102 protein-coding genes and 1 pseudogene (2 of these 103 only partly in view) are annotated in these 112297 nt (G+C 71.8%); 46 read left to right on the top strand and 57 right to left on the bottom strand.

Going from position 1 to position 112297, the window contains the following annotated elements; all coding sequences use genetic code 11:
- A protein-coding gene (locus ACFZA0_RS26370; RefSeq protein ID WP_391021348.1) for a porin PorA family protein crosses the window boundary here: on the bottom strand, positions 1-422 show its start. It extends 619 nt beyond the left edge of the window; only the first 422 of its 1041 coding nucleotides appear in the window; it begins with the start codon at positions 420-422; its stop codon lies beyond the left edge, outside the window.
- 293 nt (positions 423-715) lie between these two features.
- Here ACFZA0_RS26370 and ACFZA0_RS26365 point away from each other — a divergent pair, with 293 nt between their 5' ends.
- Positions 716-1876 (top strand): TetR family transcriptional regulator, encoded by a 1161-nt coding sequence (locus tag ACFZA0_RS26365; RefSeq protein WP_391021346.1) that lies wholly within the window; start codon positions 716-718, stop codon positions 1874-1876.
- A 149-nt stretch (positions 1877-2025) separates the two neighbouring features.
- Here the strand turns inward: ACFZA0_RS26365 and ACFZA0_RS26360 are convergent, their stop codons facing one another.
- Entirely contained in the window at positions 2026-3234 is a 1209-nt protein-coding gene (locus tag ACFZA0_RS26360; RefSeq protein ID WP_391021344.1) for an oxygenase MpaB family protein, read from the bottom strand.
- Between the two features lie 307 nt (positions 3235-3541).
- On the opposite strand from ACFZA0_RS26360, the gene ACFZA0_RS26355 reads away from it, so the two are divergent.
- From ACFZA0_RS26355 to ACFZA0_RS26345, 3 genes are all read left to right on the top strand, one after another.
- Entirely contained in the window at positions 3542-4495 is a 954-nt protein-coding gene (locus tag ACFZA0_RS26355) for an oxygenase MpaB family protein (protein ID WP_391021342.1), read from the top strand.
- Positions 4495-6003, top strand: coding sequence for an aldehyde dehydrogenase family protein (locus ACFZA0_RS26350; RefSeq protein WP_391021341.1), 1509 nt, complete (start codon positions 4495-4497; stop codon positions 6001-6003). Before ACFZA0_RS26355 ends, ACFZA0_RS26350 begins: the two co-directional genes overlap by 1 nt.
- 130 nt (positions 6004-6133) lie before the next feature.
- Positions 6134-7264, top strand: coding sequence for an acyl-CoA dehydrogenase family protein (locus ACFZA0_RS26345; RefSeq protein ID WP_391021339.1), 1131 nt, complete (start codon positions 6134-6136; stop codon positions 7262-7264).
- Positions 7265-7357: 93 nt separating this feature from the next.
- Here the strand turns inward: ACFZA0_RS26345 and ACFZA0_RS26340 are convergent, their stop codons facing one another.
- The 6 genes from ACFZA0_RS26340 to ACFZA0_RS26315 all read right to left on the bottom strand — a co-directional run bounded on the left by ACFZA0_RS26340 (position 7358) and on the right by ACFZA0_RS26315 (position 16251).
- Positions 7358-9214: an AMP-binding protein gene (locus tag ACFZA0_RS26340; protein ID WP_391021337.1), complete on the bottom strand. Its 1857-nt coding sequence runs from the start codon at positions 9212-9214 to the stop codon at positions 7358-7360.
- A gap of 68 nt (positions 9215-9282) precedes the next feature.
- Positions 9283-11466, bottom strand: coding sequence for a 3-hydroxyacyl-CoA dehydrogenase NAD-binding domain-containing protein (locus ACFZA0_RS26335; protein WP_391021335.1), 2184 nt, complete (start codon positions 11464-11466; stop codon positions 9283-9285).
- Positions 11467-11558: 92 nt separating this feature from the next.
- Positions 11559-12773, bottom strand: a complete 1215-nt coding sequence (locus ACFZA0_RS26330) for an acetyl-CoA C-acetyltransferase (protein WP_391021333.1) — start codon at positions 12771-12773, stop codon at positions 11559-11561.
- Between the two features lie 57 nt (positions 12774-12830).
- Positions 12831-13973, bottom strand: a complete 1143-nt coding sequence (locus ACFZA0_RS26325; RefSeq protein ID WP_391021331.1) for an acyl-CoA dehydrogenase family protein — start codon at positions 13971-13973, stop codon at positions 12831-12833.
- Entirely contained in the window at positions 13970-14995 is a 1026-nt protein-coding gene (locus tag ACFZA0_RS26320; RefSeq protein ID WP_391021329.1) for an LLM class F420-dependent oxidoreductase, read from the bottom strand. The genes ACFZA0_RS26325 and ACFZA0_RS26320 overlap by 4 nt, the downstream gene beginning before the upstream one ends.
- On the bottom strand, positions 14995-16251 hold the full coding sequence (locus tag ACFZA0_RS26315; protein WP_391021328.1) for a CoA transferase: 1257 nt from the start codon (positions 16249-16251) through the stop codon (positions 14995-14997). The genes ACFZA0_RS26320 and ACFZA0_RS26315 overlap by 1 nt, the downstream gene beginning before the upstream one ends.
- A gap of 212 nt (positions 16252-16463) precedes the next feature.
- Here ACFZA0_RS26315 and ACFZA0_RS26310 point away from each other — a divergent pair, with 212 nt between their 5' ends.
- Together ACFZA0_RS26310 and ACFZA0_RS26305 are read left to right on the top strand one after the other, a co-directional pair.
- Positions 16464-17102, top strand: coding sequence for a TetR family transcriptional regulator (locus ACFZA0_RS26310; protein WP_391021326.1), 639 nt, complete (start codon positions 16464-16466; stop codon positions 17100-17102).
- A 290-nt stretch (positions 17103-17392) separates the two neighbouring features.
- Positions 17393-17755 (top strand): antibiotic biosynthesis monooxygenase, encoded by a 363-nt coding sequence (locus ACFZA0_RS26305; RefSeq protein WP_391021324.1) that lies wholly within the window; start codon positions 17393-17395, stop codon positions 17753-17755.
- Between the two features lie 36 nt (positions 17756-17791).
- Here the strand turns inward: ACFZA0_RS26305 and ACFZA0_RS26300 are convergent, their stop codons facing one another.
- The 5 genes from ACFZA0_RS26300 to ACFZA0_RS26280 all read right to left on the bottom strand — a co-directional run bounded on the left by ACFZA0_RS26300 (position 17792) and on the right by ACFZA0_RS26280 (position 23338).
- A complete protein-coding gene (locus ACFZA0_RS26300) occupies positions 17792-18028 on the bottom strand; it encodes a hypothetical protein (protein ID WP_391021322.1) in 237 nt (78 codons plus the stop codon).
- Positions 18029-18415: 387 nt separating this feature from the next.
- Complete coding sequence (locus ACFZA0_RS26295; protein WP_391021388.1) at positions 18416-19786, bottom strand: M20/M25/M40 family metallo-hydrolase; 1371 nt, start codon at positions 19784-19786, stop codon at positions 18416-18418.
- Between the two features lie 84 nt (positions 19787-19870).
- On the bottom strand, positions 19871-20308 hold the full coding sequence (locus ACFZA0_RS26290) for a hypothetical protein (RefSeq protein ID WP_391021320.1): 438 nt from the start codon (positions 20306-20308) through the stop codon (positions 19871-19873).
- The gene (locus ACFZA0_RS26285; protein ID WP_391021318.1) at positions 20305-21801 is read right to left on the bottom strand and encodes an amino acid permease; all 1497 of its coding nucleotides are present in this window, start codon (positions 21799-21801) and stop codon (positions 20305-20307) included. The genes ACFZA0_RS26290 and ACFZA0_RS26285 overlap by 4 nt, the downstream gene beginning before the upstream one ends.
- A gap of 235 nt (positions 21802-22036) precedes the next feature.
- Entirely contained in the window at positions 22037-23338 is a 1302-nt protein-coding gene (locus ACFZA0_RS26280; protein ID WP_391021316.1) for a threonine/serine exporter family protein, read from the bottom strand.
- A 218-nt stretch (positions 23339-23556) separates the two neighbouring features.
- On the opposite strand from ACFZA0_RS26280, the gene ACFZA0_RS26275 reads away from it, so the two are divergent.
- Positions 23557-24450 (top strand): GNAT family N-acetyltransferase, encoded by an 894-nt coding sequence (locus ACFZA0_RS26275; protein WP_391021386.1) that lies wholly within the window; start codon positions 23557-23559, stop codon positions 24448-24450.
- A gap of 296 nt (positions 24451-24746) precedes the next feature.
- On the opposite strand, the gene ACFZA0_RS26270 is transcribed toward ACFZA0_RS26275, so the two are convergent.
- Entirely contained in the window at positions 24747-25691 is a 945-nt protein-coding gene (locus ACFZA0_RS26270; RefSeq protein WP_391021314.1) for an alpha/beta fold hydrolase, read from the bottom strand.
- Between the two features lie 173 nt (positions 25692-25864).
- Between ACFZA0_RS26270 and ACFZA0_RS26265 the strand changes: the two genes are divergently transcribed.
- Positions 25865-26455, top strand: coding sequence for a TetR family transcriptional regulator (locus ACFZA0_RS26265; protein ID WP_391021312.1), 591 nt, complete (start codon positions 25865-25867; stop codon positions 26453-26455).
- A 229-nt stretch (positions 26456-26684) separates the two neighbouring features.
- Entirely contained in the window at positions 26685-28841 is a 2157-nt protein-coding gene (locus ACFZA0_RS26260; protein ID WP_391021310.1) for a SpoIIE family protein phosphatase, read from the top strand.
- Between the two features lie 166 nt (positions 28842-29007).
- Here ACFZA0_RS26260 and ACFZA0_RS26255 read toward each other — a convergent pair whose 3' ends face one another.
- Positions 29008-31413, bottom strand: a complete 2406-nt coding sequence (locus ACFZA0_RS26255) for an FtsX-like permease family protein (protein WP_391021308.1) — start codon at positions 31411-31413, stop codon at positions 29008-29010.
- Entirely contained in the window at positions 31410-32102 is a 693-nt protein-coding gene (locus tag ACFZA0_RS26250; RefSeq protein ID WP_391021306.1) for an ATP-binding cassette domain-containing protein, read from the bottom strand. The genes ACFZA0_RS26255 and ACFZA0_RS26250 overlap by 4 nt, the downstream gene beginning before the upstream one ends.
- A gap of 455 nt (positions 32103-32557) precedes the next feature.
- On the opposite strand from ACFZA0_RS26250, the gene ACFZA0_RS26245 reads away from it, so the two are divergent.
- Both ACFZA0_RS26245 and ACFZA0_RS26240 read left to right on the top strand, forming a co-directional pair.
- On the top strand, positions 32558-33862 hold the full coding sequence (locus ACFZA0_RS26245) for a histidine kinase (RefSeq protein WP_391021384.1): 1305 nt from the start codon (positions 32558-32560) through the stop codon (positions 33860-33862).
- Positions 33859-34560 carry a response regulator gene (locus ACFZA0_RS26240; protein WP_391021304.1) on the top strand — a complete coding sequence of 234 codons (702 nt, stop codon included), beginning with the start codon at positions 33859-33861 and terminating at the stop codon, positions 34558-34560. Before ACFZA0_RS26245 ends, ACFZA0_RS26240 begins: the two co-directional genes overlap by 4 nt.
- 88 nt (positions 34561-34648) lie before the next feature.
- Here ACFZA0_RS26240 and ACFZA0_RS26235 read toward each other — a convergent pair whose 3' ends face one another.
- Positions 34649-34987: an NIPSNAP family protein gene (locus ACFZA0_RS26235; RefSeq protein WP_391021302.1), complete on the bottom strand. Its 339-nt coding sequence runs from the start codon at positions 34985-34987 to the stop codon at positions 34649-34651.
- Between the two features lie 243 nt (positions 34988-35230).
- On the opposite strand from ACFZA0_RS26235, the gene ACFZA0_RS26230 reads away from it, so the two are divergent.
- Positions 35231-35812: a TIGR03086 family metal-binding protein gene (locus ACFZA0_RS26230; protein ID WP_391021300.1), complete on the top strand. Its 582-nt coding sequence runs from the start codon at positions 35231-35233 to the stop codon at positions 35810-35812.
- An 82-nt stretch (positions 35813-35894) separates the two neighbouring features.
- Here ACFZA0_RS26230 and aac(6') read toward each other — a convergent pair whose 3' ends face one another.
- Complete coding sequence (gene aac(6') / locus ACFZA0_RS26225) at positions 35895-36371, bottom strand: aminoglycoside 6'-N-acetyltransferase (protein WP_391021298.1); 477 nt, start codon at positions 36369-36371, stop codon at positions 35895-35897.
- 283 nt (positions 36372-36654) lie between these two features.
- On the opposite strand from aac(6'), the gene ACFZA0_RS26220 reads away from it, so the two are divergent.
- On the top strand, positions 36655-37086 hold the full coding sequence (locus ACFZA0_RS26220; RefSeq protein ID WP_391021296.1) for an NfeD family protein: 432 nt from the start codon (positions 36655-36657) through the stop codon (positions 37084-37086).
- Between the two features lie 3 nt (positions 37087-37089).
- Entirely contained in the window at positions 37090-38133 is a 1044-nt protein-coding gene (locus tag ACFZA0_RS26215; RefSeq protein WP_391021294.1) for an SPFH domain-containing protein, read from the top strand.
- 89 nt (positions 38134-38222) lie between these two features.
- On the opposite strand, the gene ACFZA0_RS26210 is transcribed toward ACFZA0_RS26215, so the two are convergent.
- Entirely contained in the window at positions 38223-38561 is a 339-nt protein-coding gene (locus ACFZA0_RS26210; protein ID WP_391021292.1) for a YciI family protein, read from the bottom strand.
- Positions 38562-38732: 171 nt separating this feature from the next.
- Complete coding sequence (locus tag ACFZA0_RS26205) at positions 38733-39950, bottom strand: helix-turn-helix domain-containing protein (protein ID WP_391021290.1); 1218 nt, start codon at positions 39948-39950, stop codon at positions 38733-38735.
- A gap of 158 nt (positions 39951-40108) precedes the next feature.
- On the opposite strand from ACFZA0_RS26205, the gene ACFZA0_RS26200 reads away from it, so the two are divergent.
- Genes ACFZA0_RS26200 through ACFZA0_RS26190 form a run of 3 tightly spaced genes read left to right on the top strand, consistent with a single transcriptional unit; the run spans position 40109 to position 43586 of the window.
- Positions 40109-41632 (top strand): FAD-dependent oxidoreductase, encoded by a 1524-nt coding sequence (locus ACFZA0_RS26200; protein ID WP_391021288.1) that lies wholly within the window; start codon positions 40109-40111, stop codon positions 41630-41632.
- 5 nt (positions 41633-41637) lie between these two features.
- Positions 41638-42561: an SDR family NAD(P)-dependent oxidoreductase gene (locus tag ACFZA0_RS26195; protein ID WP_391021286.1), complete on the top strand. Its 924-nt coding sequence runs from the start codon at positions 41638-41640 to the stop codon at positions 42559-42561.
- Between the two features lie 29 nt (positions 42562-42590).
- Positions 42591-43586 carry an alpha/beta fold hydrolase gene (locus ACFZA0_RS26190; RefSeq protein WP_391021284.1) on the top strand — a complete coding sequence of 332 codons (996 nt, stop codon included), beginning with the start codon at positions 42591-42593 and terminating at the stop codon, positions 43584-43586.
- Positions 43587-43680: 94 nt separating this feature from the next.
- Here ACFZA0_RS26190 and ACFZA0_RS26185 read toward each other — a convergent pair whose 3' ends face one another.
- Positions 43681-44652: a WGR domain-containing protein gene (locus ACFZA0_RS26185; protein ID WP_391021282.1), complete on the bottom strand. Its 972-nt coding sequence runs from the start codon at positions 44650-44652 to the stop codon at positions 43681-43683.
- 145 nt (positions 44653-44797) lie between these two features.
- Here ACFZA0_RS26185 and ACFZA0_RS26180 point away from each other — a divergent pair, with 145 nt between their 5' ends.
- Complete coding sequence (locus ACFZA0_RS26180; protein ID WP_391021280.1) at positions 44798-46690, top strand: hypothetical protein; 1893 nt, start codon at positions 44798-44800, stop codon at positions 46688-46690.
- Between the two features lie 61 nt (positions 46691-46751).
- Here ACFZA0_RS26180 and ACFZA0_RS26175 read toward each other — a convergent pair whose 3' ends face one another.
- Entirely contained in the window at positions 46752-47354 is a 603-nt protein-coding gene (locus tag ACFZA0_RS26175) for a TetR family transcriptional regulator (protein WP_391021278.1), read from the bottom strand.
- A gap of 109 nt (positions 47355-47463) precedes the next feature.
- Here ACFZA0_RS26175 and ACFZA0_RS26170 point away from each other — a divergent pair, with 109 nt between their 5' ends.
- Positions 47464-48483, top strand: a complete 1020-nt coding sequence (locus tag ACFZA0_RS26170; protein ID WP_391021276.1) for an aldo/keto reductase — start codon at positions 47464-47466, stop codon at positions 48481-48483.
- A 53-nt stretch (positions 48484-48536) separates the two neighbouring features.
- Here the strand turns inward: ACFZA0_RS26170 and ACFZA0_RS26165 are convergent, their stop codons facing one another.
- Entirely contained in the window at positions 48537-48671 is a 135-nt protein-coding gene (locus ACFZA0_RS26165; RefSeq protein WP_391021274.1) for a hypothetical protein, read from the bottom strand.
- A 179-nt stretch (positions 48672-48850) separates the two neighbouring features.
- Positions 48851-49489, bottom strand: a complete 639-nt coding sequence (locus ACFZA0_RS26160) for a hypothetical protein (RefSeq protein WP_391021272.1) — start codon at positions 49487-49489, stop codon at positions 48851-48853.
- Between the two features lie 698 nt (positions 49490-50187).
- On the opposite strand from ACFZA0_RS26160, the gene ACFZA0_RS26155 reads away from it, so the two are divergent.
- On the top strand, positions 50188-50595 hold the full coding sequence (locus ACFZA0_RS26155; protein WP_391021270.1) for a GNAT family N-acetyltransferase: 408 nt from the start codon (positions 50188-50190) through the stop codon (positions 50593-50595).
- A 95-nt stretch (positions 50596-50690) separates the two neighbouring features.
- Here ACFZA0_RS26155 and ACFZA0_RS26150 read toward each other — a convergent pair whose 3' ends face one another.
- A complete protein-coding gene (locus tag ACFZA0_RS26150) occupies positions 50691-51173 on the bottom strand; it encodes a hypothetical protein (RefSeq protein ID WP_391021269.1) in 483 nt (160 codons plus the stop codon).
- A 118-nt stretch (positions 51174-51291) separates the two neighbouring features.
- Positions 51292-52155, bottom strand: a complete 864-nt coding sequence (locus ACFZA0_RS26145) for an SDR family NAD(P)-dependent oxidoreductase (RefSeq protein ID WP_391021267.1) — start codon at positions 52153-52155, stop codon at positions 51292-51294.
- 375 nt (positions 52156-52530) lie between these two features.
- On the opposite strand from ACFZA0_RS26145, the gene ACFZA0_RS26140 reads away from it, so the two are divergent.
- Complete coding sequence (locus ACFZA0_RS26140) at positions 52531-53133, top strand: DJ-1/PfpI family protein (protein ID WP_391021265.1); 603 nt, start codon at positions 52531-52533, stop codon at positions 53131-53133.
- Between the two features lie 165 nt (positions 53134-53298).
- Here the strand turns inward: ACFZA0_RS26140 and ACFZA0_RS26135 are convergent, their stop codons facing one another.
- Entirely contained in the window at positions 53299-54159 is an 861-nt protein-coding gene (locus ACFZA0_RS26135; protein ID WP_391021263.1) for an NAD(P)H-binding protein, read from the bottom strand.
- An 89-nt stretch (positions 54160-54248) separates the two neighbouring features.
- Here ACFZA0_RS26135 and ACFZA0_RS26130 point away from each other — a divergent pair, with 89 nt between their 5' ends.
- The 3 genes and pseudogenes from ACFZA0_RS26130 to tal form a co-directional block, all read left to right on the top strand.
- Positions 54249-54977 carry a TetR family transcriptional regulator gene (locus ACFZA0_RS26130; protein ID WP_391021261.1) on the top strand — a complete coding sequence of 243 codons (729 nt, stop codon included), beginning with the start codon at positions 54249-54251 and terminating at the stop codon, positions 54975-54977.
- 180 nt (positions 54978-55157) lie between these two features.
- The gene (locus ACFZA0_RS26125) at positions 55158-56378 is read left to right on the top strand and encodes a SpoIIE family protein phosphatase (RefSeq protein WP_391021259.1); all 1221 of its coding nucleotides are present in this window, start codon (positions 55158-55160) and stop codon (positions 56376-56378) included.
- Positions 56379-56539: 161 nt separating this feature from the next.
- Positions 56540-57667: pseudogene (gene tal / locus ACFZA0_RS26120) on the top strand (transaldolase); the annotation flags it as partial.
- 817 nt (positions 57668-58484) lie between these two features.
- On the opposite strand, the gene ACFZA0_RS26115 reads toward tal, so the two are convergent.
- From ACFZA0_RS26115 to ACFZA0_RS26100, 4 genes are read right to left on the bottom strand one after another with little or no spacing between them, the layout of a single operon-like run.
- Positions 58485-58952, bottom strand: coding sequence for a hypothetical protein (locus ACFZA0_RS26115; protein ID WP_391021257.1), 468 nt, complete (start codon positions 58950-58952; stop codon positions 58485-58487).
- Between the two features lie 17 nt (positions 58953-58969).
- Positions 58970-59158 (bottom strand): DUF3618 domain-containing protein, encoded by a 189-nt coding sequence (locus ACFZA0_RS26110; RefSeq protein ID WP_391021256.1) that lies wholly within the window; start codon positions 59156-59158, stop codon positions 58970-58972.
- On the bottom strand, positions 59134-59583 hold the full coding sequence (locus tag ACFZA0_RS26105; RefSeq protein ID WP_391021255.1) for a phage holin family protein: 450 nt from the start codon (positions 59581-59583) through the stop codon (positions 59134-59136). The genes ACFZA0_RS26110 and ACFZA0_RS26105 overlap by 25 nt, the downstream gene beginning before the upstream one ends.
- A 3-nt stretch (positions 59584-59586) precedes the next feature.
- On the bottom strand, positions 59587-60294 hold the full coding sequence (locus ACFZA0_RS26100) for a hypothetical protein (protein ID WP_391021253.1): 708 nt from the start codon (positions 60292-60294) through the stop codon (positions 59587-59589).
- A gap of 607 nt (positions 60295-60901) precedes the next feature.
- Between ACFZA0_RS26100 and ACFZA0_RS26095 the strand changes: the two genes are divergently transcribed.
- Entirely contained in the window at positions 60902-61261 is a 360-nt protein-coding gene (locus tag ACFZA0_RS26095; RefSeq protein ID WP_391021251.1) for a hypothetical protein, read from the top strand.
- 102 nt (positions 61262-61363) lie between these two features.
- Here ACFZA0_RS26095 and ACFZA0_RS26090 read toward each other — a convergent pair whose 3' ends face one another.
- The 4 genes from ACFZA0_RS26090 to ACFZA0_RS26075 form a co-directional block, all read right to left on the bottom strand.
- The gene (locus ACFZA0_RS26090; protein WP_391021249.1) at positions 61364-61672 is read right to left on the bottom strand and encodes an SCO5918 family protein; all 309 of its coding nucleotides are present in this window, start codon (positions 61670-61672) and stop codon (positions 61364-61366) included.
- Between the two features lie 48 nt (positions 61673-61720).
- Positions 61721-62032: a hypothetical protein gene (locus tag ACFZA0_RS26085; protein ID WP_391021247.1), complete on the bottom strand. Its 312-nt coding sequence runs from the start codon at positions 62030-62032 to the stop codon at positions 61721-61723.
- Between the two features lie 146 nt (positions 62033-62178).
- Positions 62179-63672 carry a DEAD/DEAH box helicase gene (locus tag ACFZA0_RS26080; RefSeq protein ID WP_391021245.1) on the bottom strand — a complete coding sequence of 498 codons (1494 nt, stop codon included), beginning with the start codon at positions 63670-63672 and terminating at the stop codon, positions 62179-62181.
- 337 nt (positions 63673-64009) lie between these two features.
- Positions 64010-64213, bottom strand: coding sequence for a cold-shock protein (locus tag ACFZA0_RS26075; RefSeq protein WP_023586116.1), 204 nt, complete (start codon positions 64211-64213; stop codon positions 64010-64012).
- Positions 64214-65491: 1278 nt separating this feature from the next.
- Here ACFZA0_RS26075 and ACFZA0_RS26070 point away from each other — a divergent pair.
- Complete coding sequence (locus ACFZA0_RS26070) at positions 65492-65791, top strand: hypothetical protein (protein ID WP_391021243.1); 300 nt, start codon at positions 65492-65494, stop codon at positions 65789-65791.
- Between the two features lie 464 nt (positions 65792-66255).
- Positions 66256-66606 (top strand): hypothetical protein, encoded by a 351-nt coding sequence (locus ACFZA0_RS26065; RefSeq protein ID WP_391021241.1) that lies wholly within the window; start codon positions 66256-66258, stop codon positions 66604-66606.
- 51 nt (positions 66607-66657) lie between these two features.
- On the opposite strand, the gene ACFZA0_RS26060 is transcribed toward ACFZA0_RS26065, so the two are convergent.
- Positions 66658-67437 (bottom strand): L,D-transpeptidase family protein, encoded by a 780-nt coding sequence (locus tag ACFZA0_RS26060; protein ID WP_391021382.1) that lies wholly within the window; start codon positions 67435-67437, stop codon positions 66658-66660.
- Between the two features lie 208 nt (positions 67438-67645).
- On the opposite strand from ACFZA0_RS26060, the gene ACFZA0_RS26055 reads away from it, so the two are divergent.
- From ACFZA0_RS26055 to pntB, 3 genes are read left to right on the top strand one after another with little or no spacing between them, the layout of a single operon-like run.
- Positions 67646-67942: a hypothetical protein gene (locus tag ACFZA0_RS26055; RefSeq protein ID WP_391021239.1), complete on the top strand. Its 297-nt coding sequence runs from the start codon at positions 67646-67648 to the stop codon at positions 67940-67942.
- A gap of 56 nt (positions 67943-67998) precedes the next feature.
- On the top strand, positions 67999-69606 hold the full coding sequence (locus ACFZA0_RS26050; RefSeq protein ID WP_391021237.1) for a Re/Si-specific NAD(P)(+) transhydrogenase subunit alpha: 1608 nt from the start codon (positions 67999-68001) through the stop codon (positions 69604-69606).
- Between the two features lies 1 nt (position 69607).
- The gene (pntB, locus tag ACFZA0_RS26045) at positions 69608-71044 is read left to right on the top strand and encodes a Re/Si-specific NAD(P)(+) transhydrogenase subunit beta (RefSeq protein WP_391021235.1); all 1437 of its coding nucleotides are present in this window, start codon (positions 69608-69610) and stop codon (positions 71042-71044) included.
- A 550-nt stretch (positions 71045-71594) separates the two neighbouring features.
- On the opposite strand, the gene ACFZA0_RS26040 is transcribed toward pntB, so the two are convergent.
- The 4 genes from ACFZA0_RS26040 to ACFZA0_RS26025 form a co-directional block, all read right to left on the bottom strand.
- Positions 71595-73379, bottom strand: a complete 1785-nt coding sequence (locus tag ACFZA0_RS26040; protein WP_391021233.1) for a DHA2 family efflux MFS transporter permease subunit — start codon at positions 73377-73379, stop codon at positions 71595-71597.
- On the bottom strand, positions 73376-73963 hold the full coding sequence (locus tag ACFZA0_RS26035) for a MarR family transcriptional regulator (RefSeq protein WP_391021230.1): 588 nt from the start codon (positions 73961-73963) through the stop codon (positions 73376-73378). The genes ACFZA0_RS26040 and ACFZA0_RS26035 overlap by 4 nt, the downstream gene beginning before the upstream one ends.
- A gap of 532 nt (positions 73964-74495) precedes the next feature.
- Positions 74496-75473, bottom strand: coding sequence for a clavaminate synthase Cs1 (gene cs1 / locus ACFZA0_RS26030; protein ID WP_391021228.1), 978 nt, complete (start codon positions 75471-75473; stop codon positions 74496-74498).
- A 266-nt stretch (positions 75474-75739) separates the two neighbouring features.
- The gene (locus tag ACFZA0_RS26025; protein WP_391021226.1) at positions 75740-76171 is read right to left on the bottom strand and encodes a DUF4440 domain-containing protein; all 432 of its coding nucleotides are present in this window, start codon (positions 76169-76171) and stop codon (positions 75740-75742) included.
- Positions 76172-76598: 427 nt separating this feature from the next.
- Between ACFZA0_RS26025 and ACFZA0_RS26020 the strand changes: the two genes are divergently transcribed.
- Positions 76599-77105, top strand: a complete 507-nt coding sequence (locus ACFZA0_RS26020; protein WP_391021224.1) for a GyrI-like domain-containing protein — start codon at positions 76599-76601, stop codon at positions 77103-77105.
- 174 nt (positions 77106-77279) lie between these two features.
- Positions 77280-77657 carry a nuclear transport factor 2 family protein gene (locus ACFZA0_RS26015; protein ID WP_391021222.1) on the top strand — a complete coding sequence of 126 codons (378 nt, stop codon included), beginning with the start codon at positions 77280-77282 and terminating at the stop codon, positions 77655-77657.
- 187 nt (positions 77658-77844) lie between these two features.
- On the opposite strand, the gene ACFZA0_RS26010 is transcribed toward ACFZA0_RS26015, so the two are convergent.
- Positions 77845-78186, bottom strand: a complete 342-nt coding sequence (locus ACFZA0_RS26010) for a hypothetical protein (protein WP_391021221.1) — start codon at positions 78184-78186, stop codon at positions 77845-77847.
- 622 nt (positions 78187-78808) lie between these two features.
- Here ACFZA0_RS26010 and ACFZA0_RS26005 point away from each other — a divergent pair.
- Positions 78809-79867: a hypothetical protein gene (locus ACFZA0_RS26005; RefSeq protein WP_391021219.1), complete on the top strand. Its 1059-nt coding sequence runs from the start codon at positions 78809-78811 to the stop codon at positions 79865-79867.
- 174 nt (positions 79868-80041) lie between these two features.
- Here ACFZA0_RS26005 and ACFZA0_RS26000 read toward each other — a convergent pair whose 3' ends face one another.
- The 5 genes from ACFZA0_RS26000 to ACFZA0_RS25980 form a co-directional block, all read right to left on the bottom strand.
- Positions 80042-82276, bottom strand: a complete 2235-nt coding sequence (locus ACFZA0_RS26000) for an RICIN domain-containing protein (RefSeq protein ID WP_391021217.1) — start codon at positions 82274-82276, stop codon at positions 80042-80044.
- Between the two features lie 69 nt (positions 82277-82345).
- Positions 82346-84175, bottom strand: a complete 1830-nt coding sequence (locus ACFZA0_RS25995) for a beta-galactosidase (protein ID WP_391021215.1) — start codon at positions 84173-84175, stop codon at positions 82346-82348.
- Positions 84172-85047, bottom strand: a complete 876-nt coding sequence (locus ACFZA0_RS25990; RefSeq protein WP_391021213.1) for an ABC transporter permease subunit — start codon at positions 85045-85047, stop codon at positions 84172-84174. The genes ACFZA0_RS25995 and ACFZA0_RS25990 overlap by 4 nt, the downstream gene beginning before the upstream one ends.
- Positions 85044-86015: an ABC transporter permease subunit gene (locus ACFZA0_RS25985; RefSeq protein WP_391021211.1), complete on the bottom strand. Its 972-nt coding sequence runs from the start codon at positions 86013-86015 to the stop codon at positions 85044-85046. Before ACFZA0_RS25985 ends, ACFZA0_RS25990 begins: the two co-directional genes overlap by 4 nt.
- An 86-nt stretch (positions 86016-86101) precedes the next feature.
- Positions 86102-87400 (bottom strand): extracellular solute-binding protein, encoded by a 1299-nt coding sequence (locus ACFZA0_RS25980; RefSeq protein WP_391021209.1) that lies wholly within the window; start codon positions 87398-87400, stop codon positions 86102-86104.
- A gap of 236 nt (positions 87401-87636) precedes the next feature.
- Between ACFZA0_RS25980 and ACFZA0_RS25975 the strand changes: the two genes are divergently transcribed.
- Positions 87637-88668 carry a substrate-binding domain-containing protein gene (locus tag ACFZA0_RS25975; protein WP_391021207.1) on the top strand — a complete coding sequence of 344 codons (1032 nt, stop codon included), beginning with the start codon at positions 87637-87639 and terminating at the stop codon, positions 88666-88668.
- Positions 88669-88938: 270 nt separating this feature from the next.
- Positions 88939-89625: an HAD-IA family hydrolase gene (locus ACFZA0_RS25970; protein ID WP_391021205.1), complete on the top strand. Its 687-nt coding sequence runs from the start codon at positions 88939-88941 to the stop codon at positions 89623-89625.
- Positions 89626-90176: 551 nt separating this feature from the next.
- Here the strand turns inward: ACFZA0_RS25970 and ACFZA0_RS25965 are convergent.
- On the bottom strand, positions 90177-90923 hold the full coding sequence (locus tag ACFZA0_RS25965) for an SDR family NAD(P)-dependent oxidoreductase (RefSeq protein ID WP_391021203.1): 747 nt from the start codon (positions 90921-90923) through the stop codon (positions 90177-90179).
- Positions 90924-91079: 156 nt separating this feature from the next.
- Here ACFZA0_RS25965 and ACFZA0_RS25960 point away from each other — a divergent pair, with 156 nt between their 5' ends.
- Both ACFZA0_RS25960 and ACFZA0_RS25955 read left to right on the top strand, forming a co-directional pair.
- Positions 91080-91652, top strand: coding sequence for a TetR family transcriptional regulator (locus tag ACFZA0_RS25960; protein WP_391021201.1), 573 nt, complete (start codon positions 91080-91082; stop codon positions 91650-91652).
- Between the two features lie 706 nt (positions 91653-92358).
- Positions 92359-93744 (top strand): MFS transporter, encoded by a 1386-nt coding sequence (locus ACFZA0_RS25955; protein WP_391021199.1) that lies wholly within the window; start codon positions 92359-92361, stop codon positions 93742-93744.
- Positions 93745-93858: 114 nt separating this feature from the next.
- Here the strand turns inward: ACFZA0_RS25955 and ACFZA0_RS25950 are convergent, their stop codons facing one another.
- On the bottom strand, positions 93859-94437 hold the full coding sequence (locus tag ACFZA0_RS25950; protein WP_391021197.1) for a WHG domain-containing protein: 579 nt from the start codon (positions 94435-94437) through the stop codon (positions 93859-93861).
- Between the two features lie 96 nt (positions 94438-94533).
- On the opposite strand from ACFZA0_RS25950, the gene ACFZA0_RS25945 reads away from it, so the two are divergent.
- The gene (locus tag ACFZA0_RS25945) at positions 94534-94980 is read left to right on the top strand and encodes an anthrone oxygenase family protein (protein WP_391021195.1); all 447 of its coding nucleotides are present in this window, start codon (positions 94534-94536) and stop codon (positions 94978-94980) included.
- Between the two features lie 172 nt (positions 94981-95152).
- Here ACFZA0_RS25945 and ACFZA0_RS25940 read toward each other — a convergent pair whose 3' ends face one another.
- Positions 95153-97018 carry an N-acetylmuramoyl-L-alanine amidase gene (locus ACFZA0_RS25940; RefSeq protein WP_391021380.1) on the bottom strand — a complete coding sequence of 622 codons (1866 nt, stop codon included), beginning with the start codon at positions 97016-97018 and terminating at the stop codon, positions 95153-95155.
- 301 nt (positions 97019-97319) lie between these two features.
- A complete protein-coding gene (gene bla / locus ACFZA0_RS25935) occupies positions 97320-98075 on the bottom strand; it encodes a class A beta-lactamase (protein WP_391021193.1) in 756 nt (251 codons plus the stop codon).
- 413 nt (positions 98076-98488) lie between these two features.
- Between bla and ACFZA0_RS25930 the strand changes: the two genes are divergently transcribed.
- Positions 98489-98815, top strand: coding sequence for a DUF6247 family protein (locus tag ACFZA0_RS25930; protein WP_391021191.1), 327 nt, complete (start codon positions 98489-98491; stop codon positions 98813-98815).
- Positions 98816-98868: 53 nt separating this feature from the next.
- Here ACFZA0_RS25930 and ACFZA0_RS25925 read toward each other — a convergent pair whose 3' ends face one another.
- A complete protein-coding gene (locus ACFZA0_RS25925) occupies positions 98869-100005 on the bottom strand; it encodes an MFS transporter (RefSeq protein WP_391021378.1) in 1137 nt (378 codons plus the stop codon).
- 335 nt (positions 100006-100340) lie between these two features.
- Positions 100341-100988, bottom strand: a complete 648-nt coding sequence (locus tag ACFZA0_RS25920) for a HutD family protein (protein ID WP_391021189.1) — start codon at positions 100986-100988, stop codon at positions 100341-100343.
- Positions 100989-101325: 337 nt separating this feature from the next.
- Here ACFZA0_RS25920 and ACFZA0_RS25915 point away from each other — a divergent pair, with 337 nt between their 5' ends.
- Positions 101326-102045: a (2Fe-2S)-binding protein gene (locus ACFZA0_RS25915; protein WP_391021188.1), complete on the top strand. Its 720-nt coding sequence runs from the start codon at positions 101326-101328 to the stop codon at positions 102043-102045.
- 82 nt (positions 102046-102127) lie between these two features.
- Here ACFZA0_RS25915 and ACFZA0_RS25910 read toward each other — a convergent pair whose 3' ends face one another.
- A complete protein-coding gene (locus tag ACFZA0_RS25910; RefSeq protein ID WP_391021186.1) occupies positions 102128-102730 on the bottom strand; it encodes a hypothetical protein in 603 nt (200 codons plus the stop codon).
- Positions 102731-103849: 1119 nt separating this feature from the next.
- Positions 103850-104464 carry a TetR/AcrR family transcriptional regulator C-terminal ligand-binding domain-containing protein gene (locus ACFZA0_RS25905; RefSeq protein ID WP_391021184.1) on the bottom strand — a complete coding sequence of 205 codons (615 nt, stop codon included), beginning with the start codon at positions 104462-104464 and terminating at the stop codon, positions 103850-103852.
- Positions 104465-104552: 88 nt separating this feature from the next.
- On the opposite strand from ACFZA0_RS25905, the gene ACFZA0_RS25900 reads away from it, so the two are divergent.
- Positions 104553-106136: an FAD-dependent oxidoreductase gene (locus ACFZA0_RS25900; protein WP_391021182.1), complete on the top strand. Its 1584-nt coding sequence runs from the start codon at positions 104553-104555 to the stop codon at positions 106134-106136.
- A 123-nt stretch (positions 106137-106259) separates the two neighbouring features.
- Complete coding sequence (locus ACFZA0_RS25895) at positions 106260-106535, top strand: DUF3253 domain-containing protein (RefSeq protein ID WP_391021180.1); 276 nt, start codon at positions 106260-106262, stop codon at positions 106533-106535.
- A 219-nt stretch (positions 106536-106754) separates the two neighbouring features.
- Here ACFZA0_RS25895 and ACFZA0_RS25890 read toward each other — a convergent pair whose 3' ends face one another.
- Positions 106755-107618, bottom strand: coding sequence for a hypothetical protein (locus ACFZA0_RS25890; protein ID WP_391021178.1), 864 nt, complete (start codon positions 107616-107618; stop codon positions 106755-106757).
- A 73-nt stretch (positions 107619-107691) separates the two neighbouring features.
- The gene (locus ACFZA0_RS25885) at positions 107692-108396 is read right to left on the bottom strand and encodes an FCD domain-containing protein (RefSeq protein ID WP_391021176.1); all 705 of its coding nucleotides are present in this window, start codon (positions 108394-108396) and stop codon (positions 107692-107694) included.
- A gap of 172 nt (positions 108397-108568) precedes the next feature.
- On the opposite strand from ACFZA0_RS25885, the gene ACFZA0_RS25880 reads away from it, so the two are divergent.
- The 3 genes from ACFZA0_RS25880 to ACFZA0_RS25870 all read left to right on the top strand — a co-directional run bounded on the left by ACFZA0_RS25880 (position 108569) and on the right by ACFZA0_RS25870 (position 111045).
- Positions 108569-109108, top strand: coding sequence for a YbhB/YbcL family Raf kinase inhibitor-like protein (locus tag ACFZA0_RS25880; RefSeq protein WP_391021174.1), 540 nt, complete (start codon positions 108569-108571; stop codon positions 109106-109108).
- A 418-nt stretch (positions 109109-109526) separates the two neighbouring features.
- Entirely contained in the window at positions 109527-110054 is a 528-nt protein-coding gene (locus ACFZA0_RS25875) for a peptidylprolyl isomerase (protein WP_391021172.1), read from the top strand.
- A 409-nt stretch (positions 110055-110463) separates the two neighbouring features.
- Positions 110464-111045, top strand: a complete 582-nt coding sequence (locus ACFZA0_RS25870; RefSeq protein ID WP_391021170.1) for a TIGR00730 family Rossman fold protein — start codon at positions 110464-110466, stop codon at positions 111043-111045.
- 114 nt (positions 111046-111159) lie between these two features.
- On the opposite strand, the gene ACFZA0_RS25865 is transcribed toward ACFZA0_RS25870, so the two are convergent.
- Positions 111160-111711, bottom strand: coding sequence for a TetR family transcriptional regulator (locus ACFZA0_RS25865; protein ID WP_391021168.1), 552 nt, complete (start codon positions 111709-111711; stop codon positions 111160-111162).
- 162 nt (positions 111712-111873) lie between these two features.
- Here ACFZA0_RS25865 and ACFZA0_RS25860 point away from each other — a divergent pair, with 162 nt between their 5' ends.
- A protein-coding gene (locus ACFZA0_RS25860) for an aldo/keto reductase (protein ID WP_391021166.1) crosses the window boundary here: on the top strand, positions 111874-112297 show its 5' portion. Its footprint extends 626 nt past the window's final position; 424 of the gene's 1050 nt are visible here — the first part of the coding sequence; the start codon lies at positions 111874-111876; its stop codon lies off the right edge, out of view.

Raw genomic sequence — 112297 nt, 5'->3', positions numbered from 1 at the left:
GCCGGTTCGAGGGGCCAGCCGACGGTCAGGCCCGTGTGGTTCTGGGCCTTGGAGCCGGCGGGGGCGGGGCGAGCCGTGAGGTCGCGGCGGTCGAGCGCCCAGATGTACCGGGAGACGGCGAGTTCCTTGCCGCCCGGACCGCGCAGCGCCGCGTCGTCGTGCACGACAGCGGTCCGTCCGTCGGTGTCGGTGACCGCGACGTGCCGGTTCATGGTCACCGGCACGTCGCGCAGGAACAGCTCGCCACCCCCACCGCTCAGTGCGCTCGCGTTGAGCAGGGTGGCCGTGCCGTGCAGCCGGAACGTGGTCTCGCTGCCGTCCGGTACCTGGTGCAGGGCCGGGTAGACCGTGAACCGGGTCACGGCCGACGCCGCCACCAGGACCACGGCCGTGCCGCTCAGGATCCAACTGGCTTTGCGCATGGCCTCTCCTTCCTGCGGGCGCGTGCGCGGCACGCGTTCCGCTCTTCGTCGATCGGGCCGGGTGAGCCGGGGCGAGGGCGTCGGTGTGGCTCGGACGGGTGGGGCCCAGCGAGGTCCGGAGCCGGCTGTCCGCGGTTCGGAGCCACGCGTGTCGGGTGGGGAGCGTGTGCGCAACTCCGATCGGGCGTCGGGATGTTCGCAGGACGGTGGAGGTTCGGGGTGGTCCGGAATCCTGCGGGGACGTGTGATTGACTGGCCCGTATGGCCCCGTCTCCACATTCGCCTGCTCGGTCGTGACAGCCGATCCGGGCGCGGCCACTCGGCCCCGCAATCGCAGGCAGTTGATCGTCGGGGCCGCCGGCCGGGTCTTCAGCGAACTCGGCTATCACACCGCTTCCATGGAGAAGATCGCCGCGAGCGTGGGGATCAGCGCCGCGGCCCTGTACCGGCATTTCCCCAACAAGTACGCGTTGTTCGCCGAGTGCGCCGACGTCATGGTGGACCGTCTCGTCGTCGCGCTCGACGAGGTGCCGGCCTCGGCGGGCCTCGCGGACGTGCTCGCCGCTGTCACCGGGGTCAGCGTCGCGCACCGGGCGTCGGGCGGTGTGTACCGCTGGGAGGCCCGTTACCTCAACCACGAGGACCGCCGCCGTCTCCGGTCGAAGTTCGCGCACGTCGTCGGGCGGGTCGACGCGGCCGTGCAGCACGAGCGCCTCCTCCGTGACGACAGGCTGCGGGCCGTGGCGGCTCTGGGTGTGATCGGGTCCGTCGCGATGCACCGCACCTCGATAGCTCAACGCCGGGCGGAGGAGCTGCTGTTGGCGTCCGCGCTGCGCGTGTGCGAGACCGACCCGACGGTGCGCGGAGGCGCGCCGCACGTCGAGCTGCCGGCCCTTCCGGTGCCCCGTACGCGCCGCGCCGAGATTCTCGCGGCCGCCGTCCCGTTGTTCGCGAGGGACGGGTTCGCGAGCGTCACCAACGGACAGATCGCGGAGGCGGTGGGACTGGCACCGTCCGCGCTCTACCGCCACTACCCCGGCAAGGTCGACATCCTGGCGGCGGCGTGCCTCCAGGCCGCGGGGCTGCTGGCCCAGGGCACGGACCGGAGCCTGCACGACGTGGCCGGCCCGCGCGAGGCCGTCGTCGCGCTGGCGGCAACGTACGTGGCGTACAGCTTCGAGCACACCGAGCTGAACAGTGTCGCCGAGGCCGAACTGGCCGGGCTGCCCGACGGTCTGCGCCGGCCGCTGGTCCTCGCGCAGCGTGAGCACATCGCCGTCTGGGAGCAGCAGTTGCGGCTGGTGCGGCCGGAGCTGGACCCTCGCCAGGCCCGTCTTCTGGTGCACGCGGGGTTCGGTGTTGTCGTCGAGGCCGGACGTGTCCTGCGCTGGCGGGACAGTCCGGCGCACCGTGACGCCGTGACCACTCTGGTCGTGAGCGCCCTGGGTCTGTGAGGGGCGCGGGGGACGAGCGGCGCGGGGGGAGTCCGGCAGCCGGCCGAACGGTCGGGGGCCGAAATCCGCACGTGGCGCGGGAAGTTGCCCCGGGTGCCGCCCCGCGGCCCGGTGGCCGGGGGGCGCGCAGCCGAAGCAGGGTCGGCGGTTCAAGCAGTCGCCCTGTTTCCCGTGGGAATGATGATGGGCGTCGTGGTGGTCGACGCGCCCTTGTTGAGGAACAGCATGGCCAGGGCGCGCAGGAACTGGTCGAACATGTAGAAGGCGCCGGGCAGTACGGGTGACAGGCCCTCGCGGAACAGGATGAAGGCCGGCCATCCGGTACGGACGAGGGCCGCGGCCGCGTAGTCGCGCTTCAGCCCGAGCCAGTCGCCCACCTGGTCGCTGAGGACGTAGCGCACGAACTCGTTGAGGAACCCGCGCGTGACCCCCAGGTCGATCTGGGCGGTCAGGCCGAGCAGGTCCTGGGCCAGTTCGATGCCCTCGGGGGTGGGCGTGAGGATCGGGGTGAGCACCTGGGCCGACTGCGCCTCCGCGGCCGCCCAGGTCTGCGGGATGTACTCGTCCGGTACGCCGAGGAGGTGGATGGCGACCTGCCACGAGTGCAGGAACGCGTCCTGGTCGGCCGCCGACATCGGGATGTGCCAGTCGAGCATCTTGCGGTGCACGTAGGTGCCCAGGCTGTGGAAGGTGACCAGGATGTCGGCGGCGCTGATCGGCACGGCCTCGTCGGAGACCGCCGTCCAGTGCGGCGACTGGGGCAGCAGGTGTCGCACCGCGGCGTGCACCATGCGCGTCTTGTTGGCGGTGACGACGAACTGGCCCGTCGGCTTGAAGGCGCCCAGTTGGGACAGGTCGTAGCCGAAGGTGAACGTCTTCGCCGCCCGGTCCTGCATGTTGGCGCCGCCCGCGGACCAGTAGACGCTCCGTGCCTCGCGCGGGATGACGGTGCTCATGATGCCGCTGCCGAGGCCGTACAGCATGAACAGGTAGGTGTCCTTGCGGCGGTTGAAGTCGGCGGCCAGGTCCAGCTTGGCCTGGTCGGCCCAGGAGGGCAGCTTGTTGACGGTCTGGAGGTACGCGGTGACGCTGCCCGGCAGGCCGGCGGGCAGTGCGTCGCCGTTGTTCACCCAGGAGGCCCACGCCGAATTGACCGCCGGTGCCTGGCCGTTGTCGAGCACCGAGGCCATCAGCGGGTCCGCCGCGCCGTCCCAGACGTAGGCCGGGTCCGTGCCCGCGCCGGTACCGGCCACCGAGCTCGACGCCGGCCAGGCCCATGCCTGGCCGGTGCCGGCGGCGCCCGCGAGACCGAGTGCCGCACCGAGTGTCAGCATGCGTCGTCTGCTGAGATTTTCCATTGACTTACTCGCTTCCGTGAAGGATCAGTCGGCGTGAACTGCCGTACTGGCTGGCGAGTTGCGAAATCAGCCGCGCTCCGATTCTTGTCGGAGCATGTGATTTCTCATTAACATAGCGAGCACCGCCACCCTCGGCAATGGTGGTGACGACGCTCAGTTCCCGACCGTTCCGCCCGCGCACCGTTCCGCCCCGTCTGCAGGGGAGAGGGAGGCATCGGCACCGCGGACCGCCGCCCCGGACCGGTCGCTCCGTCAGATCCCCGTCACGTCGGCATCCACCGTCCGAAGGGTCAAGGAGGCACCGTCCATGGGGCGTTACCGACGGCTCCACCAGATCGAACGTCTCGATCCCGAACGGGACCACGAGCGGATCTTCTGGCTGCTCACCCAGTACGAGTTTCCCTGGGACTACCTGCAGGGCGTGTCCGTCGCCTTCCTGCGCGACTTCGCGGTGCCCCGCGTCTCCCGACTGCTCGACCGCACCCAGGAGTTCGAGAGGGCGGGACGCAAGCGCTACGACGACACGGTGCTGATCGCATACGAAATGGTCCGGGAGGGGATGGACTCCGAGCACGGCCGGTCGGCCGTCCGCCACCTCAACCGGATCCACCACCGCTACCGCATCGCCAACGAGGACTACCTGTACGTATTGGCCACGACCGTGGTCGGCCCGAGGCGGTGGATCGCACGCTACGGCTGGCGGCCGCTGGTGCCGGCCGAGGTGGAGAGCCTGGCCCGGGTCGGCCGGCGCATGGGCGAACTGATGGGCATCGACGGCCTCCCCGCCGACTACGCGGGCTTCGAACGGCTCCATGACGACTACGAGCGGCGGATGTTCGCCTACGCCCCGGCCAACCGCCGTGTCGCGGCAGCGACGTTACGGGTCGCCGCCTCCGCGTACCCCCGTCCGCTGCGCCCGTTGGCGACCCGGCTCAGCCTGGCGGTGCTCGACGAACCACTGCTCACCGCACTGGGCCTGCCCCGCCAGCCCCGGCTGCTGCGAGCCGTCGCCCACCACGGCCTGCGGGCACGGGCCCTGTTGGTGCGCCGCATGCCGGCCCGGCCCGACCGGTGGCCGCATCGCCAGAAGCCCCGCAGCTACCCCTTCGGCTGGACCCTCGACGACCTCGGCCCGCGGTGGGCGCACGACAGGCCCCTGCGGCCCCTGCCCGACGAGGACCCGCCACCGCACGTGCGCGACGAACCCGACGACACCCCCGGCGACGCACCGGCCACCGACAACACACCTCAGGAGCAGTGATGACGCACACCCCCGCCACCTCACGGGAGGCCGGACCGGCGACCTTCTCCTCCCTCGACCCCGCCACCGGGAAGGTGCTCGCCGACCACCCCGTGCACGGGCCCGCCGACGTCGCGGACGCCGTGGGCCGGACCCGCCGCGCCGCGGAACGCTGGGCGGCGCTGCCGGCCGCGGGCAGGCGCTCCCGTCTGCTCGCCTGGAAACGGGAACTCGCCGGCCGGCTGGACTCCGTCGCTTCGACGGTGGCCGCCGAGACGGGCAAGCCCCGCACCGACGCCGAGCTCGAACTCCTGCTGACCATCGGCCACTTGGACTGGGCCGCACGCCACGCGGGACGGCTGCTGCGCCGCCGCCGGGTCGGCTCCGGCTGGCTCGCGGCCAACCAGGCCGCCACCGTGGTGCACCGACCGCTCGGGGTGATCGGCGTGATCGGGCCGTGGAACTACCCCGTGTACACGCCCATGGGATCGATCGGGTACGCCCTGGCGGCGGGCAACGGCGTGGTGTTCAAGCCGTCGGAGTACACACCCGCCACCGGAGTGGCGCTCGCCGAGGCATTCGACGCGGCCGTGCCGGAGTTCACCGGCCTGCTCACGGTGGTCACCGGAGCCGGCCCCACCGGGGAGGCACTCGCCCGCGCCGGCGTCGACAAGGTGGCGTTCACCGGGTCGCCGGGAACCGCGCGCAAGGTGATGGCGGTGTGCGCCGAGTCCCTGACCCCGATGCTCGCAGAGTGCGGCGGCAAGGACGCGGTGATCGTCACCGCCGACGCCGACCTGGACACCGCGGCGGACGCGATCGTGTGGGGCGCGATGGGCAACGCCGGCCAGACCTGCGCGGGCGTCGAACGCGTCTACGCGGTACGGGAGATCCACGACGAGTTGTGCCGCCGGGTGGTGGAGCGGGCCGGTGAACTGCGCCCGGGTACCGGGACGGACGCGTCCTACGGCCCGATGACCATGCCGTCCCAGACACAGGTGGTGGCGCGGCACGTCGCCGAGGCGGTGGCGGCGGGCGCGGTGACGGCGCTCGGCGGAGGCGACTCCGTCGCCGACCCGTTCGTGGCGCCGGTGGTGCTGACCGGCGTCCCCGAGGACTCGCCCGCGATGACCGAGGAGACCTTCGGCCCGGTGGTCGTGGTGAACGCGGTGGCGGACGCCCAGCAGGCAGTGGACCTGGCCAACGCCTCCCGCTACGCCCTCGGAGCCGCGGTCTTCTGCGGCAGCCGCCGTACCGGAGCCCGGCTTGCCGCACGGCTGCGCGCCGGCGCGGTGTCGGTCAATTCCGTACTGGGTTTCGCCGCCGTGCCGGCGCTGCCGTTCGGGGGGTCGGGCGACTCCGGCTTCGGCCGGGTGCACGGCGCGGCGGGCCTGCTCGCCTTCACCGCGCCCCAGTCGGTCACCGTGCGCAGGTTCGCGCCGCCGGTGGACCTGACGTCGTTCGCCACGCCCGCCGCCAGGAAGGCACGTGCGGCGGCCCTGGTACGGGGGCTGCACCGCCGCCGCTGAACCCACGCTCGGGCCCGCCCCGTCCGGGCGCCCGCAGCGCGGGGGCACGTGCGTGCCGCGACAACCGATGCCCAGCCAGCACCCTTTGCCACAGCGGTGGCGGGGGTCACGAAGTGCGATGGAGGTCCCCATGGGAAGCCGACTGACCGAGGCCCAGGCCGATTTCGCCGCCGCAGTCCGCGACTTCGCGAAACGCGAGTGCGCGAGCACGGATCACCCGGCCGGCGCCGGGCGCCCGCCGCACGACCCGGAGATCTACCGGCGGCTCGCCGACCTCGGCTGGCTCGGCGTCTGCCTGCCGGAGGAGTACGGAGGCGCCGGGGGCGGTCTCGGCGACGCCTGCGTCTTCCTGGAGGAGACCACCTACGGGCTCGTCCCGGCGGGCGGGTTCATCACCACCGTCATCACGGCCCGCGCCTACGAACGGTTCGGGTCCGAGGAACAGCGCCGGACGGTCCTCGAAGGCGTCGCACGCGGCACGGTGCTGGCGGTCGCCATGTCGGAACCGGCCGCGGGTTCCGACGTCGGCGCCCTGCGCACCCGCGCCGAACGGCTTCCCGGGGGCGGGTGGCTGGTCGAGGGACAGAAGACCTGGATCTCCAACGCCCATCTCGCCGAGAGCATGCTGCTGGTGGCCCGCACCGGCCCGGACAAGCACCGCGGGCTCACCATGTTCCACGTGCCCATGGACACACCGGGGGTGGAGGTCCGCGGCATCGAGACCATGGGCGGCCGAGAGGTCAACGACGTGTTCCTGACCGGGGTGAGGCTGCCCGACGACGCGGTGGTGGGGGAGGAGGGGCACGGATGGCCGCAGCTCATGGCGGGGCTGAACGACGAGCGGCTCTTCCTCGCCGCGAACATGCTGGGGCTGGCCCGCCGCGCCTTCGACGACGCCGTCTCGTTCGTCCGCGAGCGGGAGCAGTTCGGGCGCCCGATCGGGACCTTCCAGGCACTGCGGCACCGGGTCGCCGACCTGGCCACCGAGATCGAGTGCGCCCGGCTGCTGGTGCGGGAGGTCGCCGCCGACTGCGACGCCGAGCCGTCCCGGCTGTTCCCGCGGGAGGCGTCCATGGCCAAGCTCAAGGCCACGGAGACCGCCAAGCGTGTCGCCCTGGAGTGCATGCAGATGATGGGCGGCTACGGCTACGCCACCGAGTACGGCATGGAACGCCACCTGCGGTCCGCCGTCGTCTCCACCGTCTACGGCGGCACCAGCGAGATCCAGCGGGACATCATCGGCAAGAGCTACGGCCTCTGAGGCCGCCGCGGCGACACCGAGGGGCCGGTGCCCACCCGTCACGGGTGGGCACCGGCCCCTCGGTGTCCCGGCCCCCGGGACACCCGGCGCTGCTCAGTCCTCGTAGAGCGCGGCGAGTTCGGCCTCGTAGCGCTCGTGGACGACCCGCCGGCGCAGCTTGAGCGACGGGGTGAGTTCGCCCGTCGCGGGGCCCCACTCGTTTGCCAGCAGACGGTACTTCTTCACCTGCTCGGTACGGTTCAGGCGGCCGTTCGCCGTGGTGACCGCCCGCTCGATCTCCTCGCGCACCGCGGGGTGCGCGGCCAGCGAGGCGGGGTCGTGCTCGCCGGCGACGCCGTGGGCGGCGGCCCAGGCCGGGGCGGCCTCGGCGTCCAGTACGAGGAGGGCGACCACGTAGGAACGCCGGTCGCCGTGCACGAGGGCCTGCCCGATCAGCGGATGCTCCTTGAGAGTGTTCTCCACCAGGGCGGGCGAGACGTTCTTCCCCGTCGAGGTGATGATCATCTCCTTCTTGCGGTCGGTGATCCAGACGAAGCCTTCGTCGTCGATCCTGCCGATGTCCCCGGTGGCCAGCCAGCCCTCCGCGTCGAGCGGCGAGTCCACCGACCCGTCCGGCCGCAGGTAACCGGCGAAGACGGACGCGCCGCGCACCTCCAACTCCCCGTCCGCGGCGGCCCGCACCTCCACGGAGGCGACGGGCCGCCCCACCGAGCCGAGCCGGAAGCCCGCCCTGGGGCTGTTGGAGGTCGCCACCCCGGTCGTCTCGGTCAGGCCCCAGGCGTCCATCACCACGATGCCGAGGCCCGCCCAGAAGCGGACCACGTCCGGCGGCATCGGGGCGGACGCGCTGGCCGCCCAGGTCACCCGGTCCAGCCCGCCGAGCTTCAGCAGCGGCTCCAGTACCTCCCGGCGGGCCGCACGGTACGCCGACTCCACGGCGGGCGAGGGGACTTCACCCCGCTCGCGGCAGGCGACGTGCTCGCGGGCCACCTGCCCCGCCTCCTCCACGGCCCGCCGCCGCGCCTCGGGCAGCAGCGTCAGACCCGCACGGACCGACGCGGCGAGCTTCTCCCAGATCCTCGGCACACCGAAGAACTGCCGCGGCCGTATCTCGCGCACCGCGGCCGCGACGGCGGCCGGATCGGCGCACAGGTACACGTGCGAGGCGCGGTGGCAGGGCAGGTAGATCCCGAGCATGCGCTCGGCGATGTGGGCGAAGGGCAGGTAGCAGATGTGCTCCACGTGTTCCGGCAGCTCGACCACCGCGTCCAACGAGCGCGCGTTGGCCAGCACTTGGCTGTGCAGCAGGACAACGCCCTTGGGCTCGCCGGTCGTTCCGGAGGTGTAGACGACGGTGAGCGGGTCGTCCGGGCGGGCGTTGTCGAGCTCCTTGTCGAAGCCCGCCGGTGCGGGGTGGGCGAGCAGGGACGCGTAGGGCAGGTAGATCCCCTCCTGGTGGGGCTCCGCCACGATCAGGAGTTCCAGCGGGGTCTCCGGGTCGTCCAGCAGCGGGGCCCAGGACCTCACGTGGGAGGCGCCGTCGACAACGGCCAGCCGGGCACGGCAGTTGCGCGCGATGTGCCGGACCTGCGGGGGCGAGGACGTGCCGTAGACGCTGACGGGGACGGCGCCGAGACGGGTCAACGCCAGGTCGGAGAGCCAGTGTTCGGGACGGTTCGTCATCATGAGCAGGACGTGGTCGCCGCGTTGGACACCGAGTGCGGCGTATCCGGCGGCGAGACGGGTGGTGTGGTCCCTGACCTCGGACCAGGTCAGGGTGGTCCAGCCGTCGGGGCCGTCGGGGCGGTCCGTGGCGGCGGCCCGCCACGACAGGGCCGGGAGACGCGGATGGAGCCGGGCGTTGCGTTCCACGAGCAGCGGCACGGTGGTCGGCGACGGGATGTCGGCCGTGGCTGGTGGCTCCTCGACCGGTGGTGGTTCTGTTGCCATGGCGGCCTCCTGGCGGGCGGGAAGAAGGAGTGGGGCGGACGGGTGCGGCCCGGTCCGCGCGGTCGCGGTCAGCGGTCCGCGAAGACCTCACCGTGCGTGGCCTTGTGGACGAGCAGTTCGGGCGCGGCGAAGCGCTCTCCGTGGCGGTCGCGCAGCTCCCTGGAGCGGGCGAGGAAACCCGGAAGGCCGCCGGGGTAGCCGTTGACGTAGTTGAGGACGCCTCCGGTCCAGGCGGGGAAGCCGATGCCCAGCAGCGATCCGACGTTGGCGTCCGCGACCGAGACGAGGACGCCCTCCTCCAGACAGCGCACCGCGTCCAGGGCCTCGACGAAGAGCATCCGCTCCTTGAGGTCGGTCAGACCGGCACCGTTGAGCGCGGGATCGGTGAAGTGCTCGCGCAGCCCCGGCCACAGACCGTCACGGCGACCGTCGGTGTAGTCGTAGAAACCGGCGCCGCCGCTGCGGCCGGTCCGTCCGAACTCGTCGATCATGCGGTCCACGACCGCGTCCGCCGGGTGCGGGTGCCAGGTGCCGCCCGCCGTCTCGACGGCGGCACGGTTCTCCTCGCGGATCCGGCGGGGCAGGGTGAGGGTGAGCTCGTCCATCAGGGCGAGCACCCTGGCCGGATAGCCGGCCTGCGCGGCGGCCTGCTCGACGCTGGCCGGGTCGTGCCCCTCGCCGACCATGGCGACCCCTTCGTCGAGGAAGCGGCCGATGACGCGCGAGGTGAAGAAGCCCCGGCTGTCGTTGACCACGATCGGGGTCTTGCCGATCTGCCGGACCAGGTCGAAGGCACGCGCCAGGGTCTCCTCGCCGGTCCGCGGTCCCCGGACGATCTCGACCAGCCGCATCCTGTCCACCGGGGAGAAGAAGTGCAGGCCGACGAAGTCGTCCGGGCGCTGCACGGCCTCGGCGAGGGTGCCGATCGGCAGGGTCGAAGTGTTGGAGCAGAGCAGTGCGTCGGCGGTGACCCGTTTCTCGGCCTCGCGGAACACGTCCGCCTTCAGCACGGGATCCTCGTGGACCGCCTCGATGACGGCGTCACAGCCCGTCAGGTCCTCGGGGTCGGCGGTCGGCGTGATCCGGGCGAGCAGGGCGTCACGCTCGCTCTCGGTCGAACGGCCCCTGCGCACGGCGTCGTCCAGCAGACGGGCCGAGTGGTCCCTGCCGCGGGCGGCGGCCTCGGCGTTCACGTCCTTCAAGATCACCTCGATGCCCGCCCGCGCGCAAGAGTGGGCGATGCCGGCGCCCATCATGCCCGCGCCGAGGACGGCGACGCGGCGCACGCTGCGGGACGGCACCGCGCGCGGCCGTCCGGCTCCCGACTCGACGGCCCTGCGGTCGAAGAAGGTGCCCTGGATCATGTTCTTGACGGTCTGGCCGCAGAGCAGCTGGGTGAGATGGCGCGCCTCGACCACGAACGCGGTGTCGATGTCGACCTGGGCGCCCTCGACGGCGGCCGCCAGGATCGCGCGCGGAGCCGGATACGGGGCGCCGCCCAGACGCGCGCGGAGCTGCGCGGGCAACGCGGGCAGGAGCGCGGCGAGGTCCGGATCCGCGGGGGTGCCGCCGGGGATCCGGTACCCCACGGTGTCCCAGGGCTGCGCGGTCGCGGGATGCCGGTCGATGAACGCCCGCGCCCGTGCGATGAGTTGGTGCTCGTCGGCGGCGATCTCGTCCACCAGGCCGGCCGCCAGCGCCTCGGCGGGCCCGTACTGGCGCCCCTCCAGAAGGACGTCGCGCAGCGCGACGGTGACGCCGAACATCCTGACCGTGCGGGTCACCCCGCCACCCCCGGGCAGCAGGCCGAAGGTCACCTCCGGCAGACCGACCCGGGCGTCCGGCCGGTCGAGCACCACCCGGTGGTGGCAGGCCAGCGCGATCTCGTAACCGCCGCCGAGCGCCGCCCCGTTGATGGCGGCGACCACCGGCACGCCCAGCGTCTCCAGGCGGCGCAGGGCACGCTTGACGCGCATCCCGGCCTCGAAGGCCCGGTCGGCTGTGGACGGGGTGACGGCGATCAGGTCGCGCAGGTCGCCGCCGGCGAAGAAGGTCTTCTTGGCCGAGGCGACGACGACGCCGCGGAGGGTGTCCCGGCGCGCTTCGAGGTGTTCGACGGCTGCGTCCAGGGAGTCGATGAACGCGGCGTTCATGGTGTTGGCGGACTGACCGGGGTCGTCCAGGACGAGGGTGACGACGTGGTCCTCGTCGTCGTCCCAGCGGATGGTGCGGGTTTCGGCGGAGCTGTCCACGGGCTGGCTGCCTCTCTCGTCGCGCGGGCGGACGGGGGCCGTACGGCGGGGTCCGGCGCCGCAGCGCCGGAGGGGGAAGGGGCGTTCGGGGATCAGAGGCGTTCGACGACGGTGGCGATGCCCATGCCGCCGCCGACGCAGAGCGTGGCGAGTCCGTACCGCTTGCCGCGGCGTTCCAGCTCGTCCACGAGCGTGCCCAGGATCATGGCGCCGGTGGCCCCGAGCGGGTGGCCCATGGCGATGGCGCCGCCGTTGACGTTGACGAGGGACGGATCGAGGTCGAGGTCGCGTACGAAGCGCAGGACGACGGCCGCGAAGGCCTCGTTGATCTCCACCAGATCCATGTCGGAGGCGCGCAGTCCGGCCTTGTCGAGGGCCTTGCGGGAGGCCGGTGCGGGCCCGGTGAGCATGATCGTCGGGTCGGCTCCCGAGACGGCGGCGGACACGATCCGGGCCCGCGGCCGCAGCCCGTACCGTTCGCCCGCGGCCGCGGATCCGACGAGGACGAGCGCGGCTCCGTCCACGATGCCGGACGAGTTGCCCGCGTGATGCACGTGGTCGATCCGCTCGACCCAGTGGTACTTCTGCAGGGCGACGGCGTCGAAGCCGCCCCGGAGCCCCGGCCCGGCGAACGACGGCTTCAGTGCGGCCAGCGAGTCGACGGTGGTGCCGGGCCGCAGGTGTTCGTCCCGGTCCAGGACCGTCAGTCCGCTGCGGTCGAGCACGGGGACCACGGACCTGTCGAACCGCCCCTCCTTCCACGCCTCGGTGGCCCTCGCCTGCGACTGGGCGGCGTAGGCGTCCACGTCCGCGCGGCCGAACCCTTCCAGGGTGGCGATGAGGTCGGCGCCGACGCCCTGCGGGACGAAGCCGGTGTCGTAGTTGGTCGCCGGGTCCATCGACCAGGCTCCGCCGTCGCTGCCCATCGGCACCCGCGACATGGATTCCACGCCACCGGCAAGGACCAGATCCTCCCAGCCCGAACGCACCTTCGCCGCAGCCATGTTGACCGCTTCGAGGCCGGAGGCACAGAAGCGGTTCGCCTGCACGCCGGCGACCGTGTGGGGGAGACCGGCCGCCATCGCGGCGGTGCGGGCGATGTCGCTGCCCTGGTCGCCGACGGGGCTGACGACGCCGAGGACCACGTCGTCGACGCCGGCCGGGTCGAGGCCCGGCATGCGGTGCCGGACCTCGTTCAGCAGCCCGACGACGAGGTCGACGGGCTTGATGCCGTGCAGGGCGCCGTTGGCCCTGCCGCGACCGCGCGGGGTGCGGATCGCCTCGTACACGTACGCCTCGGTGCTCACGGGAACCTTCCTGTCGGCGGGTCGGGCGGTGACGGTCGAGGAGGCGGGCATCGGTGCTCAGCCCAGCAGGGAGCGGCCGATGATCTCCTTCATGATCTCGGTGGTGCCGCCGTAGATCGTCTGGACACGGCCGTCCAGGAAGGCGCGGGCCACCGGGTACTCGGTCATGTAGCCGTATCCGCCGTGGAGTTGGAGGCAGCGGTCGGCAACGCGCTTCTGGAGTTCGGTCGCCCACCACTTGGCCATCGCGGCACGGACCGGGTCGAGCCGCCCCTCGCAGTGCTCCGCGACGCAGCGGTCGACGAACTCGCGGGTCACGGCGCACTCGGTCGCCATCTCGGCCGCCTCGAACCGGACGTGCTGAAGCCGGGCGAGCGGACGTCCGAACGCCTCACGTTCCCTGACGTGCGCGAACGTCAGGTCCAGGACGTGTTCCGCGGCGGCCGCCGCGCCGACCGCGATGGCGAGGCGTTCCTGCGCGAGATGGGACATGAGGGCGGGGAAGGCACCGTTCTCCTCGCCCAGCAGGTTCTCCTTCGGCACACGGACGTCGTGGAAGAACAACTCGGCGGTGTCCTGGGCCTTCTGGCCGATCTTGTCGAGGTTGCGCCCGCGTTCGAAGCCGGGCATGCCGCGCTCCACGACCAGCAGGCTCTGTCCCGTACTGCCTCCCGCGGGAGTTGTCCGGGCGACCACGACGACCAGGTCGGCCAGGATGCCGTTGGAGATGAAGGTCTTCGAACCGTTGAGCAGGTAGTGGTCGCCCTGGTCGGTGGCCGTGGTGCGGATGCCCTGGAGGTCGGAGCCGGCGCCGGGCTCGGTCATGGCGACGGCGGTGATGATCTCGCCGGAGGTGTGGCCGGGCAGCCACCGGCGCTTCTGCTCCTCGGTGCCGAGGGAGGTGAGGTAGGGACCGACGATGTCGTTGTGGAGGCTGATCGCGAGCCCCGAGGCTCCGGCGCGGGCGAACTCCTCGATCAGGACGGCGCTGTAACGGAAGTCGCCGTCGCCTCCGCCGCCGAACTCCTCGGGCACCGCGAGACCGAGCAGCCCCTGACGCCCCGCGGCCCGCCACACGTCCCTGCTCACCACGCCGTCCTGTTCCCAGCGCGCGTGGTGCGGCAGCACCTCCTTGGCGAGGAAGGTCCGCACGGTGTCGCGGAACGCCTCGTGCTCCGGCGTGTAGTGATCCCTGCTCACAGCCACTCCTTGATCCGCGCGACGAGCCGGGCCGGATCGGGGCCGACGGGCGTGACGTTGAGCGTGGTCACGCCCGACTCCCTGAAGGCCTCGACGCGTTCGCGCACGTATCCCTCGGGCCCCGCGAGACAGGTGAGTTCGCACAGTTCGGCGGGGACGGCCGCCGCCGCCTCCCGCTTGCGTCCCGCGAGGTAGTGCTCCTGGACGGCGTGCGCCTCGGCCTCGTAGCCGTACGAGCACACCAGGTCGTGGTAGAAGTTCCGGCCGGGGGCGCCCATGCCGCCCACGTACAGCGCGATCAGGGGGCGCATCCGGTCGCGTACGGCCTCGGCACCCTCGCCGATCGCGAGCGGTCCGCCGGCGACGATCCCCAGTGGCCCGAGGGCGGGGTCGCGCAGGGCGGCTCCCTCGGCGAGCGGGGCGCCCCACACCTTGCCCGCGTGTTCCGGCACGTACAGGAACGGCAGCCATCCGTCGGCGAGTTCGGCGGTCATCCGGACGTTGGCCGGGCCGAGCGCGGCCACGTAGACGGGGATGGAGTCGCGCACCGGGCGGGTGAGGAGCTTCAGCGGTTTGCCGAGGGTGCCGCCCTTCTCCGGCGGCAGCGGCATGTCGGTGATGCCGTGGTGCTCGACGACCTCGCGCCGCCAGACCCGGCGTGCGACGGTGATCGTCTCGCGCGTGCGGCCGAGCGGTCTGTCGTAGCGGCGGCCGTGCCAGCCCTCCACGACCTGCGGCCCGGAGGCGCCGATGCCGAGGACCGCACGGCCGCCGGTGAGGGCGTCGAGACCGGCCGCCGTCTGCGCGATGAGCGCGGGGGTGCGGGAGTAGACGTTGAGCACGGCCGAACCGATCCGCATCCGCTCGGTGCGGGCGGCCAAGTAACCCATGATCGTGGGGGAGTCGAAGCCGTACGCCTCGGCCACCCACACCGCGTCGAGCCCGGCGCGCTCCAGGTCGGCGGCCCGGTCGGCGGCGGCGCGCGGGTCGGTGTCGTACTGGAGCGTGGTGGAGAGGTCCATCAGCGGTCTCCCTCCCGGGCACCGGAGCCGGGTTCGGCCGGGGCAGTCGGCTGACGCAGGGCGTCCACCTGCCAGTCGCGGGCCACCTCGGCGTTGTGCGCGCCGGGCCGCGCGGGCGGTCGGCGCAGGGCGCCGGGGGTGGCCGAGAAGCGCGGGGCCGGTGCGGGCTGCGTGATGCCGTGTGCCTCGGTGTAGGTGCCGCGGTGCGCGAGGTGCGGGTGGCGTGCGGCCTCGGACAAGGAGAGCACGGGGGCCACGCAGGCGTCGGTCCCCTCGAAGACGGCGGCCCACTCGTCGCGCCCCGCGGTCTTGAAGCGCCGCGCGAACAGGCTGCGCAGCACCGGCCAGTTGCGTTCCGCCGTGCGGTCGGGCAGCTCCGCCGGGGTGAGCCCGAGCAGCGTGACGAAGGTGTCGTAGAACTTGGGCTCCAGCGCGCCGACCGCCATCCAGCCGCCGTCCCCGGTCTCGTAGACGCCGTAGTACGGGCAGGCGCCGTCAAGGAGGTTGCTGCCCCGTCCGTCGCGCCAGGTCCCGGCCGCGAGCATGCCCCGGACCACGGAGGTCAAGTGGGCGGCGCCGTCCACGATCGCCGCGTCGACGACTTGGCCGGCGCCCGCGACCCGTGCCTTCAGCAACGCGGCGAGGACGCCGACCACGAGGTAGAGCGAGCCGCCCGCGTAGTCGCCCAGCAGGTTGGCGGGGACGACCGGGGGTCCGTCGGGGGCGCCGATCATGCCGAGGAGTCCGGCGGCGGCGATGTAGCCGATGTCGTGGCCCGCCGTGCCGGCGAGCGGCCCGTCCTGCCCCCAGCCGGTCATCCGCCCGTACACGAGCGCCGGGTTCACCGCACGGCAGTGGTCCGGCCCGACGCCCAGACGTTCGGCGACCCCGGGCCGGTACCCCTCGATCACGATGTCCGCGCGGGCGGCCAGGCCCAGGACGGCGGCCGGTCCGCCCGGCGCCTTGAGGTCGACGACCACGGACCGCTTGTTGCGGTTGGCGAGGTCGAAGCGCGGTTCGATGCTCAACTCGGGCGCGGCGGGCCGGTCGACGCGTACGACGTCGGCGCCGAGGTCGCCGAGCAGCATGGCGGCGAACGGCGCGGGACCGATCCCCGCGAGTTCCACCACCCGTGTCCCGACCAGCGGCCCGGCCTGCTGCCCGACGGCCCGGCCCGCCGGGGGCCGCTTCGTGAGGGCTGCCGGCGCGGCGGACGGTGGCGAGGAGTGGTGCGCGGGTTCATCGGTCGGGCTCATCGATCCCCTTCCCGGGACGGGGAGATTGCCGTCCGGACGACTCCGGACGGGAACCTACCTAGCGCTCGCTAAGAAGGTAGAGGCGCGCGACGAGAGGGTCAACGCCCGTGCGGACACTGGTTACTTGTGGGCGATCGGCGTCATCGGGTAATTTGCCGAGCGATCGCTAGACACCTCGACCCGGGTGCGGCGACGGACCTCAAGGAGCCCGGATGAAGACGCACAACGGCGAGGAGACCGCCGCCGGGCACTGGCGCGCGTACGAGCGACTCGAACTGGACCCGATCCTGCTCCACGCGATGGAGGCCTTCAACGAGCACGGCTACCACGGCACTTCGGTACGTGACATAGCCGGCCGGGTGGGCGTCACCGTGCCGACGCTCTACTACCACTACGCCAACAAGCAGGCGCTGCTCGCCACTTTGCTGGAGACGTCGATGAAGGACGTCCTCGACCGGTGCCGGGCGGCGGCCGAGGAGGCCGGGGACGATCCGCTGCGGCGCTTCAGCGCGATGGTCGAGTCGATCGTGCTGTACATGGCCCACCGCAAGGGGCTGGCCTTCCTGGACACGGAGATCCGCAGCCTCGAACCGGACAACCGCGCCCGCTACGTCGCACTGCGCGACTACCTGGAGCACATGCTGCTGGACACCGTCCAACGGGGCGTGGAACAGGGCGTGTTCACGACCCCGATCCCGGCGGACGCGGTACGAGCGATCCTCATCATGTGCCAGGGAGTGGCGAACTGGTACCGCGCGGACGGCCCCCTCTCCGCGGAGGAGGTGGCCCGCCGGCATGTTCTTCTCGGCCTGGGCACGGTGGGACGGACCGGCCCGTCGGCGGGGGCTTGAGGCTGCGGCCGTCGTGTCGTCGGCACCCGTTCCGGGGGCCGGCTCGGGCGGTCGGTCGGGCGGTCGTCTCATCCGCGCCGCGCCGCGCCGACCGCCGAGGCGCCTCGGCGCGGCCGGAAGTCCTTGACGGCGCGTACGGCCGGTCCGCGCGGCGGCCGGTCATGCGGGCGGCAACTTCAACAACCGCGCGGCACAGCGGTTTTGGCTCCGATCCGGGTCCGCCGGAGGTCCCGCGTCCCGTGCGCGAACGGCGCTGGATCCGGGGACGCGTCCCGGCTTACGGTGGCGCCATGAGTGATCAGCCGGAAGCACCTGGCACGCCCGTCGCTCCCGTGAAGGCCTTCGAACCCCCTTACTACGTCGCCGTGTTCACCACCGTGCGGAGCCAGGACCAGAGCGGCTACGGCGAGACCAGCGCGCGCATGGAGCAACTGGTGCGGGACGTCCCCGGGTTCCTCGGGATGGACCACGCGCAGACGCCCGGCGGCCTGGGCATCACCGTCGGATACTTCCGCGACGCGGACGCCCTCACCGAGTGGAGAACCAACGCCGAGCACCGTGCCGCACAGAGGCGCGGGCAGGCCGAGTGGTACCAGAGCTACACGCTGCACGTGGCCAGGGTGGAGCGCAGCCAGGGGTTCACGCGAACGTAGCCGACCCCCCGGCCCCTTCCCGCCGGACGCCCGGCGTCACCAGGTGCTGCCGTCGCCGCGCTCGTCCTCGGGGGTGCTCCGGATGCGCCAAACGCCGAAGCCGGCCCCGAGGGCTCCGCCCGCGACAGCCGCCACGACTCCCCACATGTCGCTGCCCGAGAGCCCCGCGACCAGGAGGGCTGCCGCCAGGGCGCCGATCATGAGGTACATGAGGATGATGAAGCCGGCGGCGAGATACCGGTTCCGCAGGGGCGACATGCCGCCGTCGCTCACCGCCCCGCTCCCGCGGCGACGTCCGCGCGGAGCGCCAGCGGGAGGCTCCGGCCGCGCGAGCCGGGGCGACTCCCCGGAACGCCCCTGTGTGTCAACTGCGCGCTGCGACAGTGCCGTTGCACGAGACCCTCGATTCGCTCGGCCGATGCGGCGATTCGTTCGCCCTCCTGCCGTGTGCCCCCGAACGGAGGGGACAGCCGGGGGCGAAGGTGCGAGCCCGGGTGACGACACCGCCACGTGCCACCGCAAGAACCCGGCCGGTGGGCGGGGCGACCCGACGGCGCCGTCGACGAGTGGTCGGCTCCCGTCACGCGGTCTCCCGACGCGTTGGGGGCGGCGTTCGTGGGCGCCGGGGACCCGCACGCGCCGGTGACGGGGCGGCGGCCGTCAGTGTCGTGCCGCTGCGGCGTAGGTCCGGAGGAACTCCGCCTCCACGTGGGCCATGTGCTGCATCTCGGTGGGGTCGACGCTCTCGTTCGGCGCGTGGATGAGGCAGCGGGGCTCCTCGACCCCCATGAGGATGATCTCCGCGTCCGGGTAGGTGTCGGCGAGGACGTTGCACAGCGGGATCGAGCCGCCCTGCCCGAGGTAGGCCAGGGGTTTGCCGTACACGTGGCGCACCGCCGTGTCGAGGGTGCGGTAGGCCGGGCCGTCGGTCGCCGCGCGGAAGGGGGCACCGCTGCTCTCCGGCTCGACGGTGAGCCGGGTACCCCAGGGGATCGCGTCGGTGAGATGACGGGTCAGGGCGTCCAGCGCGGCGTCCGGTTCCGTGCCGGGCGGGATGCGGAGGCTGACGCGGGCCCGTGCGGTGGGGGGTACGGCGGCGGCCGACCCGACGACCGGCGGGCAGTCGATGCCGAGGACGGTGACGGCTGGGCGGGCCCAGAGCCGGTCCGCGACGCTTCCGGTGCCGGTGAGGCGGACGCCGTCGAGGACGCCGGCGTCCGCGCGGAACTGCTGCTCGTCGTAGCCGACACCGTCCCAGGTGCCCTCGCAGTCCAGGCCGTTGACGCGGGTGGCGCCCGTCGCGGGGTCGCGCAGCGTGGACAGCGCCTGGATCAGTGCGGCGAGGGCGTCCGGCGCCGCGCCGCCGAACATGCCGGAGTGGATCTCCCCGTCGAGGGTGTGCGCGGTGACCACGACGTTGACCATGCCGCGCAGGGTGGTGGTGGCGGTGCCCTGCCCGACGGTCGCGTTGCCGGTGTCGCACACCAGCAGGACGTCCGCCACGAACTCCTCGGGGTGCGCGGCGACGTAGCTCTCCAGGCCGCCCGTGCCCTGCTCCTCGGAGCCCTCGGCGACGAACCGGATGCCGACCGGCAGGTCCTCGCCGAGGGCCCGCAGGGCGGTGAGGTGCATGACGATGTTGCCCTTGCAGTCGGCGGCGCCGCGCCCGTACCACCGGCCGTCGCGCTCGGTGAGGGTGAACGGCGGTGTCCGCCAGGCGTCGTCGTCCAGCGGGGGCTGAACGTCGTAGTGGCAGTAGAGCAGGACCGTGGGGGCACCGGGCGGTGGCGGCCGGTGGCCGACGACGGCGTCGCTGCCGTCCGGCGTCCGGACCAGCCGGACGTCGGAGAGGCCGGCGTCGGTGAACGCTGAGGCGACCCACAGGGCGGCCCGCCGGCAGTCCTCCGGCGGGTACTGGCGGGGATCGGCCACCGAGGGGATGGCGACGAGTTCAGCCAGGTCGGTCCGCGCGCGGGGCATCAGGGCGGCCACCCGGGCCGCGAGACCGGCGCCGGTGTCGCGGTCGTTCACGTCGTTCACGTCGTTCACGTCGTTCACGTCGTTCACGTCGTTCACGTCGTTCTCGTCGTCCACGTTGTTCTCGTCGTTCACGGTCTAGCGCCTCACCGTCGCGTCGGTCTTCAGGTCGTCGATCTTGTCCTGGACCTTGTGGAGCTTGTCCGGACAGTAGATGTCGAGGATCTTGGCCTCGGCCCGCAGCGCCCGCCCGTCGCCGATGACGGGACGCTGGCCGACGAACGCGGCTCCGTTGGAGACGTTGATCTTCCAGAGGGCGGACTTCAGCGCGCCGGCGGGGTCGTCGCAGACGATGCCCCCGTCGTTGCCCAGGGCGCGGGTGATCGTCCCGGTGTCGGGGCGCGGGTAGCCGGCGGCGACGGCCGCGTCGGCGAGCCGGTCGGCCTTCTCCGTGGCCTCGTTGCCGGTGGTGACGTTCTCGTAGCGGACGACCCCGACGACCGCCAGCGCGACCAGCAGGGCGAGCGCGCCGGCGTACAGCCACCGGTGTTCGGACGCGAAGCGGGTGGGGCTCATGCGGCACCGCCTCCCTGACCGGCCCCGGCGGGGGCGTCTGCGTTCTGGGTGCGCCAGGACGGCTTGCGCAGCTTGAGGAAGGCGTACGGGACGAGGAGGCCGAGAATGATCAGGCCGCCGGCGATGACGCCGACGTAGGCCCAGACGCTGCCGTTGCCGAACTGCGAAGGCGGCACGAACCCGATGACGAGGGCCGCCATGGACGCCAGCAGTCCGACGGTGCACAGCAGGGGGAGGGCCGGTACCCGGTAGCCGCGGGGGTGGTCCGGCTGCAGTTTCCGCAGGCGCATCGCGGCGACGAACATCAGCAGGTACACGATCAGGTACACCTGCGTGGTGATGGTGGAGAAGATCCAGTACACGTTGGACACGTTCGGGATCAGCGCGTACATCAGGGCGATGACGGTGGTGACGACGCCCTGGGTCACCAGGATGTTCTGCTGGATGCCGTTCTTGTTGAGCTTCTGCAGGTAGGGAGGCAGGTAGCCCTCGCTGCGAGAGATCTCCAGGAGGCCCTTGGAGGGGCCGGCGAGCCAGGTGAGCATTCCGCCGAGGGCCGCGGCGACCAGCATCACGGCGGCGATCGGGGTGAGCCAGCCCACGTGGAAGTGGCCGAAGAACGCGTCGAACGCCTGCATGACGCCCGCGGTGAGGCTGAGCTGGTCCGCGGGGACGACCCAGCTGATCGCGAGCGCCGGAAGGATGAAGATGAGGAGGACCAGGCCCATGGCCAGGAACATCGACTTCGGGTATTCCTTGGCCGGGTTCTTCAGCGAGGAGACGTGGACGGCGTTCATCTCCATGCCCGAGTAGGACAGGAAGTTGTTGACGATCAGCACCAGGCTCGCGAGCCCCGTCCATGCCGGCATCAGGTGACTGGCCGACATGGGAGCGGCGGAGGCGTTGCCCTGTCCGAGGAACACCATGCCCAGCACGACCAGGACCACCCCGGGTACCAGCGTGCCGATGATCAGCCCCCAGGACGACAGGCCGGCCAGGGCCTTGGTCCCGCGCGAGGAGACCCAGACGCCGGTCCAGTAGAGCACCATGATCACGATCGCGGTGTAGACGCCGTTGGAGGCCAGCGCCGGGTCGATGACGTACGAGATCGTGCTCGCGACGAAGGCCAGCAGACTCGGGTAGTAGAAGATCGTCATCGCGAACTGGCACCAGACAGCGAGGAATCCCAGCGGCTTGGACAGGCCCTCGCTCACCCAGCGGTACACGCCCCCGGGCCAGCCCGAGGCGAGTTCCGCGGACACCAGCGCGGTCGGCAGCAGGAAGACGACCGCGGGGACCAGGTAGAGGAAGACGCATGCCAGGCCGTAGACGGCCATGGTCGGTGCCGCGCGAAGGCTCGCCACCGACGACGTCGTCATCAGCGCGAGCGTGACCCAGGTGATCAGCGGAGTGGCGGGCCGGGCCTTCGCCGTCTCCCGCGCCGTACGGCTCCGCGGTCGCGGAGTGTCGGCCGGCAGGTCCATCGAACTCACAGCGCCCTCCCTCTTTTCGGGGATCGGCGCGGCCGACGACCGGCGACGCCAATCCACCGTCAGCTTCGGGCGCGGGTGGCGCGGCGGCACGCTCGCACGGCTGAACGGGTGAGAGCCTCCGTCGACCGGGGCCGGTCGTCCGCGGCAGGCGTTGGGGGAGCGGCAGGCGTCGGGGGAGCGGCAGGCGTCGGGGGACCGGCGGGATGCGCGCGGCGCCGTATCGTCCGGGAAGAGGTCATGATCGGGCGAGGTCGGCCCGGCGGGCGGTCAGGGTGGCGCCGGTCATCAGCCCCAGGGCGATGGCGGTGACGATCGTGACGAGTTTCAGCAGATCGGTGAATCCGGCGACGACGTGACCGCCCGCCAGGGTGGTCAGCCCGCGCATACCCAGCGAGCCGACGGTCAGGGTGAAGAAACCGGGCAGCAGCAGCACCAGGCGCGGCGGGCCGGCGGGGCGCCGCGCCAGCACATTGGCCACCCCCGCGAGGACCACGGCGGCGACGAACGTCCCCGCTGTCTCGCCCGCGGCCTTCGTCGCTAGGGACTGCACGCCCACGGTGAGATACACGAGCAGCAACAGCGCCGGCAGCAGCCGCGCCGGGACGGCGAAGGCAAGCACGGTCCCCACCGTGAAGACCACCCAGCCGCAGAAGAGCGCCCACCGCGGCAGGTCGGACACCGCCGCCACGTCGAACAGCCGCCGCGTCGAGGAACCCGTCACCGCCAGGCCCAGCAGGACTCCCACGTACAACTGGACCAGCAGGAACACCGCGTACACCAGACGGATCGCCCCGGTGGTCATCAGCCCGGCGCCCAGTTCGGCGGCAGCCGCGCTCAGATAGTCGCCGGGCACGAAGAAGAACAGGGCCGGCAGCATCAGCAGGACCGGCCCGCCGTGCGTGGCGTCCCGCGCGAAGACCTCCATCGTCACGACGGAGACGAGCGTGGCGGCCACCAGGGGGAGCAGTTTGGCCAGGCGCGGCAGCCGGTCCGCGGCAACGGCCAGGACGGCGGAGAGGGCGGCGAGTACGGCCGTGGAACCGATCTCGTACCACGTGGGCTGCATCAGCGGAGCGAACCCCAGGGCGAACAGAGCGATGCCGACCGTCTTCGCCCACCAGGGGTAGGGCGCGCGTCCGTGCAGGATCTGCCGCAGCCGCCGGCCGGCACGGGCAGCCGGGAGTCCGCCCGCGCACATCTCCTCGACCAACGGCTTGAGAGCCACCATCCGGTCGAGGCGGAACACCTCCGGCACCGCCCGTACGGCGACCGTCACCGTTTCCGTCACCGTCAGCGTCATCGCGCCGTCCGTACCGGCACCGGCACCGACGGCCACGACCGCCCCGTCCGGAACCAGCACGAGCGAGACCTGGTGCCCGTACGCCTCGGCAACTCTCCGCGCCCACGGCTCGATCAGGTGGGCCCCTTCGCCGGAGGAGGCAAGGAGGGTCCGCACGAGGCCGGCGACAAGGTCCACCACCTCTGCGTCCGGACCGCGTGCGTCCCCGGCCGTCGTCATCACTTCGTTCACACCCACGGTGCATCCTCGCAACGACCGCCCGGAACAGGAGTACCGCCACGCACGCCGGACGCGATCCGGCGCCGGAACACCTCCCGGCCGCCTGCGCACGAGGCCGCCGACTCGCCCGCCCGCGACCCCCGCGCCCGCGTCGTCCGTACCTGACGTGAGGAGGGCCGATGGCTGATCGGGGCGGTCGGCAGGACGGTGCCCGGGAGCGTCCGACACCATGGGGCATGCTCTCCGACGACTGGCAACTCACCGACGACGTCGACGACTTCCTCGCTCGGGCGGGGGGATTCCTGCGCTCGCGGCCCGCCTTGCACAACACGCCGTTGACCGACATCGAGGAACTGCGCACACGTGCGGCGGCCCTGAACGGCCCGGATGCCGCCGCCTTCGGTTGGCTGGAGGCGGGGGGCGAGGTGCGGGCGGCCTGCTACCGAACTCCGCGCGGCCGCTTGGGTCTTACGTATCTCGATGCCTCTCGTGCCGACTCCCTCGCCGCCCGGCTGGCCGATCTCGGCCAGACCCCCGGCCACGTCATCGCGGACCGTGACACCGCTCGTGCCTTCGCCGGGGCATGGCGGCAACGTACGGGAGCGGCGGCGGAGCGGTCCTGGTGGACACATCTCTACCGCCTCGGCACGCTCACCCCGCCGCAGCCGGCCCCGCAGGGCCGGGGCCGCGTCGCGGGGCCCGAGGACCGTGACCAAGTCGTGGGCTGGTGCCGCGAGTTCTGTGTCGAGGTCGGGGAGCAGCGGTCGCTCGACCTGATCGACGCCGGCTCCTGGGACGACTCGCGTTTCGGCGACAGGCACTTCACGTTCTGGGAGACGGCGGAGGGCGCCCCGGGGTCGATGGCCGCCAGGACGTCGGTGATCGGCGGCATGGTCCGGGTGGACCCGGTCTACACCCCCGCCCGCCTCCGCGGTCACGGCTACGCGGCCGGGGTCACGGTCGAGATCAGCAGGGCCGCGCTGAACGCCGGGGCGACGGACGTCGTCCTGTTCACGGATCCCGGCAACCCCACCAGCAACGCCCTGTACCAGCGCGTCGGTTACGTCCACGTCGCCGACTTCGAGGGGTACAGGTTCACCTACGACGCGCCGCGCGCCGAGGGGGTCTGACGCCGCGGACGGCGCCAGACTCCTTGGCGGAGAGCGACCGGCGCAGGCCGGCGTGTCGACTGGAGGGCATGGACCGTCCTTCTGCGAGGGGGGAACTGCTGCCCACCCTGTGATCCCCCGCGGGCCCGGCATCAGGGTGCGGTCCGACCGGGTGACGAGAAGCGGCGCGCGGCGATCGCCTGTGGCGGTCGGTCCTCTCGGCACGGGACCCGCGAGGGTCGACCGCGGAGTGGCGGGTGCGGGTTCCCGCATCCGCTTCCGCCCGTCCGCCTGTCCGCCTGTCCGTCCGTCCGTTCTCAGTCGTCGTCGTGCCCGGTGATGAACGCCGTCAGCGCGGCGGCGACCGCGTCGGGCTGTTCGTCGGGGATGAAGTGTCCTGCGTCCGGCACGACGGTCCCGGTGGCGTGCTCGGCCCACGGCCGCAGGGAAGCTCCCATGTCCGGCACGGAGCCGTGGCTGCTGGAGATCCCCAGGACCGGGATGTCCAGGCGCTGTTGTGCGAGCGCCTCGTGGTTCAGCCGTGCCGACTTCGCGGCGTCCCGGTAGTAGGCCAGCGATGCGCGCAGGCCCCCGGGGGCCGCGACGGACGCGGCGTACTGCTCCAGCTCGGCGTCGTCGAAGGTGCCGGGGGAGAGGGACTTGGCCTTGAGGAACCAGTCGACGTACTCGCGTTCGCGGCCGGTGAGCAGTGTCTCGGGCAGGTCGGGCACGAGGTGGAAGGCGAAGTGCCAGGTTTTCCAAGCCTGTTCGGGGTCGGTCGGAATGGCGTCGGGGAGCGTGATGCCCGGGATGCCGGCGTCGAGCAGCGCCAGGCCGTGCAGTCGGCTCGGGTACTTCAGGGCGAGGGAGAAGGCGACCCATGCGCCGATGTCGTGGGCGGCCAGCCAGTACTTCGGGACTCCCAGCGCCGTGACCGCGGCGTGGACGTGCGCGGCGGCCGTGTGCGTGTCGTAGCTGATGTCCGGGCGCGCGGAGTGGCCCTGGCCGGGCAGGTCGACCGCGATGACGTGGAACTGGTCGGCCAGGGCCGGCATCACCTTGCGCCAGGCCCACCAGGTCTGCGGGAACCCGGCGAGCAGCACGACGGCCGGGCGGTCCGGCCGGCCGCCCTCGACCGCGTGCAGCCGGACACCGTCCGCGTCGACCCAGTGGTGGGTGAACCCGGCCGGCTCCGGCGCGGGCAGCGGCAGGTCGCGGACCGGGTTGCCGGAGATGGGGGAGGGGTGTGCGGGGTCGCTCATGGTGGCCGTCCACGGGTGTGAGGTGTGGTGCCGGTGCGCCGAAGGTGCCGGGCGGACCGGTGATCGGTTTTCACCTTAACCCATCTTGAACTGAATGGTTCAAGATGGGATGCTGGTCCCACCGAGGTCTCGCCGGGGCCTCGTCGAAATGACGGACGCGAGGGAAGTGCGGCATGGCGGGCAAGAAGCGGTTCGACGTCGCCACGGCGCTCGATGCCGCGATGATCCAGTTCTGGCGGGCCGGCTACGCGGACACGTCGGTGGACGACCTCTCCCGGGCGACCGGACTCAACCGCAGCTCCATCTACTCCTCCCTCGGGGACAAGGACACGCTCTTCACGGCCTGCCTGGAGCGCTACAGCACGCGCTACGGAGCGAAGTACGACGCCGCGCTGTCCTGTGCCGCCGACCGGCCCCTGGCGGCCGTGCGGGCGTTCTTCGACGTCACCCTGGAGCGCATCGCGGATCCCGGCCTGCCCGACGGATGCCTCGTCGCCCAGACCGTCATGGCGACGCCCGTGCTGAGCGTGGGCGTGGCGGCGCGCGCCCGGGAGGCGATCGGCTTCCAGCACACCCGGCTGTGCGGCGCGTTGAAGGCCGGACGGCTGAGCGACGAGGCGGCCGCTTCCTACGCGATCCACCTCGCGGCGGTGAACCAGTCCCTCGCCGTCATGAGCAGGGCCGGAGCGGGCGCGGAGCAGTTGCGCGGCATCGTCGACGTGACCCTCGACGCCCTCGCGGGGCCCCTCGGCGCGAGGGGCTGAGACCTCCGGCGCGCTCGACCTCCCTTCTGGCCGGGGGGAACGCGCGGGCGGGACGTCCTTGGCCGGGTCTCCGCCCGGGGGTCCGGCGTCTCGCGGGGAGCCGGGGTCCTCGCTGCCGAGTACCCGCCCGCACGCGCTGCACTAGCATGGGCAAATGTCGCATTGTGCGACAAAGGACTCTCGGGATCGACTGTCGTCGGCGGTCGTCGGCGGACCGGGGAGGAGCCTTGTGAGCACCTCGCGCCCCGTCGTCGGGCTGCCGGGCGGCGACACCACGGCCCGAACCGGTGAGGACTGGCTGGACCAGCCCCTGACCGGCCTGGTCCGCCGCACCGGTGCCTCGGTCGGGATGATCTTCCTGCTGCCGCCCGGACAGCGGATGCTGCGCCTGGCCGCGGTCTCCGGTGCCTCCCCGGAGATCGCCATGCCGTGGAGCGGGATCCCGCTCGACGCCGAGCTGCCGATTCTGGACGCGATGCGGCACCGCCGGCTGTTCTGGGTGGAGAGCCAGGAGGACATGGCGCGCCGCTATCCCCGGCTGGGGCTCCTGCTGCCGTACGAGTTCATGCTGGCGGCGGCGCCGGTGGCGTCCGGTCGTGTGGTGTGGGGCGGGGTGGTGCTGCTCTTCCCGGTCTGGCACCCGTCGCGGCCGAGCCGGCGTGAACGGCGGATCCTGGCCGCCGCCTGCCGCGAGATCGCCTCCCTCGCCGACGGGGCCGTCGGTAGCGCCGCGCTGGAGTGCCGTACGCCCCGCTTCCTGCCGCCGCCCGCCCTGCGGCACGACGATCCGGAACGGGCGCTCGCCGCGCTCGCGTTCACCGAACGCCTCCCGATCGGATGCTGCGCCCTCGATCTGCACGGCCGGGTCACCTTCCTCAACGCCGCTGCCGCCCGCATGCTCGACGTCGGCGCGGCCCCCGTCGAGGGGCGGCGGCTGTGGGACGTGCTGCTCTGGTTGCACGACCAGGGGCTCCAGGCCCGGTACCAGGAGGCGGTGATCACCCGTATGCCGTCCTCCTTCACCGTCCTGCGGCCGCCGGACCTGCGCTTCGTCCTCCACCTCCACCCGGACGCCGGCGGCATCAGCATCAGGATCCGCCCCGAAGAACTGGACGCCGAGCCGCTCGCCGCGCCCGCGGCCCTGGCGGGACCCGACAACGCACCCGTCTTCAACCACGTGACCCACCTCGCCGCCGCTCTCGCGGAGGCGGCGAGCGTCGAGCAGGTGGCGGCCCTGGTCGCCGACCACATCGTCCCCAGCCTCGGACCGGAGGCCCTCGCGATGCTCACCAGCGTCGACGGACGGCTGCGCATCACCGGTCACCGGGGTTTCAGCGCCGACGCGACGGGCCTCTTCGACGCGGCCCCGCTCGACTCGTCCACGCCCGCGGCCCGTGTGCTGGAGACCGGGCGTCCCTCCTTCTACCCCACCTTCGGCGAACTGCGGCGCGAGTACCCGCACGCCCTGCCCGTGGACGGCATGGCCGCGTGGGCGTTCCTGCCCATGACGGCGTCCGGCCGCAAGGTCGGCACCCTCGTTCTCGCCTACCGCGGCGTCCACGGCTTCTCGCCCGCCGAACGCTCCCTGCTCACCGCGCTCGCCGGACTCGTCGCCCAGCCCCTGGACCGTGCCATGGCCGCCGAGACCGAGCGGGCCCTCGCGCACACCCTGCAAACCCACCTCCTTCCCCACTCGCTGCCCCGGCTGCCCGCTCTGGAGGTCGCCGCCCGCTACATGCCCGCACGCCACGGCATGGACGTCGGCGGCGACTTCTACGACCTGCTCACCCCCACGTCGACGACCGCGGTCGCGGCGATCGGCGACGTCCAGGGCCACAACACCACCGCCGCCGCGCTCATGGGCCAGGTCCGCACCGCCGTCCACGCCCACGCCACCATCGGCACCCCGCCCGGCGGCATCCTCGCCCGCACCAACCAGCTCCTCGCGGACCTCGACCCCGGGCTGTTCACCACCTGCCTGGTCACCCACCTCGACCTCGAACGTCACCAGGCCCGCTTCGCCAGCGCCGGCCACCCGCCGCCCCTGCTGCGCCACCCCGACGGCCGGACCGAAATCCTCGACGTCCCGCCGGGGGTCCCGCTCGGCATCCTGCCCGACGCCCGCTACGCCACCACGCGCATCCGCTTCCCGCCGGGGAGCATCCTCGTCCTCTACACCGACGGCCTCGTCGAGGTGCCCGGCCAGGACCTCGGAGAGAGCCTGCGCGACCTCGCCGGGCGGCTCTCCGGCGCCGATCCCTCCGACCTTTCCGTTCTCGCCGAAGCCCTCCTGCGGCACCCCGGGCCCCACAACGACGACACGGCCCTGCTCCTGATGCGGCTGCACGCGTCGGGGAACGCGGCACCGGCAGACCCGCGACCCTGACCGCACCGGCCGGGAGCGCCGGCGCGGCCACCGGTCGGCAGCCCTGCCGCGGCCGGCCGCGCGCGGTCGCGCCGACGCGGGAACGGCACCGACGGACGCGCGGCACGGCACGGCGCAGGGCACGAGGCACCGCGCCGTACCGCCGCCAGGTGTCACCGCCGGACGGTCACTCCGTGCGGAGTGCCGAGGCCGTGCGGATCCGCGCCGCCCAGCCGGCCGGGCCCAGCGCCCCGAGCGCGGCGACGAGCACACCGGCCGTGCCCAGCAGGAGCAGCTCCGGGGTGCTGTACACGTCGAGGACCGACGGGGGCAGGTGGGTGCTCGCGGCCGCCCCCATGACCGGCAGGACGTAGTCGTGCAGTGCCGACCCGGCGGGAACACCGATGAGTCCACCGACCACTCCGATACCCGCCACGGAGGCGAGCACGAGGCCGGTCGTCTGCCGCGGGGACATCCCCAGCGCCTTGCACACGCCCAGGTCGTGGACGCGTTCGCGGGTGTCCAGGACAACGGAGTTGAGGATTCCGAGAGCCGCCACACCGACGAGCATCAACGTCAGCAGCCCGGCCATCGCCTCGATGACGAGGAGCGTGCTCTCTCCCTGCTGCGCGGATTCGGCGAAGGCGTCACCACCGAGCGGCCCGATCACGTCGCTCAGCTTCTTCGCGAAGGCGGCGGGGGCGACCCCCGGCCCGACCTCGACGTGGAACACCCCCGGTGCCACCCCCGCGAAGCTGTCGAGATCGGCGTGCACGGACGTGCCGTCGTTCGACGTGTCGAACGCCTCGCCGACGATGCGCAGGCGCACGGTCTCCTTCTCGAAGGTCATCCGCACGCTGTCGCCGATCTCGGTGCCCGTCCGGTCCAGGAAGGCGGTGGGGACCACGATCTGGCCCCGGCCGGAGAGCCAGTGACCGGCGATCATCTCGTAGGCCCCGGGCCGGGAGTCACCCTGGTAGAGGGTGGCGCGGACTGTGCCGGAGAGGCCGGACACCGTCGCGTCCCCTTCCGCGGTGCCGTAGAAGGAGGCGGTACCGGGCTGGGCGGCGATCGCGGCACGTACCGCCGCCGGGTCGGCGGGCGGCCGGTCCGCACCGGGGGCGGGAGCCTGCCGGGAGCCCGACGGACCCTGCTGCGCAGCCGGAGCGGCGCCCGGTGCCGGGCCGGAACGGCCGGTGATGGCGGTGACGTCGGCGCGGTTCTCCGGATCCTGCGCGGCGGCCACCGCGTTGAGGGACTGGGTCAGCCCCACCGCGAACGTCGCGGCCACCGTCCCGAAGGTCACCGCGAGCACCATCGCGACGGCACGGACGGGATGGGCGAAGGGGCTCGCGAGACCGTACGTCAGCGGCCGGGGCAGCGGAAGGCGGCCGGCGGCGCGGTGCGCCCACCGCCCGCGCGCGGTGCGTGGCGCGCGGCCGACGGCGATCGCCTCGATGGTGTGCAGCCGCCCGGCACGCAGTGCGGGCACGAGCGCCGCGATCCCCACGACGAGCAGCGCGCACGCCGGCACCGCGACGTCCACCCACCAGGCGACCGACAGCGAGGCCGTGCCGTACACGGACTCGGTGTCGTGGAGCAGCGGCAGGGCCAGCAGGTTGCCGAGGACGACCCCGAGCACGATGCCCGCGCTCGCGGGGATCAACGCCTGGGCGACGTAGGCCCGTACGACCTCGCGCGGGGTGAACCCGATGGCCTTGAGGATGCCGATCCTGCGCAGGCTGGTGCCGACGGCACCGCTGACCACACTGCCGACGATGATCACGGACATGCTGATGCCGAGCACACCGAAGGCGAACAGGAAGGGAATCGTCACCGCCGCGCCCCGGTCGGCGCGGTGCTTGGTGTCCAGCCACGACGTGGCCCCGAGCAACGCCTTGGCGGGCAGCGCGGCGGCGATCGTCCTGCGGTCCTCCGCGACGCGGGACTTCGTCCCGGCCGAGTCGAATCGGTAGAGCATCTGGTTCGTGAGGACCGCCCCGTCGGCGGCCAGGGCCCTGACCCCACCCGGGGTCGTCCACACGTCGGCGCTGCGGCCGGCCGACGAGGCGAAGCCGACGACGGTCAGCGTGCGGGCGGTCGCCTCCTCGGAGCTCAGCATGGTCGAGCCGATCCGGATGTCGGGGCCGGAGAACGAGGTGGACAGCACGATCTCGCCCTGCCCGCGCGCCCAGCGGCCGGACTTGAGGTCCAGGCGGTCGACGGCGGATCCCCGGTCGGGGCGTCCCACCAGGGTCAGGGCGGGAAGGTGTCCGCCCCTGCCGTCGACGGGACTGATCGTCGTGGCCGGGAACGGTCCCGCGGTCGCGGTGACCCCCTTCAGGCGCCGGGTTGCGGCGAGTTGGGCCGTGCTCGCCCGGTCCGGGTCGAACGAGGCGACGAGGTGCGGGCCGTGCCCGCTTGCGAAGGCGTGGTCGAAGGGGGCGTTCGTGGCGACGAGGAGGGACCCGGCGACCACGGCCGACGCCACGGCCATCATCGTGGCCACGGCGATCACCAGCGTCTGGACCCGGCGCCTGCCGACCCCGGAGCGCACCACCCGCCCGAGGGCACCGCTGCCGAAACGGATCATCGGACGGCCTCCGCCCGGGTGTCGAGGGCGACCCGGCCGTCGACGAGGTGGATGGTGCGCTGCGCGCACGCGCGGGCCAGCTCCAGGTCGTGGGTGACCAGGACGACGGTCTGACCGCCGCGGTGCAGGTCCACGAGCAGCTCACGGACGTCCTGCCCCGACGCGGTGTCCAGCGCGCCGGTCGGTTCGTCGGCGAGCAGGAGGGCGGGACGGTTCACCAACGCCCGTGCCACCGCCACCCGTTGACGCTCGCCGCCGGAAAGCCTCCCGGGGTAGGCACGGGCGTGCTTCTGAAGGCCCAGCACGTCCATCAACTCCCCGGCGCGGGAGGCCGCGGCCCGCCGGGAGGTACCGGTCAACTGGGCGGGAAGCCGGATGTTGTCGAGGACGGTGAGATCGTCGAGCAGGTTGAAGAACTGGAAGACCATGCCCACCTGGGTGCGGCGGTACCGGGCCAGTGCGTGTTCGCTCAACCTGTCGATGCGCCGCCCGGCCACGGTCACGGTGCCGTCGGTCGGCCGGTCCAGGCCGGCCACGAGGTTGAGCAGCGTGGACTTGCCGCTGCCCGACGGGCCCGTCACCGCGACGGCCTCGCCCTCGGCCACCGTGAGGTCCACCGGGCCCAGCGCCGGGACGTCGGTGCCTCCGTACCGCTTGGCCACGCCCACGAGTTCGATCACCTGAGTCATAAGTGTTCGTCCATTCCTCGGAGTTGTCGTGCGTGTGCCGGTAAGTGGCTTGCGAAGTACGTGAATTGCGGTGCGGGCGTCGGCGAGCGAGCGGCGGCGCGCGCCGGTCGAGAGGTGTCCGTCGAGCGGTGCCGGGCCGGTGGCCGGGCGCCGTCCGGTGCGACTGCGGTGACCGTACGGGCGGGCGCGGCGCCTGCGCGTCGGCCGCGGCACCGACATGCGGCCCGCCCCGAGGAGGACCGGGTCCGGGTGTCCTCCTGGAGGCGTACGCCCGGCGGACAGCGGGCTGGTCACCCAGGGGGACGCCCGTCCGGGCAACCGGACCGCACAATGTGCGGATGCAGACGGAGGATCCGTACGCGAGGCCGCGCACGGCGGGGTCGACGGGCCGGTGGGGGGAGCGGGTCCGCGACGTCCCGCGGCCGGGCCACTGGTGGCGGAGCCTGCGTGGGGCGATGCGGCCGGAGGCGGAGGAGTGGGCGCCGCTCTCCGGGCGGGCGTCGGCTGTGGACGTGGCGCTGGCGGTCGTGCTGACCGTCATCGCGCTGATCGTCGCCGCCCGCTACCCAGGCGACGGGCCAGTACAGGTCAGCCCAACCCCCGGGGGCGCGGGCACGATTCCGTCCCCGCCGGGCCTTCCCCGCCCCGGACCCCTGTACGAGCCCGAACGTTCCGTGGCGCCCTGGATCCTGGTCGTGCTGTCCGCGCTGCCGCTCGCGGCCAGGCGCCGGTGGCCGCTGCTCGCGTTCGGCGTGGTCGCGGCCGCTTCGCTGGCCATAGGGGACCGCGTCTCCTGGATCAACGTGCTCACGTGCAGTGTCGGCGCGTACGGGGCGGTCGCCCACAGCCGTTACCGGAGGCGGGCCATGGCCGCGCTGATCGTCGCCGCCGTCCTGGCGGGAGTCGCCTTCCGCGACTCGGACCCGATACTGCCCGGCTGGTCGAGTCCCGCCGTGGTGCTCCTGGTCGTGGGGGTGCTGGCCAACCTCGTCCGGCTCGGACGGCGGCGGCTCCTCGCCAGCAGGAAGCGGTTCACGGATCTTCAGCGGGCCCAGGAGGCGGCCACGCGCCGGGCGGTGGAGGAGGAGAGGGCGCGCATCGCCGCCGAACTCCACGACGTCGTCACCCACAATGTGAGCGTGATGGTCATTCAGGCGGGTGCGGCACGCAAGGTCATGGACGCGGCCCCGGAGCGGTCCAAGGCGGCGCTCCTGGCGGTGGAGGCCGGCGGGCGCGCGGCCATGGCCGAACTCCGGCACGTGATGGGTCTGCTCGCGGGACCCGGCGCGGGGACGGGTGCGCGACCGGACACGGCCGCGGGCGGCGGCACTCCCGCCGACGGCCTCGAACCGCAGCCCGGCGTCGGACAGCTCGACGCCCTCGTCGAGCGGGTGCGCGCGGCGGGGACGCCGGTCGCCCTCACCGTGACCCTCCCGCCCCTGCCGCTGCCGCCCGGTGTGGAACTCACGGTGTACCGCGTCGTGCAGGAGGCGCTCACCAACACGATCAAGCACGCCGCGGGTGCCGCCGCGACCGTGACCCTCGGGTTCGCCGGTGCATGGCTGGAGATCGAGGTCACCGACACCGGAGCGGTCGCGGATTCCGGCGGGGGTCCGGACGCCCCGCCGGTGGACGGCAACGGCCGCGGGTTGATCGGGCTGCGCGAGCGGCTCGCGCTCTACGGCGGCGAACTCACCGCCGGTCCCGCCCCCGACGGCGGCTACCGGGTCTCGGCCCGCGTCCCGTGGGAGGCGCCGTGAGGGAGCCCGCGCCCCTGCGGGCCGTCATCGCCGACGACCAGGCGCTGGTGCGCACGGGGTTCGGGATGATCCTGGCCGCCGACGGCATCGAAGTGACGGCGGAGGCGGCGGACGGCCACGAGGCGGTCGACGCCGTCCGGCGCACCCGGCCCGACGTCGTCCTCATGGACGTCCGCATGCCGAACATGGACGGCATCGAGGCCACCCGGCGCATCCTCGCGGACGGTCCCGACGCGACCGGCGGCCGCGACGGCACCCGCGTCATCATCCTCACCACGTACGACCTCGACCACTACGTGTACGCGGCGCTCACCGTCGGGGCGAGCGGCTTCCTGCTGAAGGACGTCACTCCCGAACACCTCGTGGCCGCCGTGCGTCTCGTGCGCTCGGGCGACGCCCTGCTCGCGCCCACGATCACCCGGAGGCTGATCGAGCGCTTCGCTCGGCGCCGGGATTCCCCGCCGGCCGGTCCGCACGCCGACCTGTCCGAGCTGACCGCCCGTGAACTGGAAGTGCTGGGGCTGCTGGCGACGGGTCTGAGCAACGCTGAACTCGCCGACCGCCTCTTCCTCAGTCCGACCACCGTCAAGACGCACGTCGGCCGCATCCTGTCGAAGCTCGGCCTGAGGGACCGGGTCCAGGCCGTGGTACTCGCCTACGAGAGCGGCCTGGTCTCCCCGCGCAGCCGACCCGACTGAGAGGTCTCGCGAACGCGCCGAGGCCGCGCGGTCCCGCCCGGCGGTACGGGCGGCGATGCTCCGCGGTGCGTCCGCCGGCCGCGCCGGGCTACGGTTCCGGGTGCCGCTCCGGCTCCGCCGCCTCCGGCAGCACGGGGCGCATGAAGGTGCGTTCGTAGCGCAGTACGCAGTTGCTCTCGTCCCTGATGCGGTCCGCCTCGACGAACTCGGGGTCCTGGCCGAACCGTTCGCGGTACCGCTCGTACGCGGCGAGGCTCGGGAAGCTGAACAGCGCGAGCGCGATGTCGCTGGCGCCCTCCGCCGGGAGGAAATAGCCGTGGTGCGTGCCGCCGTGCTGGTTGACGAGCTGCATCCAGCGGCGGCCGAACCGTTCGAACTCCTCGGTCTTCGCCGGATCGATCACGTAGTTCACCACACAGGTAATCACCCGACGCATCGTAGGCACCCGGCGGCCGCCCGGCCCGGAGTTCGTCGGGAGAAGGGGGTGCCGTGCGGGGCCGGCGTGAGTGGTCCGTGCGGGGTGCGACCCCACACGTCGTCCGAAACGTTTGCGGCGAAGGACGGAGCAAGTGCGGCCCACCGTGATCGGCGACGGTCACCGGAACTCACACTTCCGGTCATCCGGGCTCCCCGGTTGTCCCTCCCCGGAGTCGCGGGGAGGATGTGCCGCATGGCTCCAGAGGTTTTCAAGTTGCTTGCCGAGGCACACGAGTACCTGCTCACCGTCGTACGGGGCGTGCCGGACGACGCCTGGGAACGGCGGACTCCGTGCACCGAGTGGACGGTGCGCCAGGTGTTCAACCACGCGCTTCTCGACCAGCAGGCGCTGGTCATGCAGATCACCGGTACACCTCCCGCCGAGGACCCCTTCGCACCCAGTGACACCGTGGCGGACGACCCGGCGGCGCAGCTGGTGCCCGTGCTGGAGGCTGCGGCACGGGCGTGGGAGTCGGGAGCGGACGCCGACACCGTGCCGACGCCGATGGGGCCGATGCCGGCCCGGTCGGGTGCCGCCGCGGCCGCCCTGGACGCGGCGCTCCACGCGTGGGACATCGCGGTGGCGACCGGGCAGGACGACCTGCCGTTGCCGGAGGACGTGGCCGAGGGACTGGAAGGCATCGCGGCGCAACTGGTCGACTTCGTCCGCGACTCCTTCGGGAAGTACGCACCCCCGGTGACCCCGCCGCCCGGCGCCGGTCACGCGGACAGGCTCCTCGCCTTCAGCGGCCGCGACCCCCGCTGGACCCCCTGACCGCCTGACCCCCTGACCCCGGCCGGGCTTCCGGAGAGCGGAAGCCCGGCGAACGGGCCGTGTCCGGTGGAGCGGGGGCGGGTCAGGTCAGGTCGGCGGCGAGCAGGTCCATGAGCAGGCCGTCCTGCCACAGGCCCGTCCTGTGGTCGAGCGCGTACTGCCGCATGATCCCCACGGGCCTGAACCCGACCTTGCGGTAACTGCGGATGGCAACGGTGTTCGCGGCGGCGGGGTCGATCACCAGGCGGTGGTGCCCGCGCTCGTGCACCAGCCATCGCGCCAGCGTGCGCACGGCATCCGTACCGAGCCCCTTGCCCTGGTACCGCGCCGACATGAACACGTCGATGCCGGCGTGGCGGAAACCCGGGTCGGACTCCTCGGCGAACTGGATCGCTCCCGCGACCCGGCCGTCGACCACCACGGCGAGCATGCGGTCGAAGTCCTCCGGGGGAGGCGCCCACCACGCGGCGACCTCCGGCTCGCGGACGATGCGCGCGAGCGTCCCGCCGTCCTCCTCGACGGTCGGGCGCAGCAGGACCCTGTCCCCTCGTAATTCCATGCCTCATTGTCCCCACGCCGACGGTGGGGCGGTCGTCGTCGCCGGATGTCGTGCCCGGGGCAGGTCCGTCGGTCCGGTGGGGGCTGCTTCCGGCGCCGTCCGCCATTGAGTGTCGAGCAGATGTTCGGTGATCTTCCCGCAGGGGCAACACGGTTATAAGCGGATGAAAGGTGAAATAACGGCGAGTGCGCGTGGGAGCGCGATGCGCGGCGCCTCGCACAGTGATCGTTCGAGGGGCCTCACCAGGAACCACCTGGGCGGACGGCCAGTAGGTGGGCGAGCAATGGATCCGTGGCTGATCTGGCTGATCGTCGCGGCGGTACTGGCCGCGGCGGAGATCCTCACGCTCACCGCCGCGCTCGGCATGCTGAGCGCGGCCGCGTTCCTCACGGCGGGAGCCGCGGCGATCGGCCTGCCCCTGCCGTTGCAGTTCGTGGTGTTCACCGTGGTCGCCGTGGTCGCCCTGCTGTTCGTGCGGCCCCTCGCGCTGCGCCAGGTGCGTCGGCCTCCGGCGCGGAGATTCGGGGTGGACGCCCTGATCGGCTCGGACGCGTTCGTCGTCTCGGAGGTGACCGGCCGGGGCGGCAGGGTCCGCATCGGCGGCGAGGAATGGACCGCGCGGGCGTACGACGAGACGCTCGTGATCGCCCCGGGCAGGACCGTCGACGTCATGGAGATCAGCGGTGCGACCGCGATCGTCTACCCCAGGGACTAGGACATGGAGACCACGGCTTTCTTGATCGCCGGCCTGATAGTCGCGCTGATCGCGGTGTTCACCGTGGTGAGGGCGGTACGCATCGTGCCGCAGGCCCGCGCTCGCAACGTCGAGAGACTCGGCCGCTACCACCGGACCCTGAATCCCGGTCTCAGCCTCGTCATTCCCTACGTCGACCGCGTCCGTCCGGTGATCGATCTGCGCGAGCAGGTGGTTTCCTTCAAACCCCAGCCGGTCATCACCGAGGACAACCTGGTCGTCGAGATCGACACGGTGCTCTACTTCCAGGTCACGGACCCCAGAGCGGCCTTCTACGAGATCGCGAGCTTCCTCCAGGCGGTCGAACAGCTCACCGTCACCACGCTCCGCAACGTCGTGGGCTCCATGGACCTGGAGAAGACACTCACCTCCCGGGACACCATCAACAGCCAGTTGCGCGGCGTACTAGACGAGGCCACCGGCAAATGGGGGCTGAGGGTCAACCGGGTGGAGATCAAGGCCATCGACCCTCCGCAGTCCATCAAGGACGCGATGCAGAAGCAGATGCGCGCCGAGCGGGACAAGAGGGCCGCCGTTCTCGGCGCGGAGGGCCAGCGCCAGTCGCAGATCCTCACCGCGGAGGGCGACAAGCAGGCCGCCGTCCTGCGCGCCGAGGGAAACCGTACCGCCGCGGTGCTGGAGGCCGAGGGCCAGTCGCGGGCCATCGACGAGGTGTTCCAGGCCGTGCACCGCAACGATCCCGACCCGAAGCTGCTGGCCTACCAGTACCTCCAGACGCTGCCCCAACTGGCCCAGGGGCAGGGGAACAACTTCTGGGTCGTGCCCAGTGAGATCACCGCCGCGCTCCAGGGCATGTCCCGCGCCTTCACGGAGGTGCTGCCCAAGTCTCCGGCCACGAAGGAGAAGCCTTCGGACGACATGGCCGCCCAGGCCGCCCACGACAAGGCGCGGGCGGAGGAGGCGGCGGCCACCGCTCTCGCCGACGCGGCCGAGGCGGAGGCGGAGGGTTCCGGCCACCGGCCATCTCCACCCCCGCCGCCGCTCTGACGGCCGGGCGCCCGCCCGACAAGCCTCCGGCGCACTCCGCGCGGGGCGCTCGTCGCCTCGGGTGCCCTCCGCCTCGGACGGCTCGGCGCTCAGCTTTCCGGGTCGTGCATGATCTCGCGTACCTCTTGGGCACACCGGCACGCCTCGGCGATCTTCGCGGCCCACAGCAGCGCGTCCTCGCGCGAGGGCACCTCGATGACCGAGAATCCGCCGACCACCGCCTTGGCCTCGGGGAACGGCCCGTCCGTGACCGTGCCGTCGGGTGCCACGATGCTTGCCCGCTGCCGTTCCAGTCCGGCGCCGAAGATCCAGACACCCGCTTCCTCGGCCTCCCGCACGACCCGGTGGGATGCCTCGCCGACCGCCGTGAGGTCCTCCCCGAGGAAGTCCATCGCGCCGTCGTCGAATGAGATCAGGTATCGCGTCATCGTGCCGCTCCGTTTCCGGCGACCGCTCCGGCCGCCTCGCCGCTGCCCATGCTGCTGCCTACGGTCGGACGGATCCTGCGCCTCCTTCTCATCGCCCGTGGAAGTGCCGGCGGCGTGGCGACGAGACCGATCAGCGGGGCGGCTCCCGGTCCGTCCCCCGGGTGGTGGCCTTCACGCGGTGCCCCGCCAGCGGAGGACCTCCAGTGCCGTGCCGATGCCCACCACGTCCTCCGAGAGCGGCCGGGGCAGCAGTTCGTCGGCCCGGGTGAGGCGGCGCAGCAGGGTGTTGCGGTGGACGTAGAGGCGGTCGGCGGCCAGCGAGGCGTTGCACTGCGCGGCGATGAAGGCCCGTACCGCCTCGCGGACGGAGGGAGCGGCGTGCGCGAGGTCGCCGAGGACGCGCTGGACGAAGCCGTCGGCCGCTTCCACGTCGGAGGTGACCAGGGCGACCAGCTCCACCTCGTCGTGGGTGGCCAGTTGCTGCGGCGAGTCGAGCCGGGACAGCATCCGCTGGACCTTGAGCGCGTCGAGGTGGCTGCGCCGGAAGCCCTCGAGGTCCGCGCCGGTGGACCCGACGGCGGCCCGGACGCTCGACTCGGCGGCCATGCCCTCGCGCACGACGGCCGGGTCGGGGCTCGCGTGCAGCCAGATCCAGCGGGTGGCGGTGCCAGCGAGGACGACCAACGGCTGCGGGTCGGCGGCACCGGTGGCGATCAGATCCGTGACCCGTCCCAGGGCGGCGGGGTCCGCGTGGGCCTCCTCGGTCCAGACGATCGCGGCCGTGTGGGGCCCCGCCAAGCGGTAGCCGAGACGTTGTTCGGCCCGCGCCCGCGGGATCGGCTCCCCGTAGAGGAGCAGGCCGACGGTCTCACGCCGCTCGGCGTGGGTTCCCCGGGCGAGCTCGTCCCGCTGCTCGGCGATGAGGTCGCTGAGCGCCGCGATGGTGTCGTCGATGAACGCGGCGATCGACCGGCTGGAGGTGTCGAGGAGTTCCCGCAGTTCGCCGACGTCGGAGGTGAGGCCGAAGCAGATCTCGGTCCACAGCCGCACGGCCACGCCCTGGCCGGCCCGGTAGGCGTCCAGGGCGCTCTCGTTGAGTCCGCGGCGCACGAGGTCGCGGGCGACGGACACGGGGACGTCGCCGATGTTCGGCGCGACGCGTTCGCCGGGGCGGTCGATGTTGGCCGCCGCCCAGACCAGCAGGTTGGAGCGGTTGGCGCGGCGGGTGGCCGCGGCGAGGACCGGGTCGTCGTTGAGCTGTGCGCGGTGCGGGCCGGAGAGCGTGGCGCTGTCGAGCTCGCGCAGCCACTCCGCGGGCGGGTCCAGTGCCCTGCGCGCACCTTCGCGCAGCAGTTCGCGCACACGAGGTGAGGGCGTTTCCCAGGACACCCCGGCAGCGTAGGCGAAGAAGGGCATGTTGCACCACGTTCGCCGGAATCCGGAGCACTTCACACCTGGGAAGGGGGCCTCGCCCGGTCGCACAATGCCAGGGACGCATCGTTGCCACCGCCTGGCATCTCCGCCCCGAAGCACGGGAGTTGTACCCCATGTCCTCCACCACCGAAGCCGCCCCGGACACGTACGACGTGCTCATCGTGGGCGCCGGGATCTCCGGGATCGGTGCCGCGTACTACCTCCGGCGCGACCACCCGCAACGCAGCTACGCGATCCTGGAGTCCCGTGAGGCATCCGGCGGCACCTGGGACCTCTTCCGCTACCCGGGCATCCGGTCGGACTCCGATCTGCACACCTTCGGCTACGAGTTCGAGCCCTGGCGGGAGCAGGACGCGATCGCCGGCGGCGACAAGATCCTCGCCTACCTGCGCCGGACGGCGGCGAAGTACGGCATCGACCGGGCCATTCGCAGCCGCACGCGGGTCGTCGGCGCGAACTGGTCGTCCGAGCAGGCCCGTTGGTCGGTCCTGGTGGAGGACACCGGTACCGGTGAACGGTCCACGCTCACGTGCTCCTGGCTGTTCTGCGCGGCCGGGTACTACCGCTACGACGAGGGATTCACCCCGGACCTCCCCGGACGTGCGCGGTTCGGTGGCCGTGTCGTCCACCCCCAGCACTGGCCCGAGGACCTGGACTGCGCCGGGAAGCGGGTGGTCGTCATCGGCAGCGGAGCCACCGCGGTCACGCTCGTTCCCGCCCTCGCCCGGACCGCCGGCCACGTCGTCATGCTTCAGCGCACCCCCACGTACATCCTGCCCGTCCCCGCCCGGGACCGGCTCGCCGAGCGGTTGAGGGCGGTCCTCGGCGACAGGCGCGGGCACGCCCTGGCCCGCCGCAAGAACATCGCCAGGCAGGCGGCGGTGTGGGGGTTCTGCCGACGCTTCCCGAAGACGGCACGCCGGATCATCCGCCGGTACAACGTCCGTATGCTGCCCGAGGGTTATCCGGTCGACGAGCACTTCAACCCGCCCTACGACCCGTGGGACCAGCGTCTTTGTGTCGTGCCGGACGGCGACCTGTTCCGGGCGATCCGAAGCGGCGCCGCGTCGGTGGTGACGGAGGCCGTCGACACGTTCACCGAGGCCGGTGTCCGGCTGGCCTCCGGCCGGGAACTGGACGCCGACGTCGTGGTCACCGCCACCGGGCTCAACGTCCAGGCCATGGGAGGCATCGCCCTGCGCGTCGACGACGTCCCGGTCGACCTCGCCGACACCGTCGCCTACAAGGGCATGATGCTCTCCGGAGTGCCCAACTTCGCCTACGCGATCGGTTACACCAACTCCTCCTGGACCCTCAAGGTCGGGCTGCTCTGCGAGCACTTCTGCCGGCTCCTCAGGCAGATGGACGAGGGCGGCCACGACACCGCGCGCCCCGAAGTCGCCGACAGCGCCATGCCGTTGCGCCCCCTGCTCGACTTCCAGGCGGGCTACGTCCGCCGGGCCGTCGACACCCTGCCCCGCCAGGGCGAACGCGCCCCCTGGCTCACCTCGTTCCAGTACACGAAGGACGTGCGCCTGCTGCGCAGGCTGCCCGTCGAAGATCCGGAGCTGCGGCTGACCAGCAGTTCCGCGCACCGGCGGCAGGCCGTCACCGCCCAGACCGAGACCGGGGCGTGAGGGGCATGGCACTGGAGCGGTTCGAGTTCGCGCCGGGTACCGCGATCGTCACCGGCGCGGCGAGCGGCATGGGTGAACAGCTCGCCTACTCCCTTGCCGACAGGGGCAGTTCACTGGCCCTGGTCGACCGTGACGCCGTACGTCTCGACAAGGTCGCCGCGACCGTGCGTGCCCGCACCACCAAGCCGGTGGCGACCTATGTGGTCGACCTCGCCGACGACGAGGCAACGCGGAACCTCGGTGGCCGGCTCGCCGCCGGGCACCCGGACACCCGTCTGCTGATCAACAACGCGGGCGTGGCGCTGGCCGGTTCCTTCGACCAGGTGAGCGCGGAGGAGTTCGACTGGCTGCTGGCGGTGAACCTGCGGGCCGTCGTCACGCTGACACGGGCGCTGCTGCCCACGCTCCGCGCGCGGCCGGGCGCCCATCTGGTCAACGTGTCCAGCGTGTTCGGCCTGATCGCCCCCGCCGGGCAGGTGGCCTACAGCACGAGCAAGTACGCGGTGCGCGGGTTCACGGAGGCCCTGCGTGCCGAGTTGTACGGTCACGTCGGTGTGACGGTGGTGCACCCCGGCGGCGTCCGGACCAGGATCGCCGAGAACGCCCGGATCAGCGCGGCGCTGACCGCACGTGCGGCGAAGGCTGACGCGGAGCCCGACGCGGGACCCGATGCGGGACCCGATGCGAAGAGCGGCACGACGCGTGACTCGGAGCGCGGCGCGAAAGGTGATTCCAGCAGTGTTGCCCACCTGCTGAACTACCCCGCCGACCGCGCCGCGGAGAGAATCCTGGACGCGGTGTCGCGTCGCAGGCCCAGGCTCCTGATCGGTTCGAGCGCACGGCTGCCCGACCTGCTCACCCGCGCCAGCCCGTCCCTGACCCCCGTCCTCCTCGACGTGTTCCGCAAGCGCACGGCCCGAGGCAACTGACTGACCCGTCCCCTTTCCTGGAGCGCCCCTTGACCGCAATCGACTGGAAGCCCGACATCGTTGAGGGCTGTCAGCAGCACACCTTCGACCTCGGAGCCGACCCCGACGGCGAAGGCACGGTGACCGCCGTTCTCGTCCGCCGCGGCACCGACGCGCAGACACCCGCTCCGGCTCCGGCCTGCGGCGCCGTTCTCTACGTCCACGGGTTCGCCGACTACTTCTTCCAGACCGCCCTGGCCGACTTCTTCGCCGCACGCGGGCTCTCCTTCTACGCCCTCGACCTGCGTAAATGCGGCCGGGCCCGCCAACCGGGACAGACCCCGCACCACATCAGCGACCTCGCCCTGTACGACCAGGAACTCGACCTGGCACTCGACGCGGTCACCCAGGAGCACCCCGGCCTGCCCGTCCACCTCGTCGCGCACTCCACGGGAGGTCTGATCCTCCCGCTCTGGTTGCACCGGCGACGGGAAGCGGGACGCACCGCTCCCGTGGCCGGTCTCGTCCTCAACAGCCCCTGGTTCGACCTCCAGGGCAGCTCCGTGCAGCGCGGTCCGGTCACCCAGCTCCTGCGCCTCCTCGCGAAGGCCACACCCCTGCGCACGGTCCCGATCCCGCCGAGCGCCGTCTACGGCGACACCTTGCACAGCAGCCGCGGCGGCGAATGGGACTTCGACCTCGACCTCAAGCCCCTGGCGGGGTTCCCCGTCACCGTCGGCTGGCTCAACGCCGTGCGGCGCGGCCACGCCCGGCTGCACCGCGGCCTCGACGTCGGAGTCCCGTCACTCGTGCTGCGCTCGGACCGTACGCATTTCTCGCGCCGCCGCACGGAGTTGAGCGACCGGGCCGACCTGATTCTGGACGTCGCGCAGATCGCGCGCTGGGCCGGCTGCCTCGGGGGCGAGACCACCGTCGTTCCCGTCACCGGCGCCCGCCACGACGTCTTCCTCTCCCTGCCGGAGGCCAGGGCACGCGCCTACGACGCGCTGGACGCCTGGCTGCGGAGGGACACCGAACGGGCATGACCGCCCGGTGCGCGCACGGCCGTCGGACGCATGCCGCCTGCCGCCGCCCGTCTGAACGGGCGGCGGCAGGCCCGCGGCCCGTCCGCTCAGTCGGTCAGTCGGTCAGAAGGGACAGCACGTCAAGGAAGGACATGGTCGTGCCGGGCTGGAGGCGTGTGGTCTCGCCCCGGAAGGACCGCACCTCCAGCCAGCTCCGCGGTGACGCCGTCGGCAGGATCTCCATGAGCTTCCGGAGGTCGGCCGTCCGCTGGGCCTTGAACTTCGGTGACGGCCGGTAGAACGACGGCTGGATGTCGAAGCGCAGGTCGACGGCGGGATACGGCGACCGGCCCCAGTCGCTGTAGGGCAGCGGGGCGCGACCGTGGATGCGGGCGTCGACCAGTACCTCCGGGTCCTCGTCCCCGATCTCGCAGTCGAACACGGGAAAGGCCGTCGCCACCCGCGCTGCAAGAGCCGGGTAGGCGGCGCAGCCCCGGCCCAGTGCCGGGGAGCAGAACAGCGCGTGGTCGAAGGGCCCCACGGGACGCGGCAGGGGCACCTTGTGGTGGGACCGCCCGTCGAAGGCGAGGTCCCGTCGGGAGCAGAGGAATTCCAGGAACTCCGCGACCACCGCGTCCTGGTGGCCGGCCGCTCGTACCGCGAAGCGGACCGCGCCGAGACCCTGCTCACGCAGCACGTAGTACTCGAAGAAGCCGTTCGGGTGATCGGGCGTTCGCGCGCACCGGAAGACCTGGTCGAACCCGTCGACCGGCAGGAACTCCGGTACGGGCGCGTAGGGGCCGACGGCCCGGGTGAGGAACTCCAGCACGGGCGTGCCGGCCTCGGCGTCCGCCGGATCGCACGGCGGTTCCACCTCGGTGTAGCCCTTGCGCAGCCGGTCGTTGATCTTTCGTGCCGCGTGGCGCCCCGCCTGTTGCTCGTCGTCGAGGATCGTCGTGCTCGCCCTGCCCGGGGTCCGGTCGGAGCCCCAGCGCAGGAAGCAGCGGATGCCCTCCTGGCGGATCTCCCAGTATCCGGGCGCGGCGTCCTGTGTCTCCTGCCGCTCGAACCGCCGCCAGCCGGTCATCCGAACCCCCTGCCTCCCGCGGCAGGCCCGCGCCGCAACTGCACGCGGTGACCCTACCGTTCGCCTGCCGGCGTGCCTTCGGTGATGTCGCTGTCGGCGGTGATCGATAAGGTCTGCGGACCTGATCAGACGAGGAGCGCGGACCATGAGATCTCCGGCCGAGCTGGACCGAGTCCAGTGGCACGCCCTGACCCACGCCTACGGCCCGGCCGAGGACGTGCCCGAGCTGATCTCAGCGCTCTACCAGGACGACGAGGAGGCGGTCGACGAGGCGATCTACGAGCTCTACGGCAACATCCACCACCAGGGCAGCGTCTATCCCGCGTCGGCGCCCGCCGTCCCCTTCCTCGCGCACGCGGTGCGCCACGCGCGGTTCAAGCGGGCGGAGTTGCTGATGCTGCTCGCCATCCTCGCCGACCACGATCCGGAGGCCGTCGACCCGCCGCACTGGCAGGACACCTCCGTCGGCGCCGTCTGCACCGCGCTCTGCCAGGAGCTGCCGGAGCTGCTGTGCTGCCTCGACGACACCGAGCGAGGGGTACGCCGAGCCGCCCTGCGGGTGGTCGCGGCCGTGGCAGAGCTGCTCCCGGAGGACCGGCGGGCCGAGGTCGTGGCCCGGCTCGACGAGATCTACGCCAACGACCCCGTTCCGGCGGTGCGGGCGGACGCGGTGGTCGTCCTGGCCCGGTTCGGACGCGGGACGGCGGCGGCCGACAGCCCGCTGCCCGAGGTCAGGCTGGCTGCGGCCCTGCTCGCCGTGGCACGGTCCGGGCCGCCGTACCCGGCCGACCTGGTGGACGTGATCGCCGAGGACGGCGCCGAACCCGACCCCGGGGACGACGAGTTCCCCTGGTCGGGCGCCACCACCCAGGAGGACCGACTGAGGCACGTGCTCACGGAGGACCCGGACGCCGGGCTCCGCGTGGCCGCCCGCTGGATCAGGCGCGGGGACATCGGCTCGCGCGGCTCCTGGCTCGCCGAGGCAATCGCCGAGAGCTGGCGCGACCGTGAACCGGCGGTGCTGGACCTGCTGTTGGAAGCGCTGCCGCACCAGACGAGCTCCCGGACCCGGGCCGCCCGCCTGCGTACCGTCGGCCACTGGATCGAGCGCCTGCCCGAACTCGGGCTCGCCCCGGGCCACGGCCTCCGCGACACACTGCACCGGTACGCGACGGATGCCGACGAGGTGACCGCCGGGCCGGCGCTCCTCGCCCTGGTGAACTCCCGTGACCCGCGCGCCCTGGAACTGGTGCTGCGCCGGCCCGGCCCCCGGCTGCTCGAAGCGGCCGCGCGGCACTGCCCGGAAGGCACCGACCGGCTGATACCCGAGATCCGCCGGGCACTGGCGGCGGGTGCTACCGGCAACGACGCCATCGCCCTCGTCCGCGCTCTCGAACCGCTCGGCGCCGGCGCCCGTGTGGCCCTGCCGGAGCTCGTCGAATGCCTCCGCACCCGCCGTGCGGCCGTGGTCGCCGCCCGGTGGCTCGGAGCGGGCGGCGTCGCGACGCAGGAGACCGTCGACCTGGTGGCCGACGCCACACGGAGCAGTGACCCGGCGCTGCGCGCGGCGGCGGCCGTGGCGCACCACCGGCTGACCGGGGACGTCGGGCTGTGCCTCCGCACGTTCGAGGAGGTGCTGTCCGGCTCGGGGCAAACACACTGGTACCTGGGCGCCTTGGAACCGCTCGGCAGCGCAGCCGCCCCGCTGCTGCCGCTCGTCGAGCCCCGGCTGGAGGCGCGGCACGAGTGGACCCGGCTGGCGGCAGCCGAGGCTCTGTACTGGATCACCCAGTCCCCGGACCGCGTCGTCCCGGTCCTCGCCGAGCTGGTCGGCCCCACGCCGGTCGGCCTCCGCGCACTCGGAGCACTCGCCGCAACCGGCCGTGTTCCGGAGGGACTTCGCCCCACTCTCCGTGCCTACGCCTTCTCCCCGCGGCGCCTGATCCACGACGGGCCGGTCTCGGGCCAGGGCCACCCGGACGACGAACTCCGCACTCTGGCACGTACGTTGCTCGGTGTGGGCGCCGGTGCCGAATAGCCGCCCTCCCCAACTGTCGCTCTCGTGCACGGAATCGGGGAACGGCACTGCCTGAACGCGGTCACCGCCCCGCGCGGGTGAGGAGTCCGTCCGTGAGGACGGTGACCATGAGCCGGGAACGGTAGGCGGGCTGTCCGTCCGGAACGGGCATGCAGAGGTTGGCGACGGCGTAGAGCACGTCGTGGGCGCTGACGTCGGAGCGGGCGACACCGGCGGCGACGGCGGACTCCAGCAGTGCGTCGAGGGCGGGTCCGACCCTGTCGAGGAAGTAGCCCGGCAGTTCGCGGTAGGCGGGGTCGCCGGAGTGCAGGGCAGGGGCGAGTCCCCGTTTGCTGCCCAGGAACGTCGCGTACTGGCGAAGCCATTCGGTCAGGGCGTCCGCGGGGTCGCGCTCGGCGGAGAGTCGCGGCCCGAGGTCGGCGATGGCGTCGATGTTGCTCTCGACGACGGCCTTGACCAGGTCCGAGCGCAGCGGGAAGTGCCGGTAGAGGGTGCCGACGCCCACGCCCGCGAGGTCCGCGATCTGTTTCGCGGGCGTGTCGACGCCCGTGGTGTCGAAGACCGACCTCGCGGCGTCGAGGAGGGCGTCGAGGTTGCGCTGCGCGTCGGCACGCCGACGGCGGCCCTCACCCTCGCGGGTCGTGGACGGATCATGCACGGTCACTCCGGTTGCGTATCCGGAAAGCTGTTCCGTATCCTGTTTCCGGAACGCTTTTCCATTTCTCTCAGTCTACGGTGCCGACCGGTCAAGGCCGCCACCCGGAGGAGCCCTCATGAGGTACCGGTCTCTCGGCCGCACGGGAATCATGGTCAGCCCGTACGCGCTCGGCACGCTGATGTACGCCACCCGCATGGGCAACGACCCCGACGAGTCGGCGCGGATCATCCACAGGGCCCTGGACGCCGGGATCAACTTCCTGGACACCGCCGACGTCTACGGCGACTCCGAGGAGGTCGTCGGCAAGGCGCTCAAGGGCCGTCGCGACAACGTCGTCCTGGCCACGAAGTTCGGCCGGCCCGTCGGGGAGGATCCCAACCAGCGCGGCACATCGCGCCGTTGGATCGTGCGGGCCGTGGAGAACTCGCTGCGTCGACTGCGGACGGACTACATCGACGTCTACCAGGTCCACCGCCTCGACCCCGCCACGGACATCGAGGAAACCCTCTCCGCGCTCACCGACCTGATCCGCAGCGGCAAGGTCCGTGCCGTCGGCTCGTCCAACACGCCCGCCTCCGAGATCGTCGAGGCGCAGTGGGTGGCGGAACGTCGCGGGCTTGAGCGCATGCACACCGAGCAGCCGCCCTACTCCCTGCTGAACCGTGGGGTGGAACGCGAGGTCCTGCCGGTCGCCCAGAGGCACGGTCTGGGAGTCATGGTCTGGGGGCCGCTCGCCCAGGGGCTGCTCACAGGCCGGGTGCGCAAGAACCAGGAGAACACCCTGACCCGCGCGGGCATGTTCACCCACCTCAGCAACGAGCACCGCATCGACGTCGTCGAGCGGCTGATCCCCCTAGCCGAGGGGGCGGGCATGCCGCTCACCCACCTCGCGATGGCGTTCACGCTGGCCCATCCCGGCGTGACCAGCGCGCTGGCCGGGGCGCGCACGATGGCGCATCTCGACGACCTGATCGCGGGCTTCGACGTCCGCCTCGACGACGACCTGCTCGACCGCATCGACGAGATCGTGCCGCCCGGCGTGGAGGTCGGCACCCTCGACCAGGAGTACCTGCCGCCCGCCATCCTCGACCCCGACCTGCGCCGCCGGCCCGCGGCCGACCGCTCCGCCGCCTGACGGGCCGCTGCGGCCGGGGCCGGGACCGAGCGGCCCCGGCCGGAGGCACCGGCTCAGCGCCTGCGCCGCCGGCTGCGGAGGCTCAGCACGAGCCGGGTGATCACCAGACCGATCACCACCACACCGACCACGATGCGTACCCACGGCGGCAGGGATCCGGAGTCGGGAAGGTAGACGGCCATCGGCATGGTCGCCAACGTACTGGCTGCCGGTACCGGCGCACCGAGGGCGCGCCAGTACGCGCCGGGCGGCGTGCGACGGGACCGTCGGGCAGTACCTGCTCGGCGCGCCGGTCCACGAGGGGAACGCCGCCGGCCCCGGGGCGCCGCGTCCGGGGTGCGGCTCGGCAACACCTCCCCGCGAGGCTTCAGTTGACGTCCCCGGCATTGGTCTCGGCCGTGGCGGACTCGCGTTCGACCGTGGTGGTGACCTGAACCAGGGACGGCCTGCGCGGGGTGGAGCCGAATCCGAACCGCACCGGTGGCTCGACGGCAGCGAGACCGCCGAGGTGCTCACCGTCCAGGGTGGCTGTGGCCGTCGTGATCGGACGAAGGTCGTGCGCGCCGTACCACTCGTGACGTCCGGGACGTGCGCTGCCGTGTGTGCGTACACCCCTCAGTAGACGGGCGGGTGGCCCGATCGCCGTGACCCAGAGCGGGTGGGCGGCCACCGGGCGGGGCACGGCCCGCAGCAGAAGCCCCAGCGCGCCGCGGCGGCCCGTGGTGAAACGCAGATGGAGAGGCCCGGCGTCGACGGTCCAGACGGTGTCGGTGACGGACACCTCGACCGGCACGACCAGGATCTCGTCGAACACGTAGGTGCCGGCGACGAACTCCGCCGCGTCGGGGGTGGGAGCGAGCAACACCCGTTGCCCGTCGGCTTGTTCGAGCATGACGTCACTGAACGTCCCGAGCGGCGACCGCAGCCAGTGCCCGAGCACGATCCGGGCTCCGGAGGAGGTCCCGATGCCGGCGATGCATCCCTCGAACCGGAGGCGTTCACGCATGAGTTGCTCCGTCTCCGGTTGCCGTGACACGAGGGGTGCGCAGGCTGGCGGTCCCTCTCCGCCGCAGGGGTAGGAGTGCTCGGCCGGGAGACGGCGGTGGGTTCATGGGGGTTCCTCCGGTGGGGCACCGGCCCGGTGGACCGGCAGGGAAACGCCGGGCGGGGGCAGGGCGCGGTGGCGACGCCCGGGCGTCGATGCCCGCAGGGTAACCGCGGCACCCGGCGGTCGTCCGGCTGCCACGGCCGCGTCGTTCCGGTTGGGCGAGGCGCCTCGGGGCGGCGACTTCGGCGTCCCGCACCTCGACCCGGTGGGCCAATCGTGCGGCTTTGCGGGGTGGCCCGCCGATTCACCTGCGCACGAGGGCCGTCGAGGTGCTCGCTGAGAGCCGGACACCGGCCGACCGCACCCTGGTCTGGGCGGTCCCCAGTGGGGGCCGCCGCTGCGAAAGAGTTCCGGTTGTGTGGCGTCGCGGGGCCGGGCGGGCGCCGAAGCCGCACGGAGCAGCATCGCCGACGGGCGCGGATGCTCGACCGCGTCGGTGCAGAGGGCCTTGGGGAGTGAACGCGAACTGGTCCTGGATGCCGGGCAGTCGACGGGAGGCCCGGTTAGCCGAGGACGGCTTCTCGGTGCTCTCCTCGCGTCGCACGCGACGCCTACTGGGTGCCCCCGCCGAACCGCCGCCGGGCAAGGAGACACGCGTGGTTGCCGTACGCACGGACGACGGCAGGTACGCCGGGAGTGTCAGCGTCCTGGCCGACACGGGGGAGATGGGCGGATGGCTCGCCTCCCCACGCCCGCGGAGTGGGCCTGGGCACGGAACTGTTCTCGGGCGGGCGGGCGCGGAGCTCGGCCACTTCCACCTGGGGCTGCCGACCGTTCGTGCGGGCTTCGAGCCGGCGAACCTCGCGTCAGCGGGAGCGTTGGCCGCCGTGGGCTTCGTCCCGGCGGACGCCCCGCCCCGGCACACCCTCGGTGACGGCCGCGAGGTCGGCGCCCGCTGGTCGCAGCACACGGCACCGTGGCGGCCGCCCTGCCGCTGCGCCGGACCGGGATCGGCGGCGTCCACCGGCGAGTCGGCGAGCAGTCCGGCCGCGGCGGGAGTGTGAGCACCGCCGACCGCCGACCGCCGACCGCCGACCGCCGACCGCTGCCCGGCAGGGCGGTAGCCGACAACGTGGTCCCACGCTCCTGGAGCGAGCGGTTACGTGGCTGATCGGCGCAGGGTTTCGTGCCACTCGGCCATAAGGTCGTGGTACTCGTCCATGGCGGGATCGCGACGTCCGCCGGGCGCGTAGGCCGGCGACCGGTCCGCGTCGAGCGGCACGTGGGCGCAGTACCAGGCCCGCTCCGCGCCCGCCTGCTCCGCGGCCGTGCCCGTCCGTAGGTAGTCGAGCAGTGAGGCCGTGACCCGGCGGCGCCCGAACGCGTAGACCGCTGGTTCGACGAACCAGCGGCAGAAGCTGGGATCCGGGTCGTGGACGGCCGCGGCCATCAGCGGAGCGAAGAACTCCTCGCTGAGAAAGGGGCGTTCGAGCAGTGGCCCGCGCACGGCGTGGGCAAGTCGCCGAGCGCGGGCGGCCTCCGGCACATCGGGAGCGTCCCCGAGACCGAGTAGCCGCGCCACTTCGGTGGCGCAGGTCAGGAACGTCCGTGGCTCTGTGCTGTCGCGATCTTCTTCGGCCATGGCGGCATTCTCGTCCAGCACGGTCGAGACCGAACGGGCGCCGGCCGACCCCAACTTGGTCTGTTCCTGCCCTGCTCGGCAACCATGCCCGTGACGGCGGGCACACCTGGGCTCGCTGTCAGGGGATGGGGGAGGGCGCGGGGATCGTGGTGGGCGAGAGCGAGGTTCGGGTGAGGGCGCGGGCCGTGGCGAGTTCGTCGCGGGATGCTTGCTCGACGAGTTCCAGGTAGCCGTACGCGTCGTCACCGACGGGGATGCGCAGGGGAGTTGGGACGTCGGCATTGACGATGTCGAGAACCCGCGCCGCGAAGTCCTCGGGACGGCCGGTCTCGGGGTTGGCGGCGAGGCCGCGGGTGCCTTCGAGCATCGGGCGGTTCGTCGCGTCGTAGGCGTCGATCCGATGGGCGGCCTCTGCCAGGGAACTGCCGTAACGCGTGGCGAACATGCCCGGTTCGAGCACGGTCACGCGGATGTTGTGCGGGGCGGCCTCCATCGCCAGGGCCTGGCTCATGCCTTCGAGGGCGTGCTTTCCGGCGGTGTAGGCGCCCAGCCCGGGGAAGGTCGTCCGGCCGACCACGGAGGAGACGTTGAGGATGTGGCCGTGCCCCTGCGCCCGCATCAACGGCAGGACGAGGCGGGTGAGTCGCCACGGTCCGACCACCAACGTCTCCAACTGGTCCCGCAGTTCGCCGTCCGAGACCTCCTCCACCGCTCCGAACAGGCCGACGCCCGCGTTGTTGACGAGCACGTCGATCCCGCCGAGGCGGTCGGTCGCTTCACGGACGGCCGCTTCGCACGAGGTGGCGTCCCGCAGTTCCAGCGGGAGGGGAGTGATGAGACCGGGCCAGGCGGTGACCAGGTCCTGGAGGTCGGCCGTCCTGCGCGCGGTCACCGCGAGCTGCGCCCCTGTCCTGGCGGCGGCGGTCGCCAGGGCGTGCCCGAGGCCGGACGAGCATCCCGTGATCAGCCAGCGTTGTCCCATTGATCCCCACGTTGTCCATGAGTTGCACCCGGCTTTCCACGTGTCCGACGCCGGGCTGCCGCGTTGCTCGCGGCGGCCGCGAGTGCCGTCCGCGTGCCCGGCTGCGACGTGTGTTCGCAGCGGTTGGACGACGGCGGCCGGTGGCGGCAGTTCATGGTCGGGTGCATTCGGTTCCCGGTCATCCCCACGTCGGGGGCGCGCGGAGGCACCGCGGAGCACGTCGTGCCCCTCTTGCGCCGGAGGCATCCCCCTCTCGTCCGCGAATGCGCCGTCCCCAGCGCCCTGGTGTTCACGCGGAGGAGCGTGGGCGCGGCGGGCGACCTCCCGGTGACAGAGCCTCGCGCTGTGCGGGAGCGAGTCTGCTTGGATCGGCGTATGAGCGATGAAGACGTGCGGCACATCGGGATCCTGCTGTTCTCCGACGTGGAGGAACTGGACGCGGTCGGCCCCTGGGAAGTCCTGTCGTACTGGACGCGGGTCTTCCCCGAGGACCGGTGGGCGGCGTTCTGCTTCTCGTCCGACGGAAACCCCGTGACCTGTGCGAAGGGGCTCACGATCGGATCGCACTTCTCGACGGCCGACATGCCCGCGCCGGACGTCCTGGTCCACCCCGGCGGTCGGGGGACCCGGCCACTGCTCACCGACGACAGGCACCTGGACTGGGTGCGGGGCATGCGCCGGTCGGTTCCGCTCATGACGAGCGTGTGCACCGGCTCGCTGGTCTTCGCCGCGGCCGGCCTCCTGGCCGGGCGCCCGGCCACCACCCACTGGGGTGCGCTGGAGCAGCTCGGGGAGCTCGACCCGACCATCGACGTGCGGCCCGACGAGCGGTTCGTCGACGACGGAGACACGATCACGTCCGCGGGCGTCTCCGCCGGCATCGACATGGCTCTCCACCTCGTCGCCCGGCTGTCGTCCCCGGAACGCGCGCGTGAGGTGCGCCGGGGCATTCAGTACGACCCGCGGCCTCCCGTGTGACCGAGGGCGTGCCGACGGCCCCGCCGCGGTCGGGGGGTGCTGCCGGTTCCGGTACGGAGCCGGGGCTCTCGTCCGGGGGCGCCGATCCGGGATCGGCGCCCCCGGACGGCTGGAGTGGCAGTCCGGCGCCGAGCCGGGGCGGGCCGAGGGCGCGCCCCTCCGCGTCTACTCGGCCCAGGCGCGCGCCAGTTGGGTGCGGAAGTCGGCGGGCTCGCGGCCGATCAGCTCGGCCAGCGTCGAGTCGACGGCGGTGAACTCGCCCTTCCGCGCCGCGGCGAAGATGCTCACCATCAGGTCGGCGATCGCGGCAGGAGCGCCGTGCTCCAGGACCTGCTCCCGGAAGACGTCGTCGGGCACGACGGTGCGGGTGACCGGGCGGCCGGTGGTCTCGGACGCGATGGCGGCGACGGCCGCGAAGTCGAGTGCCGCCGGGCCGGTGAGCGGCGGGGTGGGTCCCTCGAAGCGGGCCTCTCCGGCGAGGATCACCGCGGTCGCCTCGGCGAGGTCGTCGTGGCCGGTCCAGGTGACAGGGCCGTCGGCGGGGAGGGCGATGTCGGCGGTGTGCCGGGCGGGCTCCAGGAACTGCAGGGCGCTGGAGGCGTAGAAGCCGTTGCGCAGGGCGGTCCAGGGCGTGCCGGTGGCGCGCAGCAGGTCCTCGGTCCGGGCGTGGTCCCGGCACGCCTGGAAGCGGGAGTCGTGGGCGGCACCCATCTGGCTGGTGTAGAGAATGCGGCCCACGCCGGCCTGGACGGCGGCGTCGATGGCGGTGCGGTGGCCGCTGACGCACTCCTCGCCCGTGCGGTCGAGGGAGACGAGCAGCAGTTGCTCGGCGCCCTCGAAGGAGTGCGCGAGCGACGTGGGGTCGTCGAAGCTGCCGCGCCGGACGCGGACGCCGCGGTCGGCCAGGTCCTGGGCCTTGCGGGGGTCGCGGACGCTGATGCCGACGCGGTCGGCGGGGACACGCTCCAGGAGGCGCTCGACGGTGCGGCGGCCGAGCTTCCCGGTGGCTCCGGTAACGATGATCACTGAATGCTCCGCAGGTTGTTTCCGATGGAATCAATTCAACGGTAACACTGGAATTTCCAGTGGAATCACTTCCCCGGTATCATCGATTCATGGTTACGCGCGACTCAACCGGCGGCCCTCGGCGCCGCATCGTCGAAGCCGCCGTCGAGCTGCTGGAGAACGGCGGCCCGGACGCGGTGAGCACCCGCGCGGTCGCGGCCGCGGCCGGAATGCAACCCCCGGCGATCTACCGCCTCTTCGGCGACAAGGACGGGCTTCTCGAGGCCGTCGCCGAACACGGCTACGCGCAGTTCCTGGAGCGGAAGCGCGCGCAACTCGACCCCGACCCGCAGGACCCGGTGGAGGAGCTGCGCCGCGGCTGGGACATGGTGGTGGAGTTCGGGATCTCGCGCCCCGAACTGTTCGCGGTGATGAACCGGGCCGGTGGCCGAGGAACCGACGCGGCCCACCGCGCGGGCCTGGAGATCCTTCACGGCCGGGTGCGCCGGCTGGCGGCCGAGGGATGGCTGCGGGGCGACGAGGAGCTGGCCGCCCAGATCATCCAGGCAACCGGACAGGGCGCGGTCATCACCTGGCACTCCACCCCTGCGGACCGCCGCGATCCGGAGCTGCTGACCGTCCTGCGCGAGTCGATGATCGCGGCTGTCACCCGCGCCGAGCCGGTGGTCACGGCCTCCGAGTCCGGTCCCTCCGCGGCCGCCCGGGCGCTGCGTGCCGCCCTGCCCGACGAGGCCGGTGTCCTGAGCGACGCCGAGCAGCGACTGCTGCGTGAGTGGCTCACGCGCCTGGCGGCGGACGGCGGCGCTCCCGGCGCCTGATCACGCGTCGGCGCCCCGGACGGTGGGTTGCCGGCCGGTCCCGCACGCGGTCCCGCGCCTACCGAGGGTGTTGGTCGAGCCTGATTTCGGGTCGGTACAGCCATTCCGTGCCGATCTGCCGATGGACGTCCGTAATGTGACGCCGATACTGGAGAGAACCCGTGGACCACGGAGGCGGGCATGGCGTTCGAACGGATCGAACTGGCTGAGGTACTGGCCGCGGCGGAGGCCGTCGCGCCGGTGGATTCTCTCGACGTGGCGGGGCGCAACCTGCGCGACCGGTTCGGCGCACGGTACGTGTCGTTCCTGTTCGTCGACGTGGTGGGCCGTCGCCTGCTGCGGGTCAACGACACGGCTTCCACGGACGCGGCTTCCACGGACACGGCATCCCCGGGGCGGGAGGACCGCGCCGAGCAGGTACCCCTGGTCGGCAGCGGCGTCTACGACGAGGTCCTGCGCTCGCAGAAGCTGGTGCGTGCTCCGCACAACGGGCAGGGACAGCGGGTGCTCGCCCCGGTGACCAACCGCGGTGACACGATCGGGGTCCTGGAGCTGTACCTCTCCGAGGCCGAGGTCACGCGGGACGTTCTGGAACAGGTCGAGGAGGCCGTGCACGCGCTCGCCGACGTCATCGTCACCGACCGCCGCTTCACCGATCTCTATCACTGGGGCAACCGCACCACCGTCGTCAGTCTGGCCGCGGAGATCCAGCGGCAGCTCCTGCCTTCGGCGTCCGCCTGCGAGGCGACCGAGTTCACCCTCGCGGGCGCCCTCGTACCCGCCTCCGACATCGCCGGTGACACGTACGACTACAGCCTCGACTCCGGCGTCCTGCACGTGTCCGTCACCGACGCCATGGGCCACGACGTCGACGCGTCACTGACGGCGACCCTCGCCGTGAACGCCTCCCGCGGTGGCCGCCGTGCGGGAGCGGACCTCGGCGAGCAGGCCCGGCAGATCCACCAGGCGCTGCTCGACCACGGCCGCCGGACCTTCGCCACCGGCCAGCTCCTGCGGGTCGCCCTGGACGGGAGCGGCGCCCGTGTCGTCAACGCCGGCCACCCCCTGCCGTTGCGGCTCCGCTGCGGCGAGGTCGAGGACGTCGACCTCGCGGTGAACCTTCCGTTCGGCGTCACGGGGACGGCCCCGTACCGCGTGCAGGACGTCGACGTCCGGCCGGGGGACCGGCTGCTCTTCTTCACCGACGGCATGCAGGACCGCGACGCCGAGGTGGTCGACCTGCGGGCCCTCCTGCTCGACACGGCCGCGGAGCACCCTCGCGAGGTGGTGCGCACCATGGTCGGCGCGGTCTCGGACGCCTACGGCGGCCGTCCGCCGAGGGACGACGCCACCGTCCTGTGCCTGGACTGGCACGGACCGGGCTCCCCTGCCCACGCCTGACGCGGCGGCGCGCGCGGCGGCCGTGCCGCGAACCGTGTCTGCCGGAGGGCGACACGGGTACTCGGAGGCCTCACGGTGCGAAGAGCCGCCGTCGGTTGTCCGGCCCGCCGGGCGAGGACGTCGCCGGCCCGCGCGGCGCCGCACCTGTCTGGAGGTATTCCGTGACTGTCCCCGCCGCGCCCGCTCCCGCCGACGCCGACCCGCTCGGCACCCTGTCCGCCGCCGGAGTGTCCGTATGGCTCGACGACCTCTCCCGTGAACTCCTGGCCGGTGGGGAGCTGGAGAAGCTGATCGCGGACCGGCACGTCGTGGGGGTGACGACGAACCCGACGATCTTCGCCTCCGCGCTGTCCAAGGGCGACCGCTACGCGGAACAACTCGCCGAACTGGGCGCGGCCGGCGAGAGCGTCGACGACGCGGTCTTCGCGCTCACCACCGACGACGTCCGCGACGGATGCGACGTCCTCGCCCCGGTCTACCGGCGCACCGGCGGTGTCGACGGGCGGGTCTCCATCGAGGTGGACCCACGGCTGGCGCGGGACACCGACGCCACGATCACCCAGGCGAGCAGGCTGTGGGAGACGGTCGACCGGCCGAACGTCCTCGTCAAGATCCCGGCCACCCGCGAGGGACTGGCCGCGATCACCGCCGCCGTTGCCCGGGGAATCAGCGTCAACGTCACGCTGATCTTCTCGCTGGAGCGCTACCGCGAGGTCATGGACGCCTACCAGGACGGCCTGGAGCAGGCATCGGCCGCCGGGCTCGACCTCTCGGGCATCCACTCCGTCGCCTCCTTCTTCGTCTCCCGGGTCGACACCGAGGTGGACCGCCGCCTCGACGCCGTGGGCACCCCCCAGGCCAGGGAACTCAGGGGCAAGGCGGCCGTCGCCAACGCCCGCCTCGCGTACCGGGCGTTCGAGGAGATGACGGCCGCCCCGCGCTGGCAGGCGCTCGAAGCCGCCGGTGCGCGGGCGCAACGGCCCCTGTGGGCGTCCACCGGCGTCAAGGACCCCGCCTACCCCGACACGAAGTACGTCTCGGAACTGGTCGTCCCGGGCACCGTCAACACGATGCCCGGCGCCACACTTGCCGCGTTCGCGGACCACGGAACCCTTCCCGGCCGTCCGCCGGCCGCGGCCGATTACGCCGGCGCCGACGCCCATTTCGCGGCTCTGGAGAACATCGGCGTCGACTTCGCGGACGTCACCGACGCCCTGGAGCGCGAAGGACTGGCCAAGTTCGAACAGAGCTGGGAGGAACTCGGCGCCTCGGTGGATCGCGAGATGCGCTCCACCGACACGGAGGCCGACACGGGCGCTGCGGCCGGGCACGGGGCGGACGGCGCGCCGGTCGACTCCGGCCACGACGCCGCCCGCCTCCTGGCGATCTACCTGAACGACCATTTCGCGGGAGCCACCGCGGGCATGGAACTGTTCCGCCGGGCCGCGAAGGCACGGGAGGACGACGAGGCCGGGCCGGTCCTGGCCGACCTGACCCGACAGGTCGAGGAGGACCGCGGATCGCTGGAGCGGATCATGCGCGATCTCGACGTCTCCGTCGCGCAGGGCAAGGCGGCTCTCGGGAGGCTCACGGAGAAGGCCGCCCGCCTCAAGCCCAACGGTCACGTTCTGTCCCGCTCCCCGCTGAGTGACGTGGTGGAGTCGGAGGCGATGCTGCTCGGCGTCCGGGGCAAGGCTGCCTGCTGGCGCACCCTGCGGTCCCTGTCCGAGACCGACGGGCGTCTGGACACCGCCGCCCTGGGCACCCTCGCGGAGCGGGCCGAACAGCAGATCGCGATCCTGGAGGGCCTGCGGGACGCGGCGGCGGCCCGGACATTCGGCGGCGTGTGACCGAGTGGTCCAAGGGATGTCGACCGGCCGCCCGCGAGGGCGGCTCGGCTCGGTGGAAGACCGGAAGGGGGCCGGGGCCGCATGCGGCCCCGGCCCCCTTCCGCCCAGCGCTCAGGCGTTCCCGGCCGGATCCTCGGCGTCGCCGCCGTAGGACTCGTGTGCGACGGGACTTCTGTACGTCATCGACCCCGTGGCCGGTCTCCGCGTCGCGCCCGCGCCCCGTGCCCGGTGCGGTCCCGTACGGCGTCCTGCGTCGTCAGTCGCCGCGCTGTCCCGGGCCGCGGACCTCGTCGGCGCCGTCGCGGGCCGTGGAGCGCAGGTCCGCTGCGGTCTCCTTGCCCGTCTGCCGGGCGTGGTCACCGGTGGTGCGGGCGGTCTCCGCCGCGCTGTCCTTCACCTTCCGCACGGCCTCGGTGGCCGGCTCGCGCAGCTCGTCCCGTATGTCGTGGGCCGCCTGCACTGCGCCCTGCCTGGCTGGTTCCACGAGTTCGTCGGCGTGCTCGCGCAGCCGGCCGCCGACCCGCTCCTCCGCGTCCGTGGTCGGCAGGAACGCGGCCGCCAGCATGCCCGCGCCGAAGGCGACGACCCCCGCGGCGAGCGGGCTGCCCTGGGTCTGGCGCCTTATGCGCTCCGGGGTGTGCTGCGCCGCCTCGCCGACGGCGGACGCGGTGTCGGAGAGGGCGTCCCCGGCCCGTCCGGCCGCCTGTCCCGCTTGCTCGGACACGCTGTGCGCGGTGTCGGTCACCGTGCTGCCCCCGCTGTGCCCATGACGCGCTCCTTGATTCCGCTCAGCCGGCTGTGCGTGGCGTCGATCTTGCGGCGGGCCACCCGTCCGGGCACCACTCGGTCCGCCAACAGGTCGACGTTGCGGGCCAGATGCGCCCGCGTGTCGTCCACGTCGCGCTTCAGCCCGTCGGTTTCCGTGCCCATGCGGCATCCTCCTTCAGCGTTTCCACGGTCTGGTCGGGCTTCATGCTCACCGCGCGCAGTCGCTTGCGGCCGTTGACGTAGAGGACCGCGGCGGCGATCGCCCAGACCGCGGTGACGATCAGTGCGGCCCAGGCGAGGTCCATGCCGGCGTCGAGTGCGAACAGTGCCGTCAGGCTGACGAAGAGGACCACGATGTGCCCGGCGTAACCGGCGCCGGCGAGCATGCCGCCCGCCTTGCCGGCCTTCACGGACTCCTGCTTCAACTCGGCCTTCGCCAGGGCGATCTCGTTGCGCACCAACTGGGACAGGTCGTCGCTGATGTCGCTGATCAGGTCGCCCAGCGACGGGTCCCCGGGGACCGGCCCGGGGCCGGTGCCGTCGGGATGCGTGGGGAGCGGGTTCTGCTCCGAGGAGGGCAAAGCCATGGCTCAGTACTCCTCGGGCCGGCGAACGGTGCCCGGTGCGCGCGTCTCGCCGTACGAGGGGGCCGGGGCGGGGTCGGGCAGGGGGCGGGGCGTGCTCGGCGGTACCTCGGAGGCCCGCGCGCCGCCCGTCGTTGCGGGAACCGCGCCCGAACCGCCGCCGGTGGGGGAGGGGCCGGCGTTGGGATGCGCCCCGGCACCGGACGGTGACCCGGCGGCCGACACCGCCTTGCCCACGCGCGCCGCCGCGAATCCGGCGACGGCCGCGCCCACGAGGAACAGGCCGGGCTTGCGCCGTGCGAAGCCCCGAAGGTCCTCGACGATGCCCTCGGGGCCGCGGTTCTCCAGGTGCGCGGCGGCCTGACGGCCGCCGTCGGCCAACTGGCGCACGACCGTGGTGGTGGTCGAGTCCGGCTTGCCGTTCTCGCTCATGTCGTGGAGTTCGTCGGCCAGTCGGCGGACGTTGGCTGCCAACTGCTGGGCCCGCGCGCGGGATTGGTTCTGCAACTGCTCCCGCAGTTGTCCTGCCATGTCGCGCGCCTGTGTGGTGGCCTCGTGCGCGGTGCTCGCGGCCTGGTCCTTGGCGGTGCGGGCGACGTCCGACGTCCTCTCGCCGACCAGTGCGGCGCCCTCGGACGTCTTGTCCCGCGCGGTGTGTGCCACGTTCCGGGAACGGTCCGTGTCGTGCGTGGGTGAGCTGTCGAAGTCGTTCAAGACTCCTCCGATTTTCGTCCGATGCGGCAGATGCGCGCACGACGCAGCGCCCGGCCAACGGCGTTGAGAGCGCAAGGCCGGGCGCTGCGTCGAGGACGTGCCTCTACTGGGTGTCGTAGGGCTCGCGGCTGCCTTCCTCGGCGAGGCCGCGGCTGATCCGGCTGCCGGCGGTCGCGCGATCACCCGTGTGTCCGGTTCCGGACACGCTCTCGGGATGCGCGGCAGCCGCCTTGGGCACCGGTGTTGGGGAACCGTCGGGGAGCCACAGTGCCAGTCGTCCTCGGACGGTGGAATCCGCGGCACGCTGTTGTTCCCGTCTCCGCAGGCGGGTCTCCCGGCGCGCCCGACTCAAACACGAACGGGCCAACTCACCGCGAAACGAAGGTACTTGAAGGCAGGACCGGACCCTCTCGTGGCGGCGGAGGGGATCCCCGACTTCCCTCAAGAACCCGAGCGACCGGGCTCCCCGGGGCGGAGGATTCGAGGGAACACCGGCGACGCGAGGCCGGCGGTGCGCGGGCGTCCCCGCGGTGGCGGTATCCAGGAGGCGGCTCCCGTACTGCGCGAGAGCGCTACCGATGTTCACCGCGGTAAATATACTTTTCCCATGTCCAAGCCTGACGAGTTGCTCGTTGACGTCGCCACCCTGGTGGAATCCGGGAAGAGCAACCAGATGTCCCTGACCGTGGTCGTCGCCGGTGCTGTCATCACCGGCCGCCTGGCCCCCGAAGCTGTGTGGATGCAAAGGGTGTCGGACGTGCTGACGGACTCCGCCCATCTGGGCGAGTTCTCCGCCGTCTTCGACACCCCCGCGAAGAAGGACGGGCCTCCCGCACATCTGCACTTCCATGTCGCCCGCATCCTCCAGGGCACCGTGGGCATCCCCGAGACGGGCGGGATGTACCGCGTCGCCATCGAGGACGTCAGCGCCTGGACCATGGGCGGCTTCAGCTACTCCGACCACTGAGCTCCACCTCCCGGGGCAGGACGCCCCGCAAAACGGTGTGGGCCCCGCGGATGCGGGGCCCACACTGCTGTTCTGTCGGCGGTTCGCGCGGGCTCTCCCCGGTCAGGCGGAGACGGGGGCGCCGAGCAGCGCGGAGGCGTGCTGGACCGGGCTGAGGGCCTTCGCCGGTGCGGTCCTCGGACCGGTGCGGCACGTGAAACCGAGCTGCGTCATGGCCCGGAGAACCTCGGCCCCGCTGAAGTCACGGCGGTCCTGTCGGGTGATGACCTGGCCGACCTGCTTCACGGGGTAGTGGCGACGGCCGATGATCACTGAATCACCGGTTCCCGGCTCGGGCTTGATGCCCTTCATCGAGTCCAGCACGCTGCTCCTGGTGAGCTCGAAGGGGAAGCGGGCGATGACAAAGCGCATGTGACCTCACGAAGTTGCAGGGGAGCGGCTCGGACGGCGTGAGACAACTCAGTGGCAGAGGGCGGGGGCGCACGGAGTGCCGCTCTGCCCCTCGGTCACCGTCGGGGCGCCCCGGCGGCGGGACCGCGGAAGGCGCTCGGACCAGGCGGTCGGGACGGCGCCCGAGCCGGACAGGTCATGGCCGCCGTGGTCACCGAGGACGTCGCGCAGGCGGACGCGGTCGGTGTACGCGGAACTGTCGCGGACGGCGGCGAGTTCGGCCCGGGTGACCGAACCGGTGCGCTGATCGTCCTGGTCGCAGACGATCAGCAGCCCCGTGCGGGCAGCGGCCATGACGGACAGCGCCACCTCTACGCTCATGTCGTCGCAGACTCGCGGACGGGCCGCGTCCGCGCCTTCGGGTACCGCCTCGCGCGCGGGGCCGTTCCGCGTCGGACGGGGGTGCGTCTGGACCGGCGTCAAAAGGTGCCTCCTGCGTAGGTGGGTCGACTTCCTGAGCGGAGGTTCTACGCCGCGGTGGCGAGACCGGTCCGGCGTGCGGGCGAGCGCCGGTTCGCCGAGGAGGAGCTGCGCCTGCCCCGCGAGGTGGAACTGCGCCGGGGGCGTTCGCTCACCGGCGCGGTGATCACGACCGGGATGCCGGACGGGGCCTGGGCGCCGGTGATCCGGTGCAGGGCCTCGTCGCCCGAGCGGACCTGGGTGGTCTGCGGCCGGATCCCCGCGTCCGCCATGAGACGGACCATCCCGCGGCGCTGACTCGGTGTGACCAGGGTGACCACGCTGCCGGACTCGCCGGCCCGCGCGGTACGGCCGCCGCGGTGGAGGTAGTCCTTGTGGTCGGTGGGCGGGTCCACGTTGACGACGAGGTCGAGGTTGTCGACGTGGATGCCGCGCGCCGCGACGTTGGTGGCGACCAGGACGGTGACGTGCCCCGTCTTGAACTGCGCGAGGGTGCGGTTGCGCTGCGGCTGCGACTTGCCGCCGTGCAGGGCCGCGGCGCGTACCCCGCTGTTGAGGAGATCCTGGGTCAGCCGGTCGACGGCGTGCTTGGTGTCCAGGAACATGATCACGCGACCCTCGCGGGCGGCGATCTCCGTCGTGGCGGCCTGCTTGTCCGCGCCGTGGACGTGCAGGACGTGGTGCTCCATGGTCGTGACCGCACCGGCCGAGGGGTCGACCGAGTGCACGACGGGGTCGGTCAGGTACCGGCGCACCAGCAGGTCGACGTTCCGGTCCAGGGTGGCGGAGAACAGCATCCGCTGCCCCTCCGGACGCACCTGGTCGAGCAGCGCGGTGACCTGCGGCATGAAGCCCATGTCGGCCATCTGGTCGGCCTCGTCCAGGACGGTGATCCCCACCTGGTTCAGCCGGCAGTCGCCGCGGTCGATGAGGTCCTTGAGCCGGCCCGGGGTCGCGACGACCACTTCGACGCCGCCGCGCAGTGCGCTGGACTGCCTACCGATCGACATCCCGCCCACCACCGTGGCCAACCGCAGCCTGACGGAACGGGCGTACGGGGTGAGCGCGTCGGTCACCTGCTGTGCCAGTTCACGCGTCGGCACGAGGATCAGCCCGAGGGGCTGGCGAGGCTCCGCGCGCTGCCCCTCGGTGCGGGCGAGCAGGGCGAGGCCGAAGGCGAGCGTCTTGCCGGAACCGGTGCGGCCGCGGCCCAGGACGTCGCGACCGGCCAGGGAGTTGGGCAGCGTCGCGCCCTGGATCGGGAACGGCGTGCTCATCCCCTGCCTGCCCAGTTCGGCCAGGAGCTGCGCCGGCATGGCGAGATCGGCGAAACTCTCGACGGGAGCCAGAGCGGGAGTGATCGTCTCGGGGAGCGCGAACTCGCCCTGCATCGGGGCGGATCGGCGGCCGTAACCGCCGGACCGGGCGGGGCTGTTGGAACGGCGCGGTGCCGGCGAGCCGAACCGGTTACCGCTCCTGCCGGCGTCGGCTCCGCTCTTGCGGGTGCGGGACGAGCGGTCGTTCGTACGTGCGCGGTTCATGGGGAACCTTCCTCGATGCGGTTCATATCAAGGAATTCGCGCAGGTGACGAACAGCGCGGAATCACAGGTATGGACCGGTGCAAAGCACAACCGGCCGACGGGAAATACGCGGCGGGCGGCAATGCTGGAATGGGGGCGCCGTCGGAAAGGGAAAATCCGGGCGTCGAAATGCGTTGCAGTTTTCATCACGCGCTGCGGCGGCAGGCGGGCGTCGTGCGAATCAGCGGGCTGCTTCGCTTCGCTCCGGGCCGGGGCGCAGGTGGGAAAACTGCGGAAATGCGCGAGCAGTGGGGGCCCGCATCCCCGAAGGATGCGGGCCCCCACCACGGGTGTGCGTCAGGCCGGAACGATGTTCTCGGCCGTCGGGCCCTTCTGGCCCTGCGCGATGTCGAAGGTGACCTTCTGGCCTTCGAGCAGTTCGCGGAAGCCCTGGGCGGCGATGTTCGAGTAGTGGGCGAACACGTCGGCGCCGCCACCGTCCTGCTCGATGAAGCCGAAGCCCTTTTCCGCGTTGAACCACTTCACGGTACCGGCAGCCATGTGTACTCCTCTGGGGCAGTGCGTCGGTGTCCGCGCTGCGCGGACACGGTGTCGCCGCGATGATTGCCCCGCCGGAGATGACCGGAAATGCAAAAAGGCTCTCCCCCGACAGAAGCCGAGCGGGAGCACTTGAAGTTCGGGAACCACAACTGCAACTGTTATGGACAGTAGCACGCCGCAACGGACCGTGTCGGACAGGTAATTTCACTCCGGTCGTCGCCGCTGAAACCCTCACCTCGCAGTCCGGCAAACTCTGTCTTCACCGACGCAGGTATTCGCTGATTTTCGCGGCGGACATTCCCGTCCGCCGCGGCGACCGGATCGTTTTTCAGGGCCATCGAGATCGTCCGCGGGCGGACCGGTGGACCGGCGGCCGGCAGCGGGAGTGGGGGAGCTCCGTCGCTTGGGCCTGGTGCAGCGTTGGGCCCCACGGTGAGTTGCCCCCTGGAACGGACCGAAGGAACTGGCGGCGAGGGCGCGTTGGGTCGTCGGTCGCGCCCAAGTGCGGGTCCGGTGACGCACCCGTGGAGGTCAGCCCCTACCGACGGCAACCCCCTCAGGCCCGGCGCCGAGCTGAAGAACCACGGCTGGAGCGGTCCTTGCGCACTGTCCGGCGACCGGGGCACTCCGACCGCTACCGGCCGACCGGGGCGGACATTCAGCCCCTACGAGCTCGTAACGCGATCTTGCTGCGACGTCCTGGTTGGCGGTGACCGGTGTGAGGTTTTGGCTGTTCGCGATGGTGTGAGTACTCGGCCGTGGATCGTGGACGACGACTTGTGGGCGCTGATCGAGCCCTTGCTGCCGCCCTGGCCCGAGAAGGCTCCCGGTCCGCAGCCAGTTCCGGACTGGTTGTGCCTGTAGGGCATTCTGTTCGTGCTGCACAACGACATAGCCTGGCAACTGTTGCCGTTGGAGCTGGGGTTCGGCTTGAGCCAGACCTGCTGACGGCTTCTGGACCGGTGGCAGAGGGCCGGGGTCTTCCATCAGCTCCACCGGACTTATTTGCACCACGCTCCTTTGATCAAGGCGGTGTCAGTGGGGGTGGGTAGGGTCTGGAGGCACGGTGCGGTCGGCATCCGGGGAATCCAGCTCCAGAGAGCAGCTGCCTCCCTGGCTCTGTCCGGGGGTGGTCCTCGTGGATCGAGTACCTATCCGACGGCCAGGCATCGTTGAGGGCCAAGAGTGGATCCCGTCAGCGCCGGCCGCACCGTGCCACCCGTGATCCCTCGTCGGTCCGGAGCGATGATGTGCTCCGGGACTCAACGAGGAGATGACGTGGCTGAGCCGAGTTGGCAGCTTATGCAAGGAGGCCGCCTGGTCGGGACGCTGGTCGAGGAAGAAGTCGACATGTTCTGGACAGACTGTCACTTCGCGCCAGCGCCCGGTTGGGAGGATCTCCATCCCCTCTTCGAGGCATCTAGCGACGCCTGGCGAAGCGGCGACGAAGAGGCTGCGGTCGAAGCCGACGAAGCGATCTATGCGCGAGGACTCGTTCTCGCGCCGGTTGACGGCGGGGCACCGCTCACAGAGTTTCTCCTGAGCATCAATGGTGACAAGGCTCGCTTCCGCTACTGAGATCACGTCATGCCTCAGGACTCCTGGCCTGTCCGGGGGGTGCTGTCGGCAGTGGCCCGCGGTCTCGGGATGCCGAGGTCAACGGCGGGGCGGCGGCTCCAGCGTTTCGTCTCCTCCTTCTTGGCCCGCAGGAAGGGCAGCTGGGGCCCCGCACACGCGTAGTCGATCATCAGGCTCCGGTATGTGGGGTCGGTGAGCTCTGGTGCCAGGACGATGAGCGCTCTCAGCTCTTCGGACGAGCCGGCCAGGCGTGTTCGGTAGGCGGCGCCCACCGCGCGCAGAGTGACCTCGTGGGGTCTGCGCCGGGCCCTGCTCGGCGCGGCGGTACCGCTGCCCCACGGGCAACCCGAAGTCGCCCGACCTCACATGGACACGGCTCGGCCACCGACGACGCCGTTCCCCGGCCCGCCTGTCAGGTCGCCCGTCCTGGCAACCCGGACGGATGGCTGGGCGTCCTCCCGGGCATGCCTCGTGTTCTCGTTCTCGGAATCGACCCCCGCACGGTGCCCGGTGTGGACGGAGACGCCCTCCGCGCGGCCCTCGACCAGGAACTCATTCGATTCCATGAGCACGGCATCGACGCGTGCATGACGTTGATCGAGCTGGACGGGGCGGCCGAGGCGACGATCGCTGCGGCACTGTCCGAGCACGATTGGGACGTCGTCGTCATCGGGGGCGGGATCCGCAAGCCGGAACCGCTCCTGCTGTTCTTCGAGCAGGTCGTGAACCTGGTCCGGCGTCACGCTGCGAAGGCCGCGATCGCGTTCAACACGAGTGGCGGCGACAGCTTCGAGTCGGCCCGACGGTGGCTGTGAGCCGGTGCCTGCCGATTGTCGGCAGGCACCGGCAGGAGGCCGGCCGGGGCGTCACGCGCTCAGGGACGCCGCGTCACCCATCACGATCACCGGGTGGCGGGCCGGGTCGAGGGTGCGCAGGAGGTCCTTCATGTGGGCCTCCGACAGGCTCACGCACGCGTGGGTCGGGCCGCCGTGGTCGACGTGGAGCCAGATGCCGCCGCCCTTGGCCGCGCCGAGCGGGCGGGCCGGGTTCAGCGGGGACGTGCCCCGATCGCGGTTGTAGTCGATGGCGATGACGTAGTCGAAGGAGCCCGCGAGCGGTTCGTCCTCGAATCCGGTGCCGCCGACCGCGAATCCCGACGACCGGTGGTACGGCAGCTTGCTGCCCGGGTCGGCGAGGAGTCCGCCCGCATCGCTGAGGGTGAAGACGCCGATGGGCGAGTGCAGGTCGCCCACGTGGTGGTCGTCGGTCCAGCCCTTCAGCGCGTTGTGCGCCTTCCAGGTGGCGCCCGCCTGCCAGCCGGACGCGGTGCGCCGGTAGAGCACGACCTGAGAACTGGACGACGTCTTCGACCGACCGGTGGCGACGACGACCTGGTCGGCGTCGTCGGGCACCTTGGCGAGCGTTTTCGGTCCGAGGCCCGGCAGTCGGGCGGGCGCGGTTGCGGAAGGGGAGGCCGCCGGGGAGGCGGCCGCTCCGCCGACTCCCTTGGCCTGGGCGGTGGTTGCCGTGGGAACGGCCGGCGAGGCATCCGGGCCCGAGGACGCGCATCCGCTGACGGCGGCCACCGCGACGACCAACGCGGCGGCGGACAGCGGCAGTCGACGGCCCGCCAGGGCCTCGGCCAGGGGCGAGCGGAGTCGCCGCCCGGACGCGGGGAGCCCGGGGCGCGACTGCGGACGGAGATGCCTGTTCAGTGAAACCACTTGCCCATCTTGTCCTGTCGTCCGAGTGCCGCCGTTGCCGGGGTGCGGCCATTGCCGAGGCGCGGTCCGGTCGGACCGGGCGGAGCCGGGACAGCACAGAAGACCGTGACGCACGGTGCCCCGGCGCGAGGTGGTGGTGACTGGCCGCTGCGTGTACCCGAGCGGCGCGGCCGCCGTGCGCCTGCCCGGCATCGGGCAGGTCGGTGCGCAGTGGCTCGCCGCCCAGGACCTGGGACTCGTGCTGTGGGACTTCCACGACGCCCGCGGCAACCCCCGGGGGCGGCTGAGGGCCACGGCCAACTGTCTTCTCGGGCCCGCCGTTTCCACACTGAAGGACGCGGGTAGCTCTACCGGTCGGTTCGTGGCGCCCCCGCCCGCGATTCACCGTTCGACGGGTGTACTCGTCAACCCGCTCCTGCTCTACTGATCAAACCTCCGAGTCACGTCTGATGCCGGCCGGGACAACTCGGCCGGCATCAAGGCATGCCGTGTTCCACCCCCGCTCACAGCGGGCCACGTTCCGAAGGAGTTACTCGCATGATTGTCGGAGTGCCCCGCGAGCCCGCCGGGGAGACCCGGGTGGCCGCCACACCCGCGACCGTACGTCAGCTCATCGCCCTCGGCTACGACGTGGTGATCGAGGCAGGGGCCGGCGCGCTCTCCTCGTTCTCCGACGCCGCCTTCACGGAGGCGGGCGCCACCGTCGGCGCCGCCGACGACGCCTGGGGCGCGGACCTGGTCCTGCGGGTGAGCGGACCCGCCCCCGGGGACATCGACCGTCCCAAGGACGGTGCGTACCTGATCAGCATCCTGGCACCGGCGGTCAACCCGAAACTCGTCGACGCCCTGGCCGAGCGGGACATCACGGTCCTGGCCATGGACGCCGTTCCGCGGATCAGCCGCGCGCAGTCGCTCGACGTGCTGTCGAGCATGGCGAACATCGCCGGGTACCGGGCGGTCGTGGAGGCCGCCCACGAGTTCGGCCGCTTCTTCACCGGCCAGGTCACCGCGGCCGGCAAGGTCCCCCCGGCCAAGGTGCTGGTCGCCGGGGCGGGAGTGGCGGGTCTGGCCGCGATCGGTGCCGCCTCCAGCCTCGGCGCCGTCGTACGGGCCACGGACCCCCGGCCGGAGGTGGCCGACCAGGTGAAGTCCCTCGGCGGGGAGTACCTCCCGGTGGTCGTGGACGAGCAGGCCCAGCAGTCGTCGGACGGCTACGCCAGGGCGACCTCCGAGACCTACAACGAGGCCGCGGCCAGGCTCTACACCGACCAGGCCGCCGACGTCGACATCGTCATCACCACCGCCCTCGTCCCGGGCCGGGCGGCACCCCGGCTCCTCACGGCCGCGGACGTCGCCGCGATGAAGCCCGGCTCGGTCATCGTGGACATGGCCGCGGGCCAGGGCGGCAACGTCGAGAACAGCGTGGCCGGCAAGCGGATCGTCACCGGGAACGGGGTGACCGTCCTCGGGTACACCGACCTCGCGGGCCGGCTGCCCACCCAGGCCAGCCAGCTCTACGGCACCAACCTCGTCAACCTGCTCAAGCTCCTCACCCCCGGCAAGGACGGCGTCGCCGTCCTCGACCTGGAGGACCCCGTCCAGCGCGGCATCACCGTCGTCCGCTCCACCGGCGACGGACGCGGCGAGAAGCTGTGGCCCCCGCCGCCGGTCAGCACCAGCGCGGCCCCGGTGCGCACCCCGGCCCCCGAGGGCCGGCCCGAGCCGGAACCGCGCAATGCGATGTCGGCGGCCGCGAAGACCGCACTCGTGCTCATCGGTGTCGCACTGCTCTGGCTGGTGATCGCGTTCGCGCCGGCGCCCCTTCCGGCGGACTTCACCGTCCTCACCCTGGCCGTGGTCGTCGGTTACTACGTCATCGGCAAGGTCCACCACGCCCTGCACACGCCCCTGATGAGCGTCACCAACGCCATCTCCGGTGTCATCGTCGTCGGCGCGCTGCTCCAGGCAGGCCTGGATCTGCCGCTGGTCCAGGTCCTGGCGGGCGCGGCCACCCTGCTCGCCGCGATCAACATCTTCGGCGGCTTCGCGGTGACCCGTCGCATGCTCGCCATGTTCAGCAAGGGGAACTGACGTGTCCGTAGCCTCGATCGCCACCGCGGCCTACCTCGCCGCCGCCCTCCTGTTCATCCTGTCGCTCGCCGGACTGAGCAAGCACGAGACCGCCCGACAGGGCTGGACCTACGGCGTCGCCGGCATGACGGTCGCCCTGGCGGCCACCATCGCCCTGACCGTGCACGACAGCACTGTCCGCGGCACCACCCTGCTGGTGGTGGTCCCCGCACTCGTCGTCGGCGGCGCGGTCGGCCTCTGGCGTGCACGCATCGTGCAGATGACCGGGATGCCCGAACTGATCGCCCTGCTGCACTCGTTCGTCGGTCTGGCCGCCGTCCTGGTCGGCTGGGCCTCGTACGTCGAGGTCGAGCGCCACGGCCTCGCCGGGTTCGAGGGGTCGCTGCTGCGCATCCACCACGCCGAGGTGTTCACCGGCATCTTCATCGGCGCCGTCACCTTCACCGGCTCGATCGTCGCCAACCTCAAGCTGAGCGCGCGCATCAAGTCCGCCCCTCTGGTGCTGCCGGGCAAGAACGCCCTCAACCTGGCCGCGCTGGTGCTCTTCGCCGCACTCACCGTCGTCTTCGTGGTCCACCCCGCCCTGTGGTCGATCACGGCCGTGACGGTCGTCGCGCTGCTCTTCGGCTGGCACCTGGTGGCCTCGATCGGCGGCGGCGACATGCCCGTCGTCGTCTCGATGCTGAACAGCTACTCGGGCTGGGCCGCGGCCGCGAGCGGGTTCCTGCTCAACAACGACCTGCTCATCGTCACCGGTGCGCTCGTCGGATCCTCCGGCGCCTACCTGTCGTACATCATGTGCAAGGCCATGAACCGGTCGTTCTTCTCGGTCATCGGCGGCGGCTTCGGCATCGAGGCGCCGCGGGGCGACGACGACGCCCAGGGCGAGCACCGGGAGACGTCCGCCGCGGAGACGGCGGAGCTGCTGGCCCGCGCCTCCCGCGTGGTGATCACCCCCGGCTACGGCATGGCGGTGGCCCAGGCGCAGTATCCGGTGGCCGAGTTGACCCGGCTGCTGCGCGAGCGGGGCGTGGAGGTGCGCTTCGGCATCCACCCGGTGGCGGGCCGGCTGCCGGGACACATGAACGTCCTGCTGGCCGAGGCCAAGGTGCCCTACGACATCGTGCTGGAGATGGACGAGATCAACGACGACTTCGCCGACACCGACGTCGTCCTGGTCATCGGCGCCAACGACACCGTCAACCCGGCCGCCAACGACGACCCGGGCAGCCCCATCGCCGGGATGCCGGTGCTGCGGGTGTGGGAGGCCGCGAACGTCGTCGTCTTCAAGCGGTCCATGGCCAGCGGCTACGCAGGTGTGCAGAACCCGCTGTTCTTCCGTGAGAACACGGCGATGCTGTTCGGCGACGCCAAGGCCGGTGTCGACGAGATCGTCGGCGCGCTGGCCGCCGTGCGCCCCGAACTCGCCGCCGTCTAGCACCTCTTCGGCGGGGAGTTCCTGTCCCGCTCAGCGGACTCCGCCGCCTGTGTGCCCGTGGCGTAGGCGGCACGACGGCCTGGCCGCCGAGCGGGGCGGGACCGTCCGTGCACGCGGCGGTCAGAGGGCCGGGAGCCGGACGGGCCGCCGGGCGCATGCCCGGCGGCCGCACGCGTCGCGACCGCACGCCCGCGACCAGTTGGTACCGGCGCCACGCCGCGCCCGTGTCTCTGTCCGGCACGGTCTTCGCTCAGTGGGATCCGGGCCGCCGATCGGTACTTCCCCGTGTACATCTTTTCCGTGTCGGTCTTCGGGCCGGGACACGGTCGTCCGCCGTTCCCGACCGGGCCGCCCGTCGGCGCGAGCGAGCTGGATTGCCGCGGTTCACCGGTCCGGCACCCTCCGGTCCTCGGATGCCGAACACGGCGGGAAGCCGGGCCCGTTGGGGCACCGGCGTCCCGCCGTGTTCCGCGTGCTCCCCGCCCGCAGCCTCGGAGCGGGGAGCTCCGGCGGAGCCGGCTCGGGGCGAGGAGAACGCGTCGCCGTCGTCCTACCGCTCGGTGGTGTCGCCCGCGCCGGACTCGGTGGCCGTGCCGGTGCGCACCGGAGAGCCGTCGGTGTCACCGGCACCCTCGGAAGGGACCGCGGTGGCGGCCGGCTGCGCCGGGACGACGGAGGCCGCGTTGGCGGTGGTGTTCGGGACGGCCGCGGCCGCCTCGCTGCGGGCCTGGTTGCCCGACATCAGCCGCAGCGGGACCTCTTTCAAGCGGGTGGCGAGCACGACCGCCGCCAGCAGCAGGACGGCCACGATGGTGAACACCACGTCCCCGGCCTCGGAGAAGCCGGCGAAGAAGGGGTGGCTCAGCGGCTTGGCGAGGCCGTTCAGGAACGAGGTGTCGTCCAGTCCGCCGGCCAGGTGCTGGTGCAGTGCGGCGACCTGGTCGGGGTGGGCCGCCGCCGACGCGGTGAAGGACGGGTCGTTCGCGGCCGCCGTGTACTTGTCGGCGATCTTGGTGCCCGCCAGCGAGAACAGGATGGACAGGAACACCGCCGTACCCAGGGTGCCGCCGATGGAGCGGAAGAACGCCGAGGCGGCGGAGGCGACACCCATGTCCTTGGCCGGCACGGAGTTCTGCATCGCCAGGACGAGGCTCTGCATGTTCAGGCCGAGGCCGATGCCGAAGATCGCCATGAAGACGTCGGTCTGCCACAGGGGGGTGTCGGCACTGATCATCGTCATCAGGCCCGCCCCGATGACCATCAGGACGGATCCGATCACGGGGAAGATCTTGTAGCGGCCGGTACGGGCGGTGAGGCGGCCCGAGGTGAGGGACGCGAGCATCAGCCCGCCGACGAGCGGAAGCATCAGCAGGCCGGACCTGGTCGGCGACGCCCCCTTGACGATCTGCAGGTAGAGCGGGATGACGGACAGGCCGCCGAACATCGCCATACCGATGATGGTGACCTGGGCCGAGGCGACGGAGAACGTGCTGCTGCGGAACAGCCGCAGGGGCAGCAGGGCGTCGTCGCCCATGCGCGCCTGCACCCGGACGAACAGGGCCAGGCCCACGACGCCCACGATGTAGCAGATGAACGAGCGGAGCGAGGCCCAGCCCCAGCTCTGTCCCTGCTCCGCGACGACCAGCAGCGGGACGAGGCCGACCGTGAGCAGGACCGAGCCCCACCAGTCGATGCGCCGCTCGCGGCGGACGTGGTCGAGGTGGAGCACCTTGGCGATGACGACCAGGGCGATGGCGGCGACGGGGACGTTGATGTAGAAGATCCACCGCCAGCCGTCGACGCCGAGGAAGCTGTTCGTACCCGAGAACAGACCGCCCAGGACCGGGCCGAGGACCGAGGCACTGGCGAAGACGGCCATCATGTAGCCCTGGTAGCGGGCGCGTTCGCGGGGCGGGATGATGTCGCCGATCACCGCGAGGGCGAGCGGCATGATGCCGCCGGCGCCTATGCCCTGGAACGCGCGGAACGCGGCCAGTTCGTACATCGACTGGGCCAGACCGCACAGCGCCGAGCCGACCACGAAGGTCATGATCGACAGCATGAACAGCCGCTTGCGCCCGTAGATGTCCGAGAGCTTGCCGAACAGCGGGGCGGCGATCGTCGAGGTGATCAGGAACGCGGTGGTGACCCAGGCCTGCGCGGACAGGTCGTGGAGGTCGTTGCCTATGGTCTTGATCGCCGTCGAGACGATCGTCTGGTCGAGTGCGGCCAGGAACATGCCCAGGACGAGGCCCGAGAGGATCGTCAGGATCTGACGGTGGGACAACGCGTCGCCCGGCGGCGCGTCGGTGGGGCGGGTGGTGCCGGCGGTCATGTGGTGCTGCCTTCTCTTGGCTTCTTCGCGAGGGCGCCGCGTCGGATCGCCGCGTCGCTCATCCATCGGGTGTGTGTCGTGTCGTAGGCCTCGGTGAACTGCTCCAGCAAGTGGACGAACCGGTCCCGCTCCTCGGGCGGCCAGTCGCGCACCACGTCGTCGAAGAAGGCCGTCCGGGCCTGGTCGGACTCGGCGATCACGGCCTGGGCGGCGGGGGTCACTTGCAGCAGGCTGGCTCTGCCGTCGTCGGGGTCGGCGTGCCGCTCCAGCAGCCCCCGGGCCACCAGCAGGGCGACCTGACGGCTGACCGTCGACAGGTCGGACTGGACGGCGGTGGCCAGCGCGCTCGCGCGCAGCGGGCCCTCGGCCGACACGGTGCGCAGCAGGATCCGGGCCGCGGAGTCGACGTCGTCGCCGGTCGCGGCCAGTGCCCTGGCCTTCGAACGCCGCACGGTGCGCACCAGTCCGATCACCGCGTCGGCGAGCGTGGACGCGCCGTCAGTGTCGTGAGTGCCCTGCTTCTCCGTGTCGGCGAGGACGGTGGAGTCCTCCTGGACACCGGACTTCGCGGTCTGGCCCGCCATGGCCCGCCCCCCGGTTCGTGGCATTACTTGTGTACCTCAAGCAGTTGTGTCGTGCAAGTAATTACCCGATGCGCTCCGCTCCGCGCAACTTCGCGGGGAGGCCCGACGCGGACAGTGCGTCGAAGGGGCGGAGGGAAGCCAGTGCAAGCCTTTGGCGGGAGGGAGCCGTGGTGAACTGTGGTACTGGCCCAGGAGATTCCCGTCCGGCGGGCGCGCGGGGTGGACCACGGCGCCAAGCGGCTACGCGCTACCGGCTGCAACTGCCGGTCCACCCGCGGAAGATGAGGCGCTGGGGCGTTGCCGTCCGTCGTCCTGCGGGGGCGACCCGGCTCGGCCCCGGAGGTACGGGGGACGCGCACTGCGTCGGGCCGGCGGTGAGGACGCGGCGAGGCGAGCCCGTCCGCAGGGTCCCCGGAGTGCGGTCCACATCACATGCGCCGACCGGTACGTGCTGAGGCCGGCGAGCGGTGGTGGCCGGAGACCTCATGACGAAGACGCGAAGATCCCACGAGAAGTGCGGAACCGCGCAGCGCTACCGGCGTGGCACGAACGGGACGGCGTCTCCGGCGCGCTCGGTGCCGGAGAGCTGCCCGTACCGGTCGGTGCGGAGGTACACGCGATGCAGCCAGCGGTCCTTGCCGTCCCATCGTGGGCTGAAGGGTGTACGAGCGTGCGCGGTACGGAAGTTGTCGAGGATCAGGATGTCACCGGGGGTGAGCCCGATCCCCACCGCCGCAGCGTCCAGGGCGCGCCCCAGGGCCCGGACGGCTTCCTTGTCCCGGGGTGCTTCGGGTGCCAGCAACTCGCGGTCGTACCCGAGGAAGGGGTCGCTCTCGTCGCCGTACAGCGGCTTGACGCGTGCGATGGCACCCGGGTCCCGGAGACCGCCGCGGAACGCCAGATCCACGGAACACGGCATCCCCCGGTCGAACAGGCGCGCCCGAGTGCTCGCGTCCAGCAGCGGCAGCGCCCTACGGACCGACCCGATCAAGGTCTCGGCCCGGCGCTCGTGGTCCGCGCGGGAGCACGCCAGCATCACGTAGTCGGGTTGGAGGAGGTGGTAGGCCATCTCGGTGTGGAAGTCGAGCAGCGTCTCGGAGGTCTCCGAGGACAGGTAGTTGGGGTTGGGCGACGGGTAGACGTCGTGGTAGATGGATCCGGCGCGCAGCTCCGCGTATCCCGTGTGCAGTCCGAGCCGGCGGCCGATGACAGCCAGCATCGCCTCCATGCTCAGCAGTTGGCGGTCGTTCGGTGCGGGTGTCGAGGTCGGGGTGGCGGGCAGTCGGTCCTCGTCGAGCGGCAGGCCGCTGAGCAGCAGGTAGCCGTGGTCGCCGCTGGAAGCTTTGAACTGGTCCAGCACGCTGCCGAGTTGTTCGGGCAGATGCTCGGACAGTTCCCCCGCCCTGTCCAGGAACGCGTACAGGTCGGCGCGAGGTATTTGAGGCAGTTCCGCGGCGAGGGCGAGCAGCCGGGCGCGGTAGGGGGCGCAGTCGAAGACCGGGTCGGTCACGGTGCTGTCCTCCGTCTTGGGTGCGACGAGCGGGGACGTGCGGCAGAGCAGTTCCGAGGCGGTCTCCGTGGCGAGGGCTGAGGTGACCGCCCCTGGAAGGGCGGAGACCTCGACCGGCCAAGCCAGGAGCCCGACCGGGGTGAACTCGACGGGCTTTCCGGCTCGTGCCCTACAGCGCCGACCGGATCACCGGCACCGGCACGACTGTCGTCGTGGTCTCGTCGTGGTCTCCTTCACCAACGCCTCGGCGTGGGGCCGGAAAGGGCTCATTCGGCGGGCTCGTCGTCCCAGGCCATGGAGCAGATCCTCCAGCCGACCGGAGTGCGCAGGAACTGGGTGGACTTGTGTCCGCGCGCTTCGAACCGATTCCCGTTCAGGACACCGGACTTGGCGTAGGTGCTGAACCGGTGAGCCACCGAACCGAAGAGCTCTGTGCGCTCGGAGACCTCCCATTCGGAGAACTCCGTCAGGGTGCCGTCGGTGAGCATTCTGCGCCGTGGCTCGATGAACGCGTCCAGATCCATGATCGTCGGGGGCTGCCCCACCGTGGAGATGATCCTGCCCTCCGGGATGAAGAGCCGCCGGATTCCTTCCAGTTCGGGGGTTCTGCCACCGGTGTTGGTGAAGGACGCCATGAACGCCCCGATCAGGCGGTCGAGTTCGGCCCGGACCTGGGCCTCGTGGCTCTCGTCGGCCATCCCCTGTGGTTCCGACGAGTGGTGCAGGACTTTGCTCCCGGGCTCGGACGCGGACACCGGCAACCCCCTCCGACTACTGGCGCGGCCTCCCGTGCCACATGCGCCAGATGATATGCGCGTGCTCGGCAGCAGGGGCCGGGCGGTCGAACTTCGCCGGTCGGGAGGCCGCCCGTTGCCCTGCCCGCACCCGCGCGGTGGTTCAACGGCCCGTGGCTGCGCGTGCGTTCCCGGATCTGTCCGCTCGACGACGAGGGGCAGCAGCCCACCGCGACGGCCGCGGGTTCCGCAACTGTGCCCGGACGACGCCAGGTTAGGGGCCGACGCGTTCAGTACAGTCCGCCATGACGTGTCGTACGCAACGTGCCCGAGTCGTCGCGGCGGCACAAGCCCGGTCGCGGTGTCAGTGGGCGTCCGTAGAGTGCGAGGCGTGACTTTCTCTCTTGAGGTGCAGCCTGTTGTCGGTCATAGGGTTGAGCAGCCGTACGTCGGGATCAGGACGTCGGCCACGCTCGAATCCTTCGCCGCCTTCGAGCGGCGACTGGCCGAACTCCTGGCGTGGATGCGTGCGGAGGGCGTCGAGCCGGCCGGTCCGCCGTTCTGCCGGTATCACGTGATCGACATGTTCCGGGAACTCCAGGTAGAGGCTGGAGTTCCGGTGGCGGCGCGGGTCGATACGGCGGGTGACGTCCGGGTCGATGTTCTGCCCGCGGGCCGCTACGTGACGTACACCCATGTCGGGCCGCCGGACACGCACATCGACGTCATCGCCGCCATCTTCGACTGGGCCTCCGCGAAGGACCTGAAGTGGGACATGACCCCGTCCCCGGAGGGAGAGGTGTGGGGCTGTCGGCTGGCGAGCACGCTGTCACAGCCGTCGAAGCAACTGCCCGACGCCGGCCTGACGACGGAGTTCGCCTTCCGCCTGGCCGACTGACCGCCGGGCCCGTCCCCTTCGTTGTCGGCCTTGCCGTCCGATGCGGGGTCCGGTCCCTGCCGCCGGTCGGCGCGGACCCGGGCCCCAGCTCGAACCGGGCTCCGGAAAAGGGTCGGGCAGGCGCGCCTTCCGCACGCCCTTGACCGGGGAGGACGGAGCGGGAGAATGCTCCCCATGGATCATGAAAAAGCGCGGGCGTTCGTCGATTCCTGGGTGGCGGCGTGGAACGCGCACGACCTCGATTCCCTGCTGGCGCACTTCGCGGACGACGTGACGTTCCGTTCGCCCGTGGCGGCGCAACTGCTGGGCGGTGACGGGGTCATGCGCGGCAAGGACGCTCTGCGCTCCTACTGGGAAGAGGGACTGCGGCGCATCCCGGACCTGCGGTTCGAAGTGGTCGACCACTACGTCGGCGTGGACTGCCTGGTCATCAACTACCGCAACCAGAAAGGCGGCCTGGTCAACGAGGTGCTGATCTTCGACGGCAACCTGGTGGCCGACGGATACGGCGCCTACCTCGGCCAGGACGCCAATCCCGCCGGAGCACGCTGAACCCCGCGGAGCCGAACAGAGCCGGCAGCGCCGCCGTGCCGATGGCGAAGCCGGCCCCGACATGGCGGCGCGGTTCGGGCCGTGGACGCCCCGGGCGGGTGCCGTCGCACGACGGCGGAACGCCCGTCCGACAGCACCCACGACGCCGCCGTAGCCGGTGGGCGGTGTGCTTCGTGCGGGCCGCGGATCAGCCCGGCGAATCCTCGCGCGCGGTCGACGCGTCGTATGTCGGCGACGGCCACGACGTCGGGGGCGGGCCGAACGCGCGTCGCGTGGCCCGCACGTGCAGAGCGGCGAGGGCGGCGTTGGCGCTACCGCCGATCGCGGCACCGAAACCGACTGGTGCTACCCGACCGAGCACGACGATTCCCTGCTTGGTCCCGTACTTCGTGACGAAGTTGTCCCCCAGCACGCCGTTGATCTGATCCAGCCGCGCCCCCGGTACCCGGGCGACCACCCGGCGCCCCCAATGCGGTCCGGTGCGCCCGGCGATCTTGGGAATGGCGGCGGAACCGATCCCGGTCAGCACGGCTGCTCCCACGATCAGTCGCAGGCTCTCCTCCTCGTCGTCGAGGACTCCGTGGATCTCGGCGACGGAGAGCGCGAAACGGGTCCTGAGCTGAAGGGACGAGAGGGCCTCGCCCGCCGTCGCGGATCCCGTGCCGAAGCCGGGCGCGGCCGCAACGGCTCCGACCAGGGCGCTCTCCCGGCGAACTCCCTGATGTACTTCCGCTCCAGGGCGCGGATGACCTGTGCCGGTGTCGCCTCCGGGTTCCGCCGACGGGCTCGGGCGACGCTCCTGCGCGCGGGCAGACGCTGGGTGTCGACCACCTGATCGAGGTGGTCGAGGGCCTGTTGCCCACGTACGGCTACTGCCGGAACCAGTCCGTCGGGGGCGTCTGCCGTCATGCGGCACTCCTTGGATCGTGACATTCCGAATCAGTCTCCCATCTCGGCTCTGTCCATGTGAGGTGGTTGTGGCTCGGGTTGCGTGGTGCCGCGAGTCTGCGTCGGGACAACGCAACGTGCGCGCGCAGGAGTTGGGAATCCGCTCCTGATGATCCCGCTGCCGACCGTCAACTCGCTTCCCGATAGGGTCAGTTGTCCGGACCTGAAATGATCGGGTCCGCTGAGCGGGGGAGTGGAGCGCCATGAGCGGGACACGCGTGGACGACGTCAGTGGCAGGGGATGGAGCAGGCGGCAGCTTCTGCGGGCCGGTGGTGGCTTCGCGGCGCTCGCGGCGGGTGTCGGGGCCCCGCTGATGGCGGCGTCCCCCGCGGCGGCCGGGGACCCTCTCGTCTCCCCGCACTTCGTTCTCGGGGGCAACGGCGGGAACCCGGTCCTCAAGGCCACCCTCCACCAGCCGTACTGGGCGATGCAGTCCTTCGCCTACGACCACGTCAACGCGCAGATGTACTTCGCCCAGCACCGGGTGGGTACCAGCGCCGGTCACAACGGTGACCTGTGGATCTCCCGGACGGACCTCGCGGGCAACGTCCTGGGCGCCTCGACGATCCAGGGGTTCGGCCACGGCTCCTCCATGGGCGTGGAACCGGCCGGCGTCGGTGCCCTGCCCTACCTGTGGATCGAGGGCGGCGACTCCGACGACAACGGCGCGGGCGAGACGCTCGCGCGTTTCCGTTACGCGGACGGGATGGTGCTGAAGTACACGGATCCGGTCACGCCGATCTGGAACCGGACCCCGACGATCAACAGTTTCGCCAAGCTCCCGCGGCCCGCGATCGACCCGTACGCCAACCGCCTCCTGATCCGCTACGCGACGCAGGAACCGGCCGACCGCGTCTGGCGTCTCGCGGTGTTCTCGATGGCGGACGCCGTCGCCGGACGGCTGGGGCAGGACAACCGGGTCACCGAGCGCGCGATCCCGAACAACGACGAACTCGGCCTGACCGACGCCGACCTCTTCCAGGGCATCGCCCTGTGCGGCCGGTTCGCGTACCTGCTGTACGGAGGTCCGAATCGGACCTCGTACCTCGTGACCCTCGACCTGAACGACACCGGCGGCTCGTACTACGCCAAGTTCGCGACGGCGGCCGGTGCTTCCCTGAACGGCCGCGAGCCCCAGGGTGCGGCGATCTGGATGGTCTCGGGTGCCCCGCGACTCGCCTTCGGCTACTCGTCCAGGCAGACCGCCGACACCGACCACTTCGAGGCCAGCGTCTTCTACAAGAGCGACTTCGTCGACTGACCAGGACCAAGCTCGTCAACCGACCGACGGGCGAGGGGTGTTACCCGTGTTCGGGTGTTCCGGAAGCCCGGCGGGCGGAGTAAAGCGCCAACGGGGCCCCCGTGCCGGCGAGTCGAGAGGTCGAGCACCTCTCCACGGCACGGGGGCCCCGGTTGGAGCGGGGTGGGGCGGGACTCAGCCGATCGTCCACCGCTGGAGGGCGGAGCCGGTGTCGGTCTGCTGGGTGAGCAGGGCTCCCGGGGACGCGGACGCCGAGGTCAGGGCCAGGTTGCTCTTGACGGAGGTGACGCTGTAGGTGCCGTCGGAAAGACGGGTGAACGTCCAGTGCTGGTTGGTGCCGCCGGTGCAGGTCCACTGGATGACCTTGGCACCGGGGGCGGTGGAGCCGTCGGACACGTCGGCGCACAGCCCGGACTCGGCGTTGCGCAGTTCGTAGGATCCGTCGCTCTGCTGGGCGAAGGCCCAGGTCTGGTTGGTGCCGCCGTTGGCGGTGTAGGTGATGAGCTGGGTACCGGCGGTGGTGCTGTGCCCGGGGTCGTCCAGTGCCTGTCCGCCGGTGGCGACGGTGTGGTTGCCGGTCAGGCCGGCGGGGGCGGTGCCGACGGCCGTGACGGTCAGCGTCTGCTCCGCGGCGCTGCGTCCGCCGCCGACCGCACTGGCCGAGGTGTCGGTCCAGGCGCGCACCGGGGTGGTCTCGGCGAGCCTGCCGCTGACGCCGGAGAGGCCGATGACCAGGCCGCTGTAGCGGTTCACCAGTCGGTACGTGCCTGTGGCGGTGCCGTTGGCCGACGACGTGGTGGCCACGACGAACCACTGCTGGCCGACGGTGGCGCCGCCGCTGCCGGGCGTGGCGACCGTGGGCGCGCTGCCCCAGGCGCGGCCCGTCGAGGCGGTGGTGGGTACGCCGAGGAGCTGTCCGGTGGCGGCGTTGGCGATGCGGTAGGAGCCGTCGCCGGTGCCGGTGAAGGTCCAGGCGTCCAGTCCCGTCCCGGTCGCGGTGGCCGTCGAGGTGGTGGCGGAGGAAGTGGCGGACACCTGGGTCAGGACGCGGCCGCCGCCGCCCGCGATGCGATAGGTCCTGGTCGGATCGAAGGCGGCGGGGGCCGGGGCGGAGGAGTTGACCGTCAGGTTGACGTACTCGCCGGAGGCGCCGCCCGAGCAGCCGAAGGAGCAGTAGGACCGGAAGTCCTTGCCGACTATCGCCGAACCGGTCTTGCTGGTGCTGTCGAGGAACCACCGGTACCAGGAGGCGGTGTGGTAGCCGCCGGTGTCGCCGAGCAGGTGCCACTTCTGGGTGGCCAGGTTGTCGGTGGCGTACAGCTGCTGCGGCGCGTTGCCTGACTGGTCGGCGGCCTGGGGTTCGCCGATGTAGAGGCCCAGGTAGGCGTTGTAGGTGATGTCCATGACGAACAGCGGTGAGGTGGGCGGGGCCGTGCCCGCGGCGACCTGCTGGTCCACGCTCCCGGTGTTGGCCGGGTCGTACTCCTTGGCGGCGGGTGTGTAACCGGTGGTGGCGGTCGCGGTCACCGGGACCATGTTGCTCTCCCGGCCACCGACGCCCGGCTGGGACCAGGAGCCGTTGTACCACTTCTGCCAGGTGCCGGAGGCCATCTTGCCGGACAGCGGAGCGCGGGCCACGTGGGAGTAGAACGCCTTCCAGCCGCCGTTCTTGTCGATGAGGCGGGAGCCGTAGAAGACGTAGAAGTAGCCCGAGGCGGTGTCGACGTAGAGGCGCTGGTCGCCGTCGCCGTAGGAGTACGTCTGCTGCGGGAAGGCCGTGGTGTCGCCGCGTGCGGTGCTGTAGGGCGAGGTGAGGGCGTGGCCCTCGATGGTCCAGTGCCGCCCCTGGTCGGTGGAGACGGCGTAGTCGATGGCGTCGAAGTGGCTGCTGTCACCGAAGGGCTGCGGGGTGAACTCGTTGTGCACCAGGCCGTACCAGTCCCCGCTGTCGGGGTCGACCCACACCCCCGCAAGATCGCAGAAGTTGCGCTGCGCGTAGCTGGAGCCGCTGGGCGGGAAGGTCGCCGCCGTACCGGTGGGGCTGTTGTTGCACAGGGCGGTGGTGTCCGCGTTGGTTCCGGCGTCGCTGATCGCCGAGGAGCGGGTGGCGGTGTCGAGGTCGGCGCCCGTGTAGAAGGTCCACGCCCTGCTGTCGCTCGCGCCGTACAGCGAGTGCGCCTGCTGGTAGTAGAACGTCCCGTCCTTGTCGATGTACGGGTAGGCGGGGGTGTCGTCGGGGTGGGTCCAACTGCCCTTGGCGCCGACGGTCACCGTGTAGGTGGGGTCGGCGGCGGAGGCGGTCGGGACGTTCAGGAAGGTGCCGGCCACGGCGAGTGCCGCGGCGGTCAGGGCTCCGGCGATTCTGGTGCGGCGTGCGGTGTGTCCGGGACTTCTGCGAGAGGCCGCCACGGTGTGCTCCTTCGGTGTCGGGGCGTGACGGTGCGGGGGAATGGGGAGGCGTCGGGTTCCGCAGGTCGGTCAGTCGAAGGTCTCGATGTAGACCTGCGGCTCACCGAGGTCCGGCCGGTCGCACAGGGCGATGTGCTCGCCCAGGTGCTCCAGCTCCAGCACGGTGAGGGTGTTGTCCCCCGCGTGCAGGAAGGGGCGGGGGAGGTAGAGGGTGTGCTGCGGCCCGATGTGCCAGTAGCGGCCCAGCAGTTGACCGTTGACCCAGCAGAACCCCTTGCCGAAGCCGGGCAGGCGCAGGAAGGAGTCGGCCGGCTCGTCGACGGTGAGGCAGGCGGTGGCGAACCCGGTCCCGCCGCCGGGCGGGGCGAGGGAGACGGCACTGGACAGCTCGCCGGGGCTCCATTCGTCCAGGGGGAGGCGGTACATGCTCCACCCGTGCACCAGCCGCCGGCCGACGCTCACGCCGCCGAGGATGCCCTTGCCCTGGCCGAGCAGCGGCCCGTAGTTGACGCGCCCCTGGTTCTCCACCAGCAGTTCCAGCCGGACGCGTGCCCCGGCACCGTGCACGCGGAACGAGGAGGTCTCGCGGTCCAGCACGGCCAGGGGGGCGCCGTCCACGAAGGCATGGGCGCGGTCGTGGAGTCCGGTGACGGTCAGGTCGTGTTCCCCCGCGGGCAACAGTGGTTCGGCCGCGTAGAGGACCAGGCCGGAAGCCTGCCCCAGTTCCTCGAAGCTCAACGGCGCGGGCGCGCGCACCGGTTCGGCGACCGTGCGCAGCGCGTCCAGCAGGGCCGCCCCGCGGGTCACCGGCAGCAGGGCGGGCGGCAGCAGAGGCGGGTCGGCCGGGAGAGGGCGGTCGGGTGCCGGCCGTCCGGCGGCGGTGGTCAGCTTCTCGCGCAGTGCGAAGAACTTGTCCGTGAGGGCGCCGTGTTCGGCGATGGGGGCGTCGGAGTCGTAGCTGGTGACGGTGGGCTGCAACCGGTCGCCGTCGTGGTTCGCGCCCGCCCAGAGGCCGAAGTTGGTGCCGCCGTGGGCCATGTAGAGGCTCACCGAGCCGTGCGCGTCCAGGATGCGGCCCACGTCGTCGGCGGCGCCGGCGGCCGGGCGCACGTGGTGCGGCTCGCCCCAGTGGTCGAACCAGCCGTTCCAGAACTCCGCGCAGAAGAAGGGCTCTTCGGGCCGGCGGGAGCGCAGGAGGCGGGCGGCCCGTTCGGGGTGGGAGCCGAAGGTCGCGGCGGCGAGTTCGCCGTCGAGGGCGCCCGCGTCCTGCATCAGTTCGGTGGGGCCGTCGGCCGTGTAGAGGAGTTCGGTGATGCCGCCTGCCGTCAGCGCGTCGCGTACCCAGCGGACGTAGTCACCGTCGTCGCCGTAGGAGCCGTACTCGTTCTCGATCTGCACGGCGACCACGGGACCGCCCTGGCAGGCCTGGAGGGCGGCGACGCGGGGGATCAGCGCGTCGAACCAGCGTCCCGCGGCCGTGATGAACGGCGGATGCGAGGTGCGCGGCCGCATGCCGGGCCGTCCGGTCAGCCAGGCGGGCAGTCCGCCGTTGTCCCACTCGGCGCAGATGTACGGCCCCGGGCGCACGATCAGGTCGAGACCCGCCTCCTGGGCGAGCCGCGCGAACCGGTCCAGGTCGCGCCAGCCGTCGAAGCGGACGTCGCCCGGCGCGCGTTCGTGGAAGTTCCACGGGACGTACGTGTCGACGGTGTTCAGCCCGAGGGCGGCCAGCCGGGTCATGCGGTCGGCCCACTGGTCGGGGTGGACACGGAAGTAGTGCAGCGAGCCGGAGAGGATGCGGTGCGGGCGGCCGGCGCGCAGCAGTGTGCCGCCGGCGTGGGTGATGGCGGCCGCGGGGCGCTGGACGCGGGCGGTGCCCGGGGCGGTCCGCGCGCTCACTTGACGGCTCCGGCGGTCATGCCCGCACGCCAGAAGCGCTGGAGGGCGAGGAAGGCGATCAGCAGAGGCAGGACGGAGACCAGCGAGCCGATGACGACCAGCGGCGGAGGCACGGCGACATGACTGGCGTTCCAGCCCACCAGGCCGACGGTCACCGGCTGGAGCCGGTCGTCGCCGAGCACCATCGCGGGCAGCAGGTAGTTGTTCCAGATCTCCACGAACTGGAACAGGAAGATGGTGACCAGGGCGGGCAGCATCATGCGCACACCGAGGGAGCGGAAGATGCGCAACTCGCCCGCGCCGTCGATACGGCCCGCCTCCAGTACCTCGTCGGGAATGGTCTGCGCCGCGAACACCCGCGCCAGGTAGACGCCGAAGGGGCTGACCACGCTCGGCAGCAGCACGGCCAGCGGGTTGTCGATGAGGTGCACACCGGAGAACATCAGGTACAGCGGGAGGGTGAACAGCACCTTCGGTACCAGGACGGCGGCGAGCACCAGGCCGAACAGCGCGCCGCGGCCGGGGAAGTCGAACTTGGCCAGCGCGTACCCGGCGAGCGCCGAGAACAGGGTGCCGAGCAGGGCGCCCGCGCCGCAGTACAGCAGGCTGTTGAGCATCCAGCGCCAGAAGATGCCGCCGTCCTGCTCCCCGAGGCGGGCGATGTTGCCGAAGAGGCCGAAGCCGTCGAACCACAGGCCGTTCCCGCTGAACTGCCTTCCGAACGGCTTGGTCGCCGATACCAGCAGCCACCACAGTGGAAAGAGGAAGTAGACCGCGGACAGGGCCAGCAGGGTGGTGACCGTGGCTCTGCTCGCGGGGCTGCTGTCGCGGCGTGGTGTGTGCCGCGTCCGGGGCGTCGTGGTGGTGCTCATGCTGATTCCCCCCGGTGGGTCACCCTGAAGAAGCAGAAGGAGACGACTCCCACCAGCAGGGCGAGGATCACCGACTGGGCAGCCGCGTAGGGGTAGTTGCCGGCCGCGACCGCGCTCTGGGCGGACATGAGCGGCGTGAAGGAGGACGAGACGGCCCCCGCGGAGACGGGTTGCAGGACGGCCGGTTCGTTGTACAGCTGCGCCGAGCCGATGATCGAGAACACCGCGGTCAGCACCAGGGCACCGCGCACCGCCGGGATCTTGACGCTCCAGGTGATCCGCAAGGCGGAGGCGCCGTCCATGCGCGCCGCTTCGAGCACCTCGGCGGGTATCGACTGGAGAGCGGCGTAGATGATGATCATGTTGTAGCCGACCCAGCTCCAGGTCACGATGTTGGCCACCGACCACAGCACCAGCTTCTGCCCGAAGAACGGGACGGTGAAGCCGAGCGGTTCGAGGAGCCGGTTGACCGGGCTGGACTGCGTCGAGTACATGAACGACCAGATCAGCGAGGCGCTCACCCCGGGGATCGCGTACGGCATGAAGCTGGACAGCCGGAAGAAGCTCCTGCCGCGCGCGGACTTGCTGTCGATGAGCAGGGCGAGAGCCAGCGCGAGGCCGAGCATGACGGGCACCTGCACCAGACCGAAGACGGCGATGCGGCCGAGCGAGGAGGTGAACGCGCCGTCGCGCAGGGCCCGGGTGTAGTTGCCCAGCGGGTCGAACACCTCGGTGGGCGCGGTGAGTCCGAGTCCCGAACGGTGCACGGTGTAGAGGCTCTTGAGGGCGGCGTAGACGATCGGCGCGACGTACATGCCGGCGAACAGGATCAGGAACGGGGCGCAGAACGCCAGCGGTCGGACCGACCGTCCGCGAGGCCGACGGGGCCGTGGGGCGGCGGGCCGCGGCGGGCCGAACTCGGCCGGGGACCGGCCGGTGGGGTGCGCCGGGGCGGCGACTTGGGACACGGGTGCTCTTCCTTCGCTTTGCTCGGACGCCGGAGGCGGGTACGGCTCGGCCGGGCCGGGCGGGCGGTCCGCCCGGCCCGGAGGCGTCATTTCGCGGTGTTCAGGCCCTGCTTCTCCATCTCCGTCAGCGTCAGGTCCTGCGTGGTGCGCAGTGCGTCGGAGATCGTGGACCTGCCCGCCCACGCCTTGCCCAGGCCGTCGTCCAGGTCGGCGGAGGTCTTCGTCATCAGCGGCCCCCACGTCCAGCCGGTGCCGACGTGGCCGGAGGCGTCGGCGAAGACGCCGTAGATGTTCTGTCCGCCGAAGTAGGGGTCCTTGCCGCCCAGTTGGGGCAGACCGAGGAGCTTGGTCGCGGCCGGGTAGAGCGCGGCCTTGTCGACGAGGGTGCCGAACGTCGTGGGGTCGGTGCTCAGCCAGTGCGCGAAGTCCCAGGCGGCCTCGGGGTCGGCGCAGCCCTTGAGGACCGCGGTGGCCGACCCGCCGGCGTTTCCGACCTGCTGCTCGCCGGCCTTCCACTGGGGCATCGGCGCCACCGCCCACTTGCCCGAACCGTCCTTCGCGCCGCCCTTGATGACGCCGGCCTGCCAGACCGCGCCGACGACGGTGGCGATGTCACCGTTGCCCAGGCCCGTGTACCAGGCCTGGTCGTACATCGGGGCGCTGCTGATCAGGTGGTCGTCGGCCAGCTTCTGCCAGTAGTCGGCGACCTTGTTGTTGGCGGAGGAGTCCAGGGTGACCTGCCAGGCGTCGCCCTTCACTCCGAACCAGTCGGCGCCCGCCTGCCACGCCAGGCCCGCGTAGTCGTAGTCGAGGTAGGGCGAGGAGATGTAACGGTGGGGGTCGGCGGCGTGGATCTTCAGCGCGTCGCTGCGGTACTCGGCCCAGGTGGTGGGGGGCTTGAGGCCCAGGGAGTCGAAGACCTCCTTGTTGTAGAACAGGGCCATGGGGCCGGTGTCCAGGGGAGCGCCGTAGACCTGGCCGCCCAGTGTCACCGACTTCCAGGCCGCCTCCTGGTAGTCGCCCTTGTCCGCCGTGGCGTACTTGGTCACGTCCTGCAAGGCACCCTGCGCGGCGAAACTCGGCAACGTCTCGTAGCCGACCTGGGCCAGGCACGGCGCGTTGCCCGCCTTCACCGCGTTCAGCATCTTCTGGTAGCCGCCCTTGGCGCCGGGCTGCACCGCCTGATAGACGACCTTGCTGTCCGGGTGAGAGGCGTTGTACGCCTTGACCGCATCGGCGTAGCCGGGCGCCCAGCCCCAGAACGTGAGCGACGACGCCCCCGAAGCGCCGGTGTTCTTCGTGTCCTGTCCACCGCACCCGGCGACGGTGAACGCCATGGCGGCGGCACACCCCACACCCAGAACGCGTACGACGGAACTCCTCATGGCTCCTCCAAAGTGCTGCGGCAGACCGGGAGATGGACGCTCCGAAGGGGCCGCGCGAACGTGGGACGCTCCCGGTCCGCAGGGGCCGGTACGTCTCGATGGCCGGAACTATGGCAGAGAATGTTATCGATGCCAACAGCGTCCTCCCCGGTAATTACTGGGGACTTGGCCCCGTGGGTGCACGCGGCTGAGGGAGCGATATCATTGCCGCGTCGGTCCGCGAGGGAAGGGAAGCCATGGCGAAGCCGCAGGGCAAGAGCGACGATCGCCCACCGGGAATGGTCGACGTGGCACGGGTCGCCGGGGTGTCCGCGCAGACCGTGTCACGGGCCCTCTCGGGGCACCCCAACGTGCAACCGCACACCCGGGAGCGGGTGTTGGCGGCGGTGGAGAAGCTCGGCTACCGGCGCAACAACGCGGCCCGCGTGCTCTCCTCCGGGCGCAGCCGCACTCTCGGCGTGGTGACCCTGCAGAGCACGTTCTACTCGCGGGCGGCCCTCACCACCGGCATCGAGAACGCCGCGCGGGCCGCCGGGTACGAGGTCAGCACGGCGGACACGTCCTCCCTGGACACCTCCAGCATCGAGGTCGCCCTCTCGCGGCTGGCCGACCAGGACGTCGAGGGCGTCATCCTCGCGGTGCCGCTGATCCACACCAGCGCGCGCATCGAGCAGTTCATGCGGAACACGCCGACGATCGCGGTCGACGGACCCAGCACCGACACCACCGAAGTCGTCGCGATCGACCAGGCGCTCGCGGCCCGCAAGGCCACCCAGCACCTGCTGGACCTCGGCCACAAGACCGTCTGGCACATCGCCGGACCCGGACACTGGCTGGAGGCCGCCCGCCGGCGCGACGGCTGGCGCGCCACGCTCGAAGAAGCCGGCCGGCCGGTGCCGCCGCAGCTGGAGGGGGACTGGTCGCCGGCCTCCGGCTACCGCAACGGGCTCCTGCTCGGCCGGATTCCGGAGGCGAGCGCGGTCTTCGTCGCCAGCGACGAGATGGCCTTCGGCGTGATCCGCGCCCTGACCGAACTCGGACGGCGCGTGCCGGAGGACGTCTCCCTGGTCAGTGTCGACGACATCGACCTGGCCGCGTACTGCACCCCGCCGCTGACCACGGTCGCCCAGCCGTTCGCCCAGACCGGCGAACTCGCCGTGGCCCACCTGCTGCGGCACATCACCGACCCTGCGGGCACGGTCGTCCCGGCGTCGGTCGAACCGCAACTCGTCGTCCGCGCCAGCACGGCCCCGTACGCAGGGACGTGACACCCCGGGGGGCTTCTCCCGGCACCGCTTGCCTGGCGCGCCTCGCTGAGCGTGCCTTCCGAGCGCGCCTCCCCGCTTCACCGGTGGACATGCCGGTGGACATGACGTCCCCCGGAAGGGTGAGCGCAGGACGACCCGGTCGGCGCGCCGGGGCGCGGCTCGGTCCGCCGAGGCCCCGCCCGGTCGATGCGGTCGGCCCGTCCCTCACCTGCACCTTTCGCGATACCCCTCCGACTTGGCGGAGCCCCCGCTCCGGTGTTCTCCTGAGGTGTGACCACGACCCAACATCGCAAGGGCCTCGTACTCGACTTCGGTGGTGTGCTGACGACCCCTCTGCTGCCCGCCGTGCTGGCCTTCGAGAAGCGTGCCGGACTGCCCGAGGGCGCCCTGCTCACGGGGATCTACCTGAACCCCGAGGGCATCCGGCTCACCGAGGAACTCGAACGCGGCGCACTCACCCAGGCGCAGTGGAACGAGGCCGCCGGACGGCTCCTCGGCATCGAGGCGGACAACCTGTTGGGCCGTGTCTTCGGCGACCTGCGCCCCGAGCCCGCGATGATCGCCGCGGCCGCCGCCGCGCGCCGGGCCGGCATCAGGGTCGGCATCCTCTCGAACACCGTCGGGCTCAGCCCGTGGAACCTGTACGAGGGCTACGAGATCGACACCCGGTACGACGCCGTTGTGCTGTCGGAGGTCCACGGCCTGCGCAAGCCCGAGCCGGAGATCTTCCACGTCGTGCTGCGGGAACTCGGCCTGACCGCCGCGGAGTGCGTGTTCGTGGACGACACCGCGCAGCACCTCGCACCGGCGGCGGAGCTGGGATTCGCCACGGTGCAGGCGGTGGACCCGGCCCGCACGGTCGCCGCTCTGGAGGACCTGCTGGGCATGTCCCTCGCCGGGGCCGACACCGGCCTCGGCGTGGACACCTCCACCGAGGGAGCGCGCCAGAGCGGCTGACGGTGCCTCTGACGGGCCCGAGAAGAATTCCCACCAAGTCGCAAAAAAGCCCCGCCATGCGGAATGCCGCGGTCCCGCCGGAGGTTCTCCCTCTCACCCGACTGCCCGTGCCCGGGGCAGCAGGTGCTCCGGGCACGGTGTTCCGTACGCATCGACGGGAGATGCCTTGAAGCGTCCCGACTCGAACGAGCCGTCCAGAATCCGCCGTGTCCGTATCCCCGGCACCGTGCCGCTGCTCCCGCCCGCGGTGGGGCAGCGGCCACACGGCCCGGAGGAGACACCGGAGGTCTCCGCCGCCGAACCACCGCAGGACGCGGTGGAATTGGCGGCGGAATGACGTGACGGGCTCGGCCGCGCCGGGCGGAGCCCCGGTAGCCGACTGCCCGTCCGAACGGCCCTGGGGAACACCCCCGTACACGGGTGTTCCCCAGGGCCGTTCGCCGTCTCGGGACGGCGGCTTCGAGAGCAACGACTGTGGTTCGGCGGCGCGTTGAGCCCACTTCCCGCCGGGCTCCCCGCTCTCCGCTCACCGCGAGGGTCTCCCGTTGCCGTCAGGCCTGCACGGTGGGGCGCACGACGATCTCGCTGACGTCGACACCCTCGGGCTGTTCGACGGCGTAACCGATCGCGGAGGCGATGGCGGAGGGCGGCATGGCGATCTCGTCGCGCTGTCGTGCCAGCGCCTCCGCCGCCTCGGGACTGCCTCCCTTGCCGACGCCCTCGGTGTTGGTGAAGCCGGGGGAGACGAGCGTGACGCGCAGGTCGGGGCCGGATTCCTGCCGCAGGCCCTCGGTGATCACCTTCACCGCGGTCTTGGTCGCCGCGTAGACGGCCTGCGGGGACTTGACGACGTACGCCGCGGTGGAGCCGACGTTGACGAAGTGACCGGCGCGCTGGCGGCGGAAGACGGGCAGGGCGGCCCCGATGCCGTTGAGCAGGCCGGTGATGTGGGTGGCGACCATGGCGTCCCAGTCGTCCTGACGCAGGTCGTCGAACGGTGAGACGGCCATGGTGCCGGCGTTGGAGACGAGGACGTCGAGACGCCCGTACCTGTCCACCGCGGTGTCCGTCAGGCGCCGGAGGTCCTCGCGGCGCGTGACGTCGACGACCACACCGGTGGCGGTGCCGCCCTGCGCGGCAATGGCGGCGACGACGGCGTTCAGGCGCTCCTCTCGCCGGGCTCCGAGCACGAGCCGGGCACCTCTCGCCGCGAGATGGATCGCCGTGGCCTCCCCGATGCCGCTGCTGGCACCCGTGATGGCGATGACCTTGCCCTCAATACCTGACGTACCCGACATGGATCGGTCACTTCCTTTCGCGGGGGCGCGCAGGCCAGAGCTCTGACCTGCGTCTGTGGCCTAGAGTGAAAACGGAGGCGTCCCCGGTAGTTCAACCTAAGTGGGGGTGCCCCCGTTTAGCAAGCGGGCAAGTCCGCGAGGGGACGGCAGTTACCGATGACCAGCAAGGAGCCGCGGCCGCTGAGGGCCGACGCCCGGCGCAACAGGGAGAAGATCCTCGACGCCGCGATGCGTGCCTTCACGGCGCAGGGGCTCGACGCCCACCTGGAACACATCGCCAAGGACGCGGGCGTGGGCAGCGCGACCCTGTACCGCAACTTTCCCACCCGGGAGGCGCTGATCGAGGCGGTCTACCGCAACGAGGTGGCCCGCCTGTGCGACGCCGCGCCCGACCTGCTGGAGCGGCAGTTTCCCCTGGACGCCCTGCGCGCATGGACACGCCTCTACCTGGACTACGTCACCGCCAAGCACGGCATGATCGACGCCCTGCGTGCCATCGCCGCGACCGGTGGCAACCCCTACGGCCACAGCCGGCAGAGGATCCGGTCCGCCATCGCGACGCTCATGGACGCGTGCGTGGCCGCCGGGGCGATCCGCACCGACATTCCGTCGGGCGATGTCGCCGCCGCGCTGGAGGGCATCGCCCTCACCTCGGCCGGTGACGGGCACCGGCAACAGGCGGAGCGCCTGCTCGACCTCACCCTGGACGGCCTCACGATCGGCCGATGAGCGGCCCCGGCCGCCCGTGCCGGGCGGCAGGCCCGAGCCTCGGCCGGCCGCGGCAACCGGCGTCGCCGACGGCGGCCCGCCTGTCCGTCTGCCTGCCTCGGCCCCGAGGGAACGCCCGTGCGCCCGGCGGCAGTTCCGTCCCGCGCGGCCATGACCACGCACTCGCGCAGGGCTGGTCTGCTCGCGGCCTCGGTGTCGAGGGCCGGTGGTCCGATCCCGCGTGTGTGGATGGGACTGTTGAACCGGACGACGATGCACGGCAGTTGACGGCAGGGGAGCCACCGCGGGCCGTGCGACCGAACGGCACGTCCGTAGGTGACGCAGTTCCACCGCGAGGGCCGCGTCCGGCGGTTCGATCGGCACTGCCGATGATCGTCATCGGCAGCCCCCGCTTCCGCAACTGGCCACGCACTGCCAGGATTTCGGGCATCTCCCCCCGCCGGTGACCGGCCCCCGGTGACACCCGTCGTATCGCCACGTTCGCCCAATTCCCAACGCTCTTACGCCCTCACGCCCTCACGCCCTTGTTGTCCGCACGACTGCCGCAGTGGCCGCTGCTCGTCGGGCGGGCGCCGTGCCGCGCCGCGTTCGTCGAGCGGATCCCGAGATCCCGTACTTCCCGAAAGGCACCGCCATGTCCAGCCGGCCCCCGCGCCCGGTGAATGTCAGCCGGCCGCTTCCCGATCTTCCGTCCGACGGTCCGGGCGTGCCCGCAATCCGCCCGAGTCGGCTCCTGCTTCTGGGGCTGTCGCTCGGCTACTTCATGGTGCTGCTGGACACCACGGTGGTCACCGTGGCCCTGCCCGCCATCGGCAGGGATCTCTCGGGTTCGCTCAGCGGACTTCAGTGGGTGTCCGACGCCTACACGCTCACCTTCGCCGCCCTGCTGCTCACGGCCGGGGCGCTCGCCGACCGCTACGGCGGTCGACGGACCTTCCTGACCGGTCTGTGGCTGTTCGCCGGCCTGTCCGGCGCCTGCGCGGCGGCCGGTTCGATGGGCATGCTGATCGCACTGCGGGCCCTCCTCGGTGTGGCGGGCGCCCTGCTCCTGCCCTCGTCCCTCGCGATCGTCGCGCAGACCTACGGCGAACCGGCGGCCCGTGCGCGGGCGATGGGGATCTGGGCAGCGATCAGTGGCAGTGCACTGGCGGCGGGTCCCCTGGTCGGCGGGATCCTGACCGACACCGTCGGCTGGCGGACCATCTTCCTGGTGAACGTCCCCGTGGCGGCGGTCTGCATTCTCATCACGGCGAGGCACACGCCCGCCGGCGCACCCCGCAGGTCCGCCAAGGGGGTTGATCCGGCAGGGCAGTTCAGTGCCGTGGCGGCTCTCGCCGGCCTGACGTACGCACTCGTCGAGAGTGGTCCCGAGGGGTGGGCTTCCCTTCAAGTCCTGGGCGGATTCGTGGTGTTCGCGGCAGCGGGAGCGCTGTTCGTTGTCACCGGGCGGAGGCCGGAGACGGAGAGGCGCGCCCCCATGCTGCCGCCGGTCATGTTGCGCAACCGAACGTTCTCCGCCGGGCTGTTGGCCGGTCTGCTGGTCAACTTCGGCCTCTCGGGCGTCCTGTTCGTCCTCTCGCTCCTCTTCCAGGAGGCATACGGCTGGTCGGCCCTCACCGTGGGGCTCGCCTTTCTGCCGCTCACCCTTCCGACCGCCTTCAACCCGGTCTTCACCGGCCGCCTCGTCGGCAGGATCGGCGCCCGCGGGCCTGCCATCGCCGGCTTCCTGATGATGGGCACCGGCGTCCTGGTGCAGGCCGCCTCCGTCTCGGACTCGGCCGCGGCGCACGCCGTGATGTGTGCCGGTCTGCTGATCCTGGGCTTCGGTGTCTCCTTCACGATTCCCCCGCTGATGACAGCGGTCGTGGGCTCCGTGACCAGGGAACAAGCCGGCATCGCCTCGGGCGCGCTGAACGCCGCGCGCCAGACAGGAGCCGTGGTGGGCGTGGCGGTGCTGGGAGCGGTTGCCGGTGGCGGCTCGTCGGGCACCGGGGGAGCGCGGCTCGCGCTGGCGGTTGCCGGCGTCGTACTGCTGCTGGGGGCGGGGGTCGTCGCCGCGTACATCGGGCGCCGGGGAGTCGGCGGAGTCTAGGCGAGGGGTGTGGCGGGACCGCAGGGGCGCGAGGCACCTCTCCTCGTTCGCCCCCCGGGCAAGTGAGTGTCGACGGTGTCCAGGACTCCGTCCGCATGCCCGACGGAAGGTGTGTCAGAGCACGGCGAGACGGTCCACCAGGAGTTCCGTCCTCCGGTCGGCCTCCGTCGCCGGCAGTCGTCCCGCCCGCGTCAGCGTCGCCAGCCCGTGCAGCGCCGCCCAGAACAACTCGGTGAACAGCCCCGGTTGGACGCCTTCCCCGGCGACCTCGCCCAGGCTCTCCAGCAGGGCGGCGAACGCGTCCTTCAGCGGCTCGGGGGTGTCCTTGTCCGCGAAGGGCAGGCCGCCGTCGAGCTGGAAGATGGCGTCGTAGACCGCCGGGTTGCGTTCGGCGAAGTCGAGATAGGTGCGGGCGAGGGCGGTGACCCGGGCACGCGGGCCGCCCTCGGAGGGAGTCGCGGCCCGCACCGCGGCAGCCAGCTCGGTGGCGCCCTGGAGGGCGACGGCACCGATGATTTCCCGCTTGCCACGGAAATGGCTGTACAGAACGGGCTGGCTGTACTCGATGCGATCGGCGAGCCGGCGCGTGGTGACCGCATCCCAGCCCTGCTGCTCGGCGAGTTCGCGGGCCGTCGCCACGATGAGGCGTTCGCGTTCCGCCCGTTCGCGTTCCTTGCGTTCCTGGACCGACATGCGGCGATCCTAGCACTGCTAGACAAGAGAGCGGCAGTAGGTCTAGCGTTGCCTCATCGGCTAGCGATGCTAGATCCTGACCCGGGAGAGGTCGTCATGCTCAACGCACTCGAGGTCTTCACCACCGTGGTCGTCGGCGTGATGGTGGGGGTGGAGTTCTCCGTTCTCTTCGTCGTCAACCCGATCCTCGACGCACTGCCCGAGGACAGCGGCCAACTCGGCCACGCCCACGGGGGTCGGATGCTCGGCGCCGTGATGCCGTTCTGGTACATCGGCTCGGTGGTTCTCGTCGCGGTGTGGGCCGCTGCCGGGTGGCACCACCACGGCACCGGGCTCGTCGTCACCGCCGGAGCGCTGCTGATCGTCAGCGTCGTCATGTCGGTCCTGCTGCTCGTGCCGATCAACAACCGGAGCAAGACGTGGACGCCCGAGACGCGGCCCGAGGACTGGAAGGAGCAGCTGAACCGCTGGCTCCGCTTCCACTACGTGCGCGTCGCCGTCATCATCGCCGCGTTCGCCGTACTGGTCGCCGCCCGCTCCTGAGCCCATGGTGCGGAGACACGGAGACCTCCGCGCGACGACCCGGACGGGTCTGTCGTGCGGAGGTCTCGGCGTGCCCAGACGGGCGTCTTCGTCTCCGGTACGGGCAGACTCCGGTACTCGCTGAACCCGGTACTCGGTACTCGTTGCCGGGGTCTTGGCGTACTCGGTGGCCTCAGTGGTGCCGGCCGGCCGCTTCGGTCGCGGTGACGTCGTCCGCGTAAACGAGTCCCACGCGGTGGTTGTACTGGATGGTGTACATCTTCTTCGCGCCGATGACGACGGCCCCGTTGGACGAGAAGAAGTCGTCGGTGGCGGCGGGTTCCGCGGTGGCGACGTAGGCCTGGCCGGCCGGTACCGAGTACATGCTCAGGGGCGCCTGTGTGGAGGCGCCGAGCCCCGCCGGGTACTCCGCCTTGTCCGGGTAGCTCGATCCGTACAACGGAACCGCGGTGGCGCCGGCGGCCCGGATCACCTTCACGCCGTCGCTGATCCTCGTGTTCGTGCCGCCGGGGTTGTGGAACCACACTTCGGAGCCGCTGTACCAGATCGCGGTCCAGTCACCCTGCGCGTCGGCGACGACGAACTGCTGTCCGGCCTGGGCCGTGCTGCCCCAGTCGTTGACCCGGTCGGTGCCGGGAGCGGTTCCGTGGACGGCCTGGTCACCGAAGAGCGGCGCCGTGTCGCTCGGAGCGGTACGCAGGTAGACGAAGTTCGTGCGCCGCCGGCTCTCCGTGCAGGCGGTCGTCTGCCCGGTCGGGTCGTCGGAGGGGCACACCTGGACCGTCTGCTTGTTCTTCGCGAACCGCGGGTCGATCGTCACGACCGACCCGGCCCGGGGGACCCCGCGCCGACCCTGCGCCGGTGCGCCGAGCAGGTCCATGAAGTGGTTCCAGTCCCAGAAGGGGCCCGGGTCCCAGTGCATGCCGGAGACGAGAGCCGACGTCGGCCCGGCAACGTTGTCGTGACCGATGACGTGCTGCCTGTCCAGGGGGATGTCGAACCGCGCGGCGAGGTACTTGACCAGGGCGGCCGTGGCCTCGTACTGGGCCTCGGTGTACCAGGACGCGCCCTGCACCGCGTAGCCCTCGTGCTCGATGCCCACCGAGTGCAGGTTGGTCGAGTAGTTGCCGGCGTGGAAGGCGATGTCCTTGGTGGGCACCATCTGGGTGACCGAACCGTCGGAGGACATCACGTAGTTGGTCGCCGCGGGGTTCGAGGGGTCGGCCAGGCCTGTGACACCGGCGTCGTAAGTGCTCTCCAGGTCGTGGATGACGATGGTGTCGATCCTGATGCCGTTGGCGGGCCGGTCCGAGACCTGGCGCCCGGCGGGGGAGCCGGCGACGAAGGTGCAGGGGACGGTGGGCGGGCACTCGGTGTCCGTGGACGCCGTCGCCTTCAGGTCCAGCGCGGCTGCCTGCGACTGTACGGGGGTGGCCGACGGGTCGGCGGCGAGGCGTACGCGCTGGCCGTCCTCGGTCGTCGTCGCGGCGCCGCCGCGGAGGGTGCCGAAGACGCGGTCGGCGAAGCCCAGCGCGCCCTGCCGCTGCTTCGACTGGCTGTAGCGGGCCACGGCGCCGTACCAGCGGGAGGGGTCGGTGGGCGTGCCGCCGGTGAGCTGCTTCTCGTACGAGGCGAGCAGCGCCGCGCCGCCGCGGATGTTCGCGGTGTCGTCCTCGCGCAGTTCGCGCACGGACAGTCCGGTCAGCTTGGCCGCCGTGCGGAGGGTGTGCAGTGCGGGGGAGGCGGCCAGGCTCGTCAGGTCGGCGCGGCCCGCGGCACCGGCGTCGCCCCCGGCCACCATGGCGGTGGTGACGTCCGTGAGGTGCATGACCCCGTAGCCGCCGTCCGTGCTGACCTGGGCGCCGTGCGCGTCCCAGCCCGACTCCTGGTAGGCGAGGGCCAGGAGGACGCCCGCCGGGACGTGGTACTCCGCGGCGGCGGACCGGAGCGCCTGCTGCCGGGAGGTGGAAGTCGCGTTCGCGGAGGCCGTGTTGGCGGGGTCGGTCGTGGTGTCGGCCTGTGCGGTGGCCGACGGCATCAGCAGGCCGCCGACGGCCAGCACACTCGCGGCGATCGCGGTGGGGGCGCCGACCGTCCTCTTTCTGTTGGGCAAGGCAACGTTCCTTAGCAGGGGGTGGATCAGCTGGATGTGCGGCCGACTATAGAGGGCCGACGTCTGTGCTGAGGGAGCTCAAGAGCGTTGTGCCGGGCGGAAGTTGGAGAGGTGCATGCAGGATCTGTGAAGGAACGGGGTGTTCCGTGCGGGTGTTGCCGCGCAGAGCAACCGAGTTGGGGCACGGTCGCGGGCGCTGGCCCGGAGGTGGGGCCCCGTGCGAGTGTCAGCGCAGCGCCGCCACGGTCGTCGCCGTCGCCTCGGCGATCAACGTGTCGTCGGACGTGGAATTCTCGGCGGAGCGGCGGGACAGGACGGCGAGAACGACGGGGGAGTGGCCGGGCGGTCGTACGACGGCGATGTCGTTGCGCGTCCCGTACCGGCCGTTGCCGGTCTTGTCCTGAACCGTCCAGCCGGAGGGAACTCCCGCCCGGATGTAGGGATCCCCGGTGGTGTTCCGTGCCATCCAGTCGGCGAGCGTCCCGCGCCGCTGCGGGGTGAGCCAGTCGCCGAGCAGGAGGTGGCGCAGGTCGTCGGCGAGCGCGCGGGGCGTGCTGGTGTCGCGGACGTCGCCGGGGAGGGCCGTGTTCAAGGTGGGCTCGGTCCGGTCGACATGGGTGGTGCCGTCGCCCAACGTCCGCAGCGCCGACCGGACTTGAGCCGGGCCGCCGAGCCGCTCCATGATCAGGTTCGCGGCGGTGTTGTCGCTGTACCGCAGTGCCGCGTCGAGGAGGTCGCGCACGCGCATCCCGGTGTCGACGTGCTGTGAGGTGATCGGCGCCCACTCCAGCACGTCGGAACGGTCGTACCGCACGACGCGGGACAACTGCTCGTCCGTACTGCTCCGCAGTACCAGGCCGGCGGTGAGGGCCTTCAACGTCGAGCAGTACGGGAACCGTTGGTCCGCGCGGTACGTCACGCTGCGCCCCGTCCCGGTGTCCAGGGCGTAGACCCCGAGCCGGGCACCGAACCGCTGCTCCAACTCCGCGAAGGAAACGGCAGGTTCGCGACGTGGCACTGAGGACGCCCGGCCGGAGGGCGGGACGGACGCCCCCGGCGCGGCGGACGAGTGCGACCCGGGCGACGATGACCCGCTCCGCTCGCCGACGGCGGCAGCCCTGTTGCCGCCGTCGCTCCCCGCGCCACCGTCTGCGCATCCGCCGAGCAGACCGAACAGACCGAGCAGGCCCAGTAGACCGAGGACGCCACCGCATGCCCGCGGTGCCTGCCTGAACCACCTGAACTTTCGATAGGACATGACGGCAGCCTGCCGTCCCTGACGGGATGTCACCAAACGCGTCGCGCCGTCCGGTCCGGAAGGGATCTCCGCATGTTCGTCCCGGGGCCCCCGTGCGCCGCGCTACGGTGGCGGCAGGCCCCATTGGGAGGATCCGGATGAGCGCGCAGCCCGAGGAAGCTTCACCTGCAACTCCCGCTCCGGCTCCCACTCCCGCTCCGCCGGAACCGGCCGCGGCGGCCCGGCTCCTCGCTCTGCTCCGCGCCGATCACCGTGCCGCCGCCTGGGTACCTGCGTTCGAACGTGACTGGGCGCGTGCTCTGGACGACGCCGCCCACAGTTTCAGTCTCGCCCCCGCCCACGAGGTCGTCCGAACCTGGCGGGCCCGGCTCGCGACGGCCCCGGCCGTCGACGCGTTCCTCGCCGGAGGCTGCGACGACTCCGACGGCATCGACCTGGACCAGGTCCTCGGGGCCCGCGCCTGACGAGACTCCGACCCGCTGCGGTGCGGGGCCGGGCGCCGGGGCGGGGTTGTCCATCAGCCCGGCTCCTGCCCGTCGGCCCTCGCTCCGCGACGCCGCGACTGCCCGCCGAGCAGAACCGCGCAGGCCGCGACGGCCAGCAGCCCACCGGCCAGGAAGGTGCTCCGCACACCGGCCGACCGCAGGACCAGCCCCCCGAGTGCGGCGCCTGCCGCGATACCGGCGTTGTACACACCGGAGTTGGCCGCGAGCGCCATGTCCGTGCGGCCGGGGGCGCAGAGCAGCATCGCGTTCTGCGTGGTCATGAACACCGGTCCGAGGGCACCGCCCATCAGCGTCAGGAACACCACCGCGGCCACCGGATCGCCACCGGCCGCGTACAGGCCCAGCATGCCCACCGCCTGGACGGTCACGGCCGCGATCAGCGCCGAGCGCGGACAGCGGTCGAGCACCGCCCCGGTGATGGCCACCCCGGCCAGACACGCACCGCCGAACGCCACGAGCAGCGCGCTGATCGTGCCGGGGGAGAACCGGCTCACGTCGCCCAGGAACGTCACGATGTACGTGTACCCGGTGAACGCCCCGGTTGCCGACAGCGCCCCGGCCACCAGTACCGTTGCGAACCGGCGTGGGTCCGGGCCGGTTCCGTGCGCGGCGGGCTCCTCCTCCGGACGCGAGGTCGGCAGCAGGACGGCGATGGTCACCAGAGAGACCAGCCCCAGGGCGGCCGGCACCGCGACGGGCACCTGCCAGTCGGTCCGCCGGCCCAGCCAGGTGCCGGCGGGAAGGCCGAGCACCAGGGCCAGCGAACCCGCGACGGACAGTGCCCCGACCACCCGCCCCCGCACTCCGGGCGCGAACAGGCCCACCGCGACCGGGCCCATCACCGCCCAGAACAGCGCCTGGGCGAGCGCCGTGAGCAGCCGTGCCGCGAGCAGCAGCCAGTAGGAGGTGGAAAGCGCCGCGGCCAGACTCGACACGACGAGCGCGGCCAGCAGTCCCGTGAGCACGTGACGGCGAGGCACGCCGCGCACGACGTGGGCGAGGGGCACGGACGCGACGGCCACCGTCGCGCCGTAACCGGTGACCAGAAGCCCGACGCGCGGCAGGGACACCCCGAGGCTCGCGGAGATGAGTTCCAGGAGGCCGACCGGCAGGTTCTCCGCGGTGTTGAACGTGAAGGCCGCCAGCATCAGCGCCGCGAGCACCGCCGCCGCACGCCGGGGAGCCGACCGCCCCGAGGCCGTGTGTTCCCTGCCCGCGCCGTCCGCGCCGCGCGTCCTGCCCCCGCAGTCCGACCCGCGTCCTCTCCCCGTACTGCCGGCCCTCGCGCGTCGCACCGGTCCCGTGGCATCGCTGACCCCGTCCATGCGAGCACCCCATCGGGCCCACCGGTCGTGCCGCAACCGGAATTCGTCCCGTCCACCGCTGCACGGGCACGTGGTCACCGCGTAGGGCGTAAACCGTCCTCGCGGGGCGCGTGAGCCCGTGAGCCGCACGGGCTGGTCCACCTGGACGCGACGGATTGTCAGCGGCCGGGCAGCGGCACGAGGTCAACGATCGCCAGAACCCCCTCGACCCCGAAGTCGGCACCGTCCTCGCCCCCGGCATCGAGCCTGTTCACGTCATCGCGCCCCTGCCCCTGTTGCTGCCCCAGGTGCCGGTGCGCGTCCTCGGCCGGCAGCAGGATCCCGTCGAGGCGCCCGAGGTGGACGGAGCCCTGTCGGAGCACGGCCGTCCCGTCCAGCACGACGGCCAGAACACGGGTTCCGGGATCCGGCCGCACGAAGGTGTCCGTACGCACCACGCGGACCCGCGCCGACATCGCGGACCGCCGCACCATCACGTTGAAGTCGACGACCGGCCCGCCGAGCAGCCGGCACTCCGTGGCCGCGTCACCGGAGAAGGCGAACGGTTCGTACGGGGCGTCCACCCGGTGCGCGACCTCGTCGACGGTGAGCTCCATGCCAGGACCGTCGACGACGGTGATGATCCGGTCGACTCCCGGGAACGTCGAGAAGGGGCCGCCGCGTTCGACGTCGGCGACGCTGATCCGCCACAGGAAGTCGTCCGTTCCCGCGCCCGCCGGGTAGGCGGCGACCTCGGACGTGACGCCTCCACCGTTCTTCCACGGGGCGGGCTTCCTGTCGTCGGCGCGCAGCACTCGGGGTGTCATGGGACTTCCTTCCAGGTCGAACTGTCTTGCGGGCACCGCCTGGCGCACGAGACCTCGAACAGGCCGGGCAACAGCCTTGCCCGGTGCCCGGCGCCGGTGTTCACATCGGTGCCACACGCGCTGAACCCGAAGAGCATGTCAGCCGCGTCACGGCACAGGCTCCGCGGGTGCCGCCCGGCAACGGCGGCGGTCGAGCCGCCGGGGCTCACGGACTGCCAGGTAGGAGGGGATGTCGAGTTGGCCGTATCCTCCGTGGTGTGGTGGCGACGAGCGTGCTGGAGACCGACCGGGTGAGGAGAGCCGCCTCTCCCGTGGCTGGTCCGGACGCCGTAGCGCCGTGAGCGGCACCCCGACAGCGAGTGAACTGACAGCGGCGGTCGCCCGGTTCGGCCCTTTCTTCGCCCTGGAGACCCATCCCCGGGGCACGGGACCCGACGAGGTCTGGCAGCCGTTGTCCGTGCCTCTGCTCGCGGCACGGGTCGCGGCCGTCGGGGACAGGCTTGCCATGGCGGGCGGCCTCCCTCCCGGCGCGGTGGAGCCGAGGGTCGCCGCATCGGTGACGCACCTGGGGCTGGCCGCCCGGCTCCTCTCTCCCGCCCTTGCGGTCGCCGTTCTGTACGGCAGGGTTCTCGCTCCCCGGCTCACGGATCTGCGGTGGCAGCAGGTGATCGGCGCGCCGGTGCCGCTGTCGATGCCCGACGACGTGGTCCTGGACACCCCTGTGGACGTGCGCGCCGACGAGCTGAGCCGCCGGCTGCTGGACGGTCCCCTGCGTGAACTCGCCGCTCTGATGGGCGAGTTCTCGCTCTCCCGGCACATCCTCTGGGGCAACACCGCTTCGGCCGTCAACGGCGCGGCGACCATGATCGCAGCCTCCCGACCGGACCTCGCGCAGCGCACTCGTGCCCTGACCGCACGCCTCTTCGACCAGCCCCCGTTGCTTGGTGCGGGCGCGACGCGCGACGGTGTGTTCAGACGCCGCAGTTGCTGCCTCATCTACCGCGCGGCACCCGGGGGCAGGGGACCCGTGTGCGGGGACTGTGTGCTGGCCCGGTGAGTCGGCACAGCGACACGGCAAGTGCGGTGGTCCGGCTCCCCCGATCCCGCCGCCTGCGGCTCCGGTTGAGTTGAGACTACGGCTACGGCTTCGACGCGGCGGGCGGGACTGACGGGCCACGGGTCTCCAGGACGACCGCCGTTCCAGCGACGCTTCGGTCCTCGTGCATGGTGATCACTTGACCGGGCTGAAGGTGCTGCCACTTCGCCGGGGAGAGCGGGGCGAGACGCACCGTGGCCTGCCCTCCGGGCGCCATGAGGGGCGTGAACTCCGCCCACAGGGCGGCTATGCAGAGGTCGGGTTCACCTGCCGAGGTCCGTCCACCGATGTTCCACATCGGTCGTAGGACGCCGGCGCCGGAGAAGGGTGTCCGGCGCCGGGCCCGGTGGGCCGGTTCGAGGGTGAGATCGGCTCGAATGACGCCGTTGCGGGTTTCGAAGCAGCGCCAGTGGCACCATGCCGCGCTCCTGTCGAGTCGAGCCTGCTCGGCGGCGGAGGCGAGGTTCTGCCAGAAGGCGAGTGGAAGCGAGTGGACATAACCAAGCTCTTCCAACAGGCCGAGTGCGACTTCCCACTCGTCGTGGACGAGGTAGTCCCAGACGTCGTTCAGGGTGATGTCGTTCTCGGTGGCAATGGCTTCAGGGACCAACAGCGAGGCAGCTTCCAGCAGTTCGGGAGCGTCCATGTCTCCATTCTGGATGCTGCTTCTGCGCCGAGTGCGCCCAGTTCAGAGCCGCACGGCCCCGCGGCAGGGCGACAGGACCCGGCTGCCGACCACCCGGCTGGACGGCAGGCCGTGAGCCAGGCGGCGGCAGATGCCAGCCGGCCTGCGCCGTGCCGGTTCCTCGGCTCTGGTTGTGGGGATCCCGGCACGGCGCCCCGTTTCGCCCGCCGTCTCCGGTGGTGCGAAGCCGCCATGTGCCGTCCATGCTCCGGGAGGCACACAGCCGAAGATCGTGCCGAAAATGACAGGAACGCCCCGGCCCGCAGTCGTGAACGTCCACCGACAGGGGACTTGCGTCCAGGTCCGGCACATGGTCTTCCCCTCAGCGGGGGGCCTTCACTACTCTCGCCGCAGAGGGACGTCGGGCTTCACGGCCCGCCCCTCGCGGCTCCCGGTCCCCGAGCTGTGACAGTCCAGCCCGACCCGGCTGGAGCCGCATCGCCGACAACGCGGCTCCAGCCTTCGGCCCTCGGCGGGTGTGCCTGCGGGACAACTCCCGCGGTCCCGCAGTCCCCAAGAGGGCGAGCGCGAGGCCGCCGGACAGCGCCGGTGCCTCGGGCTCCCGGTCGCCGTCGCATTCCGGCGGCGACCGGCTCCCCAAGCCTCCCACCGCCGCCGGGCCCTGTCTGCGCCGTGGCTCATCTTCTCCCCGGGCACGGCTCCTTGAGATGCCGCGCCGCCGCATCCCTCGGCCCCGGGACGCCGGCCCGTGGAACGCCGCATCAGCCGCTGTCCAGCGGTTTCCCGGCCTTGAACTCACGTGCAACGCCGCGTCGTTCCAGCCTCCGCATCGAAAACCCCGGACTGCAAGGCCGACGTCCCGGCGCCGGCCCACGCCCGTAACCAGGCCACGCCCGTAACCGGCCCAAGCCTGGGTCCGGGCAGAGCGGACGGTCCTCGCTGTCCGCGAGCGGAAGCCAGGGCGGCGGGGCGAGAGCCGGTGGCGAGGGCCGCGGGGCCCCTCCACGGTCCGGACCCAAGGAGCGTTCGGCGCCGTACCGCTGCCGTGGTGTGGTCCCACCCACCGCGGGCCACACGCGTCCACGCGTCGTTGAGCAGCGGCTGTGTCGTGGGCGGAGCTCAGGAGGTTCCGCGGGCGTGCACGAGTGGCAGGAACAGCTCGTCGACGATCGATCTCACCCGTGCGGGCGCGGGCGGTTCCAGGTCCATGAGCAGGTCGTGCCGCAGCAGGTCGAACGGCATGGCCAGCACGGTCGCCGGGATGCTGCCTAGGTCGATCTCCCCGCGGTCGTGGGCGCGTTGGTAGAGGGGGCGGAGAGCGGGGAGAGGCTGCGCCTCCAGGATCTTGTCGCGGGCCTGCGCGGGAGTGAGGCCGGTGTCGGTCAGCAGTCCGGAGAAGGACGCCGCGGCGACGATGGCGAAGTAACCGGCGAGGGCGGTTCCCAGGGATGTCAACTGTGCGATCAGGTCGCTGCGCAGGGCGCCGGTGTCGGGGACCGCGACCGGGTGGGCGTTGCGGTGGTGCTCGATCGCGGCGAGGACGAGCTGCTCCTTGTTCGCCCAGCGCCGGTAGAGCACGGCTTCGCTTGTGCGGGCCCGGATCGCGACGGATTCCATTGTCATGCGTGCGTAGCCGGCCTCGACGAGTTCGTCCCAGCCCGCGACGAGGAGCGCCGACTCCAGCTCCTTGCCGTGTCGGCGCCGGCGGACGGGTTCGGAAGCATCTGTGACCACTCAGCCACGATAGAAAGGTTTGCCTTTCTTAGCAAGCCCTTCTACCGTGGATAGAAAGCTATTCCTATCTTGGATCGGAGTGGGTCCGATGCCCGACAAGACCGCGACCAACCCGGCACCTGCCGCGGATTCGCCGGACGTGCTGATTGTCGGCGCGGGACCGACCGGCCTCACCCTGGCCTGCGAACTCGCGCGCCGGGGTGTCTCCTTCCGGTTGATCGAGGCCTCGCCCGGCCCGCAGTCCGGCTCACGCGGCAAGGGGCTGCAGCCGCGCACCCTGGAGGTGTTCGACAACCTCGGAATCGTCGACCGCGTGCTCGCCCACGGTCGGACGGCGATGCCGATCAGGTCCACCGGCCTGGACGGGGAGGTGACCGTGAGCAACGCGGAAGCGGGACCGGACCGTCCGGACCGCCCCTACCCCGCGAGTCTGATCACGCCGGAGTGGCGAACCGAGGAGGCCTTGCGACTGCGGCTGGCGGAACTCGGCGGGGCCGTCGAGTTCGGCACCACTCTCGTCGCCTTCCAGCAATCGGACGCGGGGGTCTCGGCGGAGCTGGCTGCACAGGACTCGCCGGGTGCCGGCAGCACCGTCGTCGCCCGCTGGCTGGTCGGCTGCGACGGTGGCCACAGCACGGTCCGCAAGCAGGCGGGCATCGCCTTCGAGGGGGAGACCCGCGCCGAAGTGCGCATGATCGTCGCGGACGTCGAGGTCGACGGACTGGACCGGGACGCGTGGCACATGTGGCGCCACGAGGAAGGCATGGTCAACCTCTGCCCGCTGCCCTCGACCGATGCCTTCCAGTACCAGGCCGGCATCGCACCGGGACAGGAACCGGACCTCGGTCTGGCGAACATGCAGACGATCCTGGAACGCCGCAGTGGCCGCGCCGACGTCCGCCTGCTGGGGACGCGGTGGTCGTCCCTGTGGCGCGCCAACGTCCGCCTCGCCGACCGCTACCGTGCGGGGTGCGTACTGCTGGCGGGCGACGCCGCGCACATCCACTCACCGGCCGGAGGCCAGGGAATGAACACCGGCATCCAGGACGCCCACAACCTCGGCTGGAAGCTCGCACGGGTCGCAGCCGGCGCTTCGTCGGCCCTGCTCGACACCTACGAGGCCGAACGCCGGCCGGTCGCCGCCGGTGTCCTCGCGCTCTCGGACGCACGGCTGAAGCAGACCCTCGAAGAGAAGGGCATTCCCACCCGGAGCGATGCCACGACGATGCAGTTCGACGTGGCCTACCGGGATTCCTCGCTGTCTCGCGACGACCGCCACGACGGCGACAGCCCTTCCGGCCCCGCGCCCCTCCGGGCCGGCGACCGCGCTCCGGACGCGACCGGCCTCAGGACGGTCGAGGGCGAACGCCGACTCTACGACCTGACACGCGGAGGACGCTTCACCCTGCTGGACTTCGGTTCGGCGACGGAGTCCGACCCCGACACCGCGTCCGTGCGCGAGACCTCTTCGTCCGCGCCGCTTACGACTCTCCGCGTCGTCGAGCACCCGAGCGCCCCCGGTGAACTGGCTGACAGCGAGCACCACTTGGCCGACGCGTACCACGCGGGTGACCGTACCCTCGTGCTGATCCGTCCCGACGGCCAGGTGGGCCTGCTCTCCGACGCCGGGGACCTCACGGCGGTGAAGGACTACCTCGCCGCGATCGGCTGAGTTCCCCGTGCACGCCGCCGAGAGGCCCCTCGCCGCCGAGGCCGGCCGTACCCGAAGCGCAGGGCGGTGAGGGTTCGTGGCCGGCGCCCGCCGTCACACCCGGAACGGTGCCACACTGAGAACGTGGCAGAAACGGAAAGACAGCAGGTGGAGCGGCTGGAGCAGGCCGTGCTGAGCCTCCTCGCGCGCCGCGCCGACACCGCGTCCATCTGCCCGTCCGATGCCGCCCGCGAGGTCTACGAGGGCGAGGGCGACGGGTGGCGGGCGCTGATGGAACCGGCTCGGCGAGCGGCCTGGCGGCTGGTCGCGGCCGGCGAGGTCGAGGTGACCCAGTCCGGGCGCCCTGTCAGCGAGTCCGAGGTGAAGGGGCCCATCCGTATCCGCCGCAGACGCCAGTAGCCGACACACCACCACACCGTTCGGGCGGTCTTCCCTACCGATTCCAGGTTCGAGAAGCACTTTTAAGTGCGTCGCCGGTCAACTGGGCGCCCAACGCGACGACTTGGAAGGGTGCCACGAAGCAGCCGCGCGTGAGGACTCCAGAACGGAACGTTGCCGTGCGCCGCATGTCCTTTTCACGCGGCCGTAGTTGCCGCGAGCGCCCCGCACTCCGGGACCTCAGCCCTTGCCGAAGTGCACCGCGGGGAAGGCGCCCGCCGCCCTGAGGGTGCCGGAGAAGCCGCCGGCCAGTTCGGTGAGGCGCGCGGTGGCGGCCGGGCCGAGGTGGTCGTACGGGGCGGCGTCGAGGCGGTCGGTGAGCACCTCGGTCTCGCCGCGCAGGGCCGTGCCCGCCTGTGTGAGGTCGCCCGTCTCGTCCAGCAGGCCGCGCTCGCACAACTGGCGCCGGGCGGTGCCCCATTGCTCCGCGGACCACCCGCGGGTCCGCATGAACAGTGCCGAAGTAGGTGCCTTGCCAGTGGCGTTGTGCAGGACCAGCGCCTCGATGCCGGACAGCCCGGCGACCGCCAGAGCGGCGAGGTGCCCGTCACCCCGGTGTTCGCGCAGCAGTGTCGCGGCGTGCCAGAGGGCCAGGTGCGGTTCTTCGGGTACGGGGAGGTCGGCGTGGGCGGCGTACAGCGGCCGGGCCTCCCGGCGGCAGGCCTCGGTGGCGTGCAGCGCGAGTTCGGCCGCCTCCGCCATCTCCGTGGAGACGAGGGCCTCCTTTCCGAGCAGCCGTTGCAGCGTTCGATCCGCGCCGCGCAGACGTGCCGCGATCACCTTCTCCGGTGTGGTGACGACCCATGCGGCGGGGATGTACCGCCGTACGTGCTGGTGGTTGAAGTTGTAGAAGGTGGCTGTGACGGTGCCCGCGTCGACGGCTCCGAGCGCTGCCGCGCGGCCGGCGAGGTAGACCATGGGGCCGCGTTCCAGTCCCAGTGCCGCGAGTTCGTCCTCCGGTTCCGGCGCGAAGTACGTGCATGCGTGCAGGGGGCTGACGGCGTTGTGGCAGTGACGGCTCGCGCTCGCCTCGTAGTTGGTCATGCGGTGGCTCCGGTCTCGGTTGTCAGGTGCGGTGGTGCGGTAGTACGACCCGGCGTGCGACGTACGGCGTGCGTCAGGCTTCGGCCGGGGGCCCGTGGTGGGGACAGTCGGTCAGGCCGGCCGCGGTCTGGGTGAGGTGCTGGGTCAGGACCTCGGCCGCGGTGTCGGCGTCGCGGGCGAGGGCCGCCTCCTCCAGCCGGCGGTGTTCGAGGGCGCCGTCGCGGTCGGGGTTGCGGTGCGCCGACCAGCGGCGGGCCAGTTCGCTCGCGGTCCACATGCGGTCGAAGGTCTCCAGCAGCACGAGGTTGCCGCATCCCTCCAGCAGGGTGCGGTGGAAGACCCGGTGGGCCTCCGCCCACGCGCTGCTGTAGTGCGTGCCCTCCTCCGGTACGTACGCAGGGGTACGGGTCAGGCGGTGGTGGGCGGCTCGTACGCGGGCCTCCCAGTCGACATCGCCGCGTTCGACGGACATGCGCAGCATGACCGGTTCGACGGCCCTGCGGGCCTCCGCGATCTCCTGCCAGCGTCGGTCGGAGAAGGCCGGGACGGCGAAGCCGCGGTTGGGCAGCCGGTCGGCCAGGCCCTCACCGACCACACGCACGAGCGCCTCACGCACGACGGCCAGACTCACCCCCTGTTCCTTCGCGAGGTCCTGCGGTTTGAGGGCGTCACCGGGGGCGTGGTCCCCGCGCATGATCGCCTCGCGTAGGTGTGCGTAGACCTGCTCGGAGAGCATCTGCTTTCCCGCTGGGGCTGCGGGACGCGGCGTCGAGTTCATGCTTACACAATAGACGATCGATTGGATAATCGATTATCAGTGTTATGGTCGATCTCGTTGGTGAGTGGAAGGGCGACGCGGCGCTTCCCGGCACCGCCTCGACGGGACCTCCGTCGACCGCGCCACCACCACCCCACGGCACACCCACCAGCCACCCGAGAGGTGCGACACCATGAGCTCCAACGACCCCTTTGCCCGTCTCCCCGAGGCGGCCGTCTTCACCGTCGTCAGCACCACCGTCGCCGACGGCGCCGCCTGGCCGAGCGAGCAGCTGTCCGGCATCTCCGGCATCGCCGGCGGGAAGGACGTCTCCCCGCACCTTTCCTGGAGCGGCGCCCCGGACGGCACCCGGAGCTACGCGGTCACGGTCTACGACCCCGACGCTCCGACCGGGTCCGGTTTCTGGCACTGGGCTGTCGCCGACATCCCCGCCGTCGTCACCGAGTTGCCCGAAGGCGCCGGCGACGACACCGGCTCGGGCCTGCCCGAGGGCTCCTTCCAACTGCCCAACGACGCCCGCGCTTCCCGCTTCATCGGCGCCGCCCCGCCGGCCGGACACGGCCCGCACCGCTACTTCACCGTGGTGCACGCCCTCGACGTCGACACCATCGGCGTCCCCGCCGACGCCACCCCGGCCGCCCTCGGTTTCACCATGGCCGGCCACATCCTCGGCCGCGCAGTCCTGACCACCACCGCCGAGACGCCCGCCTGACGAACAGCCCGAAAGCCCGTCGGTAGGCAACCGCCCTCACGAGCCGTGCCCGAAGGGGTGCCCGAAGTTGCGGGAGGGGAGCAACTTCGGGCACCCCTTCGGGCACGGCGGCAGGGTGCCGGTGCCGGTGCCGGTGCCGGGTCCGCGAGCCGGCGCAGCGGCGGCTTCGCACCAGCCCAACGTCCCCTGACCGAGCGAGAGTTGTCGACGGAGTGAGTCACCCCGCGAGCAACGCCGATGAGCACCGCGCCGCCGCCTCGGGGGCCCGCCGTCTGTCGCGTCAGGGCTGTTCCGCCGCGGCACGGGATCGAGCCCGGCCATCGCTCGTGCGGGTGAGGCGCCGTGTCAACACCCCCGGCATCGCCGGGTCGGCCGGGAAACTGGCCAGGTCCGTAGGTCACCAAGGTGAGGGATCGTCATGGCGGAAGAGCTGTACGCGACGCTGAAGACCAACAAGGGAGACATTGTGGTGAGGCTGTTGCCCGACCACGCCCCCAAGACGGTGAAGAACTTCGTCGAGTTGGCGAAGGGCGAGCGCGAGTGGGTTCACCCGGAGACCGGGCAGCGGACCACTGAGCCGTTGTACGACGGGACGGTGTTCCACCGGGTGATCGAGGGGTTCATGATCCAGGGCGGTGATCCGCTGGGGAACGGGACGGGCGGCCCCGGGTACAAGTTCGCCGACGAGTTCCACCCGGACCTGGCGTTCACCAAGCCCTACCTGCTGGCCATGGCCAACGCCGGGCCGGGCACCAACGGTTCCCAGTTCTTCATCACCCTGGCGGCCACCACCTGGCTCACCGGCAAGCACACCATCTTCGGCGAGGTGACCGACGACGCCGGCAGGAAGGTCGTGGACGCCATCGGTGCGACGGACACGAACCCCCGCAACGACCGTCCGGTGCAGGATGTCGTCATCGAGAAGGTCCTCGTCGAGACCCGCTGACCTGACCACCCCAACTCGCCGCATTTCACCGCGCGTTGGCCGGGCCGCCGGAGTCCCCGGCGGCCTGCCCGCGCCGCCGTCGTGACGGCCGGGCGCCGCTCGCGGCATCATGGTGCAGCCGCGCCGGACGACAGTCAGCCGCCACCAGCCCGGCACGGCAACACCTGGAACCCGCAGAAGTGGACGTGGTCCGCGCGCATGCGGCGAGGCCCCGGCGTGACACCGATTGCCTCTACATCGACCGTCTCGACGCCGACCGTCTCGACCCGCCGTTTAGCCGCCGGCAGCCTCGCCGCCGTCCTGGAGGGGTTGCCGCTCGTGGCTCCTGTCTCGCTGGAAAAGTCCTGGTCAGCGCGGTTCTGTCTGTGGTAGACCGAGGGGCTCGACACAACCGTTTCCGGAGTTCCTCATGCGCCGTCTCGCCGTTTTCCTCGCCTCGTCCAACGGACTCGACCCGGCGCACGCCGCAGTGGCTGCCAGTGTCGGCACTGAGCTGGCCCGGCGGGGAATCGGTCTCGTCTACGGCGGTGGCCGCCGGGGGTTGATGGGTGTGGTGGCGGACAGTGCGCTGAAGGCGGGTGGCGAGGTCATCGGTGTCATGCCGCGCGGCATGGTCGAACGGGAGTGGGCGCACGAAGGGGTGACCGAACTGGTCATCTGCGACTCGATGCACGAGCGCAAGGCGATCATGGCTGAGCGTGCCGACGCGTTCGTCGCTCTGCCAGGCGGTCTCGGCACCCTGGAGGAGATCTTCGAGGTGTGGTCCTGGCGCCAACTCGGCTTCCACGGCAAGCCCGTTGGCTTCCTCGACGCCGGAGGCTTCTGGACACCACTGCTCGGCGCCCTGCGCGGCATCGCCGACTCCGGCTTCCTCCCCGTGTCCACTCTGGACGACCTCGCCGTTGCCCCCGACCTGCCCGGTTTGCTGGAGGCGCTGGAGGGACGGCTCGCCGGCGTTCCGCGGCCCGCGCACGGCGAGGACCTGCGGTAGGGGATCAGGCCCGCGCAGTGACCCGGCGCGTCGCCTTCGCGCCCGGCGGGTCCCGGACCGGGTCCGTGCTGAACCAAGGCTCCCCTGAAGGCGGTTGAGCCGGCCGCAAGGTGTCTATGGGCGGAAGCCCTCGATCGCGAGGTCGAGGAGGCGCTCGACCTGGGCGGCGCCCTCGGGGCTGTCCGGAGTACGCCACAGGCAGCTCAGCAACATGATGACGTCGACGGGGTCGATGCCGGGCCGTACCTCGCCCGCCTCGACGCAGGCGTCGAGCAGGCGTTGGACGGCGGCGGTGACCGGGGGCCACGAGGCGCTGATGACGTCCTGGGCGGCGGCGGAGTGCAGCGCCTCGCCGAGGCCGTGCTTGATGCGCACGTAGCCGGTGAGGGTGGTGAACCAGGTACGCAGCGCCACCAGCGGGGGGTGAGTGGCGAGAACCTCGGTCACGGCGTCGGTGAGCCGGTCGATGCCCTGCTGGTGCACCTCCAGGAGCAGTGCCTCGCGGGTGGGGAAGTGCCGGTAGAGGGTGCCGGGGCCGATGCCCGCACGCTTGGCGATCGAGTTGAGCGAGGCGTCGGGGGACTCGGTGAGCGCGTCGTGGGCGACCCGGAGGATCAATTCCCGGTTCTTGAGTGCGTCGGCGCGCTGCCGTGCGGCCTCGGGCATGGGTCCTCCTGATGTCGGTACGGCGGTACGGCGGTACGGCGGTGGGGCGTCGGTGGGCGTCGGGAAGCGGACTCTGGTTGCGATGCGGAGAGGTCTCCGTTACTTTCGAAGAGGCAGGCGGAGACTTCTCCGCTTCCCTGTCGTCATTGTAGGAGTTCCCCCGTGCGTTACATCAAGCTGGGCCGCACCGGCCTCGACGTTTCCCCGGTCGCCATCGGCGCCATGACCTACGGCGAGCCCGACCGCGGCCATCCCGTCTGGTCCCTGGACGAGGAGTCCAGCCGCCCGCTGATCAAGCACGCCCTGGACGTGGGCATCAACTTCTTCGACACGGCCAACATGTACTCCTACGGCTCGTCCGAGGAGATCCTCGGCCGGGCTCTGAAAAACTTCGCGGACCGCGACGACGTCGTCATCACCACGAAGGTGCGTCACGACATGCGCCCCGGCCACCCGAACGGCGGCGGCCTGTCCCGCAAGGCGATCATGTCCGAGATCGACGCCAGCCTGCGCCGGCTCGGCACCGACTACGTCGACGTCTACATGATCCACCGCCTCGACAACGAGACGCCCCTGGAGGAGATCC

It is taken from the genome of Streptomyces sp. NPDC008150, assembly GCF_042956945.1.
In the GTDB taxonomy this organism is placed as follows: Bacteria; Actinomycetota; Actinomycetes; order Streptomycetales; family Streptomycetaceae; genus Streptomyces.
The sequence above is the reverse complement of the archived record's forward strand: the minus strand, read 5'-3'. Positions and strand labels throughout refer to the sequence as shown.

Coding starts and splice junctions, on each gene's coding strand:
- ACFZA0_RS26360 (WP_391021344.1), bottom strand. CDS start 3,234: ATGGAAAATCTCAGCAGACGACGCATGCTGACACTCGGTGCGGCACTC.
- ACFZA0_RS26355 (WP_391021342.1), top strand. CDS start 3,542: ATGGGGCGTTACCGACGGCTCCACCAGATCGAACGTCTCGATCCCGAA.
- ACFZA0_RS26350 (WP_391021341.1), top strand. CDS start 4,495: ATGACGCACACCCCCGCCACCTCACGGGAGGCCGGACCGGCGACCTTC.
- ACFZA0_RS26345 (WP_391021339.1), top strand. CDS start 6,134: ATGGGAAGCCGACTGACCGAGGCCCAGGCCGATTTCGCCGCCGCAGTC.
- ACFZA0_RS26340 (WP_391021337.1), bottom strand. CDS start 9,214: ATGGCAACAGAACCACCACCGGTCGAGGAGCCACCAGCCACGGCCGAC.
- ACFZA0_RS26320 (WP_391021329.1), bottom strand. CDS start 14,995: ATGGACCTCTCCACCACGCTCCAGTACGACACCGACCCGCGCGCCGCC.
- ACFZA0_RS26315 (WP_391021328.1), bottom strand. CDS start 16,251: ATGAGCCCGACCGATGAACCCGCGCACCACTCCTCGCCACCGTCCGCC.
- ACFZA0_RS26310 (WP_391021326.1), top strand. CDS start 16,464: ATGAAGACGCACAACGGCGAGGAGACCGCCGCCGGGCACTGGCGCGCG.
- ACFZA0_RS26305 (WP_391021324.1), top strand. CDS start 17,393: ATGAGTGATCAGCCGGAAGCACCTGGCACGCCCGTCGCTCCCGTGAAG.
- ACFZA0_RS26290 (WP_391021320.1), bottom strand. CDS start 20,308: ATGAGCCCCACCCGCTTCGCGTCCGAACACCGGTGGCTGTACGCCGGC.
- ACFZA0_RS26275 (WP_391021386.1), top strand. CDS start 23,557: ATGCTCTCCGACGACTGGCAACTCACCGACGACGTCGACGACTTCCTC.
- ACFZA0_RS26270 (WP_391021314.1), bottom strand. CDS start 25,691: ATGAGCGACCCCGCACACCCCTCCCCCATCTCCGGCAACCCGGTCCGC.
- ACFZA0_RS26265 (WP_391021312.1), top strand. CDS start 25,865: ATGGCGGGCAAGAAGCGGTTCGACGTCGCCACGGCGCTCGATGCCGCG.
- ACFZA0_RS26255 (WP_391021308.1), bottom strand. CDS start 31,413: ATGATCCGTTTCGGCAGCGGTGCCCTCGGGCGGGTGGTGCGCTCCGGG.
- ACFZA0_RS26250 (WP_391021306.1), bottom strand. CDS start 32,102: ATGACTCAGGTGATCGAACTCGTGGGCGTGGCCAAGCGGTACGGAGGC.
- ACFZA0_RS26245 (WP_391021384.1), top strand. CDS start 32,558: ATGCGGCCGGAGGCGGAGGAGTGGGCGCCGCTCTCCGGGCGGGCGTCG.
- ACFZA0_RS26230 (WP_391021300.1), top strand. CDS start 35,231: ATGGCTCCAGAGGTTTTCAAGTTGCTTGCCGAGGCACACGAGTACCTG.
- ACFZA0_RS26220 (WP_391021296.1), top strand. CDS start 36,655: ATGGATCCGTGGCTGATCTGGCTGATCGTCGCGGCGGTACTGGCCGCG.
- ACFZA0_RS26215 (WP_391021294.1), top strand. CDS start 37,090: ATGGAGACCACGGCTTTCTTGATCGCCGGCCTGATAGTCGCGCTGATC.
- ACFZA0_RS26210 (WP_391021292.1), bottom strand. CDS start 38,561: ATGACGCGATACCTGATCTCATTCGACGACGGCGCGATGGACTTCCTC.
- ACFZA0_RS26200 (WP_391021288.1), top strand. CDS start 40,109: ATGTCCTCCACCACCGAAGCCGCCCCGGACACGTACGACGTGCTCATC.
- ACFZA0_RS26195 (WP_391021286.1), top strand. CDS start 41,638: ATGGCACTGGAGCGGTTCGAGTTCGCGCCGGGTACCGCGATCGTCACC.
- ACFZA0_RS26185 (WP_391021282.1), bottom strand. CDS start 44,652: ATGACCGGCTGGCGGCGGTTCGAGCGGCAGGAGACACAGGACGCCGCG.
- ACFZA0_RS26180 (WP_391021280.1), top strand. CDS start 44,798: ATGAGATCTCCGGCCGAGCTGGACCGAGTCCAGTGGCACGCCCTGACC.
- ACFZA0_RS26170 (WP_391021276.1), top strand. CDS start 47,464: ATGAGGTACCGGTCTCTCGGCCGCACGGGAATCATGGTCAGCCCGTAC.
- ACFZA0_RS26165 (WP_391021274.1), bottom strand. CDS start 48,671: ATGCCGATGGCCGTCTACCTTCCCGACTCCGGATCCCTGCCGCCGTGG.
- ACFZA0_RS26160 (WP_391021272.1), bottom strand. CDS start 49,489: ATGCGTGAACGCCTCCGGTTCGAGGGATGCATCGCCGGCATCGGGACC.
- ACFZA0_RS26150 (WP_391021269.1), bottom strand. CDS start 51,173: ATGGCCGAAGAAGATCGCGACAGCACAGAGCCACGGACGTTCCTGACC.
- ACFZA0_RS26145 (WP_391021267.1), bottom strand. CDS start 52,155: ATGGGACAACGCTGGCTGATCACGGGATGCTCGTCCGGCCTCGGGCAC.
- ACFZA0_RS26140 (WP_391021265.1), top strand. CDS start 52,531: ATGAGCGATGAAGACGTGCGGCACATCGGGATCCTGCTGTTCTCCGAC.
- ACFZA0_RS26130 (WP_391021261.1), top strand. CDS start 54,249: ATGGTTACGCGCGACTCAACCGGCGGCCCTCGGCGCCGCATCGTCGAA.
- ACFZA0_RS26125 (WP_391021259.1), top strand. CDS start 55,158: ATGGCGTTCGAACGGATCGAACTGGCTGAGGTACTGGCCGCGGCGGAG.
- ACFZA0_RS26110 (WP_391021256.1), bottom strand. CDS start 59,158: ATGGGCACGGAAACCGACGGGCTGAAGCGCGACGTGGACGACACGCGG.
- ACFZA0_RS26105 (WP_391021255.1), bottom strand. CDS start 59,583: ATGGCTTTGCCCTCCTCGGAGCAGAACCCGCTCCCCACGCATCCCGAC.
- ACFZA0_RS26095 (WP_391021251.1), top strand. CDS start 60,902: ATGTCCAAGCCTGACGAGTTGCTCGTTGACGTCGCCACCCTGGTGGAA.
- ACFZA0_RS26090 (WP_391021249.1), bottom strand. CDS start 61,672: ATGCGCTTTGTCATCGCCCGCTTCCCCTTCGAGCTCACCAGGAGCAGC.
- ACFZA0_RS26085 (WP_391021247.1), bottom strand. CDS start 62,032: ATGAGCGTAGAGGTGGCGCTGTCCGTCATGGCCGCTGCCCGCACGGGG.
- ACFZA0_RS26080 (WP_391021245.1), bottom strand. CDS start 63,672: ATGAACCGCGCACGTACGAACGACCGCTCGTCCCGCACCCGCAAGAGC.
- ACFZA0_RS26075 (WP_023586116.1), bottom strand. CDS start 64,213: ATGGCTGCCGGTACCGTGAAGTGGTTCAACGCGGAAAAGGGCTTCGGC.
- ACFZA0_RS26065 (WP_391021241.1), top strand. CDS start 66,256: ATGCCTCGTGTTCTCGTTCTCGGAATCGACCCCCGCACGGTGCCCGGT.
- ACFZA0_RS26050 (WP_391021237.1), top strand. CDS start 67,999: ATGCCGTGTTCCACCCCCGCTCACAGCGGGCCACGTTCCGAAGGAGTT.
- ACFZA0_RS26040 (WP_391021233.1), bottom strand. CDS start 73,379: ATGACCGCCGGCACCACCCGCCCCACCGACGCGCCGCCGGGCGACGCG.
- ACFZA0_RS26035 (WP_391021230.1), bottom strand. CDS start 73,963: ATGGCGGGCCAGACCGCGAAGTCCGGTGTCCAGGAGGACTCCACCGTC.
- ACFZA0_RS26025 (WP_391021226.1), bottom strand. CDS start 76,171: ATGGCCGACGAGAGCCACGAGGCCCAGGTCCGGGCCGAACTCGACCGC.
- ACFZA0_RS26015 (WP_391021222.1), top strand. CDS start 77,280: ATGGATCATGAAAAAGCGCGGGCGTTCGTCGATTCCTGGGTGGCGGCG.
- ACFZA0_RS26005 (WP_391021219.1), top strand. CDS start 78,809: ATGAGCGGGACACGCGTGGACGACGTCAGTGGCAGGGGATGGAGCAGG.
- ACFZA0_RS25990 (WP_391021213.1), bottom strand. CDS start 85,047: ATGAGCACCACCACGACGCCCCGGACGCGGCACACACCACGCCGCGAC.
- ACFZA0_RS25980 (WP_391021209.1), bottom strand. CDS start 87,400: ATGAGGAGTTCCGTCGTACGCGTTCTGGGTGTGGGGTGTGCCGCCGCC.
- ACFZA0_RS25975 (WP_391021207.1), top strand. CDS start 87,637: ATGGCGAAGCCGCAGGGCAAGAGCGACGATCGCCCACCGGGAATGGTC.
- ACFZA0_RS25965 (WP_391021203.1), bottom strand. CDS start 90,923: ATGTCGGGTACGTCAGGTATTGAGGGCAAGGTCATCGCCATCACGGGT.
- ACFZA0_RS25960 (WP_391021201.1), top strand. CDS start 91,080: ATGACCAGCAAGGAGCCGCGGCCGCTGAGGGCCGACGCCCGGCGCAAC.
- ACFZA0_RS25950 (WP_391021197.1), bottom strand. CDS start 94,437: ATGTCGGTCCAGGAACGCAAGGAACGCGAACGGGCGGAACGCGAACGC.
- ACFZA0_RS25945 (WP_391021195.1), top strand. CDS start 94,534: ATGCTCAACGCACTCGAGGTCTTCACCACCGTGGTCGTCGGCGTGATG.
- ACFZA0_RS25940 (WP_391021380.1), bottom strand. CDS start 97,018: ATGCCGTCGGCCACCGCACAGGCCGACACCACGACCGACCCCGCCAAC.
- ACFZA0_RS25930 (WP_391021191.1), top strand. CDS start 98,489: ATGAGCGCGCAGCCCGAGGAAGCTTCACCTGCAACTCCCGCTCCGGCT.
- ACFZA0_RS25925 (WP_391021378.1), bottom strand. CDS start 100,005: ATGCTGGCGGCCTTCACGTTCAACACCGCGGAGAACCTGCCGGTCGGC.
- ACFZA0_RS25920 (WP_391021189.1), bottom strand. CDS start 100,988: ATGACACCCCGAGTGCTGCGCGCCGACGACAGGAAGCCCGCCCCGTGG.
- ACFZA0_RS25910 (WP_391021186.1), bottom strand. CDS start 102,730: ATGGACGCTCCCGAACTGCTGGAAGCTGCCTCGCTGTTGGTCCCTGAA.
- ACFZA0_RS25900 (WP_391021182.1), top strand. CDS start 104,553: ATGCCCGACAAGACCGCGACCAACCCGGCACCTGCCGCGGATTCGCCG.
- ACFZA0_RS25890 (WP_391021178.1), bottom strand. CDS start 107,618: ATGACCAACTACGAGGCGAGCGCGAGCCGTCACTGCCACAACGCCGTC.
- ACFZA0_RS25885 (WP_391021176.1), bottom strand. CDS start 108,396: ATGAACTCGACGCCGCGTCCCGCAGCCCCAGCGGGAAAGCAGATGCTC.
- ACFZA0_RS25880 (WP_391021174.1), top strand. CDS start 108,569: ATGAGCTCCAACGACCCCTTTGCCCGTCTCCCCGAGGCGGCCGTCTTC.
- ACFZA0_RS25875 (WP_391021172.1), top strand. CDS start 109,527: ATGGCGGAAGAGCTGTACGCGACGCTGAAGACCAACAAGGGAGACATT.
- ACFZA0_RS25870 (WP_391021170.1), top strand. CDS start 110,464: ATGCGCCGTCTCGCCGTTTTCCTCGCCTCGTCCAACGGACTCGACCCG.
- ACFZA0_RS25865 (WP_391021168.1), bottom strand. CDS start 111,711: ATGCCCGAGGCCGCACGGCAGCGCGCCGACGCACTCAAGAACCGGGAA.